Below are 113,477 nucleotides of genomic sequence, written 5' to 3' on the forward strand. Positions count from 1 at the left end.
GCCGAACTGGCCTGCCATGCCGCCTTCAATTGCGGCATCAACTGGTTGATGCGCAGGCTGGCGATCGGGAATTCCTCGATCAGGATCGGCGTGCGTTTGTCGTCCTGAGCGAACATCGCGTAATGCCGCTCGCCCCCCTCGCGCCACAGGCGGAATTCGGCGCGCAGACGGAAGTTCTGCAGCGGCGAGTCGAACACGGTCGGCTCGGGGGCATCGAACGGCGCCAGCAGATCACGCAAGCGCGTGACCTTGGCTTCTAGTTGCTCGGCGTAGGCCTGGGAATCGAAAGTCATGCGTTGAACCAACCCAACTTGATCACGAACAGAATCGACAGAATCACCAGCGCCGGGTTCAGCTCACGGGCGCGACCGGACAGCAACTTGATCACCGTCCAGGAGATGAAGCCGAAGGCTATGCCGTTGGCGATCGAGTAAGTGAACGGCATGGCCAGCGCGGTCACCACAACCGGCGCGGCAACAGTGATGTCGTCCCAGTCTATTTCCGCCAGGCCCGAAGTCATCAACACGGCGACGAACAGCAGTGCCGGTGCAGTAGCGAACGCCGGAACGCTGGCCGCCAATGGCGAGAAGAACAGCGCCAGCAGGAACAAAATCGCCACAACGATGGCCGTCAAACCAGTGCGGCCGCCAGCACTGACGCCAGCCGCGGATTCGATGTAGCTGGTGGTGGTCGACGTACCCAGCAGCGAACCGGCCATGGCCGCGGTGCTGTCGGCGATCAGTGCGCGACCCATTTTCGGCATGTGGCCGTCCTTGCCCATCAGGCCGGCGCGCTTGGCGACGCCGATCAGGGTGCCGGAGTTGTCGAACAGGTCGACGAACAGGAAGGCGAAAATCACGCTGACCAGACCGATGTCCAGTGCGCCTTTGATGTCCAGTTGCAGGAAGGTCGGCGCCAGCGAAGGTGGCATCGACGTCACGCCGCCGAACGGGGTGAAGCCCATGGCGATGGAGGTGATGGTCACCGCGAGAATGCCGATCAACACCGCGCCGCGCACTTTCAGCGCTTCGAGGGCAACGATCAGGGCGAAGCCGAGGGTCGCGAGAATCGGTGCCGGTTGTTTCAGGTCACCGAGGCCGACCATGGTCGCCGGGTTGCTGACCACGATGCCGGCGTTGTGCAGGGCGATCAGCGCCAGGAACAGGCCGATACCGGCGGCAATCGCCGAGCGCAGCGGCAGCGGGATGCTGTTGATGATCCATTCACGGATGCGGAAGATCGACAGCAGGAAGAACAGCACCGCCGAAATGAACACCGCACCCAGCGCCACTTGCCACGTGTGGCCCATGTGCAGCACCACGGTGTAGGTGAAGAAGGCGTTCAGGCCCATGCCCGGCGCGAGGGCGATCGGGTAGTTGGCGATCAGGCCCATGACCGTCGAACCGATCGCGGCGGCCAGACAGGTGGCGACGAACACCGCACCCTTGTCCATGCCGGTCTCGCCGAGAATGCTCGGGTTGACGAACAGAATGTAGGCCATGGCCAAGAAAGTCGTGATGCCCGCCAGAATCTCGGTGCGCACGTTGGTGTTGTGTGCCTTGAGTTGAAACAGCCTTTCCAGCATGTCTGCTCCCCGTGGCGCGCGTAGCGCCGTGAATGTATCGACCTCAACAGCAAAGCACAGACCGTCGCAAGCGCCTGAGAAATTGTGATGGGCCGGAAAAAGCCGCGCATCATACCAGCAGCATGGGGGATTGGCTGCGATCGTCGGCGATGTTTTGCAGTCAGGCGAAGTGAGCCATACTGCGCGCCTGTTTTGGGGGGAGGGTCATGATGGGCGTCAAGCGCAATTTCGTTCGATCGTTGGGGCTGTTTTGCACGTTTATGGCCAGTGTGCCAGCCGTTATGGCGGCATCGGCGCCACCGTTGACCAGTGTCCAGGTGCTCAAGGTGCAGTCGGCGGCCTGCGGCATCGAAAATATTTCTGATGGGCAGGACAAGACGGCCTGCGACCACGGCGGTGCCAACATCAAGGTGTATGTGCTTGAAATGGGTTACGGCCGCGTTCCCAATGCCGCGCTGGACGGTTTTGAACTGGACGGAATGAAAACCCAGGTCTGCGCCTACGGCAACGGCAACCTCACGCAATGCACCGGCGCCGCGTCGAAGATCGTCGGCACGCTGTACATCTTTGATCTGGATGGCAAGCAGGAAGGCACGTTCACCTACAGCAACACTTCTATTAACGCGCCGGGCAACAAGGTCTCAACGCAGCTTTACATCAAGTAACGGCTGGCGCTGCGCGATCCAGGCGAAGCTGACTACGCTTAAAGGATCACCCAGCGGACACAGCCTATGACCTTTAGAGCCCTGATTACCCTCGCCGAGGGCATCGATGATCTGCAAAGCGTGACCCTCATCGACGTGCTACGCCGTGCCGGCATTGAAGTCGTCGCGGCCAGCATCGAAGGCCGGCGCATGCTCACCTGCGCCCGCGGCACCCGCCTGACCGCCGACGGTATGCTCGTCGATGTGCTGGCGCAAACCTTCGACCTGATCGCTTTACCCGGCGGCGCCGTCGGTGCCCAACACCTCGCTGCACACCAACCTCTGCAACAAATACTTAAGGATCAATCCAGCGCCGGACGCCTGTTCGCCGCCATCGCCGAATCCCCGGCCGTCGCCCTGCAAGCTGCTGGCGTGCTGCGCCAACGCCGTATGACCTGTCTGCCCAGCGCCAGTCATCAACTGTCGGGCTGTACGTTTGTTGATCAACCGGTAGTGGTCGACGGCAACTGCATCACCGCGCAAGGTTCTGGCGCGGTGCTGGAGTTTGCCTTGGCGCTGGTTGAACAACTGGGGGGCAAGGCGCTCAGGGCGAAAGTGGCGGGGGAGTTGTTGGTCTGAGTCGATCAGGCGTGTGCAGCGATCGGTTGAATTGGCGGTTGCTCGCGATGTTCTGCTTGCCACAGATCGTAATCAGTTTGAACACCCAGCCAAACGCGAGCCTTACCAATGCCCGCACGCTCCAGGCGTACAGCCAGGTCCGGGCTGATCGGCGCATGACCGTGCAATACACGCGAAAGATGTGGGCGCGCAAAACCCAGATGCCGTGCCAGTTCGGTAACACTGATGCCCAAATCGGGCAGAACATCCATCAACAGTGTTTCGCCGGGGTGTGGCGGGTTGTGCATGGGCATGAGCCTGCCTCCTGTCAGTGGTAGTCCAGATAATCGACCAATTCGATATCCGAGCCGACAAAACGAAAGATCACTCGCCAGTTGCCTGAAACGCTCAGCGACCAGTATTCGTTCAGCTCACCTTTCAATGAATGCAAACGCCATCCCGGAAGATCCAGATCCCCGGGAAGCGTAGCGCGATCCATGAACTGCAGCATGCGCGATAGCCGTTTTGCGTGGTCGGCACGAATCCCGCGAGTCGAACCTGTTTCATAGAAGCCGCGAAGGCCTTTGTGCTGAAAGGATTTGATCATGGGGCGAGTGTAAGGCGATACATTACACTCAGTGCGGTATCTATGTACCGCACATTTTCATCTGATGTGTGTTTGGCCTGCCGATTTTGCCGATGAACTCAAACCTTCGTCTCTTCCACCGGCACATGCATCCGGTCCCGATTCGCCAGCGTCGGAAACAACTTGATCCACGTCCCCGTCACCACCAGCGTGCCGATCCCGCCCATGACCACGGCAGGCACGGTGCCGAACCAGTGGGCGGTGACGCCGGATTCGAATTCGCCCAGCTGATTGGAAGCGCCGATGAACAGGCCGTTGACCGCGCTGACGCGGCCACGCATTTCGTCCGGGGTTTCCAGTTGCACGAAGGAGGCGCGGATAACCATGCTGATCATGTCTGCCGCGCCGAGTACCACCAGCACCGCCAGCGAGAACCAGAACGAGGTCGACAGGCCGAAGGCGATGGTCGCGACGCCGAAGATGCCGACCGCAGTGAACATCACTCGACCGACGTTACGTTCCACGGCAAATCGTGCGAGGAACAGTGACATCCCCAGCGCACCGACCGCTGGCGCCGAACGCAGCAGGCCCAGCCCCCACGGGCCGGTCAGCAGAATGTCCTTGGCGAACACCGGCAGCAGCGCCGTCGCACCGCCGAGCAGTACCGCAAACAGATCCAGCGAAATCGCCCCGAGAATATCCGGTCGGCTGCGAATGAAGCGGATCCCCGCCAGCAACGAATCCAGTGTGGCTTTGCCTTTATTCAACGGTGTTTGCCGCGCGGGCAGGTTGAGCATCAGCGTGCAGGCGATCACGTAGAGCAGCACGGTCGGGCCATACACCCAGACGCTGCCGAACGCGTAGAGCAAACCGCCAAGGGCCGGGGCGACGATGGTCGCTGACTGTTGCGCCGATTGCGCTGCCGCGACAGCTCGGGGGAACAGGGCGCTGGGCACGATGCTCGGCAGCAATGCCTGAGTGGTCGGCATCTCGAAGGAGCGCGCCGCACCGAGCAGGAAGGCGAGGATGAAGATCATCTCGCGGGTGACGTGATCGGTAGCGCTGCCGATGGCCAGCGCGAGGGCGATCATGGCCTGCAACGACTGGCAGATCGCTGCAACTTTGCGTCGGTCATAGCGGTCGGCGACATGCCCGGTGTGCAGCATGAACAGCACGCGCGGGGCGAATTCGACCAGACCGACCAAACCCAGGTCGAGGACGTTGCCGGTCAGTTGATACAGGTTCCAGCCAATCGCCACGGTGAGCATCTGAAAACCGCTGGCAGTGAAAATCCGCGCCATCCAGAACGCGAGAAAGGGACGATGGTGACGTAACAGCAACGGCTCTTGGCTGGGCATCTGAGGGCAGGTCTGGTTCGAGGGGAACCGCGAGGTTATCACCAGTCTGTAACAGGAAGTTGCTATGACAAAAAATTTAGTTAGCCAGACATCGATTTTTTTTGCGGTGCAGATTTGCTTGTGTGGCGAGGGGATTTAGCGAAACGTCGCACCGCCCCGATGGGCTGCGAAGCGGCCCCAAATCCATTCAGACATGCTTTTTCAGATAAACCGTGTTGCCGGGTTTGGCGACTGCTGCGCAGCCGGTCGGGGATAAATCCCCTCACCACAGAGGTTTGTGCAGGCCTGGGGATCTGTACTGTTTTCCTCCCTGCCAGCGTTCTGTGGATTTGTTGCAAAGTTTTGCCACGGTTATGAGGCAACTTGTCACGCGGCAAACGACCACGCGGGTCAACCGCAAAAATGGGACTACTCTTTCAACGTTGCTTGATCCAGATCAAGACCCCAAACGGAATTGATCAGACGGCCAGTTGGCCAGACTCCCTGCGTTGCGATGGTTTCAAAAAGAACGAATCCGAATTCGCCGCACTCCATATCCGTGGGGGCAGTAGTGCAAGGGGCCACAAGCCCCGCCGCCGGTATTACCTGACAGAGGAAGCCATATGTTCGGTTTAGAGGCACTAGATCTCGCCCGAATTCAATTCGCGTTCACCATCTCGTTCCACATCCTGTTCCCGGCCATCACCATCGGTCTGGCGAGTTACCTCGCCGTTCTCGAAGGCCTGTGGCTGAAAACCCATAACGACACGTACCGTGACCTCTACCATTTCTGGTCGAAGATCTTTGCCGTCAACTTCGGCATGGGCGTGGTCTCGGGGTTGGTCATGGCCTACCAGTTCGGCACCAACTGGAGCCGTTTCTCGGACTTCGCCGGTGCCGTCACCGGGCCGTTGCTGACCTATGAAGTGCTCACGGCATTCTTCCTTGAGGCCGGTTTCCTCGGGGTCATGCTGTTCGGCTGGAACAAGGTCGGGCGCGGATTGCACTTTTTCTCCACGGTGATGGTGGCCATCGGCACGCTGATTTCGACCTTCTGGATTCTCGCCTCCAACAGCTGGATGCAGACCCCGCAAGGCTTCGAGATCATCAACGGTCAGGTGATTCCGACCGATTGGTTTGCGATCATTTTCAACCCGTCGTTCCCGTACCGCTTGATGCACATGGCGACTGCGGCGTTTGTGGCCACAGCGTTTTTCGTCGGTTCCTCGGCGGCCTGGCATTTGCTGCGCGGCAAGGACAACCCGGCGATCCGCACCATGCTCTCGATGGCAATGTGGATGGCGCTGATCGTCGCGCCGATTCAAGCAGTCATCGGCGACTTCCACGGCCTCAACACCCTTAAACATCAGCCGGCGAAAATCGCCGCGATCGAAGGTCACTGGGAAAACAAGGGCGACGAAGCCACGCCGCTGATCCTGTTCGGCTGGCCGGACATGAAAGAAGAGCGCACTAAATTTGCCGTAGAGATCCCGTACCTCGGCAGCCTGATCCTCACGCACTCGCTGGACAAACAAGTGCCGGCGCTCAAGGAATTCCCACCGGAAGACCGGCCGAATTCGACCATCGTGTTCTGGTCGTTCCGGATCATGGTCGGCCTCGGTTTCCTGATGATCTTCACCGGTCTGTGGAGTCTGTGGCTGCGTAAACGCGACACGCTCTACACCTCGCGGCCGTTCCTGTACTTGGCGTTGTGGATGGGGCCGTCCGGTCTGATCGCGATTCTGGCGGGCTGGTTCACCACTGAAATCGGCCGTCAGCCGTGGGTGGTCTACGGGCTGATGCGCACGGCGGACGCGTCTTCCAACCACAGTTTCATGCAGATGAGCATCACGTTGATCATGTTTGTCGTGGTGTATTTCGCCCTGTTCGGTGCCGGTCTCGGCTACATGATGCGCCTGGTGCGCAAAGGGCCGAAGATCAGCGAAGGCACAGAGACGCCGGACGGTGGCCCTGGCAAAAAACGTACACCGGCGCGTCCGTTGTCCGCTGCCGACGATTCGTCCGATGCCGATCACGGCGACGACGTTCGCCTGACCAAGGAGATTTGACTCATGGGTATTGATCTTCCGCTGATCTGGGCCGTGATCATCATCTTCGGCATCATGATGTACGTGGTCATGGACGGCTTCGACCTGGGCATCGGGATTCTCTTCCCGTTCATCCCCGGCAAAGTCGACCGTGACGTAATGATGAACACCGTCGCCCCGGTCTGGGACGGCAATGAAACCTGGCTGGTACTGGGCGGCGCGGCGTTGTTTGGCGCGTTCCCGCTGGCGTATTCGGTGGTGTTGTCGGCGCTGTATCTGCCGCTGATCTTCATGCTGATCGGCCTGATCTTTCGCGGTGTGGCGTTCGAGTTCCGCTTCAAGGCCAAGGACGACAAGCGTCACTTGTGGGACAAGGCGTTCATCGGCGGTTCGGTGGCGGCGACGTTCTTTCAGGGCGTGGCGCTCGGTGCGTTCATTGACGGCTTGCCGGTGGTCAATCGGCAATACGCCGGAGGTTCACTCGACTGGCTGACACCGTTCACGCTGTTCTGCGGCGCTGCATTGGTCGTCGCCTATGCCTTGCTTGGCTGCACCTGGCTGATCATGAAGACCGAAGGCAAGCTGCAAGAGCAGATGCACAATCTGGCGCGGCCACTGGCATTCGTGCTGCTGGCGGTGATCGGTGTCGTCAGCCTGTGGACACCGCTGGCCCACCCGGAAATCGCCACGCGCTGGTTCAGCATGCCGAATCTGGTCTGGTTCATGCCGGTGCCGATTCTGGTATTGGTCACCCTGTACGGGTTGATTCGTGCAGTGGCGCGTAACGCCCACTACACGCCGTTTCTGCTGACGCTGGTGCTGATCTTCCTCGGCTACAGCGGTTTGGGCATCAGCCTGTGGCCGAACATTGTGCCGCCGTCGATCTCGATCTGGGACGCCGCATCGCCGCCGCAGAGTCAGGGCTTCATGCTGGTGGGGACGCTGTTCATCATCCCGTTCATTCTGGGTTACACCTTCTGGAGCTACTACGTGTTCCGCGGCAAGGTCACCCACGAAGACGGCTACCACTAAGCGAAACCCTGTGGAAGCGAGCCTGCTCGCGATGGCGTCGGCAACGGCGCCATTGATCTAACTGAGGATCGAAACAATGCCCGGCAAACATTCCCTGCACGACATTGAACAAGCCGAAAAAAAACCGCTGTGGCAGCGGCTCGGCTGGCTGGCCCTGATCTGGGCCGGCAGTGTTGGCGTGTTGTTCATCGCCGCCAGCCTGATGCGCATGTTCATGAACGCGGCAGGCCTGACGACGCACTGAATCTGAATCATCCCCGTCCCGGCGCCTTCGGGTACGGTTTGTAACCCTCCTCACGGAGGGTTTTTTTTGCCCTGAAGATTATTTTCGGGCTTTGAGAATCACGAACTTCGGCGTCGCCGCGACTTGCTCGACACCCCGGAACAGCCGCGCCAGTTTGCTGTGATAACCCAAGTGTCGGTTGCCGACGATGTACAACGCGCCGCCCACCACCAGTGCCTCACGCGCCTGCTGAAACATGCGCCAGGCGAGAAAATCGCCGACGACTTGCTGCTGATGGAATGGCGGATTGCACAGCACCACGTCCAGTGATTGCGGCTCTTGCCCAGCCAGACCGTCGCCAGCGCGAACAATCACTTCACGATCACCCAGCGCCGCGCGCCAGTTTTCAGCGGCCGATTGCACCGCCATGAACGATTCATCAACCAGCGTGTACTGCGCGTCAGGGTTGTGCAGCGCACTGGCAATCGCCAACACGCCGTTGCCACATCCGAGGTCGGCGACGCGTGCGCTGCCAAGGTTTTTCGGCAGATGCGGCAGGAAGGCGCGAGTGCCGATGTCCAGGCCTTCACGGCAGAACACGTTGGCGTGGTTGAGCAGTTCGATGGCCGGTTCGTCGAGGCTGTAACGGCTCGGGTAGGGCGAAATAGCCGGGGCTTTCGCTTCCGGCGTGGCGATCAACAGTCGCGCCTTTTTCACGGCGAGCGATGCTTGCACCGGGCCGATGTAGCGCTCCAGCAGATCACCGGCAGCGCGTGGCAAATGTTTGACCATCGCCGCTGCGATGACTTCGGCGCCGGGAGCGAGTTGCCCTTGCAGGCGAATCAATTGTTCTTCGAGCAGCGCGAGGGTTTTCGGTACGCGGATCAACACGCGATCGAAAGGCCCAACCAAAGCCTCACTCGCCGGAATCGGCCGAATGGCATCGAAGGCTTGACCGTTGCGCAGCAAATTCTTTTCCAGTCCCTGAAAGCCTAGAAACGAGTCGCCGCTGCTGCTCACTTCAACCTTGCCCAGCAAACTGGCTGCTAACGCGCCGAAGCTGTCATTGAGCACCAGCACCCGCGTGCTCGCCGCAGGCTGTTGCGCGGCCAGATGATTGAGCAAGTATTCGTCGGCGGCATCGAAGGCTTGTAGCGGTTCGTTCTGCTGTTCGGGCTGGCGAATCAAGTCGAGTTGGGCGAACGGTGTATCGAGCAAAGGCATGGGGCGGGGACTCAGGGTAATCGAGGGATGTCCCGCAGCTCTGGCATTGTGCGGCGGAACCGACCGAGTGGACTGCAACGCGGGTGGATGGCGTTAACACTCAGGAAGGCCACAAATGGTACGTTTTTTTCTATTCAATTACCCGCACGTTTTCTGTTTGTGCGAGGCCGGCCGTTTAGATATACCCGGCCCGGGCGGCGGCAATGACCGCAGAGATCTTGTTGCACACCTTGAATTTCTCGATCAGGTGCTGGACGTGATAATTCACGGTTCGCTCGCTAAGGCTGAGAATCTTCGAGATTTCATACGCCGTTTTGCCTTGGGCGGACAATTGCACCACTTCCAGTTCGCGCGGCGACAAATGCGGTTGTCGGGCCAGCGCGGGCTTGGGCAACGATTGAGCGAACAAATCCGTCATGTGACTGGTGATGTAAAACAGGCAGCCAAAATGCTCGTAAAGCTCAATCGAATTGACCGGCCCATCGCTTCTGGCCAGGCTGAGGGTGCTACAGACACCAAACTCTTCGCGATGAAATGATTGCGACCAGCCGTGCCGCAGTCCTTCGTGTTGCAGGGCGCGCCAGCGCTTTGGGGCTTTGTCGTAGGCAGTCTTGCTCCATACGAAGGGCAACATTGAACCGTGGCAGTGCGTGGTGACGGGATCAATCTCATCGCTCGGCTCCTGTTCATGGCGTTGTTTCCAGTCGTCGGAAAAGTTATTGATCTCCAGCGTATTAAAGTGCGCCTCACGATAAGTAGAGGCCACGTTGATCGCGCAAAAATCGAAGCCGATGTTTTCCGCGAAGCTCAGCAGAATCGGGTAAGCGCTATCTATGTTTTTTGCGAACGTCAGTTGCCTTAACTGCGACTCCTTCCACTTTTCCATTACAAACGCTCCGTGTACTTGTTACTTGAGGGTGCGTTGGATCCAATGCGCACGAAACCGAGTGTAGGACGTTTCCTACGTCGCGCTGCGATTTTTTTGCTCTTTGTGCTGATGCTTATTTGTATAAAACGTTATTAGTAAGTTGTTAATTTAATATGAAGGTCGACATGTTAGTTAACTTAATGTTCTATTCAGTTAATGTCGCTGTTAGTACAACTTGTTGTGGGTAAGGCAGTCGATGCGTAATACCACTACAAATTGGCGGTTTTAACGTACGGCGCTTTGCGAGAGACTACGAACATCGTCGAATGGAGCGCCACATGACCGCCAGCGCAGAAAAATTCACCCGCCAGACTCTGCTTGATGTGCAGCCGCTGACCGCGAATCTGTTCACCTTGCGTACCACTCGTGATGCAGGCTTCAGGTTTCGTGCAGGGCAATTTGCCAGACTCGGCGTCACCAAGGCTGACGGCAGTACGGTTTGGCGTGCTTATTCGATGGTGTCCTCACCGTTTGACGAATTTCTCGAATTCTTCTCGATCGTGGTGCCCGGCGGCGAATTCACCAGTGAACTGAGCCGGCTTGAAGCGGGCGATACCTTGCTGGTCGACCGTCAGGCCTTTGGTTATCTGACGCTGGATCGTTTTGTCGACGGTCGCGACCTCTGGCTGTTATCCACAGGCACCGGCGTGGCGCCGTTCTTGTCGATCCTGCAGGACTTCGAAGTCTGGGAGAAATTCGAGCGGATCATTCTGGTCTACAGCGTGCGCGAGGCCCGCGAACTGGCGTATCGACAGTTGATTGCGGAATTGGCGCAGCGTGACTATCTGGCCGAGCATGCCCACAAGCTGCAATTTATCCCCACCGTGACCCGTGAATCTCATCCCGGCGCACTGAATGGGCGTATCACGACGCTGATCGAAAACGGTGAGCTGGAGCGGGCGGCGGGCGTTGAGCTGACGGCTGAGCATTCGCGCGTCATGTTGTGCGGCAATCCGCAGATGATCGACGACACCCGCGCGTTGCTCAAACAGCGGCACATGAGCCTGAGCCTGACGCGCAGGCCTGGTCAGGTTGCGGTGGAAAACTACTGGTAAAAAAACGGCGCCCCGAAGGCGCCGTTTTTTGTTCCAGCAGGATTACTCCGGCCGGCTGTTCTGCGCCTTGAGCAGGTCGCGGATCTCGCCCAGCAGTTCCTCTTCTTTGGTCGGAACCGGTGGCAGCGTTGGGGCCACAGCCTCTTCACGCTTCAGGCGGTTGATGGCTTTAACACCCATGAAGATCGCGAAAGCGACGATGATGAAATCCAGAACGGTCTGCAGGAATTTGCCGTAGGCAAGCACCACCGCAGGGGCGGCGCCATCAGCGGCTTTAAGCGTGACGGCTAAATCACTGAAGTCCACGCCTCCGATCAGCAGGCCGATCGGCGGCATGATCACGTCACCGACAAATGACGAGACAATCTTGCCGAAAGCGGCGCCGATGATGATACCGACGGCCATGTCGACCACATTGCCTTTGACCGCGAAGGCCTTGAACTCACTTAGCACGCCCATAGGTTATTTCCTTGTTACAGATGAGATTGGTGTACGCAGTGTAAATCAGCAAAACGCGTCCTGCGCGAAACACCTTCTTACAATGCACATTTTTTATCGACACGCTCTTTGCCGAATAGTTTGAAAAGTGCCATTGAATTGCCCTCGAAACTTGTACGTGCAAGTGCAAAGTCCACAACTTCTGTACAGGTTTAATATTGATACAGTCACAGGCGAGCGAAGTGCCTTGGTCAAGGACAATGCCGATGTATGCGTTATCATCGCGGTTTTTGCCCCGGGGGTTCTGATGGCCAAGGCCAAGCGCATGTACGGCTGCACCGAGTGCGGCGCAACCTTTCCCAAGTGGGCCGGGCAGTGTGGCGAATGCGGTGCCTGGAACACCCTCACCGAAACCATGATCGAAAGCGGCGGTGCCACGGCGCCAAGCGGTCGCACCGGTTGGACCGGCCAGCAGGCGCAGATCAAAACCCTGGCCGAAGTCAGCGTCGAAGAGATTCCGCGTTTTTCCACGGCATCCAGTGAACTGGATCGCGTGCTCGGCGGCGGTCTGGTCGACGGCTCGGTGGTGTTGATCGGCGGCGATCCGGGCATCGGCAAATCGACGATTCTGTTGCAGACCTTGTGCAACCTCGCCAAGAGCATGCCGGCGCTGTACGTCACCGGCGAAGAATCCCAGCAGCAGGTGGCCATGCGAGCGCGGCGTCTCGGCTTGCCGCAGGATCAACTGCGGGTGATGACCGAAACCTGCATCGAAACCATCATCGCCACCGCCCGCCAGGAAAAGCCCAAGGTGATGGTGATCGATTCGATCCAGACGATCTTCACCGAACAACTGCAATCGGCGCCCGGTGGCGTGTCCCAGGTGCGTGAGAGTGCAGCACTGCTGGTGCGTTATGCCAAGCAGAGCGGCACGGCGATTTTCCTTGTCGGCCACGTCACCAAGGAAGGCGCGCTGGCCGGCCCGCGTGTTCTCGAACACATGGTCGACACCGTGCTGTATTTCGAAGGTGAGTCCGATGGTCGTTTGCGTTTGCTGCGCGCGGTGAAAAACCGTTTCGGTGCCGTCAACGAACTGGGCGTGTTCGGCATGACGGACAAGGGTTTAAAAGAAGTCTCCAACCCTTCGGCGATTTTTCTCACGCGGGCGCAGGAAGAAGTCCCGGGCAGTGTGGTGATGGCGACGTGGGAAGGCACCCGGCCGATGCTGGTGGAAGTGCAGGCGCTGGTCGATGACAGTCATCTGGCCAACCCGCGACGGGTAACGTTGGGGCTGGATCAGAACCGCTTGGCGATGTTGTTGGCCGTGTTGCATCGCCATGGCGGGATTCCGACGCACGATCAGGACGTGTTTCTCAACGTGGTCGGCGGGGTGAAGGTGCTGGAGACTGCATCTGACTTGGCGTTGATGGCGGCGGTGATGTCGAGTTTGCGCAATCGGCCGTTGCCGCATGATTTGTTGGTGTTTGGAGAGGTTGGGTTGTCTGGCGAAGTGCGTCCTGTACCCAGTGGCCAGGAGCGCCTGAAGGAAGCCGCGAAGCATGGCTTCAAACGCGCGATCGTGCCCAAAGGCAATGCGCCAAAAGAGTCCCCGCCGGGTTTGCAGATCATCGCCGTAACGCGCCTCGAACAGGCCCTCGACGCTCTCTTCGAATAACCAGAGATCCCCTGTAGGAGCTGCCGGAGGCTGCGATCTTTTGATTTTGGTTTTCAAGATCAAAAGATCGCAGCCTCCGGCAGCTCCTACAGGGGCAACCATCAGATCTCGATCAACGCACCCAGCTCGCGCTCCAGCTCCTGCGGATCGGCCAGGTTCAGCTCGATCAAGCGCCGCAACCGCTGGATCGACTCCAGACTGATATGCCGGCAAACAAACCCCAACTGGCCGTTCTCTTCGTGCGCCAACTGCACGTCCATCTCGATATCAATCTCATCGCTCAGATGAATGTCGACGAAGAAATCCTTCTCGGCATCCCCCAGCCAAGGCTCCGGCCGCTCGATCAGCAAGCCTTTAAGCGACAGGTCTATCAGCTTGACCGGCCAGATGTACTCGCCCTGACTCAGCTCGGTTCTGGCATCGAACGCAATACGTTTGAAGCGACGACGATTGGCTGGGTGCTCGCTCATGGCGCAATCCTCCGGAAGTTCGCTGACTATAGACCCGCATTGTCTAAGCGTACCAGCGCAGACGGGCCACTCAGACCAACGTCGGGGTATGGCCTTTGGCGCCGTAAGCGCTAAACTCGGGGTGGCTGTCTTTCTTGTCCACCCTGGCTGGAATAATAAAATGAAAAATAATAATAGCCTGCTACGCCACTTACCCTGGCTATTGCTGGCAATCGTAGGAGCGTGCGCCCTGGGCGTAGTGGCATTGCGCCGAGGCGAGGCGATCAATGCCTTGTGGATTGTGGTCGCCGCTGTGGCCATTTATCTGGTTGCGTACCGTTACTACAGTCTGTTCATCGCAAACAATGTGATGCAACTTGACCCGCGTCGGGCCACCCCCGCCGTGCTCAACAATGATGGTCTGGACTACGTGCCGACCAACAAACACATTCTTTTCGGTCACCACTTCGCGGCCATCGCTGGCGCGGGGCCGCTGGTTGGTCCGGTATTGGCGGCGCAGATGGGTTATCTGCCCGGCACGCTGTGGCTGATTGCCGGTGTGGTGCTGGCGGGTGCGGTGCAGGACTTTATGGTTCTGTTCATGTCGACCCGTCGCAACGGCCGTTCCCTGGGCGACATGGTGCGTGAAGAAATGGGCCGGATTCCCGGCACCATCGCACTGTTCGGCTGCTTCCTGATCATGATCATCATCCTCGCGGTGCTGGCGCTGATCGTGGTGAAAGCACTGGCCGAGAGTCCGTGGGGCATCTTCACCGTAATGGCGACCATCCCGATCGCGATGTTCATGGGCATTTATATGCGCTACATCCGCCCGGGCCGCATCGGCGAAATCTCCGTGGTCGGCGTGTTGCTGCTGCTCGGTTCGATCTGGCTGGGCGGGCAGATTGCTGCTGATCCGGTATGGGCCAAGGCCTTCACCTTCACCGGCGTGCAGATTACCTGGATGCTGGTCGGTTACGGTTTCGTCGCAGCATCGCTGCCGGTGTGGCTGATTCTGGCACCGCGTGACTACCTTTCTACGTTCCTCAAAATCGGCACCATCATCGCCTTGGCGATCGGCATTCTGGTGACCATGCCCGAGCTGAAAATGCCGGCGCTGACCCAGTTCGTCGACGGCACCGGTCCGGTGTGGAAGGGCGGTCTGTTCCCGTTCCTGTTCATCACCATCGCTTGCGGTGCGGTATCGGGCTTCCACGCACTGATTTCTTCGGGCACCACGCCGAAGCTGCTGGATAACGAAACCAACGCCCGATACATCGGTTACGGCGGCATGCTGATGGAATCGTTCGTCGCGATCATGGCCATGGTTGCCGCTTCGGTGATCGAACCTGGCGTGTACTTCGCCATGAACAGCCCGGCCGCTGTGGTCGGCAGTGATGTCGCTTCGGTTGCGCAAGTGGTCTCCAGCTGGGGCTTTGCGATCACGCCGGAAGCGCTGCAAGCCGTGGCGCATGACATTGGCGAAACCACCATTCTGGCCCGTGCCGGTGGTGCGCCGACCCTGGCGGTCGGTATCGCGCAGATCCTGCACAGTGTCCTGCCGGGTGAAAACACCATGGCGTTCTGGTACCACTTCGCGATCCTGTTTGAAGCGCTGTTTATCCTGACCGCTGTCGACGCCGGTACTCGTGCCGGACGTTTCATGCTGCAGGATTTGCTCGGCTCCTTCGTGCCAGCGCTGAAACGTACCGAATCGTGGACGGCCAACCTGATCGCCACCGCCGGTTGTGTGGCGATGTGGGGCTGGTTGCTGTATCAGGGCGTGGTCGATCCACTGGGCGGCATCAACACCTTGTGGCCACTGTTCGGTATCTCCAACCAGATGCTGGCCGGTATCGCGCTGATGCTCGGCACCGTGGTTCTGATCAAAATGAAGCGTCAGCGCTACATTTGGGTCACCTTGCTGCCAGCCACCTGGTTGTTGATCTGCACCACGACGGCGGGCTTCATCAAGCTGTTCGATGCCAACCCGGCAATCGGCTTCCTGTCGCTGGCCAAGAAGTACAGCGACGCGCTGGCCAGTGGTCAGATTCTGGCCCCGGCGAAAAGCGTCGAGCAGATGCAGCACGTGATCTTCAACGCTTATACCAACGCAACGCTCACCGCGCTGTTCCTGTTCGTGGTCTTCAGCATCCTGTTCTATGCGCTCAAAGTCGGCATCGCCGCCTGGGGCAAAAAAGAGCGTACGGATAAAGAATCGCCATTCCAGGCTCTGCCGGATGCGTAACCAGAGGATTGCAGCATGTTCAATGACCTGAGTCGCCTCGGTAAATACCTCGGTCAGGCCGCGCGCCTGATGGTCGGCATGCCCGACTACGACACCTACGTCGAGCATATGCAAACCAAACACCCGGACAAACCGGTGATGAGCTACGAGATGTTCTTCCGCGAACGTCAGGAAGCCCGTTACGGTGGCAAGGGTGGGCCGAAGTGCTGTTGAGCTGACAGCCTGCGGTTGAGGTAATCCCCCTGTGGGAGCGAGCCTGCTCGCGAATACGGAGTGTCAGTTGATGAATGATTTGACTGGCACACCGCTTTCGCGAGCAGGCTCGCTCCCACATTTGTTTTTGTGTTGTTCATTCATTTTGTGAAGGGGATCTGTTTTGTCTTCTCCCATACCTGTAACGGTACTCAGCGGTTTCCTCGGCGCCGGCAAGACCACCTTGCTGCGCCACATTCTGAAAGCCGAGCACGGCCTGAAAATCGCCGTGATCGAAAACGAATTCAGCGACGCCGGCATCGACACTCAGTTGCTCGGCGACGAACCGGTGCAAGTCATGACCCTGGCCAACGGCTGCGTCTGCTGCACCATTCACACCGACCTGACCAAAGCGCTGTACCTGCTGCTCGAGCGTCTGGACAGCGGCGAAATTGCCTTCGATCGTCTGGTCATCGAATGCACCGGCCTGGCCGATCCAGCGCCAGTCGCCCAGACCTTTTTCATCGACGAAGAATTGCGCGAGCGTTACCTGCTCGACGGCATCATCACCCTGGTCGATGCCGCACACGCGGACGTGCATCTGAGCCAGACCATCGCCCAGGCGCAGATCGGTTTTGCCGACCGCTTGCTGGTGAGCAAGACCGATCTGGTCGACGAGGCCACGTTCACCGCGTTGAGCGAACGCCTGACGCGAATCAACCGTCGCGCGCCGATTCGTGTGGTTGATCACGGCAACATCGACCTGGCTGAGCTGCTCGATGTACGCGGCTTCAACCTCAACGCCGATCTGGGCGGCGGCTTGAGTTTGCGTCCAGTGAGTAAGGCGCCGTCGATCGATCGTATTTCCAGCCTGGTGCTGCGCACCGATCAACCGCTGGATATCGATCAGCTCAGCGAGTTCATGAATGAATTGCTGGAAGAGCACGGCAAGCAATTGCTGCGTTACAAAGGTGTGCTGAGTATTGCTGGCGAAGATCGTCGCTTGGTGTTTCAGGGCGTGCTGAAACTCTATGGTTTCGACTGGGACACCGAATGGGCCGAGGGTGAGGCGCGGGACAGTGTGATTGTGTTTATTGCTGATGATTTGCCGGAAGAGAAGATTCGGGCGGGGTTTGCCAAAGTAGTGGCGGGCTGATGATTCCTGGTTGTCAGTGATGGCCTCTTCGCGAGCAGGCTCACTCCTACAGTTGAAATGCGTTCCCCTGTAGGAGTGAGCCTGCTCGCGATAGCCATCTAACCAGCAACACAAGGCTCAAGGTCTGAACCCAGCAATGTCTGCTCAAGATGATCCAAATGCCGATTCATCAACATCCCGGCCTTGGAAGCATCCCCACATTCAACCGCCTCAACCAGCGCCAAATGTTCTCGCCACGCGCAACAGCTGTGCGCAGAACCCTCACACCGCGCAATCGCCAACGAAGTAAGCGGTACCAGACTGCCCAAAAAATGCGCCAACGGCACATTCCCCGCCATCCTCGCCAACGTCAGATGAAACTCCCCCGACAAGCGAATCGCCGCCCCACGCCGATCCTGCTCAACCGCCAAACGCTCACGCTCAATCAACCCACGCAGCCGCTTCAAACCCTCAGCCTGCGGACGCTGACACGCCAACTTCACCAACGTGTTCTCGGCCAATCGCCGTGCATGCAAGGTCTGCCGCGTTTGCTCGCGATCCGGCGCCGCCACACGCGGACGATGGTTGGCGCGCAGCACAACAACTTGCTCATGGCTCAGTTGCGTCAGCACCCGCCGCACGTCCGCGCGAGTGACGCCGAACATGTCTTTCAAACTGTCTTCGGTGAAACGGCTGTCCGCATCAAGGCGCTGTTCCAGAATCGCATCGAACAGTCGCGGGTAAAGATCCTCCGCCGGCGCGCGCAAACGAGAGAAGGGCAGGGGCGTCGTGCTCTCGCGAGTGTGCGACGCTGAAGCGAAACTGTTCATGGCCTGTCTCCTGTAGGAATCAGCGACTCAGGTTGTCATCCGGAATATTCAGCTCGATGCCCATGCGCTGACCTTCTTGCAGAATGTGCCGACGCATTTCCGCGCTGGCCTGCGCGCTGTTCTTGCTGCGGATCGCGCGTACCACGGCTTCGTTTTCTTCAAGGCGTTCGGCCAGATGTTCCGGCGAGTTGCGCAACACTTCGGCGCTTTGCTTGAGGGCATTGCTGGTTTGCTGCACCACGCTCTGGAAAATCGGGTTTGACGTCAGGGTGAACAGCTCTTCGTGGAAGGCGATGTAAGCGTTGACGCCGGCTTCACTGTCGCCGGCCTCAAGGGCTTCGCGCATGTCCATCAGGGTCAGGCGCAACTGGCCGACTTCCTTGCTGCTGATCGACTGCGCCACCAGGCCGACGATGAACGGTTCCAGGGTGTAGCGCAGTTGCAGGACATCTTCGAGACTGGCCCCGGCGACTGCGCTGTCGTGGCTTTGGCTGTCGCTCAATTGCGCGTCGAGCACGACCACGCCCTTGCCCGGCATCGAACGCACCAGGCCAAGGGTTTCCAGGACGATCACCGCCTCGCGCAGGCTCGGGCGGCTGATGCCCAGTTGTTCGGCGAGTTCACGCTGGCCCGGCAGCATGTCGCCCGAGCGCCATTGGCCACGGGCGAGGGCGGCGCGGAGTTTTTCGACGACTGAGTTGACTACGGTTGATGTGGTTATCAAGGGTCTCGCTCCATTTGCCTGTAGGGCAGCACCGCAAACTCAAGATCAAAAGATCGCAGCCTGCGGCAGCTCCTACAGAGTTAAATCAGAACTCCTGCTGGTGCGCGGGAGTTGCTGGTTTACGCGGTTGAAAGGTGTAGCCCTGCTGACCGCTGAGTACTTTGTTGGCGCGTTGTACGTCGATGTCTTTTTCCCAACGGGCGATCGCAACCGTGGCGACGCAGTTGCCGATCAGGTTGGTCAGTGCGCGGCCGATGCCCATGAACCAGTCCACGGCCAACACCAATACCAGGCCGACCACCGGGATCGCCGGAATCGCGGTCAGCGTCGCCGCCAGAATCACCAGTGCCGAACCGGGAATCCCGTGGGCGCCTTTCGAGGTGATCAGCGACACCAGCAGAATCGTCAGCAAATCGGTCATCGCTAGCGGCGTACCGGTGGCGTTGGCGATGAAGACGATGGCCAGCGTCAGGTAGATCGAAAAACCATCAAGGTTGAACGAGTAGCCGGTTGGAATCACCAGCCCTACCGTCGAGCTGCCGATGCCGAGGTGTTCGAGTTTGCGCATGATCTGCGGCAACACGGCGTCAGACGAAGCGGTGCCCATGACGATCAGCAGTTCTTCACGCAGGTACTTGAGCAGCGGCCACATGCGCAGGCCGGACAGGCGCATGACAGTGCCAAGGATCAGCGCGACGAAAGCCATGCAGGTCAGGTAGAACAAACCGACCAGGCTGCCCAGATGCTGCAGCGAATCGAGGCCATATTTGCTGGTGGTGAAGGCGATGGCGCCAAACACGCCGATCGGCGCCAGGCGCACGATCATGCCCATGATGCGGAAGATCACATGGCTCAGTTCGTTGATCAGTCGCGAGATCCCGGATGCCGCTTCGCCGACCAGATTCAACGCGCTGCCGAACAGCACCGAGAACAGCAGCACCTGCAGAATGTTGTTGTCGGCGAAGGCGCCGATCACCGAGGTCGGGATCAGATCCATCAGGAACTGCGTGGTGGTGTGCATGTGCTGGCCGCGCTGGGCGATGTCGCCCATGTCGGCAGCGGACAGCTGCTCCAGATGAATATTCGCGCCGCTGCCGATGCCGGTGCTGAAGGCGAAGACCAGACCGATCACCAAGGCGATGGTGGTGAGGATTTCAAAGTAGATGACCGATTTGAGGCCGATGCGCCCGACCTTCTTCAGATCGCCCGCGCCGCTGATGCCGCTGACCACTACGCAGAACACGATCAGGCCGATGAGCATCTTGATCAGTTTGATGAAACCGTCGCCGAGCGGTTTGAGCTGGGCCGAATATTCAGGAAGGGTCAGCCCGCAGACGATGCCGAGCACCAGTCCGAGAACCACTTGGAGGAAGATTGAACGCGAGCACCATCTGAGCATGGGAGGAATCCTGGTCGGTGTCCTGGCTGCCGTGCGCTTGAACGCATCAGATTCAGGACTTAATTATTGTGGTCTTACCGGTATGTCCAGTGCAGGCGCAGTCTACGCTGGGGTTTTTCTTGAATACAAGGGGGAATCGCGAAATTGGCATGACCGGTCTGACCGGTGGTTAAGATCAAAAGATCGCAGCCTTCGGCAGCTCCTACATTTGGAATGCATTCACCTGTAGGAGCTGCCGAAGGCTGCGATCTTTTGATCTTTTTTCAGGCGAAAAAAAACCGGCCAATCACTTGGCCGGTTTTTCATGCTGCGGATTTAACGTCGCAATTAAGCGCCGTATACCGGCAGTTTCTTGCAGATGGCTTTGACTTTCTCACGAACGGCGTCGATCACCGCTTCGTTGTTCAGGTCAGCCAGGATGTCGCAGATCCAGCCAGCCAGCTCTTTGCACTCGGCTTGCTTGAAGCCGCGAGTGGTCACAGCCGGAGTACCGAAGCGCAGGCCGGAAGTAACGAACGGCGAGCGTGGATCGTTTGGCACGGAGTTCTTGTTCACGGTGATGAAGGCTTTGCCCAGAGCGGCGTCAGCATCTTTACCGGAGATGTCCTGCTTGATCAGCGACAGCAGGAACAGGTGGTTCTTGGTACCGCCCGAAACTACGTCGAAACCGCGTTCGATGAACACTTCGGCCATGGCTTGGGCGTTCAGCACCACTTGTTCCTGGTAGGCCTTGAACTCAGGCTGCAGCGCTTCCTTGAAGCAGATCGCCTTGGCAGCGATCACGTGCTCCAGCGGGCCACCCTGGGCGCCCGGGAATACTGCGGAGTTCAGCTTCTTCTCGATGTCGGCGTTGGCGCGCGCCAGGATCAGGCCGCCACGTGGACCGCGCAGGGTCTTGTGCGTGGTGGTGGTCACGACGTCAGCGAAAGGCACCGGGTTCGGGTAGACGCCCGCGGCGACCAGACCGGCCACGTGAGCCATGTCGACGAACAGGTAAGCGCCGACTTTGTCAGCGATGGCGCGGAAGCGTGGGAAATCCAGAATCTGCGAGTAGGCAGAGAAACCGGCCACGATCATTTTTGGCTTGTGCTCAACTGCCAGACGCTCGACTTCGTCGTAGTCGATCAGGCCGTTGGCGTCGATGCCGTACTGCACAGCGTTGTACAGCTTGCCGGAGGAGGACACGCTGGCGCCGTGGGTCAGGTGACCGCCGTGGGCCAGGCTCATGCCCAGAATGGTGTCGCCACCTTGCAGCAGAGCCAGGTAAACCGCAGCGTTGGCTTGCGAACCGGCGTGCGGTTGAACGTTGGCGTAATCGGCGCCGAACAGCTCTTTGGCGCGGTCGATGGCCAGTTGCTCAACGATGTCGACGTACTCGCAACCACCGTAGTAACGCTTGCCTGGGTAGCCTTCAGCGTACTTGTTGGTCAGTACCGAGCCTTGAGCTTCCATCACCGCTGGGCTGGTGTAGTTTTCCGAAGCGATCAGCTCGATGTGTTCTTCCTGGCGCTGAGCTTCTTGCTCCATGGCGGCAAAAAGGTCGGCGTCGTACTTGGCAATAGTCAAATCACGGCTGAACATGGCGGTCCTCAAGGATCGGGGGGCAGAAAAGGGAGGCATTCTAACCCAACCGCTTTTAGAACGGCTATGAAACACAATCAGGTTGTGGATAAGCGGGCTTCAAGCAGCAAGCCACAAGCGGCAAGTAAAAGCCAATTCGCGCTTGCTCGTCGCTTGCTACTTGAAGCTTGCAGCTTTCTTCATGTTTGATTGATCGGAGCTGTTAGCTCCGTCAATCAAACATGAACAGGGCGTCATTGCTGAACTGCGCCTCAAACCGGCTCGCCGGCATCGGTCGCCCGAATAGATAACCCTGAACTTCGTCGCAACCATGTTCACGCAGGAAATCCAGTTGCTCATGGGTTTCCACACCCTCTGCAATCACCGCCAGATTCAGGCTGTGCGCCATAGCAATGATCGCCCGGGCAATCTGCGCGTCCTGCTCGCCGGACGGCAAACCGTCGACAAACGTGCGGTCGATCTTCAGCACGTCGATCGGGAACTGCTTGAGGTAGTTCAGCGATGAATAACCGGTGCCGAAGTCATCGACCGCAATGCTCAGACCAAGGTTTTTCAGCCCGGCGAGAATCTGCATCGCCTCGCTGACTTCGCGCATCAGAATACTTTCAGTCAGCTCCAGTTCCAGGCACGCCGGCGGCAGGCCGGTTTCGCGCAGGATCGTGGCGATCCGCGTGCCGAGTTGGCCGTCGGAGAACTGCCGCGCCGAAATGTTCACCGACACCTTCGGCACGCGCACACGGTTCTGGTGCCAGGTCTTCAGTTGACGGCAGGCCTCGCTGATCACCCAATCGCCAACGTCGACCACCAGACCGAGTTCTTCCAGCACCGGAATGAAATCCCCCGGCGGCACCAAGCCACGACGCGGGTGACGCCAGCGCAGCAGCGCTTCGGCACCGGTCAGGCGTTTGCCGTCGCCGCTGAATTGCGGCTGGTAATACAGGACGAATTCGTCTTGCTCTAAGGCGTGGCGCAAATCGCTTTCCAGCTCCAGACGCTCGAGCGCACTGGCGTTCATGTCGGCTTGATAGAACTGGAAGTTGTTCTTACCGCGTTCCTTGGCGTGGTACATCGCGGTGTCGGCGTTCTTCATCAACTGGCTGAGTTCGTTGCCATCCTGCGGACTCAGGGCGATGCCGATACTTGCGGTGACAAAAAACTCGCGGCCTTCCAGCACAAAAGGTCGCACCAGGCTGGCGAGAATCTGCTCGGCCACATGAATCGCCCGGTTCAGCGCCAGCTCGCGGCTGGAGCGATGTTGCAGCAGCAAGGTGAATTCATCGCCGCCCATGCGCGCCACGGTGTCGTCGTTGTCGACGCAGGCCAACAGACGCGTGGCCATGTCTTTCAACATGCGGTCACCGGCGGCGTGGCCGAGGGAGTCGTTGATCGGTTTGAAACGGTCGAGGTCGAGGAACATCAGCACCACCCACGACTTCTGCCGATCCGCCGATTGCAGCGCCGTGTGCAGGCGATCCTGGAACAGCGTGCGGTTCGGCAAGTGGGTCAGGGCGTCGTAGTAAGCGAGGCGGTGGATGCGCTGTTCGCTGGCCTTGCGCTCGCTGATGTCGCTGAAGAAACACACGTAACTGGCCAGATCGCCTTCGTCGTCAAGCACCGCAGTAATGCCAACCCACGCCGGATAATGCTCGCCGTTACGGCGTTTCATCCAGACTTCGCCTTCCCAGGTGCTGTGCTGATGCAATTGCTTGAGCACGTAACGCAGATGCGCGTCCTGCTGTTCGTCGACCGTGAGCATGTTCGGCAACTGGTCGAGCACTTCGCTGACCGCGTAACCGCTGACGCGGCTGAACGCTTCGTTGGCCTGAACGATGTAACCGGCCGGGTCGGTGATCAGGATCGCCGAGGTCGAGTGTTCGAATACGGTGGCAGCCATGCGCAGGTCTTTTTCGGCGCGGCGCTGCTGACTGATGTCGCGACCGACCCCGAGCACGCCTTCAAAACCGCCATGCTCATCCCAGACCAAGACCAGACGCAGTTCGATTGGAATCTTGCGGCCATCGGCGCGCAGACAGTCGAACAGGAACAATTGCGTCTGCACCTGACCGCGCAACAGCGCCAGTTGCTCGGGTTTATTCAGCGACTTGCTGACCCGATCCATCAGCGTGTAGATGCCGCTCAATTGCTGCGGGTTGGCAATGATCGATTGCCAGCCATTCTGGAAAATCCACTCGGCATCAAAGCCCAGCACAGCCTGCACCGACGGGCTGACGTAGTTCAGCGAGAGCTTGCTGTCGGTGGAGAAAATCACGTCGCTGATGCTTTCGGCGAGCATGCGATAACGCTGCTCACTGTCGCGCAGGGACTCGCTGGCCTCAATCTGCTCGGTGATGTCCTTGGCCACGCCGATGATCCGCGTGACCTGATCGTGCTTGTCGCGCGCCAGTGCCTGTTCGCGAATATCAAAGCGCCGCCAGTTGCCGTCGCGATGGCGGAAGCGCAGTTGGCACTGCAGCAATTGGCTGTAACCGGCATGGCGCTGGGATTGGCGCGAGCGGTGGTAATAATCGGCGTCTTCCGGGTGCAGAAGGATTTCCCAGAAATACTCGCCCATCTGGTGCAGCTCGGTGCGGTTGTAGCCGAGGGTCTGCCCGAGGTGGTGGTTACTGAAAATCATCCGCTGGCTGATCACGTCCTGCACATACAGATGATCCGGCACGGTGCGCACCACGTCCGACCAGAACCCTTCGCGCTCCAGCAACGACAGCTCGACCAGTTTGCGGCTGGTGATGTCGTTGATGCTGAGGATCACCGCCGTGTAATCGTGCTGCTCGGTCGGCAGGCGCAAAACCATCCACAGGTGTTGATCGCGGCCATTGACGTCCGCCAGTTTGATTTCCAGTTCCAGCTGCTTTTGCTGCTGAAGGACAGCGTCGAGGATTTGATTGCCGATCGCGCACTGACGGTGTGGATGACCGTCGATCAACAGTTGCCACGCTTGTTCGCAGGAATTGACGTTGAGCAGTTGCAACGCGACCTGGTTGACTTCGGTGACGCGCAACTCTTGCAGCAATTGCTGACGTTGAGCGGGTTGGTCGAGCCAGGCTTTGAGTTGATCGCTGGTCTGGATCTGCGCTTTCTCGAAAACCTGTTTCAGGCCAGACAGATCGAGCACACACAACGCAACGCCGGTGCCTTCGAAAATGTCTTGATAACGCCGGCGACCTTCATGCAACTGGCGCTGACGGCGGCGCATGTTCAACAGCGCGATCACCGGCAGCAGCGAGAAAGCCAGACCGAGCAGGCATTTGCCGATAAACGCCGGGAGCAATTCTTCGAGCACGCGCTGACGGTCGAACAGACCGCGCAACTGCCAGTCGCTGCTGCTCAGCGGCACAGTCAGCACCGTGTCGGCCAGATCGTCAGGGGAAAGCACGCTGGGCTTGGCCGAGGGCAACGCTTTATCGCGACTGACGATCTGATGGTTGATGCGGTTTTCCACCAGCCACAATGGGCGCAGGCCGGTTTCGCCCTGTTTGGTCAGCGAATCGAAAAACGTCGGCGTCAGGCGCAGCGCCCAATAACCGCGCGAACTGCCGCTGGCCTGATGCAGCAACAGGCGCACCACCGAGCCGTCATCGGCGTTACTGAAGTAGTGCGCTTGAGCACGACTGCGCCGAACCAGTTCGGTGAGGTAATCGGCGTCGTGACTGTCGGCGGCGCTGTCGCTGAGGATTCGCCCGGAAGGACTGAGCAACGCCATGCTGCGCAGATCCGGCAGCGATTGCTGAAGTTTGCGCAGCAGCGCCTGCTGTTCGTCGGCGGTTTGCGGTTGCTCGACGATCGGTAGCAGGTTGAGGGCGATTTGCGCATTCAGCGCCATGTTCAGGCTGACTTGTGAAGCGAGGTCGGCGGTGTAATCGATGGTGTACTGGCGCTGGTTTTTCTGGGTCTCGCGCAGTTGATCGAGCAGTTGCCAGAACAGCAACGCCAGCAGCAACAGCACCAAAGTCGCCAGCGCACCCTTTAATGTCCCGCGCAGGGGTGAGCCGGGCGCCGGAGGGGTGCTGCTCACAGAGGCTGGCGGAGTGACATTGGACAAGCTGTAATCCTGCGGTCTGGCTGGACTGGCGCGACGTGCACTATAAGCCGGACGCCCAAAGGGCGGCTAGCATGCCTTGAGTTGTGGCGAAGTGCCAGCCCCGCTCGGCTGGACTGCCTTCCGTCATTCAGGTAGCTTTGCCGGTTACGCGGGAGCGTTCCAGCTCCTAGACTCAGACTTTTTCAGCGCGCACGCATTGATAACCATCAAGTGAACGACGCGCATGGTCTGGCCGGGCATCGCCCGCGCTGCAATCATTCATCTGTCACTGACCCAAGGTTCTCCATGGCTCAATACGTCTTCACCATGCATCGGCTGGGCAAAGTTGTTCCGCCGAAGCGGGAAATCCTCAAAAACATTTCGCTGTCGTTCTTCCCCGGCGCCAAGATCGGCGTGCTCGGCCTCAACGGTTCGGGTAAGTCCACGCTGCTGAAAATCATGGCCGGCGTCGACACCGAGTTCGAAGGCGAAGCGCGCCCGATGCCGGAACTGAACATCGGTTATCTGCCGCAAGAGCCACAACTTGATCCGACCAAGACCGTGCGTGAAGTGGTCGAGGAAGCGGTCAGCGTGATCAAGAACGCCCAGGCCCGCCTGGACGAGGTCTACGCGGCTTACGCTGAAGAAGATGCCGACTTCGACAAACTGGCGGCTGAACAGGCCAAGCTCGAAGCGATCCTGCAAGCCAGCGACGGCCACAACCTTGATCGCCAACTGGAAGTCGCTGCCGACGCACTGCGTCTGCCGGCGTGGGACGCCAAGGTCGAATTCCTCTCCGGTGGTGAAAAACGTCGTGTGGCCCTGTGCCGCTTGCTGCTGTCCGCCCCGGACATGCTCCTGCTCGACGAACCAACCAACCACTTGGACGCCGATTCCGTTGCGTGGCTGGAGCACTTCCTGCACGACTTCCCGGGCACCGTGGTAGCGATCACGCACGACCGTTACTTCCTCGACAACGTCGCCGGCTGGATTCTCGAACTTGACCGTGGCGCGGGCATTCCATACGAAGGCAACTACTCGGGTTGGCTTGAAGCCAAGTCCGATCGTCTGGCCGCTGAATCCAAGCAGCAGTCGGCGCACGAAAAAGCCATGAAGGAAGAACTGGAGTGGGTGCGCAAAGGCGCGAAAGCCCGCCAGTCGAAATCCAAGGCACGTCTGCAACGCTTCGAAGAAATGCAATCGCAGGAATTCCAGAAGCGCAGCGAAACCAACGAGATCTACATCCCGGCCGGCCCGCGTCTGGGTGACAAGGTCATCGAATTCAAGAACGTCACCAAGGGCTACGGCGATCGCGTGTTGATCGACAACCTGTCGTTCTCGATGCCGAAGGGCGCCATCGTCGGCGTGATCGGCGGTAACGGTGCCGGTAAATCGACCCTGTTCCGCATGCTGATGGGCAAGGAACAACCGGATTCGGGCAGCATCGAAGTCGGCGAAACCGTGCAACTGGCTTGCGTCGATCAGAGCCGCGACGACCTCGACGGCAGCAAGACTGTGTTCCAGCAGATTTCCGACGGTTCCGACCAGATCCGCATCGGCAACTACGAGATCCCGTCGCGCACTTACGTCGGTCGCTTCAACTTCAAGGGCGGCGATCAGCAGAAGTTCGTCAAGGATCTGTCCGGTGGTGAGCGCGGTCGTCTGCACCTCGCGCTGACCCTGAAGGAGGGCGGTAACGTCCTGCTGCTCGACGAACCGTCCAACGACCTCGACGTTGAAACCCTGCGTTCCCTGGAAGAAGCCCTGCTGGACTTCCCGGGCGCTGCAATTGTGATCTCTCACGATCGGTGGTTCCTTGACCGCGTGGCGACACACATCCTCGCGTACGAAGACGACTCGCAAGCGATCTTCTTCGAAGGCAACTACACCGAGTACGAAGCGGATCGCAAGAAACGCCTCGGCGAAGCGGCTGCCCAGCCACACCGGGTACGTCACAAGAAACTGGCCTGATTCGGGTTGGTTGCATAAAAGCGGAGCCTTCGGGCTCCGTTTTTTTTTGCCCGGGTTTTTTCAGATGGACAGTGGTGACCCCTTCGCGAGCAGGCTCGCTCCCACATTTGAAATGCATTCCCCTGTGGGAGCGAGCCTGCTCGCGAAAGCGGAATAACTGTTGGTGCAAATCTTGGATTGGAACTCACCAATCAGGTGCACAATAGGTCAAAAAATCCCCCTGATTTATATCCTGTGCACCATTTAATTTCATATCCGCGACATTTCGCTCTATTCCTGTGCGCAATTCGTTTGTTACAGTCCGGCCCAATCTCTTCCAACGATAATAAATTTGCCGAGACTTTCCCCATGATCGAATCCGTCGAATCCTTCCTCGCCCGCCTGAAAAAACGCGACCCGGATCAGCCCGAATTTCACCAGGCCGTCGAAGAAGTCCTGCGCAGCCTGTGGCCGTTTCTCGAAGCCAATCCGCATTACCTGACTTCGGGAATTCTGGAGCGCATCTGCGAGCCAGAGCGTGCCGTGGTGTTCCGCGTGTCGTGGGTCGACGATCAGGGCAAGGTTCAGGTCAATCGCGGTTTCCGCATCCAGATGAACAGCGCCATCGGCCCGTACAAGGGCGGCTTGCGTTTCCATCCGTCGGTGAACATGGGGGTGCTGAAATTCCTCGCCTTCGAACAGACCTTCAAAAACTCCCTGACCTCGTTGCCCATGGGCGGCGGCAAGGGCGGTGCCGACTTCGATCCGAAGGGCAAGAGCGACGCCGAAGTCATGCGTTTCTGCCAGGCGTTCATGAGCGAGTTGTATCGCCACATCGGCGCCGACGTTGACGTGCCGGCCGGTGACATCGGTGTCGGGGCGCGCGAGATCGGTTTCCTCTTCGGCCAGTACAAACGCCTGAGCAACCAGTTCACCAGCGTCCTCACCGGCAAAGGCATGACCTACGGCGGCAGCCTGATTCGTCCGGAAGCCACCGGTTTCGGTTGTGTGTACTTCGCGGAAGAAATGCTCAAACGTCGCGAGCAAACCGTGGAAGGCAAACGCGTGGCGATCTCCGGTTCCGGCAACGTCGCGCAATACGCCGCGCGCAAAGTGATGGATCTGGGCGGCAAGGTGATTTCGCTGTCCGACTCCGAAGGCACGCTGTATTGCGAGGCGGGCCTGAGCGAAGAACAGTGGTCGGCGCTGCTGCAGCTGAAAAACGTCAAACGCGGGCGCATCAGTGAATTGGCCTTAGCATTCGGCCTGGAATTCCGCGCCGGTCAGTTGCCATGGTCGCTGCCATGCGATATCGCATTGCCGTGCGCCACGCAGAACGAACTCGACGCCGAAGCCGCGCGCACGCTGCTGCGCAATGGCTGCGTATGCGTCGCTGAGGGCGCGAACATGCCAACCACGCTGGAGGCTGTGGATATCTTTATCGAGGCCGGCATTCTCTTCGCGCCGGGCAAGGCTTCCAATGCCGGCGGAGTCGCGGTGAGTGGTCTGGAGATGTCGCAGAACGCCATGCGTCTGCTGTGGACGGCGGGTGAGGTGGACAGCAAGCTGCACAACATCATGCAATCGATCCACCACGCCTGCGTGCACTACGGCGAAGAGAACGGTCGGATCAATTACGTCAAAGGCGCGAACATCGCCGGCTTCGTCAAAGTCGCCGACGCGATGCTGGCGCAGGGCGTGGTTTAAGCCGGTTCGATGCGGATCACTTCAATCACTTGATCGCCGGCGGGGCGCTGCCACAGCACCTCGTCGTTGAGCCGGGCACCGAGCAGCGCCCGGCCCAGCGGTGAGCCCCAGTTGATCAGGCCTTTGGCGGCATCGGCCTGATCTTCACCGACCAGTTGCACGCGGCGTTCTGTGTCGTGCTCATCCGCGTAGGTGACCCAACTGCCGATCTGCACTTTGTCTCTGGACGTTGCCGGCACAGCCACTTGCGCACTGCTCAAGCGCTGATTGAAATAACGCAAATCCCTTTGCAGGTCGGCCAGCCGTTGTTTGTCGGCCTGCTCACCTTTAGCCGATTGCTCGGCGTGCTGGGTTTGCAGTTCGGCGACTCTCGCCTGCAACTGCGCCAAGCCTTGTGACGTGACGTAATTGGGCTGCTCGCTGACCTGCCGTTCAACTGGTTGATCGGCTTGTGCGGCGGCGTTGTCTTCGTTGACGAAAGCACGGCTCATGGGTTCCTCCTCGTATGAGGTTTGGGCCATGCTCGCAGGCATTTGGTTTCACTGGATGTCTGGGAGCGACCTAGGGCGAGCGATAAGCCCGCGCGGCGTCCTGATCTTTTTGCTGCTGCCAGGCGCGCTCGCGTTCGTCCCAATGCTCGTTGCGGTACTCGTCGCGATCCTTGTTTTCGAGCATCGCCTGACATTGGCGGAAGCCGTCCGTCCAGCCCTCGGCGTATTGCTTGTCTTTGAGATAGCGCGGGACGTTTTTGCGGAATTCGCCGCTGATCGAACCGGCAGCCTGGCGACCACTGACGCAACCGTCATCGAAACCGTCGGCAAAGGCCGGTGGGTAGCCTTTGGCGATCAAATCATCGTGGGTGGTCTGGCAACCGCTCACGAACAGCAAAACCCCCAGCAAACCCGCACACCGCCACATCGCACTCTCCTGAGCCGGTTGTCCGGCTTATAAGGAGAGTCTAGAAGGTGATTCATTAGTGGGGTGTGAAAGAAAGATCAAAAGATCGCAGCCTGCGGCAGCTCCTACAGGTGAAGCACATTCCAAATGTAGGAGCTGCCGAAGGCTGCGATCTTTTAATAGTGATACCACTTCACTTCGAGCATGACTTCCGTTTCCGGCGTGGCGATGTGGCTGAACTCGCGCTGCGCACTCAAGCGCAAACCAAGATTGCGCGACAGTTCCCACTGCTGATTCAGACTCAAACTGCGCCGCACTTCGCCATTGGTGAAGTAATCACCCTTGGCCTCCAGGCTCATATTTCCCAGCGGATTGCGCCACAGCACGCCGGTATTGAAACCACCGGCCGGCGAAACAAATTCAGCAAAGTCATTGTTGTGCTCAACCCGCACGGTGCCCAGCGCAAATCCCAGCACATCGTCACCCAGCGCCCACGTGCCGCCACCGCCACCATTCACATGACTGACCAGCGTCTCGTCATCATGCTTGCCCGGCACGCGCTCAAGACCACCGGTGACTTGCCACGACAATGGCTGCAACAACTCATTGCGCGGTGTCAGCGAGCGAATCGTCGCCAGATCCAGTTGCTGGAACTGCCAGTGATTGCCTTCGTACTGACGCAGCTTCATCTGCAGGATTTCAATCTGCGCGCCGAGCGGGAAGCTTTCGGCGTTGTCGTTGAGATCGTGATAAGCCATACGCAAACCGTACTCGCCGAACGCACGATCGCCGCGCGTGCCGAGGCCTGCCTGCCAGGTGCGCGATTCGTGGCCGTCTTCCGGCAAGCCCGGTTGCGGAATCTGCAGATCGGGTGCCGGGTTTTTATTGATCGCTCGCAGCAGTTCGAAACTGCGTTGCGCCCGTTGCGGATCACGTTCCTGACCGTTGGCGCGGTAGCGTTCGAGGCGATATGCCGCGTCGATGATCAACGCCTGACGATCGCGGGGCAGGGCTTTGAAGGTCGGCTCTTGCAACACCTGCTGATCGGCGCTGACTTTCAGCACCCAATCCTGTTCTTCACCCGTCAAAGGCTCGGCGCGACTCAGCAACTCGCGCTCACGGGACGGACGATATTCAATACTTTCCACCAGCCCGGCTTCTTTCACCGCTTTCACGGTGTCGGTCGGAATCGCCGTCAGCGGGAATTGTTCGGTCAGGCGCAGACTTGGGCGGGCCACTTGCAGCAGCTCGAGCAAGCGGTACGAGCAGTTTTCATCGAAGAAGAAATAGTCGAACTGGATCTGCTTCAACTCCCACACATGTTCGACCATGCGTGCGGTTTCTTCTTGCGTCAGATTGAGTCGGTATTCCCACAGATCACGGTTTTCCAGGCTGCGGTATTCGGAGAGTTTCTCCTGATACGGCACCAGCGCGAACAGGCCCGGATAACCGCCCATCAAACCTTTCCAGGCGTAGAGAATGCTGTTGTCGGAACCTTCGATGTAGGCGCCGAAGTTGATCGCGTAGCTGAGCAGCGAGGTCTTGTCGGCCTGCACGTCAGCTTGGTCGATGCGCAGCAGGGTGTGGCCGAACATCGATGACGGACTGTTCAAATACGCCGCCGGGAAGATCATCACCGCGCTGTGCGGCGAGACGTCCTTCATCCATTTTTTGTACTCGGCGCAATCAGGTGCCGGCAGATCTTTCAGATTGAGTTGCGCTTTCAGCCAGCGCGTGCGCGCCGGGTAAACGCACTGCGCGTGCTTTTCACCGAGACTGGCCGGGGCGTACAACGCTTGCACGGTCGCCGCCAATTCGTGATCGGGATGTTCATTGCCATCGGGCGCGAGAAAGAATTTCTTGTCGCTGACATAGCTGCGCCAGCCGCCGAGTTTGGCGGTTTCGTAATGACCGAGGGAAATCCAGAAGCGGTCGTTGGCCAGTTGCTGCAAACGTTGAGGGTCGACATGGGGCGCGGCGGACAGCGGGGCGCAGACACAGAGCGCCAGCCAGGCAAGGCGTTTGAGCATAAGTGGCAACTTAAGTCGAAAGAAAATAAAGATCCTGCGCAGAATGCCATGCCCTGACGGACACTAAAACTGTAGGAGCTGTCGAGTGCAACGAGGCTGCGATCTTTGTTTTTCAACGATCAAAAAAGATCAAAAGATCGCAGCCTCGTTGCACTCGACAGCTCCTACAGTCATGCAGTCATGCATTTGGCTTTGCCCAGGAGGCGACAGCCCAAAAAATAAAACCCGCTCCCCGAAGGAAGCGGGCGGGGTCGAGCTTAAGCCTGCGTTGCGTACTTGGCCAGACGAGGATCCGATTTCAGCACAGCCAGGGTGTTGGTATGCACGTCTTCAGCGGTCACGTCAGCTTTGCTGAAGATCTGCTGGAAGTGCTCGTGAGTCACAGCAGCGAAGTGCGCACGATCTTCCGGCGCCACGCCCAGTACCACAGCATAAGTCGTCAGCGCTTCGCCGTTGCCTTTAGCCATGTCTTCGGACAGCTCGTTCATCATGCCATTCATGGCAAACCAGGATTTGCCGCCGTAGGTCAGCGACGCATTGGTCGAGCAACCGTTGGTGCCGGAAGTCATACCAAACGTAGCGTTACCGGAAGTGCCGTTAGTGGTGGAAGCGAGGAAGTGAGCAGGGGTGCCACGCTGACCTTCAAACAGCATGTTGCCCCAACCGCAATCCGGGCCGCCTGGAGCTTGCGCCATTGCGTTGATGGATACAGCGGTGAAGAGAGTACCGAGAAGAATCCGTTTCATAGCTTTGTTCTCTTTGTGTGCATACCAATGGACAGGGTTCTGGCCCCCAAGCGCTGTACAAGACAGACCCAAACGAAGCCAGTGGGCCGGTATTAGTTCCAGCCGCGCAGTTTGGAGTTTAGGCACGTTCCTGCGGTTCCGTGATTTTTTACAAAAGATTCGGTAATAACCCCGGTTTCAGGGGAGCCGGTGCGCAGAGATCCGGTTGTCTATGCTTTGTCACATGGCGCGCCTTGCCAGTGGGGCACGGGCAGCGCCAGAATGCGGCTATCTGCCCCGCCTGATTGTTAAGGAAGCCCGATGCCTGATCCTGTTGCTGCCAGCTTGCGTCTTGCGCCCGAAGCGCTGACCCGTCCGTTTTCCGCTGAACAGTTCAGCTTCACTACCACCAATGATCTGGAGCCCTTTCGCGGTGTGCTCGGCCAGGAACGCGCGGTCGAAGCCTTGCAGTTCGGTGTGGCCATGCCACGCCCCGGTTACAACGTGTTTGTCATGGGCGAGCCCGGCACCGGCCGTTTCTCGTTCGTCAAACGCTACCTTAAGGCCGAAGGCAAACGCCTGCAGACCCCGGCGGACTGGGTCTATGTGAACAATTTCGATGAGCCGCGCGAGCCCCGCGCACTGGAGTTGCCATCCGGCACCGCCGCTTCGTTCATCGGTGACATCAACGGTTTGATCGACAACCTGCTGGCAACGTTTCCGGCAGTCTTCGAGCACCCGTCCTACCAGCAAAGGAAAAGCGCCATCGACCGCGCCTTCAACCAGCGCTACGACAAGGCCCTCGACATCATCGAGCGGCTGGCCCTGGAAAAAGACGTCGCCCTCTATCGCGACAGCAGCAACATCGCCTTCACGCCGATGCTCGACGGCAAAGCCTTGGACGAAGCTGAATTCGCGCAGTTGCCGGAAGCTGATCGCGAGCGTTTTCACGATGATATTTCCGGGCTTGAAGAACGCCTGAACGAAGAACTCGCCAGCCTGCCGCAATGGAAGCGCGAGTCGAACAATCAACTGCGTTCGCTCAACGAAGAAACCATCACGTTGGCGCTGCAGCCGTTGCTGTCGCCGCTGTCGGAGAAGTACGCCGAGAACGCGGCGGTCTGCGGTTACCTGCAAGCGATGCAGGTGTACCTGCTGAAAACCGTGGTCGAGCAACTGGTCGACGACAGCAAGACCGACGCCGTGGCGCGCAAGCTGCTCGAAGAGCAATACGCGCCAAGTCTGGTCGTCGGTCATCCAGTCAGCGGCGGTGCGCCGGTGGTATTCGAACCGCACCCGACTTACGAAAACCTCTTCGGTCGTATCGAATACACCACCGATCAGGGCGCGCTCTACACCACTTATCGTCAGTTGCGCCCGGGTGCCTTGCACCGCGCCAACGGCGGTTTCCTGATTCTTGAAGCGGAAAAAATGCTCAGCGAGCCGTTCGTGTGGGATGCGCTGAAACGCGCCCTGCAATCGCGCAAGCTGAAAATGGAATCGCCGCTGGGCGAGATGGGCCGTTTCGCCACGGTCACGCTCAACCCGCAGCACATTCCGTTGCAGGTCAAAGTCATCATCATCGGTGCGCGGTCGCTGTATTACACGCTGCAAGACCTCGATCCGGACTTCCAGGAGATGTTCCGCGTTCTGGTGGATTTCGACGAAGACATCCCGATGGTCGACGAGAGCCTGGAGCAATTCGCCCAGCTGTTGAAAACCCGCACCTCGGAAGAAGGCATGGCGCCGCTGACCGCCGACGCGGTGGCGCGTCTGGCGACGTACAGCGCACGGCTGGCCGAGCACCAAGGGCGTTTGTCGGCGCGTATCGGCGACCTGTTCCAACTGGTCAGCGAAGCGGATTTCATCCGCCATCTGGCTGGCGATGAAATGACCGATGCTGGCCACATCGAACGTGCGCTGAAAGCCAAAGCCACGCGTACTGGTCGCGTGTCGGCGCGGATTCTCGACGACATGCTCGCCGGGATCATCCTCATCGACACCGATGGCGCGGCAGTCGGCAAGTGCAACGGGCTGACCGTGCTCGAAGTCGGCGATTCGGCGTTCGGTGTGCCGGCGCGGATTTCCGCTACGGTGTACCCGGGCGGCAGCGGTATCGTCGACATCGAGCGTGAAGTTAACCTCGGTCAACCGATCCACTCCAAAGGCGTGATGATCCTCACCGGGTATCTGGGCAGCCGTTATGCGCAGGAATTCCCGTTGGCGATTTCCGCGAGCATCGCGCTGGAGCAATCCTATGGTTACGTCGATGGCGACAGTGCATCGCTGGGCGAGGCGTGCACGTTGATTTCGGCGCTGTCGAAAACCCCGCTCAAGCAGTGCTTCGCGATCACCGGCTCGATCAACCAGTTCGGTGAAGTGCAGGCGGTCGGTGGGGTCAACGAGAAGATCGAAGGCTTCTTCCGTCTCTGCGAAGCACGCGGGCTGACGGGCGAGCAGGGCGCGATCATTCCGCAGGCCAACGTGGCAACGTTGATGCTCGATGAGAAAGTGCTGGCGGCGGTGCGTGCCGGGCAGTTCCACGTTTACGCGGTGCGTCAGGCCGACGAGGCGTTGAGCCTGCTGGTCGGCGAACCGGCCGGTGAGCCGAATGCCGACGGCGAATTTCCGGAAGGCAGCATCAATGCACGGGTGGTCGAGCGCTTGCGCGACATCGCTGAAATGATCAGCGAAGAAGACCTCAAGGAAGCGGAAAAGGAACTGGCCCAAGAGGCGTTAGCCGAAGCAAAACCGGCCTAAGGTCAAACGCGGTCAAAACTGTGGGAGCGAGCCTGCTCGCGAAAGCGGTGTATCAGACGACGAATAAGTTGCCTGAAACTCCGCATTCGCGAGCAGGCTCGCTCCCACATTTGTTTGGTGTAACGACATCAAAATTCGCCACTACTCTGACGTCAAACTTCACACAATGACCATTCGGCGCCTGCTGGTTCTATCTGGCTTGCGCAGCGGACTTTTCTTCTATTCTCAGCTCAAGGATATCGACAGTATCACTGGATCGAGCCAGTCCTCCCGTGGGGGCTGAATACCGGCTTCACCGAGGGTCGCCGCCATGTCGCGCAACCTCTGCCTCACCCGTCAATGCCTGGGTCTCGTGACCCGCATCGAATGCGCCATCAAGCCGTTGGCCGGCGATAACGGCATGTGGACGCTACTCTTCGCCGCCGGTATGGCCGGCGAACAACCTTCCGCCATCAAAGCCCAGGGACCGTTTCACGGGCCGATCGCGGCCGAGTCGATTCTCGACACCATCGTTGAGAGCCTGACGCTGCACGGCTACGAACTGGCCGACGATCCGCAAATCTGGAGCCTGCACCTGCAAGCCCAACTGCGCCAGATCAACGGAGGCCGCAGCCGCGCCCTGTAGGAGCTGCCGCAGGCTGCGATCTTTTGATCCTGTTCCTCAAGGCGCCGCGTCGGACGTCTGCGCCTTGTCGAGTTTGACCTCAAAACCATATTGCACGGTGGCGAGGTCGGTGCGCTGATAGGTTTCCACGTGAGTCGGGCGACCATAAAAATAATGCACGCCGACTAACGCCGGTCCTTCTGCACTGGCGTCGTGGCTGACCGATAGAATTTCCTTCAAATAATTGCCGCTGTCGTCTTTGACGAAGTAGCGATATTCGTTGGCCGGAAACAATTTCAGATCCACCAGCAGCGTGTTGTTCTTGATCTCCAGCCCTTTGGGCAACGATTTTTCGTCGTAGGCCTGCTTGGCCACGGTCGCCAAAAACAACGGCATCGAACCGACAGCAATCGCCGGGGTTTCCGGGAACAGATTCAAATCGTAAGTAATCGTCGCGCGCAACGGATCGACCTGGTACGCCTCGGGCGGCAGTTCGATCGGCTCGTCGAGTTTGCCGTTGTGCTTCTCGGTAAAGAACGTCACCGGGCTTTCGCCGGGGTTGAAATCGTCACCGAGCAATTCATCGTTGAACGTGCGGCGGTGGGAGAACTCGATGCGTGCGGCGCTCGGTTCTTCGACGGATTGATGGATGCGCACACCGGCCTTCAATTGCTCTTCGGTCAGGCTCGCGCCCTTGAGCCAGCTCACCGTCTGATCGTCGTAAACCGTCACCGGCAGATCCAGCGGCTGAATGGCTTTTTCCGTGGTGTGCTGTTTGAAGGCGCGGATCGGCAAGTCCAGCGCTTTACGCGATACGGTCACCGAAGAGAAATCCAGCACACTGACTTCCAGGGTTTCGATCGGGCCGTTGAAGTAGACCTTGTTGTAGCGCTTTGGATGTTTTTCCTCGAACGCCTGTTGCTCGGCAGTGAGCTGCTTGTCCAGCGCATCGCTCCAGGCTTTCTGCTGTTGCAGATTCGTCAGTTGTTTTTCGTAGAACGCCACTTGCTCCGGGCTCTCGTTGATCGAGCCAGCACGCACCAGATATTGCCCGGTGCTATCGCGGGCCTGAACGATCATCGGATTGAGCTGCGCCTCAGCCACTTCCGGGGCCAATGGCAGGGTGTTACTGAATTCGACTTCGGCGGAATTCTTTTCAAGCTTCAGCAGTTTCACGCTGAGGTTGTCGTTGGTGCGGGTCTGGCCAACGTCTTTCTGCGTCAGATCGAAGCTGTACAGGCGACGCGGCGCGATGACTTCGAGCTTGCCTTGCAGGCTGACCGGTTGCGGCAGGCTCTTCTTGTCGACGTTCAGACCGTCGATGAACGGGTAGGTCACGGTCAGGTCATCGGGGTTGGTGACGTTGGAGCTGGAAGGGCTGAGCTGAATGCCGGGATCGGTTTCCGACCATTCCGGCTGGTAGCCAATGACGCGTTTGTTACTCAGCGTGACCGACTGCCATTCCACGCCGTGAGGAAAGAGGAAGCCGCCGGGAATATTGAGGTTGAAAGGGAACACCGGTTGCAGGTCGGTGAGGTAGTCGGAGCTGGAATCCTTGTGCAACACAAACAGACCGTTGATAAAGGTATCGACCAATGCCTGCGGGCTTGGGTAATGCTTGAGCACGCCGAGGGCGTCTTCGCCGTATTCGGTTTTCGCCGGGTTGCTGTCGAGTTTCTGTTTTGCGCGCTGGAGCAACAGCAATGAGCCGCCGAGTTCGCTGACGGCGTCCTTGAGTTTCGGATCGGTGATGGTGTCCAGGGATTGTTCGAACTTGGCGGTTTTCTCTTCAAGGCTTGTCGCGTGCTTCTCATCGCCGGGCGAGCAACCGCTCATCAGCAGCGCGAAGCAAATTCCGGCAGTTGTTATCGGCAATCGCACATCCATTTCCACGCATCCTGTCCAACGTCACTGGGCTTTCATAGGTTTGGACACTAGCAGAAATTCTTTGTCATACGTGCGCAAACGGCGGATTCAGGACGGTTTCTGGCGGTCATGACGGGCTGGTATACTCGCCGCCATTTCCAGCCCCCAGTGTGAGATTCAATGGAACGCTTTATCGAAAACGCAATGTACGCCACGCGCTGGCTGCTGGCGCCGATCTACATCGGCTTGTCCCTCGGTCTGCTCGCGTTGGCACTGAAATTCTTCCAGGAAATCGTCCATATCCTGCCCAACGTGTTTGCGATGGCCGAGTCGGATCTGATTCTGGTACTGCTGTCGCTGATCGACATGGCGCTGGTCGGCGGCCTGTTGGTGATGGTGATGATTTCCGGGTACGAGAACTTCGTCTCGCAACTGGACATCGACGAGGGCAAGGAGAAGCTCAGCTGGCTGGGCACCATGGACTCGTCTTCGCTGAAGATGAAAGTCGCGGCGTCGATCGTGGCGATCTCTTCGATCCACTTGCTGCGCATCTTCATGGACGCCAAGAACGTCGATCCCGAGCACCTGATGTGGTACGTGATCATTCACATGACCTTCGTGATCTCGGCCTTCGCCATGGGTTACCTGGACAAGCTCACCAAGCACTGATCGTTTGTTGAACGCTGCAAAACACCGCCCGTCTGTTGCGAAACAGACGGGCGGTGTCGTTTGTGGCTTGTGCTTTGGGGCGCGCGGGCATATCCCTGTAGACGTCCTGATTCGCCATCGCGAGAGGTGCGCACATGAACCTGCAAGAGTTGAATGCGTTTGCCATTGCCAGGAAGGTCGATGAGCTGAATCTGATCTCGATGGAGGGCGGGATTTATCTGCTCGAAGCGCGCATGCATGGCGCGGCGTATCCGTTGAGTGATCCCAAGGGCAACATGCTGACGCTGCGTTCGGTGGAGCATGCGCGAGATTTGCTGCATGCCTTTCCGGTGCTGCCCTTCAACCTCGTACACACCTCGGTACATGATGAAATGTGTGGCCTGGGCGCCAGTGGCGAGGAAAGTCTGAAGGTACCGCTGGCCTGGCGTTCCGCCCTGTAGGCGCTGCGTCCCATCGCCGAAGCATCTGTGCTAGTCTGCTCGCCCTTTTGGTTCCGGGCGCGCCGGGACGCGCTGTGCACGCACGGCAAGTCTTGTGGCCGTCCGCACAGCGGAGCAGTGTCATGTCCGAAGTAAATCTGTCCACCGACGAAACCCGCGTCAGCTACGGCATTGGCCGTCAGCTGGGTGACCAGCTGCGCGACAACCCGCCACCGGGCGTTAGCCTGGACGCGATCCTGGCCGGTCTGACCGACGCTTTCGCCGGTAAGGAAAGCCGTGTTGGTCAGGAAGAAATGTCCGCCAGCTTCAAGGTTATCCGCGAAATCATGCAAGCCGAAGCGGCTGCCAAAGCTGAAGCCGCTGCTGGCGAAGGTCTGGCATTCCTGGCTGAAAACGCCAAGCGTGACGGCATCACCACTCTGGCTTCCGGCCTGCAATTCGAAGTGCTGACTCAGGGCGAAGGCGCCAAGCCAACCCGTGAAGACCAGGTGCGTACTCACTACCACGGCACGCTGATCGACGGCACTGTGTTCGACAGCTCCTACGAGCGCGGCCAGCCAGCAGAATTCCCGGTTGGCGGCGTGATCGCCGGCTGGACCGAAGCCCTGCAACTGATGAATGCCGGCAGCAAATGGCGTCTGTACGTGCCGAGCGAACTGGCTTACGGCGCGCAAGGCGTTGGCAGCATCCCGCCGCACAGCGTTCTGGTATTCGACGTCGAGCTGCTGGACGTTCTGTAATCCCGTGACCTTGTAGGAGCAAGGCTTGCCCGCGAAGGCGTCCGGTCAATCGACATAAATGTTGAATGAAAGACCGCTTTCGCGAGCAAGCTCTGCTCCTTGTATGTTGCCCTCACACCAGTCAATTGAGATCTAGGCTCACTGGTGCGGACATACGAAGATGTTTTTCTGGGGGAGACCGATCGCTCCTAAAGGCAGGACTTGCTCCTGACCTTGTCTGTAGAGAGGTCCCCCCGCCTCATTGCCCACCACGAAGAGTATCGAGAAGCCGACGAGTCGGACTTCGCATTACAAGGTTGCAGTGGCATGAAGTTCGAGGTCAGGGGAACCAGGAAGCATTTTTAACCCAGTTCACTCGGAGTTGAAAGCATGAGCATGCATGTCGGTTTGGATGTGGGGTCTCGCACGACCGCCATGGGTTGGCGTAACGACGGTCGTTTTGCAGGCGCCTGCAACATCGACCAAACACCCGCAGGGCGTAAGGCGGCGATCAACAAGTTGCTCGAACTCAAGCCTTTATCCGTGGTGATGGAAGCCACCGGCATCTATTACCTGGATTTGGCCATGGAGCTCGCTGCGGCGGGTTTGCCCGTTTCGGTTATCAATCCGAAGAGCTTTCATAACTTCGCCAAGCTGATGCTGAAAAACAGCAAAACCGATGCAATCGATGCCCAATTGCTAGCTGAATACGGCGAGCGCATGAGCCCAAGATTGTGGACTCCACCTACAGCCATACAGCTGGAGTTGCGGGCTATCGGAAGGCATATCAATCGTCTGACATGTCATCGCACCCGAGCCAAGAACGAGCTGCATGCGCTGAAGGCTACTCAAACAACCCTGACGATGTTGATTGAAGACGAAGAAGAAGCCATTGAGGCCTTCGACAAGCGAATCGAGCGTTTCAGGCTCGCAGGCCGGGCACTGATCGACAATTGCCCGACGTTAAGCGCCCAGTTCGGGCACATGATCGCAGCGCCGGGGATGGGCGAAATTTCAGTATTTGCGGCACTGGCTGAATTGACGACCTTGCCGGTGACGCTTAAATCCGCGCAGGTCAGCCGACATGCAGGACTCGATGTGCGGCTTACGCAATCAGGTACCAGCATCGATAAACCTGGGCGGATAAGTAAGGGCGGAAACGCCTACCTACGCTCAGCGATGTATATGCCAGCGCTGACCGCCATTCGTTGCGACAGCAACGTGAAAGCCTTTTACGAAGCGCTGATCGGGCGAGGAAAGAGAAAGATGCAGGCGATCGTCGCCGTCATGCGCAAATACCTGACCGGTCTGTGGGCTTGCATGCAAGCCGGAGAAGATTTCGATACGGCCAAGCTTTTTAGCGCAAAAGACCTCGCAAAAGCTTGACCGTAAACAGAGTATCTACAGGGTTTGTGGCGTGTTTCATATTTCGATCTTGTGCTGCAGTTCATGGGTCGGGCGCAACGCCCGGGCGTAGCAGAACAGGAACAGATTGCGCACCAGTTCCTTGAGCACCATCGGCTCGCTGGAACTCAGGCTGCTGACATCCAGATCCCCTTGATCCTGCAGCTCATGCAAGGCTTCCTCTTCAAGCACCGCACAGACCTCGCCGGTTTCCCGATGGAGGATCCTGAGGTAAGGATGTGGGCGATCCAGCCAGGCGTCGATCAAATAAGTCATGGTTCTCATCTCCATTGAAGGTGTTTGATGAGAATAATTCTTATTATCGAAATAGCAAGCGCCTATTGGCGGATTCTGATTTTTTCCGGGTAAAGATTGCGTAAGGTCAAAACGGCTGGCGTTTGGCTATTGCGTGGATTTATTGAGGTACGGCGGGGGGAGGGTGAAGCTCCATCCCACGGCTGGCGCGGGATGGATGACAGCGCAATCAGACTTTTCTGACGAACTCGGATTTGAGTTTCATCGGGCCGATGCCGTCGATCTTGCAGTCGATGTCGTGGTCGCCATCGCACAGGCGGATGTTCTTGACCTTGGTGCCGACCTTGACCACCAGCGAGGTGCCCTTGACCTTCAGATCCTTGATCACAGTGATGGTGTCGCCGTCCTGCAGGACGTTGCCGACCGAATCTTTCTTCACGGTGTCATCGGAGGCTGCTTCGGCTTCGCCGCTGGCAGACCACTCGTGGGCGCACTCCGGGCACACCAGTTGGGTACCGTCTTCGTAGGTGTATTCGGAATTGCATTTCGGGCAGGGTGGCAACGTGCTCACTAAGGCTCCTTGGGAGGGATCGCTAAAAGTCGCACATTGTATAGGGTTTTAGCTGTTCAGGCAGTCAAAAGCAAAAATCGCAGCCCCGACAACCCCTGTAGGAGCTGCCGAAGGCTGCGATCTTTTGATCTTGCTTCTGCGATTTCAGTGCGTACGGGCGACCGCAAACTCACTCAATTCAACCAGTGCATCCCGATACTCGCTGGCCGGCAGCGCTTCGAGGCACTTGATCGCACGGGCCACGTAATCGCGGGCCAGTTGCGCGGTGTACTCCAGCGAACCGGAAGCTTCCACGGCAATGCGGATGCTTTCCAGGTCTTCGATCCCGCCTTTCTGAATCGCCTGACGCACCAGTGCAGCCTGTTCCGGCGTGCCTTCGCGCATGGTGTAGATCAGCGGCAGGGTCGGCTTGCCTTCGGCCAGATCGTCACCGACGTTCTTGCCCAGAGTCTCCGCGTCGCCCTTGTAGTCGAGCAGGTCGTCGACCAGTTGGAACGCCACACCGAGGTGATCGCCGAAAGTGCGCAGGGCTTCGCTCTGCTCAGCTGTGGCACCGGCCAGCGCCGCAGCACTGTGCGTCGAAGCCTCGAAAAGCATCGCGGTTTTGCCGCGGATGACTTCCATGTAGGTTTCTTCGGTGGTGCTGGCGTCGCGAACCTTGGACAGCTGCAACACTTCGCCTTCAGCGATGATGCGCGTGGCCTGGGACAGGATCTTCATCACCGGCATCGAACCCAGTTCGACCATCATTTCGAACGAGCGCGAGTACAGGAAGTCGCCGACCAGCACGCTCGGAGCGTTGCCCCACATGGCGTTGGCGGTCGAGCGGCCACGGCGCATGCCGGACATGTCGACAACGTCGTCATGCAGCAGGGTCGCGGTGTGCAGGAATTCGATGGTGGCGGCGAGCAGACGCATGTCGTCGCCTTCGCGACCCAATGCCTTGCCACACAGCAACACTAATAAAGGACGCAGGCGTTTACCGCCGGCCGACGTGATGTAATCGCCGATTTTCGATACCAGCGGTACTCGGGAAGTCAGCTGCTTCTTGATGATGCCGTCGACGGCGTTAAAATCGTCCGCCACCGCGCGGTAGAAAGCTTGGGGTTGCATCAGAGACAGTTGCTCCAGAAGGGTTGCGCGGCATGCTAGGACCCCCACCCGGACCTGTCAAGGCGCGATGGACGGCCTCTTGCAACACTTCAACAGCTTGCGTACAATCGCGCACCCTGAACTTCCTGGGCAGCACCTGCCTTACGCAATTGCAATCAGGCCTTCCAGCCTTATGCAGCCATGCCAGCCAATACCTCTTCTTATAAAGAGCTGGGTGAGCAGGATTATCGGAGAAATACCATGTCGTACGCAGTAATTGTTACTGGTGGCAAGCAATACAAAGTCGCCCCAGGTGAATACCTGAAGATCGAAAAACTGGAAATCGCTACCGGCGAATCCGTTACTTTTGATCGCGTTCTGTTGGTCGCCAATGGCGATGACGTGAACATCGGCGCTCCAGTTGTTGCTGGCGCTACCGTTGTGGCTGAAGTGATCTCCCAAGGTCGTCACGATAAAGTCCGCATCATCAAGTTCCGTCGTCGTAAGCACCACATGAAGCGTATGGGCCACCGCCAGTGGTACACCGAGATCAAAATCACCGGTATTCAGGCTTAATTTCAGCCTAATTCCTCACTAGGAGAATTGACTCATGGCACACAAAAAAGCTGGTGGTAGTACCCGTAACGGTCGCGACTCAGAAGCCAAACGCCTTGGCGTTAAGATGTATGGCGGCCAGAAAATCATTCCGGGCAACATCATCGTGCGTCAGCGCGGCACCCAATTCCACGCTGGCTACGGCGTTGGCATGGGTAAAGATCACACCCTCTTCGCGAAAATCGAAGGCGTGATCAAGTTTGAAGTAAAGGGCGCGTTCAACCGCCGTTACGTGAGCGTTGTCGCAGCTTAATTGCGCAATCGCTGGAAAAGCCCTGTCTCGCGACGGGGCTTTTTCGTTTGTGGGGTGAGTCTCTTGCAAAACTGTTTGTATGGGCTGTCGGCGTGCGATGCAGGTCGTGTTTTGGGGTCGCTGCGCTCATTTTTGCAAGAGTCTTATGTCTTGATTGTTTTTCGGCTCGTCCGTACGGCGAGAGGCGTTGGTTATGAAGTTTGTTGATGAAGTATCGATTCGCGTAAAGGCTGGTGACGGTGGCAACGGTGCCATGAGTTTCCGTCGGGAAAAATTCATCGAAAACGGTGGCCCGAACGGTGGTGATGGCGGTGACGGCGGTTCCATCTACATGATGGCTGACGAAAACCTCAACACCCTGGTCGACTACCGTTACACCCGGCACTTCGATGCCGAGCGCGGTTCCAACGGTGGCAGCACTGACTGCACCGGCAAGAAGGGCGAAGACCTGATCCTGCGTGTGCCGGTTGGCACCACAGTGATCGACTCCGCAACTCAGGAAGTCATCGGTGACCTGACCAAAGCTGGTCAGAAGTTGATGGTTGTGCAGGGCGGCTGGCACGGTCTGGGCAACACCCGTTTCAAATCCAGTACCAACCGTGCGCCGCGTCAAACCACGCCGGGTAAGCCGGGTGAGCAGCGCGACCTGAAACTGGAAATGAAAGTACTGGCTGACGTTGGCCTGCTGGGCTTGCCGAACGCCGGTAAAAGTACTTTTATCCGTTCGGTGTCGGCGGCCAAGCCGAAAGTTGCCGACTACCCGTTCACCACGCTGGTGCCAAACCTCGGTGTGGTCAGCGTCGATCGTTGGAAGAGCTTCGTTGTTGCGGACATTCCGGGTCTGATCGAAGGCGCTTCTGATGGTGCCGGTCTGGGTATTCGCTTCCTCAAGCACTTGGCGCGTACGCGTCTGCTGCTGCATCTCGTCGACATGGCGCCGCTGGATGACGCCAGCGCTCCGGACGCGGCAGAAGTGATCGTCAACGAGCTGGTCAAGTTCAGCCCGTCCCTGGCCGAGCGTGATCGCTGGCTGGTGCTGAACAAGTGCGACCAGATCCTTGAAGAAGAGCACGAAGAGCGCGTCAAGGAGATCGTTGATCGTCTGGAATGGACTGGCCCGGTTTACGTGATTTCGGCTATCGCCAAGATCGGTACCGAGCGTCTGTGCCACGACATCATGCGTTACATGGAAGATCGTGCCGATCGCCTTGCTGCCGATCCGGCATACAAGGAAGAGCTGGCCGACCTCGATCAGCGCATCGAAGACGAAGCCCGCGCCCAGTTGCAGGCGCTGGACGACAAGCGTGCCCTGCGCCGCAGCGGCGTGAAGTCGGTTCACGACATCGGCGACGATGATTGGGACGAAGAAGATGTAGATGACGAAGACGGTCCGGAAATCATTTACGTGCGTGACTGATCCGTTGCGATAAACTTGAACGCCGCTCAATCGAGCGGCGTTTTAGTATCTGGAAATCGATCGTTGGTAAGGCATAGCCACGAATAACGTCACGGGCGGCGCTGGGTCGCGCTGCCCTCAAGCTAAGGTTGAAGATGATGCGGAGCAAGGTGACAGGTGCGCAGCGTTGGGTCGTGAAGATCGGCAGCGCTTTGCTGACAGCAGATGGCAAAGGGCTGGATCGCGCGGCTATGAGTGTCTGGGTTGAGCAAATGGTGGCGCTGCATGAAGCGGGCGTCGAGCTGGTGCTGGTGTCCTCCGGGGCAGTGGCGGCCGGTATGAGCCGTTTGGGCTGGACCGCGCGACCCAGCGCGATGCACGAGCTCCAGGCGGCCGCCGCTATCGGTCAGATGGGTTTGGTGCAGGCGTGGGAATCAAGCTTCGCCGAGCATGGCCGGCACACGGCGCAAATTCTCCTGACTCACGACGACTTGTCCGACCGCAAGCGCTACCTCAATGCCCGTAGCACCTTGCGTGCGCTGGTCGAGCTGAAAGTCATTCCGGTGATCAATGAAAACGACACCGTGGTGACTGACGAAATCCGTTTTGGCGACAACGATACGCTGGCGGCGCTGGTGGCCAACCTGGTCGAAGCGGATCTGCTGGTGATCCTTACCGATCGCGACGGCATGTTCGACGCCGATCCGCGCAACAATCCGGATGCGCAGCTGATTTACGAAGCGCGCGCCGATGATCCGAGTCTCGACGCGGTTGCCGGTGGTACCGGCGGTGCGTTGGGGCGTGGCGGCATGCAGACCAAGCTGCGCGCGGCGCGTCTGGCTGCGCGTTCCGGTGCGCACACCATCATCGTTGGCGGGCGTCTCGAGCGCGTGCTTGATCGCCTGAAAGCGGGCGAGCGCATCGGCACCTTGCTGTCGCCTGAGCGCGGCATGCTCGCGGCGCGCAAGCAATGGCTGGCCGGCCATCTACAAACGCGCGGCACGCTGGTGCTGGACGATGGTGCGGTGTCGGCGTTGTCCAAAGGCAACAAAAGCCTGCTGCCAGTCGGCGTGAAACTGGTGCAGGGTAGCTTCCGTCGCGGTGAGATGGTGGTGTGCGTGGCGCCGGACGGTCGTGAGATCGCTCGTGGCCTGGCCAACTACAGCGCGCTGGAAGCACAAAAAATCATCGGTCAGTCGTCGGATGCGATTGTCGGTTTGCTCGGTTACATGGCGGAGCCAGAATTGGTTCACCGTGACAACCTGATCCTGGTGTAAGGAAAACTCGATGCGTTTAGCAAAAGGATTGTTGGGCCTGCTGATGGCGATGCCATTGCTGGCCTCGGCCGAGGAAATCGGTCAGGTGTCGACAGTGTTCAAATTCGTCGGCCCGAACGACCGGATCGTGGTCGAAGCGTTTGATGATCCGAAGGTCGAAGGCGTGACCTGCTACCTGTCGCGCGCCAAGACTGGCGGGGTGAAGGGTGGTTTGGGTCTGGCTGAAGATCGCGCAGAAGCGTCGATCGCCTGTCGTCAGGTCGGCCCGATCAAGTTCAATGGCGATCTGAAGGATGGCGATGAGGTGTTCAAGGAGCGCACATCGCTGGTGTTCAAGACCATGCAGGTGGTGCGTTTCCTCGACAAGAAACGCAATACGCTGGTGTACCTGGTCTACAGCGATCGCCTGATCGAAGGCAGTCCGCAGAATGCTGTTACAGCGATCCCGATCCTGCCATGGGTGCCCGTCCAGCAATAACCCCGCAAACCAACTGTAGGAGTGAGCCTGCTCGCGATAGCGGTGTAACAGTCAATAATTGCATCGACTGACACATCGCTATCGCGAGCAGGCTCACTCCTACATTTTTTTGCGCTGGATTTGTTAAATCACAGGCAATAAAAAACCGACCCTAAGGTCGGTTTTTTAATGACTACGTCGATTAAGCGGCTTCTTTCAGCGCTTTAACGTGGCCATTCAGACGGCTCTTATGACGAGCAGCCTTGTTCTTGTGGATGATGCCTTTATCGGCCATACGGTCGATAACTGGCACAGCCAGAACGTATGCAGCTTGAGCTTTTTCAGCGTCTTTTGCGTCAATGGCTTTAACTACATTCTTGATGTAGGTGCGAACCATGGAACGCAGGCTGGCGTTGTGGCTGCGACGCTTCTCAGCCTGTTTTGCACGTTTTTTGGCGGAAGGTGAGTTGGCCACCGTCGAGCTCCTCGAAAGACTTTTTAGGAAATAGCAAACAAAATAGGCCGCGAATCATGCCGATGAAGAGAAGTCTTGTCAAGGGCACTTGAATCGTTCCGCTAAGTGGTAGGTATAAAGAGGCGGGATATTTATTTCCGGCGCTTGACCTGTAAACTCGCGAGCTTTGGCTCTGTGCTGCTGCGGCGCGGAGTATCGCATAAGTAGGCGCTTAATTCGCCTGCTGTTTATCGACAGGCACAAATTCCCTCAATGAATCTGCTCAAATCGTTGGCCGCCGTCAGCTCTATCACGATGCTTTCCCGGATTCTGGGTTTTGTTCGTGACACGCTTATCGCCCGCACATTCGGCGCCGGGATGGCGACAGACGCCTTCTTTATCGCCTTCAAACTGCCCAATCTGCTGCGAAGAATTTTTGCCGAGGGCGCTTTCTCCCAGGCATTTGTGCCAATTCTGGCCGAATACAAAAGTCAGCAGGGCGAAGAGGCGACCCGTACCTTTATTGCCTACGTATCGGGTTTGCTGACGCTGGTACTGGCGATCGTCACCGCGCTGGGCATGATCGCGGCGCCTTGGGTGATCTGGGCCACGGCGCCCGGTTTCACCGATACCCCGGAAAAATTCCAGCTCACCTCTGATCTGTTGCGGGTGACGTTCCCTTATATATTGCTGATCTCGCTGTCATCGCTGGCCGGCGCGATCCTCAATACCTGGAACCGTTTCTCGGTGCCCGCATTTGTGCCGACCTTGCTTAACGTCAGCATGATCGTGTTCTCGCTGTTCCTCACACCGTACTTCGATCCACCGGTCATGGCCCTTGGCTGGGCGGTATTGGTCGGTGGTCTGGCGCAGCTGCTCTATCAACTGCCGCACCTGAAAAAGATCGGCATGCTGGTGCTGCCGCGTCTGAACCTGCGCGATACCGGCGTGTGGCGCGTGATGAAGCAGATGCTGCCGGCGATCCTCGGTGTCTCGGTCAGCCAGATTTCGCTGATCATCAACACTATCTTCGCCTCGTTTCTGGTCGCAGGTTCGGTGTCGTGGATGTATTACGCCGACCGTTTGATGGAGTTGCCATCCGGTGTGCTTGGCGTGGCGTTGGGCACGATTTTGCTGCCGACATTGGCGAAAACCTACGCCAGCAAGGATCGTCACGAGTATTCGCGGATCCTCGATTGGGGCCTGCGTCTGTGCTTTGTGCTGGTGCTGCCGTGCTCGCTGGCGTTGGGGATTCTCGCCGAGCCGCTGACCGTTTCGCTGTTCCAGTACGGCCAATTCAGCGGCTTCGACGCCGAGATGACTCAGCGTGCGCTGATTGCTTATTCTGTCGGCCTGCTCGGGATTATCGTGATCAAGGTGCTTGCGCCGGGCTTTTATGCGCAACAGAACATCCGAACCCCGGTAAAAATCGCAATTTTCACCCTGGTGGTTACCCAACTGTTCAACCTGGTATTGATCGGCCCACTGGCTCACGCCGGTCTGGCCTTGGCCATCAGTGCGGGTGCCTGCCTGAACGCCGGGCTGCTGTTCTATCAGCTGCGCAAGCAGCAGATGTATCAACCGCAGCCGGGCTGGGCCAAGTTCGGTTTCAAACTGGTGGTGGCGGTGGCGGTGATGTCCGTGGTGCTGTTGATCGGCATGCATTTCATGCCGCCATGGGATCAAGGGCACATGCTTGAGCGCTTCCTGCGTCTGGGCGCCTTGGTCGCGGCTGGCGTGGTGTCCTATTTCGGTATGTTGCTGCTGCTCGGTTTCCGCCTGCGCGACTTCAATCGCAAGGCCTTGAGCTAAGGTTTTTCTCTTTATGGATGGGCGCGGGCCGGCAGTTTTGTCGGCTCGTTCACTTTGCGTTACGGTGTTGCCTGTCGTCGGCCGTCGGGTGTGGTTATAATCGACCACTTTATGAGCAAGAAGCGCGTTATGCAGCTGGTTCGAGGCCTCCACAACTTGCGCGCCCAGCATCGGGGCTGCGTCGCCACTATTGGCAACTTTGACGGTGTTCACCGTGGTCACCAGGCTATCCTGGCCCGACTGCGTGAGCGTGCGCTCGAGTTGGGCGTACCCAGCTGCGTGGTGATTTTCGAGCCGCAGCCACGGGAATTCTTTGCCCCCGAGACCGCGCCGGCACGTCTGGCCCGGTTGCGCGACAAGCTGCAACTGCTGGCCGCCGAAGGCGTCGACCGGGTGTTGTGTCTGGCGTTCAATCAGCGCTTGAGCAAACTCAGCGCCAGTGAGTTCGTCGACACCATCCTCGTCGATGGCCTCGGCGTGCAGCATCTGGAAGTCGGTGACGATTTCCGCTTTGGCTGCGACCGCCTCGGTGATTTCGATTTCCTGATGCAGGCCGGGCAGGTTCATGGTTTTACCGTCGAAGCGGCGCAAACCGTCGAGCTGGACGGCATTCGCGTCAGCAGCACGCAAGTGCGCAACGCCTTGGCCGCCGCCGATTTTGCCTTGGCCGAACGTTTGCTAGGCCGCCCGTACCGGATCGCCGGTCGCGTGCTGCATGGCCAGAAACTGGCCCGGCAACTGGGCACGCCCACTGCCAACATTCAACTCAAGCGTCGTCGTGTGCCGTTCACCGGGGTCTATCTGGTGGATGTCGATATCGACGGCAAGACCTGGCCCGGCGTCGCCAATATCGGCGTGCGGCCCACGGTACAAGGTGATGGCAAGGCCCACCTTGAAGTCCATCTTTTAGATTTTGCCGGCGATCTGTATGACCGGCGTTTGACGGTGGTTTTCCACCAAAAGCTGCGTGAAGAGCAGCGCTTCGCCTCCCTGGAGGCATTGAAAACGGCGATCAATGCGGATGTCGCCACCGCCCGTGCACTAGCCGCACCTAGCGCCCATCGCTAATGAAGAGCCTTAAATGACCGACTATAAAGCCACGCTTAACCTTCCGGACACCGCCTTCCCAATGAAGGCCGGCCTGCCACAGCGCGAACCGCAGATTCTGCAGCGCTGGGACAGTATTGGCCTGTACGGAAAGTTGCGCGAGATTGGCAAGGATCGTCCGAAGTTCGTTCTGCATGACGGCCCTCCGTATGCCAACGGCACGATCCACATCGGTCACGCACTGAACAAGATTCTCAAGGACATGATCATCCGCTCGAAGACCCTGTCGGGTTTCGACGCGCCGTATGTTCCGGGTTGGGACTGCCACGGCCTGCCGATCGAGCACAAGGTTGAAGTGACCCACGGCAAAAATCTGGGCGCGGACAAGACCCGCGAACTGTGCCGTGCCTACGCCACCGAGCAGATCGAAGGACAGAAGTCCGAATTCATCCGTCTCGGCGTGCTGGGCGACTGGGCCAACCCGTACAAGACCATGGATTTCAAGAACGAGGCCGGTGAAATCCGTGCCCTCGCGGAAATCGTCAAGGGCGGTTTCGTGTTCAAGGGCCTCAAGCCTGTGAACTGGTGCTTTGACTGCGGTTCGGCCCTCGCTGAAGCGGAAGTCGAGTACGAGAACAAAAAGTCCTCGACCATCGACGTTGCGTTCCCGATTGCTGACGAAGCCAAACTGGCTGCCGCGTTCGGTCTGCCATCGTTGAGCAAACCTGCCTCGATCGTGATCTGGACCACCACCCCGTGGACCATCCCGGCCAACCAGGCACTGAACGTTCACCCGGAATTCAACTACGCACTGGTGGATGTCGGCGACAAGCTGCTGGTGCTGGCTGAAGAGCTGGTTGGAGCCTGCCTGGCGCGCTACGGCATCGAAGGTTCGGTCATCGCGACCACCACCGGTAAAGAGCTGGAGCTGATCAACTTCCGTCACCCGTTCTACGACCGTCTGTCGCCGGTGTACCTGGCTGACTACGTTGAACTGGGCGCTGGCACCGGCGTGGTTCACTCCGCTCCGGCTTACGGCGTAGACGACTTCGTGACCTGCAAGAAATACGGCATGGTCAACGACGACATCCTCAATCCAGTGCAAAGCAACGGCGTTTACGTGCCGTCGCTGGAATTCTTCGGCGGCCAGTTCATCTGGAAGGCCAACCCGGCCATCGTCGACAAGCTGACCGAAGTCGGTGCGCTGATGCACACAACCGTCATCGAACACAGCTACATGCACTGCTGGCGCCACAAGACCCCGCTGATCTACCGCGCCACCGCGCAGTGGTTCATCGGCATGGACAAAGAGCCAACCAGCGGCGACACCCTGCGTGTACGTTCGCTCAAAGCCATCGAAAACACCAAGTTCGTCCCGGCCTGGGGCCAGGCGCGTCTGCACTCGATGATCGCCAACCGTCCTGACTGGTGCATCTCGCGTCAACGTAACTGGGGCGTGCCGATCCCGTTCTTCCTGAACAAGGAAAGCGGCGAACTGCACCCACGTACCGTTGAACTGATGGAAGAAGTCGCCAAACGCGTTGAAGTCGAAGGCATCGAAGCCTGGTTCAAGATGGACGCTGCCGAGTTGCTCGGCGACGAAGCGCCGCTGTACGACAAGATCAGCGACACCCTCGACGTCTGGTTCGATTCGGGCACCACGCACTGGCACGTCCTGCGCGGTTCGCACCCGATGGGTCACGAGACCGGCCCGCGCGCCGATCTGTACCTGGAAGGTTCCGACCAACACCGTGGCTGGTTCCACTCGTCGCTGCTGACCGGTTGCGCCATCGATAACCACGCGCCGTACCGCGAACTGCTGACTCACGGTTTCACCGTCGACGAAGCTGGCCGCAAGATGTCCAAATCGCTGGGCAACGTGATCGCGCCACAAAAAGTCAACGACACCTTGGGCGCCGACATCATGCGTCTGTGGGTCGCGTCGACCGACTACTCGGGTGAGATGGCAGTTTCCGATCAGATCCTGCAACGCAGCGCGGACGCCTATCGTCGTATCCGTAACACCGCGCGCTTCCTGCTCTCGAACCTGAGCGGTTTCAACCCGGCCACCGACATCCTGCCGGCGGAAGAAATGCTCGCGCTGGATCGTTGGGCGGTCGACCGCACCTTGCTGCTGCAACGCGAGCTGCAAGAACACTACGGCGAATACCGTTTCTGGAACGTCTACTCGAAGATCCACAACTTCTGCGTGCAGGAGCTGGGCGGTTTCTACCTCGACATCATCAAGGACCGTCAGTACACCACTGGCGCCAACAGCAAGGCTCGCCGTTCGGCGCAAACCGCGCTGTTCCACATCTCCGAAGCGCTGGTGCGCTGGATCGCGCCGATCCTCGCCTTCACCGCCGACGAACTGTGGGAATACCTGCCGGGCGAGCGTAACGAATCGGTCATGCTCAACACCTGGTACGAAGGCCTGACCGAACTGCCAGCTGACGTTGAACTGGGCCGCGACTACTGGGAACGCGTAATGGCGGTGAAAGTAGCGGTCAACAAAGAAATGGAAATCCAGCGCGCGGCCAAAGCCGTCGGTGGCAACCTGCAAGCCGAAGTGACGCTGTACGCCGAAGACGCCCTGAGCGCCGATCTGGCCAAGCTGAGCAACGAACTGCGCTTTGTCCTGATCACTTCGACGGCCAGCGTTGCGCCTTTCGTCAGCGCACCTGAAGACGCGGTCGTGACTGAAGTCAGCGGTCTGAAGCTGAAGATCGTCAAATCGGCCTTCCCGAAGTGCGCCCGTTGCTGGCACTGCCGTGAAGACGTTGGCGTGAACCCGGAGCATCCGGAAATCTGCGGTCGTTGCGTCGACAACATCAGCGGCGCTGGCGAGGTTCGTCACTATGCCTAATGCCGTTGGCCGTTTCGGACGGTTGAGCTGGCTCTGGTTGAGTTTGCTGGTTCTGGTCATTGACCAGGCCAGCAAGTTTTACTTCGAAGGCAAGCTCGAAATGTTCCAGCAGATCGTGATCATTCCTGATTACTTCAGCTGGACGCTGGCGTACAACACCGGCGCTGCCTTCAGCTTCCTCGCGGACAGCTCCGGGTGGCAGCGCTGGCTGTTTGCCCTGATCGCCATTGTGGTCAGTGCCGTGCTGGTGGTCTGGCTCAAGCGCCTGGGCCGCAACGAAACCTGGCTGGCCGTCGCTTTGGCGCTGGTGCTGGGTGGCGCGCTGGGCAATCTGTACGACCGCATTGCCTTGGGCCATGTGATCGATTTCATTCTGGTGCACTGGCAGAACCGCTGGTACTTCCCGGCGTTCAACTTCGCCGACAGCGCGATTACCGTTGGCGCGATAATGCTGGCACTGGACATGTTCAAAACCAAGAAAACCGAAGAGGCCGTTCATGACTGAACAGGTATTGGCTGAGCAACGCATCGGCCAGAACACGGAAGTCACTTTGCACTTTGCATTGCGCCTGGAGAACGGCGACACCGTCGACAGCACGTTCGACAAAGCCCCGGCGACCTTCAAGGTCGGCGACGGCAACCTGCTGCCGGGTTTCGAAGCGGCGCTGTTCGGCTTCAAGGCCGGCGACAAGCGCACGCTGAGCGTCGAGCCGGAAAACGCTTTCGGCCAGCCGAACCCGCAGAACGTGCAGATCATCCCGCGCTCGCAGTTCGTCGACATGGAGCTGTCGCCGGGTTTGCTGGTGATCTTCAACGATGCGGCCAATACTGAGTTGCCGGGCGTGGTGAAAGAATTCGACGACACGCAAGTGACCATCGACTTCAACCACCCGCTGGCAGGCAAGACGCTGACCTTTGACGTCGAGATCATCAACGTCAAAGCGCTGTAAGTAACACCGCTAAAACCATTGCGGGAGCGGGCTTTTGTGGTGAGGGGATTTATCCCCGATGGGGGCAAAGCCCCCCAAAACCCTGACGGCGCGGTTCCAGTTGAGGCGCGTTGACTGGATTGGGGGCGCTTCGCACCCCATCGGGGATAAATCCCCTCGCCACAAAGCTTTGCTCCTACAAGGGCTGTATTGATCTAATTTCTTGCGCGCAAGACACGAGGCATAGCATGCAAATCAAACTCGCCAATCCCCGTGGCTTCTGCGCCGGTGTGGACCGGGCGATCGAAATCGTCAACCGCGCCCTGGAAGTCTTCGGGCCACCGATCTACGTGCGCCATGAAGTGGTGCACAACAAGTTCGTCGTTGAAGACCTGCGCAGTCGTGGCGCGATTTTCGTCGAAGAACTGGATCAGGTGCCGGACGACGTCATCGTCATTTTCAGTGCCCACGGTGTTTCCCAGGCCGTGCGTACCGAGGCCGCTGGCCGTGGTCTGAAAGTCTTCGACGCCACGTGCCCGCTGGTGACCAAGGTGCACATCGAAGTCGCGAAATACAGCCGCGATGGTCGTGAGTGCATCCTGATCGGCCACGCCGGTCACCCGGAAGTCGAAGGCACAATGGGCCAGTACGACGCCAGCAATGGCGGCGCGATCTACCTCGTTGAAGACGAAAAAGACGTCGCCGAATTGCAGGTTCACAACCCGGAAAAACTCGCTTTCGTCACCCAGACCACGCTGTCGATGGACGACACCAGTCGCGTCATTGATGCCTTGCGCACACGCTTCCCGGCCATCGGCGGCCCGCGCAAGGACGACATCTGTTACGCCACGCAAAACCGTCAGGACGCGGTCAAGCAACTGGCCGACGAATGCGATGTGGTGTTGGTGGTCGGCAGCCCGAACAGCTCCAACTCCAACCGCTTGCGCGAACTGGCCGAGCGCATGGCCACCCCGGCCTACCTGATCGACGGCGCCGAAGACCTGCAAAAGAGCTGGTTCGACGGTGTCGAGCGTATCGGCATCACCGCTGGCGCCTCCGCACCGGAAGTGCTGGTGCGTGGCGTGATTCAGCAACTGCAAGCCTGGGGCGCGACCGGCGCCGATGAGCTGGCCGGGCGCGAAGAGAACATCACGTTCTCGATGCCGAAAGAGTTGCGCGTTCGTTCGATCTGACGTTTTTGGCTTTCTGACACAACGCCTGTTCAGCGCTTTTGCTGCTCAGGCGCACGCGACCGGTCGCCGCCAGCACCACCTGGCGCTGGCTGACCGGCTCGTGAGTCGAGCAAATATGTAATGTCCCTGCCTGAAACGCCCGCCCGGGCATTAGCGGTTGTCCCAGACTGCTGAAGCGCACGTATCGACTCACTGATCGATTACCGACAATCGGCACCTTTGCGTCACTCGCACGTTCTGCCAACAAGGGATTGCTGCTGTCCGCAGATCCTTTGCCGCTGATATCCACAATGATCCGCCAGCCCTGACTCCAGTCACCGTTGATGCCATGAATCACCACGCTCTGATTGCGCGTGATGGCCAGGCTGCGTGCGTTGCGAATACCGTCGAGCAGCGACTGCGCGGCCAGATCCCGCTGGTTCGATTCGCGCAGCGTTGCGAACGCCGGATTGACCAACAGCAGAACAATTGCGCCGATCGCCAGTCCCATAAGCAGTTCTATCAGGCTGAAACCATGTTGCGTCATGAAAACTCCCTCCGTGGAGTGTGATGAGCGGCGCGATCCTTACGCAGCGCAGGGCAAATCAACCGACGCGGGTCGGTTGAATGTTCTAGCGTGTAGAAGCAGGTATAGCCGACGGCAACGGAGGGCATCGATGGATCTTCGTACAAAAGGTTTCACGCTGATCGAGTTGCTGGTGGCGATGGCGATCTTCGTGGTGCTCATCACACTTGCTGTGCCGGCGTTCACCAAGTCGATCCAGAGCAGCAAGGCCGATACCGAAATGGGCGATCTGCAACGGGCAATCAATTTTGCCCGGCTTGAAGCGATTGATCGTGGCGTGACCACTCGCTTGCGCCCGAGCGCCGGCGGCAGCGTCTGGACGGGTGAATTGGCGGTTTACGACAGTACTGGCACGCCGGCGAATGTATTGCGGGTTGTTCCAGCGATGAGCAGCGGCGCCACTCTGGCGCTACCCTCTGGAGTGACCGCGCTGGATTTCAACAATCTCGGCGGTTTGGCCGCACCGACTACGGCGGTGGTCATCAGTTACACGCTGGGCACGCAAAGCAGGACGCTGAACGTGTGTTTGAACGGACGAATTCAATTGGGTGGAATTTGCGGATGAGGGCAGGGAGTCAACACGCACAGGAGGGCATGACGCTGATCGAGGTGCTGGTCGCGTTGCTGATTCTGACCGTCGGGTTATTGGGCGCGGCGGCGGTGCAACTGAATGCGCTGAAGTACACCGACAGCTCGCGGATGACCAGTCAGGCCAGTTTTATCGCCTACGACATGATGGATCGCATTCGCGCCAACTCCGGCGCCGACTACACCGTGACGCCGCCGACCTCGGGCAATCTCAGCGTCGCTCGCGATCAGGATCTCTACGATTTCACCACCAACATCATTGCTTTCGGCGGGCCCACCGCTACCGGCAGCATCACGCTCAATCAGCGGGTGTACACCATCACCATCAACTGGAGTGACGCGCGGGCCGCCAACACCGCCAGCGCGCCGCGCAGTTTCGTCCTCAGCAGCCGTGCGGCGGTTGATCCGGTGGCCACGCCATGAGGCGCGATAATCGGGGTTTCGGACTGATCGAATTGCTCGTGGCTCTCGCGCTGGGTCTGATCATCGTGCTGGGTGTCGTGCAGATTTTCATCGCGGCGAAAAATACTTACGTCAGCCAGAACAGCGCCGCTGCGATGCAGGAAGACGCGCGTTTTGTGCTGAGCAAAATGATTCAGGAAATCCGCATGGTCGGCATGTTCGGTTGCCTCGGCACGATTACCGATTCGAGCACGGCCGGGGATTTCAATGCCGCGCAGATCGCTCCGATCGGCTGGGATAACGCCAACCTCAAACTGACGCTGGTCACCGCCGATATCGGCAGCGGTGGTGGCACGCCGACCTGGACGGTGCTCTCCGATTGCCGCAACAGCGCCACGGCGTATACCGGTTTACGAACGGCGGCGACCGGGCAAATCGCCTTTCCGATTCGCCGATTGATCTACAGCTTCAGCAACAACCAGATACTCATGGGCACCGGCAGCGGAACGCCGACCCAGCAGGTGCTGGTGAACAACGTCAGTGCTTTCACCGTCACCTTCGGCCTGGCGAGTTCTGCGACCGATGTGGCCGCTTCAACTTACAGCGTCAACCCCAGCGATCCGGCACGCATCCGCAGTGTGCGCCTGAGCCTGACCCTGCTCGACCCCAACAGCCGGGTCGCCCCACAAACCTTCAACGTGGTTGCCGCTTTGCGCAACCGCTTGCAGTGAGGGCCGGGGTGATGCGGATTTCTCTTCACAGCAGGAAGGCCCAGCGCGGCATGGCGTTGCTGGTCAGTCTGGTGTTTTTGTTGTTGCTGACGCTGATTGGTTTGTCGTCGATGCAGAGCGCCAACCTGCAGGAAAAAATGGCCGGCAGTGTGAGTTTGCGTAATCAGTCGTTCCAGACTGCGGAAGCGGCGTTGCGGGTGGGGGAGAGCGCGGTGCAGCTCGATACTTACACCTTGGCGGTGTGCAGCGGCACGACGCAATGTGCGCCGCCGGCGGAATCTTCGGTGGTCAGTGCGGCAGGGCTCAATTCCACCTCGGGGGTGACGTGGATCGCGACCGGTAATGGTTTCTATGGTGTGCAAAACATTGGCACCACACTCACGGCGGTGAACGTGCCGAGCAATACCTCGGCAACGTTGTATCGGGTTACTGCGGTCGGCATCGCCGGCACTTCGCGCAGCGTGGTGGAGAGTGTTTATGCGAAGTATTGAGCGCTATGGATCGCTGCTGCTCGGCCTGTTGCTGAGCTTTTATCTGACGGCACCGGCCTATGCGTTCACGCCGTCGGATTCGCCGTTGTTGAGCGCTGCAGCGGTTCCGCCAAACGTGATGCTGTTGATCGATGATTCGGGGAGCATGAACAGCATCATTTATGCGTCCGGTTTCAACCCCGCTGACAACCCCACACCCGCGCGACAATGCAACGCCTTGCTCGGCTTGTGTCTGAGTTCGACGGCGATCACCGGTGACACGATCTTTCTGTCGAGCCTGCCGACATCCGGCTGTTCCGGTGGCGCCTATGCGTTCTACAACAACAGCATCGCGCCGCTGTGCCTGAAACTGCCGGATCCCGTGGGCAGCGGCAACACGCGTTATTCGGGCGATTACATTTCTTACGTGGTCAGTCTGGCCATCAACAACGGCACCCGCGATTTCACCACCGGGGCGATTCCCAACGATTACCGGATCAACGTGGCGCGCAACGTGTCCACGGCACTGGTGACCAGCAACCGCACCTTGCGAATGGGTCTGTCGACCTTCAATCCCGCCACCAGCAACAACTCCGGCAATGGCGGATACATCGCGCGATCGATCAGCGATCTGGCACCGGTCTCCGGTAGCGTGACTCAGGCCCAGGCGGATACCAACTACAACGCGCTGATCTCATCGATCAACGCTTTGAGCGCCGTGGCCAACACGCCGTTGGCGGAAACCTATTACGAGATCACCCGCTATATGCGCGGCATGGCGCCGTACTACAACAGCACGCCAACGACCTACACCAGCCCGATTCAGTATCGCTGCCAGAAAAACTACGGCGTGGTGATCACCGATGGTTTGCCGACGTTTGACCGAACCTTTCCGACCAACGACCCGTTGGGCGGCACTCGTTTACCGAACTGGGATGGCGTCAATAATGACGGCAACAACCTCAATGGCGACAATGAGGGCGACACGCTGTATCTGGACGACATCGCCAAATTCGCCTTCGACATCGACATGCGTTCGACCGGCACCGACGCGGCGGGCAAGAGCTGGAACGCGGTGGATTTTCCCAAGCAAAACTTGAACACCTACACAGTCGGTTTCACAGCGGCCAACGACATGTTGTCGGATGCGGCCAGTTATGGGCAGGGCAAGTATTATCAGGCGACGGACAGCACGGGGCTGAATGCGGCGCTGTCGTCGGCGTTGAGTGATATCACTTCCAAGGCGGGTTCCGGCGGCAGCGGAGTCGCCAGCGGCACCACGCTGGCTAGCGGCACCAGCTATTTCCAGACCAGTTACGACCCCAAGGATTGGCGCGGCACCATCAAGTCTTTCGGCTTCACGTCTTCCGGGGCGGTGAATACGTCGACCACGCTTTGGACGACTGATACGACCATCGTGCCCGGAACGACAGCGCCGACTTACCAATCATGGAACACCGCAAGCAATGCCGCCGTAACACTGGCTTACGGCAACTTTTCCCCAGCGCAACAAAACACGCTCAGTCAGAGTCTGCCCACCGGAATCACCGGCAATGATCTGGTGGAGTGGAGCAAAGGCACCAACAAAACCGGGCTAAAGGTTCGCAACGTATTACTCGGCGACATCATCAATTCGCCATTGGTGCTGGCGGCCCCCACGGACAAGACCGCTGCTGACTTGTCCGGCGATAGCACTTATAGCGCTTATCTGACGACCAAAGCCGCGAACATGAACGCCAATCTGGTGGTGAATGCCGACGACGGTTTCGTCAACATCATCAACTCGGCCAATGGCACCCGGCGCTACGCCTACATGCCGTCCAGTGTGTTGCCGTCGCTACGGCTGATTGCTGATCCGACCTACATCAATGGCGTCAGCCACAAGTTTCTCGTCGACGGGCAAGTCGGAGTGTTCGACGCGCAGTCCGGCACGGCCTGGAAAACTCTGGCCATTGGTGGCACCGGTGCCGGAGGAAAAACGTTTTACGGGCTGCAACTATTTGATGCTACTGCGGGGAATGTGATCAAGGCGTTATGGGAGGTCAGTGCGCCGACCACCGCCAACAGCGCCAACGCTTTTAATGATCTGGGTTACGCCTACGCCCGCCCGGAAGTGGCACGCTTGGCCGACGGTCGCTGGGCGGCGTTTATTTCCAACGGTTACGGCAGCAATTCTGGTGTGGCCGCGCTGTATGTGCTGGATGTACGCGACGGCTCGCTGATCAAGAAGATCGTCATCGACAGCACGGAAACCACCAACGGTTTGTCCTCGGTGAAGCTCAAGGTCAACTCTTCCAATGTCGTGCAGGCCGCGTACGGCGGTGACTTGAAAGGGCGCCTGTGGAAATTCGACCTGAGTGCGACGTCGACCGACAGTTGGGGCGTGGCGTTTTCCGGCAAACCGTTGTTCACCACGGCGGGCGGCGCGACTCAGCCGATCACCGCGCAACCGTTACTGGCGGACAACTCAGTCGGCGGCAAACAGATTTTCTTCGGCACCGGAAAATTCAACGAAACGGCCGACAAGACCAACAAGGATTTACAGGCGTTCTATTCGGTGTGGGATGCCGATGGCGGTTCCGGACAATTGACTGTCAGCAGTTTGCAGGCGCAGGCAGTCACGGGCGTGTTCTCGGGCAGTACCGGGCAATTCGTGACCACCTCGCAGAATGACACGACGTACCCGGCGGAGAAGGGCTGGTATCTGCCCTTGGTGTATAACAGCGCGCTGACCGGCGAGCGGGTGATCAATCAGGCCAGTCTAGTGCTGGGGCGAATCATTTTTACCACCGCCAGCGTCGATACCACCGATCCCTGCTCCAGTTTCGGCACCGGCAAACTGGTCGAACTCGATGCGTTCAGCGGTAAGATGCTCAACTATGCGGTGCTCGATACCAACGCCGATGGCGTGGTCGACAGCAACGACACAATTTCCAGTGGCGTGGTGTTCACCGGCGGTATTCCGACCCTGAACGCCATCGTCAACGGCGCAACCCGCAAGATCGTGAACGACTCCAGTGGCGGCATTACCACACTGGTGGAAAAACCCGGCGGCGGCAGCCGTCGTATCATGTGGCGACAAATACAGTAAGTGAGAGTTTGAGGCATGCGCAGATTCAACCGCGGATTCACCCTGATCGAAATCATGATCGTGATTGCGATTATCGGGATCGTCATCACCATCGCCGCACCGAGCTACACCGAGTACCTGAAAAAGGGCCGCCGCGCCGAAGTGGTGTCGTTACTCTCGGAGCAGGCGCAGTCCCTCGAACGCTTCTACACCAAGAACAATGTCTACACCGGCATCACCGGGCTCAGCACGGGCAATGATTTCTACACCATCACCCCGACCATCGCTGATCAGACTTTCCTGCTGACCGCGACGCGTAAAACCGGTACGACCATGGCCACCGACAAATGCGGGGATTTCACCCTGACCAACACCGGTGTCAGAAGCATGAACAACGCGACCACCGGGCTGACCACCAAGGATTGCTGGGGCCGCTGAGGCGCTTTCTTTCGGGTGCCTTTTGCGCCCACTGTCTTTTTACGGTTGGATCAAACATGACCAGGCAACAACAAGTGGTGATAGTCGGTGGCGGGGTGATTGGCCTGCTGACCGCCTACAACCTCGCCTCCGAAGTGCGCAGCGTGGTGCTGCTCGATCGTTCGAACCTCGGCCAGGAATCGTCCTGGGCGGGCGGCGGTATCGTTTCGCCGTTGTACCCGTGGCGCTACAGCCCGGCAGTCACCGCGCTGGCGCACTGGTCGCAGGATTTTTATCCACAGCTTGGCGAGCGTCTGTTTGCTGATACCGGGGTTGATCCTGAAGTCCACACCACCGGCCTGTACTGGCTGGATCTGGACGATGAAGCCGAAGCGCTCGCTTGGGCTCAACGCGAGAACCGTCCGCTGCGGGCTGTGGATATCTCGGCGGCGCACGACGCGGTACCGGTGCTCGGCGGTGGGTTCGCGCGGGCGATCTACATGGCCGACGTTGCCAACGTACGTAATCCGCGCCTGGTGAAGTCGTTGAAAGCGGCGCTGCAAGCGATGCCGAACGTGACGATTCATGAGCAGTGCGAGGTCAACGGGTTTGTTCGTGAAGGTGGGCAGGTCATCGGCGTCGAAACCTCCGGCGGCGTGATCAAGGGCGATCAGGTCGTGCTGACGGCGGGTGCATGGAGCGGTGATCTGCTCAAGACGCTGGATCTGACACTGCCGGTCGAACCGGTGAAAGGGCAGATGATTCTCTACAAGTGCGCGGCGGATTTCTTGCCGAGCATGGTGCTGGCCAAGGGGCGGTACGCGATTCCGCGTCGTGATGGGCATATTCTGATTGGCAGCACGCTGGAGCATGAAGGCTACGACAAGTCGCCGACCGATGTGGCGCTGGAGAGCCTCAAGGCTTCAGCGGTCGAGCTGATTCCGGCGTTGGCAGATGCCGAAGTGGTCGGGCATTGGGCGGGACTGCGCCCGGGTTCGCCGGAAGGGATTCCGTACATTGGCCGGGTGCCGGGGTATGAAGGCTTGTGGCTGAACTGCGGGCATTACCGTAACGGATTGGTGCTGGCGCCGGCGTCGTGTCAGTTGTTTGCGGATGTGATGTTGGGTCGTGCGCCGATTATTGATCCGGCGCCTTATGCGCCTGCGGGCCGCATTTAAAGCAAGATCAAAAGATCGCAGCCTTCGGCAGCTCCTACCTTGGAATGGGTTTCCTGTAGGAGCTGCCGAAGGCTGCGATCTTTTGCGATCTAATCCAGACCGAGTTTTTTCAGTCTGTACCGCATCGACCGAAACGAAAGACTCAAGCGCTGTGCCGCCGCCGTGCGATTCCAGCGCGTTTCCTCCAGCGCCTGCAAAATCAGCTTCCGCTCAACGTTCTCCAGGTAATCCTCAAGATTGTCGATCTGCGTCAGATCCGCAATCCCGCCTTCCGCCGCGCAATTACCCTCGCTCAGGCGTAAATCCCCAGCCTCGATCGTGCGGTTCTCGCACAAGGTGTGCGCGCGTTCGAGCACGTTTTCCAACTCGCGCACATTCCCCGGAAAGCGATAATTCTTCAGCGCTTCCAGCGCCTGCGCATGCAAGCGTGCCGCCGGTTGCCCGGTGTCCTTGGCCAGACGCTTGAGCATGTGCGCCGCCAGCACTTCAATGTCATCGCGCCGTTCACGCAGGGACGGCACGCGCAATTCAATGACATTGAGCCGGTAATACAAATCCTGGCGAAACCGCTCGGCAGTCACTTCCGCATCAAGATCCTTGTGCGTCGCGCAAAGAATCCGCACATCGACCACGGTTTCCTGCTGCCCACCGACGCTACGCACGGCTTTTTCCTGAATGGCGCGCAGCAGTTTCACCTGCATCGACAGCGGTAAGTCCGCCACTTCATCGAGAAACAAGGTGCCGCCATTCGCCGCCTGAAACAGCCCCGGCTTGTCTTCAACTGCGCCAGTAAAACTGCCTTTGCGATGGCCGAAAAACTCGCTTTCCATCAGTTCCGACGGAATCGCCCCGCAGTTCACCGGTACAAACGGCTGACTCGCGCGTGGCCCTTGTTCGTGGATCAGTCGCGCCACCAGTTCTTTACCGCTGCCGGACTCACCGCTGATGTACACCGGGGCCTGACTGCGGGCGAGTTTGTCGATTTGCTTGCGCAAGCTACGCATCGGCAGGGAGTCACCGAGCAAGCGTCGATCAATCGACGTGCACACGGCGCCCGCCACCGGCATGCGCAGCGCGGTGGCGACCAGTTCGCGCAAGCGGGTGAGATCCACCGGTTTGGTGAGGAAGTCGAACGCCCCGGCCTTCAGCGCATTGATCGCCGTTTCAAGGCTGCCGTAAGCGGTGATCATCGCCACCGGCAGTTGTGGATAACGTTGTTGAATGTGCTGCACCAGATCGAGCCCCGTGCCGTCGGGCAGGCGCATGTCGGTCAGACACAGATCGAATTGCTCGCGCTGTAATAGCGCTTGGGCTTCAGCCAGATTACGCGCGCTGAAGGTATCGAGTTTCATCCGTCCCAGGGTGATTTCCAGGAGTTCGCGGATATCCGGTTCGTCGTCGACGATGAGAATTTTTTGCCGTGGGCTCGTGTTCAACTTTGTTTCCGTCCGTGAGCAAAGGTGATGCGAAAGCAGCCGCCGCCTTGGCGTGGTTTGAAGTCTAGGCGCGCTTGGTTGCTTTCGCACAGCTCACGGGACAGATAAAGCCCAAGGCCGGTGCCCTGGCTGCTGGTGGTGAAGAACGGTTCGAACAGATGGGCCTGCTCATCGACGGGCACGCCGGGGCCGTTGTCCTGCACTTCGAGCACTGCCAGTTGGCTTTCGGTGTCGACAAACAACGCCAGCCAGACCTCGGCCTGCTCGTGCAGCAGGGCGCTGTGGCGCCAGCCATTACGCAGCAGATTGTCGAGAATTTGCGTGAGCTGCGCAGGATCCATCAGCGTGGTGAAATCCCCAGAATTAATCCGCAGATGAATCTGTTGCTGTTCATTGGCCTGCTCGCGGCTTTCGTTGACGAAGTTTTCCAGCCACGGCTTGAGATCCAGCCGTTGCGGTGCGCTTTGCTGGCGGCGGGACAGTTGCAGGACGTTTTCGATGACTCGATTCATGCGTTTGGAGTGATCTTGAATGATCTGCGTCAGACGCCGGTCGGCGCCATCGAGTTCCTCGGATTCACCCAATAGCTGCGCGGCATGACTGATGGCGCCCAATGGATTGCGGATTTCGTGGGAGATGCCGGCGGTCAGTCGTCCAAGCGCGGCGAGTTTGAGTTGCTGCGCTTGTTGAGCGATTTGCGCGAGGTCTTCGAGAAACACCAGGGTTTGCTGGTTTGGGCTTTGTTCGAGGGCGATAAAGCTCGGCTGCAATTCCAGACCATTGCCGGGAATCTTCAGGCTTTGTGGGCGCAAGGTCGGGTTGTTCAGCCACAGTTGCAGGCGATCGACGAGGGCGGGCGAATAGTCGTCGATCAAATGGCCCTGAAGGTATGTGCGCGCCAGCAAGGTCTGCGCGCTGTGATTGGCCAGTTGCACGCGGCGTTGCTCGTCGAGTACCAGAATGCCGGTGCGCATGCGTTGCAGGATCAGCGCATTGAGCGCCTCAAGCCCGACGACTTCACTGGCGCGTTGTTCGGCCAGGGTCTCGCTGACTTCAAGCCGACGAATCAACCCTTGCACCAGCAAAGCGGCGGCAAAGCACAGCGCGCCGAGGGTGCCGGCCTGCAGATAATCGTTGGCCGTGAGGGGATGGCTGAAACTCAGCAAGAAGCTTGAGCCGACGATGCCGAGCGCGCCTATGGCAGCGATCAGCAGGCCGATGCGCCGGCGTAGCAAGGTGTTGCAGATCGCCACCGAAACGATCAGCAAGTTGCCGATGGCGCTGGCAACCCCGCCGGCGGCGTAGAACAAACCGCACAGCAGCAACACGTCGACCAGCGCGAGGCTGAACAACTGCGCCGGGCGCCGGGTGCTTTCGAGGAACACCACCAGCAGGATATTCAGCACCAGGTACAGCCAACTGCCGCTGCGCAGCAAATCGTCGTCAATCGACGTCAGCAGGCGGTTGTCCATATTGCTGGAGATCAGCAGCACCAGCATGATGCCGACGCTTAAACGGTAGAGGTGATAAAGGCGCAGCAGGCGCTGAGCCTGTTTGCTGTCGGCGTTGGCCTCAGCGATCACGGGGGCCCGGGCCTTGCTCAAGGTGAGCCTGGCTGCAATACCACTGTTGTTGAACGCTCAATGCACGGTCGCGCGGCAGGTGTACGCCGCAGTGGGCGCATCGCACCATCGGCGCGGCGTCCTGTTCGCGAGGGGCGCGATTGGATTGATTGGCGGCGGGCGCCTTGAATTTACGCCACAGCCAGACAGCGGCGAAAATCAGGACGATCCAGAACAATATACGAAGCATGATGAGTGGCTTTCCGACTAATGATCCGGCAGTTTAGCCAAGCTCCCGACAAGCGCACAGCCTATTAACGCGCGGCAATAAAAAAGGGAGATCCTGAGATCTCCCTTTTTTTGTCCAAGCGGTGTGATCAGTCGAACACGCCGAAGGTCATGTAGCTGAACCACGAACGGTCAGTGTCGCTCGACTCTGGCTCCGGCTCTTCGATCACGTCGCCGTTTTCGTCTTTAGGCTTCAGCTCGTTCGGGATCGCATCTTTCGCGTCCTGGTACTGCTTCTGCACGTCCTGGTTGGCGCGGGTTTCGCCCGGCGGCAGCGGTGGACGCGACTCGATCAGACCGAGGGTCGCCTTGCTCAGGAACGAACGGTTGTCCGCTTCAGCCACCGAAGGCACGAACTGGCCGTCTTGCAGGCTAGGGTGGTTCGGGTAGTTGAGCTTCAGGGTTTCCAGGCTGGTGTTGGCCAGTTCGTCCAGGTGCAGACGCTGGTAAGCCTCAGTCATCACCGCCAGGCCGTCACCGACCGATGGGGTTTCCTGGAAGTTTTCCACCACGTAACGACCACGGTTGGCAGCGGCTACATAAGCCTGACGGGTCAGGTAGTAGTCGGCCACGTGGATTTCGTAGGCTGCCAGCAGGTTGCGCAGATAAATCATGCGCTGCTTGGCGTCCGGCGCGTAGCGGCTGTTCGGGTAGCGGCTGGTCAGCTGGGCGAACTCGTTGTACGAGTCGCGGGCAGCGCCCGGGTCACGCTTGGTCATGTCCAGCGGCAGGAAGCGCGCCAGCAGGCCGACGTCCTGGTCGAAAGAAGTCAGACCTTTGAGGTAATACGCGTAATCCACGTTCGGGTGCTGCGGATGCAAACGAATAAAACGCTCGGCGGCGGATTTTGCAGCTTCCGGCTCGGCGTTCTTATAGTTGGCGTAGATCAGCTCCAGCTGTGCCTGATCGGCGTAGCGACCGAACGGATAACGCGACTCCAGAGCCTTCAGCTTGGCTGTGGCGCTGGTGTAGCTGTTGTTGTCCAGGTCAGTCTGAGCCTGCTGATACAGCTCGGCTTCGCTGAGGTTTTCGTCTACGACTTCCTTCGATGAGCAAGCAGCGGTCAATGCGAGGATGGCGATCAGCAGCAGGTGTTTCACTTGCATGGCGGCTTGCGTCCCTATGACGGCCGCTGTCTTGGGCGGGGCCGTCCTGTTATGATGAGCGCCCCGTTGAAAAGCCTCGGGGCAAAAGACGCCGTATTTAACCACAAGCGCGCAGCCGAAACCAAAAGCTGTGCCGACGCACAGTCAGAGCATGTCCGATAAAATTGAACTTCGCGCAGAGGTGCCGTCCGAATTGGGCGGCCAACGCCTCGATCAAGTCGCTGCCCAACTCTTCGCTGAGCACTCTCGCTCGCGCCTTTCCGCCTGGATCAAAGAAGGTCGCCTGACTGTGGACGGGGCGGTCATCCGCCCTCGCGACATCGTGCATGGCGGTGCCATTCTTGAGCTGACTGCCGAGCAGGAAGCCCAGGGCGAGTGGATCGCCCAGGACATCGAGCTCGACATCGTCTATGAAGACGACGACATTCTGGTGATCAACAAGCCTGCGGGCCTGGTGGTGCACCCGGCTGCCGGTCACGCCGATGGCACGCTGCTCAACGCCTTGCTGCACCACGTGCCGGACATCATCAATGTCCCGCGCGCCGGTATCGTGCATCGTCTGGACAAGGACACCACCGGTTTGATGGTGGTGGCCAAGACCATTCAGGCGCAGACAAAGCTTGTTACTCAATTGCAGAGTCGCAGCGTCAGCCGCATCTATGAGTGCATCGTGATTGGCGTGGTAACGGCCGGTGGCAAGATCAACGCCCCGATCGGTCGCCATGGCCAGCAGCGCCAGCGCATGGCGGTGATGGAAGGCGGCAAGCCTGCCGTCAGCCACTACCGCGTGCTGGAGCGCTTCCGTTCCCATACCCACGTACGGGTAAAACTGGAAACCGGTCGTACTCACCAGATTCGCGTACATATGTCGCACATCAACTTCCCGTTGGTCGGCGATCCGGCGTACGGCGGTCGTTTCCGCATTCCGCCAGCGGCCAACCCGACGATGGTGGAATCGCTCAAGCATTTCCCGCGTCAGGCCCTGCACGCGCGCTTCCTTGAGCTGGATCATCCGACGACCGGTGTGCGCATGAGCTGGGAATCGCCGCTGCCAGAAGATTTCGTCTGGCTGCTGACCCTGCTCAAGCAGGATCGCGAGGCCTTCATCGGATGAACTGGCTGACGCCGGACTGGCCCGCGCCGGCCAGCGTCAAAGCCTGCGTCACCACCCGCGAGGGCGGTGTCAGCGAGGCGCCGTTCGACAGCCTCAATCTGGGCGATCATGTTGATGATCGTCCTGAGGCCGTTGCCGAGAACCGTCGCCGTCTCACCGAATACTTCTCTATACAGCCTGCCTGGTTGCAGCAAGTCCACGGGATTACCGTGGCGCATGCTGATCCGGGCATTGTTGCGACCGCTGATGCGAGCTGGACGGCAACGCCCGGTATTGCCTGCGCGGCGATGACGGCGGATTGCTTGCCGGCATTGTTCTGCGATCGCGCTGGCACTCGCGTGGCGGCGGCCCATGCCGGTTGGCGTGGTCTGGCGGCGGGTGTCCTTGAAGCGACGCTTGATAGCCTCGATATTCCGGCTAACGACGTTCTGGTCTGGCTCGGCCCGGCGATTGGCCCGAAAGCCTTTGAAGTCGGCCCGGAAGTTCGTGAAGTCTTCATCAGTCAGTTGCCGGAAGCGGGAAACGCCTTCGTGCCGAGCGCCAATGCCGGCAAGTTCATGGCGGACATCTATCTGCTGGCGCGCCTGCGTCTGGCAGCCCGTGGTGTCACTGCTGTTTATGGTGGCGGTTTCTGCACCGTGACCGATCCGCGCTTCTTCTCCTATCGCCGTGCTTCGCGCACCGGACGCTTCGCCTCCTTAGTTTGGCTCACCCGCTAGACTGTCTGATCTGCATCAACTCTCTGACGCTTGAATCTTCCAGAATCGACCGCATCTATAGGGGTATCTGGCAGGTTTCTTTATTCAGGATGGTTTCTTAGGTCCGGCCTGCTCAAAAGGAAGGTGACTTATGCGAATAGACCGTTTAACCAGTAAATTACAGTTGGCCTTGTCCGACGCCCAGTCGTTGGCAGTCGGCCACGATCATCCGGCGATTGAGCCGGCGCACTTGATGCAAGCCATGCTTGAACAGCAGGGTGGTTCGATCAAACCTCTGCTGATGCAGGTGGGCTTCGACGTCAACAGCTTGCGCAAAGAGCTGACCAAAGAGCTCGACCAATTGCCGAAAATCCAGAACCCGACTGGCGACGTGAACATGTCGCAGGATCTGGCACGCCTGCTCAATCAGGCTGATCGTCTGGCTCAGCAGAAGGGCGACCAGTTCATTTCCAGCGAACTGGTGTTGCTCGCGGCAATGGACGAGAACAGCAAGCTCGGCAAGTTGCTGCTCGGCCAGGGCGTGAGCAAAAAAGCTCTGGAAAACGCCATCACTAACCTGCGTGGCGGCGAAGCGGTGAATGACGCCAACCACGAGGAGTCGCGTCAGGCGCTGGATAAATACACCGTCGACCTGACCAAGCGCGCCGAAGACGGCAAGCTCGATCCGGTGATTGGCCGTGATGACGAAATTCGTCGCACCATTCAGGTTCTGCAACGCCGCACCAAGAACAACCCGGTGCTGATCGGTGAACCTGGCGTGGGTAAAACCGCGATCGCCGAAGGTCTGGCGCAGCGCATCATCAACGGCGAAGTGCCGGACGGCCTCAAAGGCAAGCGTCTGCTCTCGCTCGATATGGGCGCGCTGATTGCCGGTGCCAAGTATCGCGGTGAGTTCGAAGAACGCCTGAAATCGCTGCTCAATGAGCTGTCGAAGCAGGAAGGGCAGATCATTCTGTTTATCGACGAACTGCACACCATGGTCGGCGCCGGTAAGGGCGAAGGTTCGATGGACGCTGGCAACATGCTCAAGCCTGCACTGGCTCGCGGTGAGTTGCACTGCGTTGGCGCGACCACGCTTAACGAATACCGCCAATATATAGAGAAGGACGCGGCGCTCGAACGACGCTTCCAGAAAGTCCTGGTGGATGAGCCGAGCGAAGAAGACACCATCGCGATCCTGCGCGGCCTTAAAGAGCGTTATGAGGTTCACCACAAGGTGGCGATCACCGACGGTGCGATCATTGCGGCGGCGAAGCTCAGCCATCGCTACATCACTGACCGGCAGTTACCGGACAAAGCCATCGACTTGATCGACGAGGCCGCGAGCCGTATCCGCATGGAAATCGATTCCAAGCCGGAAGTGCTCGATCGTCTGGAACGTCGCCTGATTCAGTTGAAGGTCGAATCGCAGGCGCTGAAGAAAGAAAGCGACGAAGCGGCGATGAAACGTCTGGAGAAACTCCAGGAAGAAATCGTTCGCCTCGAACGCGAGTATTCCGATCTCGAAGAGATCTGGAATTCGGAAAAAGCCGAGGTGCAGGGTTCTGCACAGATTCAGCAGAAGATCGAACAGTCGCGTCAGGAACTGGAAGCGGCACGCCGTAAAGGCGACCTGAACCGCATGGCCGAGTTGCAGTACGGGGTGATCCCGGATCTGGAACGCAGCCTGCAAATGGTCGATCAGCACGGCAAGAGCGAAAATCAGTTGCTGCGCAGCAAGGTGACTGAGGAAGAGATCGCTGAGGTTGTGTCGAAATGGACCGGCATCCCCGTGTCGAAAATGCTCGAAGGCGAGCGCGACAAGTTGATGAAGATGGAAAGCCTGTTGCACAAACGTGTGATTGGTCAGGAAGAAGCTGTGGTCGCCGTGGCCAACGCCGTGCGACGGTCACGAGCCGGGTTGTCTGACCCGAATCGTCCAAGCGGCTCGTTCATGTTCCTCGGCCCGACCGGTGTCGGTAAAACCGAGCTGTGCAAGGCGCTGGCCGAATTCCTCTTTGATACTGAAGAGGCGATGGTGCGGATCGACATGTCCGAGTTCATGGAGAAACATTCCGTGGCACGTCTGATCGGTGCGCCACCAGGATACGTCGGCTACGAAGAGGGCGGTTACCTGACCGAGGCTGTGCGTCGCAAGCCTTACTCGGTGATCCTGCTGGACGAAGTCGAGAAGGCGCACCCGGATGTGTTCAACATTCTGCTGCAAGTGCTTGAGGATGGTCGCCTGACCGACAGCCACGGCCGTACGGTGGACTTCCGCAACACGGTGATCGTGATGACCTCGAACCTGGGGTCGGTCCAGATCCAGGAACTGGTCGGTGATCGTGAGGCACAGCGCGCAGCAGTGATGGACGCGCTGACTTCGCACTTCCGTCCGGAGTTCATCAACCGGGTCGACGAAGTGGTGATCTTCGAGCCTCTGGCGCGGGATCAGATCGCGGGCATCACCGAGATCCAGCTGGGTCGCCTGCGTACTCGCCTGGCTGAGCGTGAGCTGAAGCTGGAACTGAGCCCGGAAGCGATGGATAAGCTGATTGCGGTGGGCTACGACCCGGTCTATGGCGCACGTCCGTTGAAACGTGCGATCCAGCGCTGGATCGAAAACCCGTTGGCGCAGTTGATCCTGTCGGGGCATTTCCTGCCAGGTGACACGGCAACCGGCGTGGTTGAGAACGACGAAATCGTTTTCAACTAAGTCCAAACGCCAATGAAAATTGGCAGGCCCCACCTTGTGGGGCCTTTTTTTTCGTTAGGCTGTTGAACTCAAAGGAAAAGGCTTGTAAAGTGCGCCCCGCAGTCAGTCGCCAAGACGGTTTCAACTCACTGAGCTGAAATCTGAAATAAGTTGCAAATCATTAACTTGAAAGCAATTTAGGGGGTTGACAGAGGTGTTCTAGGTTGTAGAATAGCGCGCCTCAGACACACGAACGCAGCGATGCGAACGAGTGACTGAAAGCAGTAAGATTCACCGTTGTAAATTGAAATATGTAGTTCCGTGATAGCTCAGTCGGTAGAGCAAATGACTGTTAATCATTGGGTCCCAGGTTCGAGTCCTGGTCACGGAGCCAATTTCAAGCCGGGGTATAGCGCAGTCCGGTAGCGCGCCTGCTTTGGGAGCAGGATGTCAGGAGTTCGAATCCCCTTACCCCGACCATTTTTGGGTCGTTAGCTCAGTTGGTAGAGCAGTTGGCTTTTAACCAATTGGTCGTAGGTTCGAATCCCACACGACCCACCATTTTTGAAACCAGTTAACGCTGGAATCGAATCTTAAGATCAGAGGCCAAAAGCGCTGATCGAAGAAGGCGACTGAAAGGTCGCCTTTTTTTTACCGGGGTATAGCGCAGTCCGGTAGCGCGCCTGCTTTGGGAGCAGGATGTCAGGAGTTCGAATCCCCTTACCCCGACCATATTAAAAATCCTCGTATCGAAAGATACGGGGATTTTTTTTGTCTGCGAAAAACCTCAGCCACCTTCAGCAATCTCGAGGAGAAGAATTGTCTGTGTGTAACCCAGATCCACTGTAGGAGCTGCCGCAGGCTGCGATCTTTGGCTTTTAAGGGTTACAGCAGTTCAAAGCTCTGCTGCGTCAAGTCCTGTGAACCCAGGCCGATCAGAGCGAGATCAAAAGATCGCAGCCTTCGGCAGCTCCTACATTGATTGCGGTTGTCTGGCGGTTTTATGGGCAGCGCAAAAAAAGTGGGAGCCAGCCTGCTGGCGATGGCGGTAGCACAGTCGAAATCAATGTCGACTGACACATCGCTTTCGCGAGCAGGCTCACTCCCACAGTTTTTAGATCATCAATGCAGCTTCAGGCGTGGCTCCGTGCCGCGACCAATCTTGCTCCCCAGCATCAGCATCGCCGTGCGGAACGGCCCGTACAGCGCCATCTGGTGCATGCGGTAGAGCGAGACGTAAAACATCCGCGCCAGCCAGCCTTCGAGCATCACGCTGCCTGTCAGGTTGCCCATCAAGTTACCCACAGCCGAGAAACGCGACAGCGAGATCAGCGAGCCGTAGTCGGTGTACTTGTACTCCGGCAGGGTTTTGCCTTCGATGCGCAGCTTCAGCGATTTAGCCAGCAACGACGCCTGTTGGTGCGCCGCTTGAGCACGCGGCGGTACGTTGCGATCCGATCCCGGTTGCGGGCAGGCCGCGCAGTCACCGAAGGCGAAGATGTTTTCATCGCGGGTGGTTTGCAGCGTCGGCAGCACTTGCAGTTGATTGATGCGGTTGGTTTCCAGGCCGTCGATGTCCTTGAGGAAACCCGGTGCACGAATACCGGCGGCCCAGACTTTCAGACTGGCCTTGATCTCGTTGCCGTCGGCAGTGATCAGGCTGTCCGCCGTCACTTCGCTGACCGAGGCATTGGTCATCACATTGACCCCGAGTTTCTCCAGGGTCTTGTGCACCGGCCCGCTGATGCGCTCCGGCAGGGCAGGCAGCACCCGTGGCCCGGCTTCGATCAGGGTGATGTGCATGTTTTCCGGTTTGATCCGATCCAGCCCATACGCCGCCAGTTCATGCGCCGCGTTGTGCAGTTCAGCGGCCAGCTCGACCCCAGTTGCGCCAGCACCCACGATCGCCACGCTGATCTGCTCGACCACATCAGTTTGCCCGGCATGCGCACGCAGATAGTGGTTAAGGAGTTGCTGGTGGAAACGCTCGGCCTGTTTGCGGGTATCGAGGAACAGGCAGTGCTGCGCCGCGCCCTGAGTGCCGAAATCGTTGGTGGTGCTGCCGACGCTGATGACCAGCGAGTCGTACTGCACTTCTCGCGCCGGCACCAGTTCGACGCCGTTTTCATCGTAGGTGGCGGCCAGCTGGATTTTCTTCTGCGCGCGATCGAGCCCACTCATGCGCCCCAGCTGGAACTCAAAGTGGTTCCATTTCGCTTGGGCAACATAGTTGAGTTCGTCTTCGGAGGAGTTCAGCGATCCGGCGGCCACTTCGTGCAGCAACGGCTTCCAGATGTGCGTCAGGTTGGCGTCGACCAGCATCACGCTGGCGGTGCCGCGTTTGCCCAGAGTCTTACCCAGACGGGTAGCCAACTCCAGACCGCCGGCGCCGCCGCCGACAATAACAATACGATGGGACATAGGGATAACTCGCAAGGTTTTTAAAGGAAATCGGTGCGGTTACCCAAGCGAGCGCCAAGCTGCTCATAGCGTCAGGTAACTGATAAATCGGCTCAACAGGCCCAGACCAATGGTCACTGCCAGCACCAGCACGAGGAGCATCCACGGCCGGAAAGGCCGGCGCTCGACTCGGTGTTGGGACAGTTGCAGGTACTCTTCGACATGTTTCTGGTCTTCGGGGTTCAGGCGGCTGGTCATAAATGCCTCGTCAGGTAGACGTTGCTGAATGGGCAGAAGCTACAGCGGTTTTTATCCGGAGTTGAACGCAGCATAGCCGCTGTCCGGAACCGGCTCGACAGACACGCCATCATCGAGGCGAATGATCCCGCTTTGTAACACCCGCGCGGTAATTCCGCCATGCCCGCGCACGGCTTGAAAGGTGCCGGGGCCGAGGTTGTTTTGCAGGCGTGCACAAGGCTGACACCAACCGGTGGTTTCGAAGATGGCCTGACCGATGCGAAAGCGCCGACCTTTCAGGCTAAACAAATTGATACCGCTGATAACGAGATTGCGCCGCAGATCTTCAGGCTTGACCGGTTGATCGTCGGGGCGGCCCATCAATGCATTGATCACTGCCAGATGCTCCCACTGAATCAGCGTCACCTGCCGCGCATTACGCACACCGGGGCGTGCATGATCGCCGGTCAGCCCGGCCTCAAGTCGTGCCTCGACGGCATCCAGCTCAATCATCGGCCCACGAGACTCCGGACGCACACCGATCCAGCGCACACGTCCGGTTTGCGGCACATCGGCGATCAACTGCTGAAGCGGCGTCACAGGCTGATCCCCACATCAAAAACGATACTGCGACCAAGGTTGCTGCGCAGAAAATCCGGCGCATCCGGATGGGCGAACAGTACGCGGGCGAAGGTCGGGCCGACCAGCGACAGCGAGCGCCAGCCCTGACGCAGATATTCGGTGGGCGGCGGGAAGTGGCTGTTCAAGTCGAGCACTTCGCGCTTGAGGCTGGCGAAGGCAATGATGTCCAGCTCACCCAGATCCATGCCGCGTTCTTTGTAGTTGTGGGCTTTTTTACGCAAGGTCGGCGCCAGTCGCATGAGGAATTCATTGGCCGGGATGCGCTTGGGCTTGGCTTCACGGCGCACCAGTTGGCTCAGCGAAAAAGCGCTGCGCCTACGCTGCAGTTCGTCGCGCCATTCATCGTTGAGGCGACGGCCTTCATCAAGGACGAAGAACACTTCGAAATTGGCATCGCGAAACAACACGTCCGGCGGTTCACCGGCCGGGGCGAACTCGTCGGCGCGATAGGGGATGTTCAAGCCTTGCAGCAGGCGCTGGCAGACCCAACGCTCACGCTCCCATTTGCGGGCATTGGACAGGAACGCGTTGGCTTGCTCGGCCGCGATGGTCAGCAGGCGTAAATAATCTGAGTCATCCATAGGCCCAAGCTTAGCGTTCAAATGCGACAAGCAGAAAGCTTTGCTTGAACCGCCCGTTCACCTCGCCCTTGTAGGAGCTGCCGAAGGCTGCGATCTTTTGACTGTAAAAAGAACAAGATCAAAAGATCGCAGCCTGCGGCAGCTCCTACGGGGGGATGTGCGCAGAAAGGTGAGGGAGTCATGATTGGAGCTGAACTGCTGTCGACGGCAAGCCTGACGCTCGGCTGGCTGATTTACCTGCCGGTGCTGCTCGGGGCGATCGTGCGTGCGCCGTGGGTCGAGTTGTTCAGTGACAGCCGCCGTCAGCATTTGCTGTTCGGCACGGTGTTCGCGTTATTTCTGTTGTGGCTGGTGCGCAGGGATTTCGACACCGGCGTGTCGTATCACTTTATCGGCATGACCGCAGTGACCTTGCTGCTCGACTGGCCACTGGCGATTGTAGGCGGGCTGGTCGCACAAATCGGTCTGGTGTTGCTCGGGCGTCAGGATCTCGCGGCGATGGGGGTCAACGGCTCGCTGTTTATTCTGCTGCCGGTGCTGATCACCGAGTGCGTGGCAATTCTCGTCGAGCGCGCGCAACCGCGTAATCCCTTCGTGTATATCTTCTGTTCAGGGTTTCTGGCTGCCGCGCTGTCGGCGTTGTTTTGCCTGCTGCTGAGTCTGACGCTGCTGTGGCACGACGGCGTCTTCGCCATGCCGGAATGGCTGGAAGATTTCATCGGTTATCTGTGGCTGATCATTTTCCCTGAAGCGTTTATCAACGGCATGGTCATCAGCGCGCTGGTGGTCTTCAGCCCGGAATGGCTGGAGACCTTCAACCGCACACGCTACCTTTCGGCGCCGTGGAAGGACGACGATCCCAAGCGTTGATCCCCAGCCGATCTGCCCTCATCGCGATCAGTGACGAGGATCGAAATCGCCGGAAAACAGTTCGTCTTCAGCGTCCGGCGCGACCGGAATCTTGTGTTCTTCCGACGCCCAGGCGCCGAGATCGATCAGTTTGCAGCGCGCGGAGCAGAACGGACGAAATTCGCTTTCAGGGGTGAATTCCACGGGTGCGCCGCAGGTTGGGCATTCAACGGTAGGAATCTGGCTCATGCTTGGCCTCCGGATAAAGTCAGGTAAAAGTGATGCAGACGCTCGACTTCGCTGTGCAGCCAGGCGAGGTCGCGGTCGTTGACCACCACGTCGTCGGCGCGGCTCACGCGGTCTTCACGGCTCGACTGGGCCTTGAGGATCGCCTGAACCTGCTGTTCGCTGGTCTGGTCACGCTGCAAGGTGCGTTCGATCTGCAGTTGTTGCGGGGCATCGATCACCAGGATTCGCTGGGTCATCGCGTATTGCCCGGATTCGATCAGCAGCGGCGACACTAGAATCGCGTAAGGCGATTTTGCCAGCGCCAGATGATGAGCGATTTCCTCGCCGATCAACGGATGCAGCAAGGCTTCGAGCCAGCGCCGCTGTTCTGGAATCTCGAAAATCAGTTTGCGCAGGGCCGCACGATCCAGTGTGCCGTCCGCTTGTAACACGCCGGGGCCGAAATGCTCGGCAATCTTGGCCAGCGCCGGCCGGCCCGGTTCGACCACCCAGCGCGCGGCGTGATCCGCGTCGACGACATGAATGCCGAGGTCGATAAAGTGCTGGGCAGCGGCACTTTTGCCGCTGCCGATGCCGCCGGTCAGGCCGAGAATCCAGGGTTTTTCCACAGGGGTATTCATTTCAAACCGACAAACTGCCAATAGAAGTCGGTTATTTGACCACCCCAGAGCAAGGCAATCCAGCCGGCAATTGCCAGATAGGGGCCGAAGGGGATCGGCGTCGAGGTTTCCTGCTGGCGCAGGCGCAGCAAAATCACACCGATGATCGCGCCGACCAGCGATGACAACAGAATGGTCAGCGGCAGAATCTGCCAGCCGCCCCACGCGCCGAGCAGCGCCAACAACTTGAAATCACCGTGGCCGATGCCGTCCTTGCCGGTGAGCAATTTGAACAGCCAGAACACCGACCACAGCAGCAGATAACCAGCCACCGCGCCCCACAGCGCAGCGTGCAATGGCACGAACAAGCCGAAACTGTTGACGATCAACCCCAGCCACAACAAGGGCAGCACCAACACATCGGGCAGCAATTGATGCTCGGTGTCGATCAGGCTCATCGCCAACAGACCCCAGGTTAGGAAGATCAGCAGACACGCCTGCCAGCCAAAGCCGAAGTGCCAGGCGATAAATGCCGAGAGCAGGCCGCAGGCCAGTTCGGTCAACGGGTAGCGTTTGCTGATGGGGGCTGCGCACGCGGAACAGCGGCCGCGCAGCCACAGGTAACTGAGCAGCGGAATATTTTCCCACGCCCGAATTCGATGCGCGCAGTGCGGGCACTGTGAGTGCGGCAGCATCAGGTTGTAAGTGGGCAGCGGCGTTTCGCTGGGCAGGCCGAGGACGTCCTGGGCCTGCTGGCGCCAATCGCGTTCAAGCATCTTCGGCAGACGCCAGATCAGCACGTTGAGGAAGCTGCCGACCACCAGCCCGAGCAACAGCGCGGTGATGACAAAGGCCAGCGGATACAGGGCAAACAGTTCGTCGATGGGCATATCAGATCGCTGAGCCGAGTTGAAAGATCGGCAGATACATCGCCACCACCAGACCGCCAACAATCACCCCGAGTACCACCATGATGAACGGCTCCATCAGGCTGGTGAGGTTGTCGACCATGTTGTCGACTTCCTCTTCATAGAAACCCGCAACCTTGTCGAGCATCTCGTCGAGTGCACCGGACTCTTCACCAATCGCAGTCATCTGTACGGCCATGTTGGGAAAAATGCCTGTGGTGCGCATCGAAAAATTCAGCTGCATGCCGGTGGAAACATCCTGACGAATACGCAGAATCGCGCGCTTGAACACCACGTTGCCGGCGGCGCCAGCCACCGAGTCCAGCGCTTCAACCAGTGGCACGCCGGCGGCAAATGTTGTCGACAGCGTTCGGGCGAAACGCGCGACGGCGGACTTGTACATCATCGTGCCCACCAGCGGCAGTTTCAGTAGCCAGGTATCGCGCCGATCACGCAACCCCTGAGATTTTTTCAGCGCATGACGGGTGCCGAAAAACGCCGCGATCAGTAAGCCGAGAATCGCCCACCACCATTGCTGCATGAATTCTGAAAGGCTGATCACCATCAGGGTGAAGGGCGGCAGCTCAGCACCGAAACCGGAGAACACTGACTGAAATTGCGGCACCACTTTCACCAGCAGAATCCCGGTGACCACCGCAGCGACCAGCACCACGGCGGTCGGGTAGGTCATGGCTTTCTTGATCTTGGCTTTGAGCGCTTCGCTTTTTTCCTTATAGGTCGCGACGCGCTCCAGCAAGGTGTCGAGCGCACCGGACTGCTCGCCCGCGTCGACCAGGTTGCAATACAACTCGTCGAAATACTGCGGCTTTTTGCGCAGCGCGGCGGCGAAGCTGTTACCGGCAGCAACTTCCTGCTTCACCTCGTCGACCAGTTTGCGCATGGCCGGGTTATCGAAGCCTTCGCCAATGATGTCGAACGACTGCAACAGCGGCACGCCGGCCTTCATCATCGTTGCCATTTGCCGGGTGAACAGGGCGATGTCCTGCGCCTTGATGCGTTTGCCCAGACTCAGCCACGACACGGATTTTTTGCGCACCTTGCCCGGGTTGATCCCTTGTTTGCGCAGTTGCGCCTTGACCAGCGCCGGATTCTGCCCGCTCAACTCGCCGGTAACTTTGCTGCCTTTGCGATCCGTGCCTTCCCAGGCATAGATGCTGATTTTCGCTGCCTTGACCGCCATGTTCAGTCCTTGGTGACCCGATTGATTTCTTCAAGGCTGGTGATGCCTTGCATGGCCTTGTGCAGACCCGAGGTGCGCAGGTCATCGAAGCCGTCGCGGCGCATTTGACTATCGATTTCCAGCGAGTTGCCTTCGGCCATGATCAACCGTTGCAGCTCGGGAGTGTTTTTCACCACTTCATAAATCCCCACGCGGCCCTTGTACCCGCCGTTGCAATGATCGCAACCGACCGGCTCGTAGATCGTGAAATGACCGATGCGTTCCTCGGGGAAACCTTCCTTTATCAGGGTTTCACGGGGGATCTCGATGGGTTTCTTGCAGTGGCTGCACAATTTGCGCGCCAAGCGCTGGGCAATGATCAGGCTCACCGACGTGGCGATGTTGAAGCCGGGAATGCCCATGTTGTGCAGGCGCGTGAGGGTTTCCGCGGCGCTGTTGGTGTGCAGGGTCGAGAGCACCAGGTGGCCGGTCTGCGCAGCCTTGATCGCGATCTCGGCGGTCTCCAGATCGCGGATCTCACCGACCATGATCACGTCCGGATCCTGACGCAGAAACGAGCGCAATGCCTGAGCGAAGTCGAGGCCTTGGCGCGGATTGACGTTGACCTGATTGATGCCTTCCATGTTGATCTCCACCGGGTCTTCAGCGGTGGAAATATTGATGTCGACGGTGTTGAGAATATTCAGCCCGGTGTACAGCGACACGGTTTTCCCCGAACCGGTAGGGCCGGTGACCAGAATCATCCCCTGTGGCTGCTTGAGTGCGGCCATGTACAAGTCTTTTTGCGCCGGCTCATAGCCGAGCGCATCGATACCGATCTGTGCGCTGGACGGGTCGAGAATCCGGATCACCACTTTTTCGCCCCACAGGGTCGGCAGCGTGTTGACGCGGAAGTCGATCGACTTGCTCTTCGACAGGCGCATCTTGATCCGCCCGTCCTGCGGTTTGCGCCGCTCGGAGATGTCGAGGCTGGCCATGACTTTCAGGCGCGCGGCGATGCGCCCGGCCAACTGGATCGGTGGTTTCGCCACTTCACGCAGAATGCCGTCGGTGCGCACGCGCACGCGGTAGTTTTTTTCGTAGGGTTCGAAGTGCAGGTCGGAGGAGCCGCTTTTGATCGCGTCGAGCAGCATCTTGTGCACGAAACGCACGACCGGCGCATCGTCGGCATCCGGGCCCATGCTCTCCTGTTTACCATCGTCGATGGCCTCGACATCGAGGCCGTCGAGGTCGACGTCGGCCATTTCTTCGAGCCCCGAGGCATGGGTGTCGAAGAATTTTTCGATGGCATCGGTGAGCTTGTCGTCCTCCACCAGAATGGCTTCGGTGTTCAGCCCGGTGCTGAACTGAATGTCGTTGATCGCCTGATGATTGCTCGGGTCGGAAATGCCCACGAACAGTTTGTTGCCGCGCCGCCACAAGGGCAGGGCGTGGTGCTGGCGCACCAGTTTTTCGCTGACCAGGCCTTTGGGCTGGGTTTCCTTGTCCAGACAATTGAGGTCGAGGAACGCCATGCCGAAGTGTTCCGAAGCGATCTCGGCGACCTGCCAGCTCTTCACCAGTTTGTTCTGCACCAGGTAGCTGACCAGCGATAGCCGATTGCGCTGTGCCTGTTGCCAGGCTTGTTGGGCGCTTTTTTCCGTGAGCAGTTCGGCCTGCACCAATTGCTTGGCCAGACCGCTCAGAGCGATGTCATTCATGGGGATTCCGCACGCTTGCCGTTCATGACTTATAGCCTAGTCAACCGGCAGCGCCAAACATGCCGGGCGCAGGTGACAAAAAGTGTCAGATAGTGCGGTCAGAGGTTGTAGGAAACGGCGTCGCGACCGCTGTGCGCCCAGCGTGCGGGGTCTGGCGGGCGTTGGCATGGGCTATGCTGCGTCCCTTGCAGATCATGAGATTTCGACTCATGCATGGAGCGTGTCTATGAAAAAACAACAAGGTTTTACGCTGATCGAACTGCTGATCGTAGTGGCGATCATCGGGATTCTGGCGACCATTGCCCTGCCGCAGTACACCAAGTATCAAGCGCGGGCGAAGGTCACGGCGGGTCTGGCGGAAATCAGCGCGCTGAAGATTCCGTTTGAAGACACGATTAACCAGGGGACTGACCCTAGCCTGACGAACGTCACCGGTAGCGCCACTTTCACCACCACCAACTGCGGCACGGTAGCGGCGTCGGGTACTGCGTCTTCCGGGGCAGGCAGCATCGTTTGCACACTCGCTAACGCACCGGCTCCGGTACTGGGCAAAACGATCACGCTGACTCGCTCTTCCGGGACTGGCTCGGCAGCGGGCGTCTGGAGTTGCGCATCGACGGTCAACGCCGACTACGCGCCTAAAGGCTGCCCAGGTAGCGGTACTTAATAGAGATCCTACATTGACCTTCGACTGAAACATGCCCCGTTTACGGGGCATTTTCTTTGGCCGGGGCTAAATAAAAGCTTCAATAATTTCAGCGTCTTAGGAACTTTCCAAAAAACCGCAACTTGCATGCGATTAATCTGCAAGTCATGCAAATTGCATGAATCCGGAAATTTACGTTTTTACTAAGCTATTGATTTGTAATGGTTTTATGTCGTCGAAAAAGTTGGCACAGCGTTCGCAATGTATATGGCAACCCTGCTGACAAGACACGCAGCAGACTTTCCAGAAAAACAGGAGTTACTCGTATGAAGAAGTTCGCTATCACTGCCGCTGCTGCTACCGCGCTGACCCTGACCATGGCTTCCGGCGCATTCGCCCAAACCACTCAGACTGCTCCAATGACTTTGGCTGCTGGTGAAGTTACCCAAGCTAAAGAAGCTACTTCCGATACCTGGATCACCACCAAAGTCAAAAGCGACCTGGTTACCGAAAAAGGCATTCCAGGCACCGACATCAAAGTAGAAACCAACAAAGGCGTCGTTTCGCTGTCGTCGACTGTAGCTGTGACTGAATCGCAGAAAGCTACCGCCGTTGCGATCACCAAGAAAATCAAAGGCGTCAAAGCGGTCTCCGCTGACGGCCTGAAAGCCGAGTAAGGCTAAGGCTTCTCGCCTGAACCGGGAGAAGACGCGACAGGCGGGCCGAGCAATACGTCTGCCGCACCTTTAGAGTTCATGCGAACGGCCACACGGATGTGGTCATTACGGGCCCCGGCACTTGTGTCGGGGCCCGTTCTATTTCAGGCGCAAAAAAAAGATCGCAGCCTTCGGCAGCTCCTACAGGGAAATGCATTCCAAAGTAGGAGCTGCCGAAGGCTGCGATCTTTTGATGTGTTTTAGTTACCGCGTTTGCTGGTGATCTGCCGCAGGCGATTGCCTTCAAAGCGCAGGTATTGGTACATGCCGTTGTTCGGCCCGTACGTCCATTCCTCGACCTGAAACTCTTCACGCCGATTGGCGCTGCGCTTGTAACCCAGCGGATCGCGACCAACCGGTTCGCCGCACTTCTGCAGCACTTCGCTGGCGCGGTCGCCGAGGCTGACCAGTTGACTGCCGCAGCGCAACGTATCCGACGCCCAGACGTGGCTGGCAGCCAGCGTCAGGGCGATCGCCGCCAGCCACTTGCCTGTCATTACTCGGCGTCCAGATGCAACGGTGTGATCACCCGACCATCACTTTCAGCCTGACCGAGATTGGCGTCGATGAAGTACACGCGGTCATCGGCCAGTTGGCCTTTGTCGACCAGATAATCCTTGATGCTGCTGGCGCGATCCTGACCCAACTGACGCAGCAACACGTCGCTGCCACTCCAGAACTTGATCACGCCTTCGCGCATTTTCGCCGTGCGTTCTTCCTTGCCCAGATCCTTCCACTCAGCCGGCGGCTGGGTTTTCAGACGGGTGCGATAAATGCCTTCGAGCAGCGGGCCTTTTTCGCCTTCCGGCACTTCGATCAAAGATGCTTGAGCCGGGACTTTATCGCCACGGCGCTGGAGCATCTTGTAGTAGTTGTACTGATATTCACGTTCCAGACGCTGCTCGGCGATCAACGGACCATCGCTGCTTTGCGCGGCGGTGCCTTCGATTTCCAGACGCAGGGCAGGGCGTTCTTTCAGCGCTTGCGACAGCTTCACCAGCGCGCCTTCGGCGTCTTTGCTCAGTTCGCTGGAGCCCGGTGCGAAGGACACGGTGCCGAGATCTTCGGAACCACCACCGCTGACCAAGCCGCCAATCAACTTGAACGGTGCCGCTGCGGCTTTGACGATCAGGTTGCGCAGGGTCTGCCAGACAATCGGCATCACGCTGAACTGCGGATTGTTGAGGTCGCCGGTCACCGGCAATTCGATGGAGATTTTGCCGTCGACGTCCTTGAGCAGCGCAATCGCCAGTTTCAGCGGCAGGCTCACGGCGTCCGGGCTGTCGACTTTCTCACCGAGCTGCAACTGTTCGACCACCACTTTGTTCTCGGCTTTCAGTTGGCCTTTGGTGATCAGGTAATGCAGGTCGAGATTCAGTCGGCCCTTGCGGATGCGGTAACCGGCGAACTTGCCGGAGTACGGCGTCAGCGTGGTCAGCTCGACGCGTTTGAAACTGGTGGCGATGTCGAGGCTGGCCATCGGGTCGAAGGGATTGACCGCGCCCTTGATGGTCACCGGTGCATAGCGGTCGACCTTGCCCTTGATGTCGACGCTGGCCGGTTTCGCCTGACGGCTGTCGATGGTACCGATCTGACCGTTCAGTTGTTGGATCGCAGTGGCGAAGTTTGGCGTCAGGCTGAAGTCGGCGAAGTTGGCCGAGCCGTCATTGATCGCAATGCCGCCGATATGAATGCCCAGCGGTTTGTCCTTGCTGGCCGGTTTCGCCGCAGCGGATTTCGCGCCGCTGTCGGCCGGTTGCGGGATCAGCAGATCGTCGATGTTGGTGGTGCGATCATCGTTGATCATGAAGCGCGCATACGGCTGGAACAGGTTGACCTTGTCGATCGACAGGCTGTCACCGTGCTGATAATTCAGGCCTTCGACCACCACTTGCTGCCATTTGAGGAAGTCGCGGGTTTTCAGGGTGTCGAGGGTGTGCAGTTGATCGATCTGCGCGCGGCCGGTCACGCTGAGGGCCAGCGGTTCGGTGCTCTTGAGGTTGACCTTGAGGTCACTGCCGAGCATGCCGCTGCGCAGTTCCAGACGAATAAACGGGTTGATGTAGGACTGTGCGACACGCAGGTCGATGTCCTGGGTTTTCACGTTGAGTTGAGCGTTGACCGGCGCCAGATTGACCGTGCCGTCGGCGCTGAGCTTGCCTGATTTGCCCACGCCGCTGTCGAGTTTGACCTTGAAGGGCGAGCCGTTGAGGCTGTCGAAATCCTGCAGATCAATGTTCAGCGGCGTGATATCCAGCGCCACCGCAGGCGTGGCGGAACGGTCGGCGAGGTGAACGGTGTAGTCGCGCAGTTGCACGTCTTTGAGCAGCACTTGCCAGGGTTTGCCTGGCGCCGTCGGTTCAGCTTTCGGCGAATCGGCAGCGGCCGGTGTGCTGGCCGTTTCGGCGGCGGCTTTGGCGGCGGGTTTTGGCGGTTGGCTGGCGAACAGTTTTTGCCAGTCGAGCTGGCCGTCAGCTTCAAGGGCGGCCCAGGTTTCCAGTTTCTGGCTGCGGATCTTGCCGACCACCACGTGTTGCTTGGCCAGATCGATGCTGGTGTCGCTGACGTCGAGGCGCTCAAGCTTGGCCAGCGGGCGGCCATCCGGAGCGCTGATCGCGAACGGCGCGATGCTGACGTTGACGTTGTTCAGCAGCAGTTCGGTTTCTTTCGACAGATTGAGTTTGTATTCGGTGCTGAGGCTTACCACGCCGTCGTTGAGTACCAAAGGCACCGAGTCACGCACGTAAGGCCAGAAGGCTTTCATCTTGCCGTCGGTGACTTTCAGGGTGCCTTCTGAAGTGAACGGGATCAGGCTGAAATTGCCGCTCCAGTCGATTCGTCCGCCGGCCGGGCCGATCGCGACGAGGGTCATGTCGGCGCTGTCTTCGGGCAGGGTGCTGAGGTTTTTCAGTTCGAAGCTGAGGTCGTCGTAAAGGAATTCGATCGGCTCGCTCGGACGCACGTCCTGAAAATGCACGACGCCGCTGGCCAGTTTGATGTTGTCGATGCGCAGCGGGAACGGTTTGGCGTCGGGATCGGCCGGAACCGGTTCGCTGGCCGGCACGTTGAACAGGCCGAGCAGATTGAGCTTGCCGTCTTTGGCGAAGAGGATTTCGGTCTTCGGCTTGTCCAGTTCGATGTTCGCCAGATGCAGGGCTTTGGTCCACAGACTGTCGATTTGCAGGTCGGCGTACAGGCGTTCGAAGCCCACCTGCTCTTTGCCCGGTTCACCAATAACCAGGCCCCACAAGGTGACCTCAAGGCTGAACGGGTTGAGTTCGATGCGCTGGATATGCGCCGGCACCGTGGCGTAATTGGCCAGTTGCTGGTTGGCCACTCGCAGGGCAATGCCCGGCAAAATCAGAAACCCCAGCAGGCTGTAGAGGGCCAGCGCAGTCAACAAGGCGCCAATCGCGCGAATCAATCCTTTGGTCATGTGCGGCTTCATCTGTCTGAATCGAAGTGCCTTGGAGTATGGCACGCGAATCTGGTTCCGAAGTACATCGCATGGGTCAGGATTGTTCAGATTTGTCTCAAAACACAGATCCCTTGTGGGAGCGAGCCTGCTCGCGAAGGCGTCCTACCAGTCACACGATGTGTTGGCTGATACACCGCTTTCGCGAGCAGGCTCGCTCCCACAGGGGGAAGTTGTGCATCATGCAAGAGGGGTTATAGCTGCAGGATCAGGGTTTTCAGTGGCGGTTGCTGATCCATGGACGGGAAGTCTGCACCCGGGGTCATCACGCTCCACTCACGCACCGGGCGGCCGGCCTTTTCGGCGCAGCGCAGGACTTGTTCGCGCCAGTCGTCCATGCTGACTTTCGCCAGATTGTTGCAGCAAATGAGTACGCCGTTGTCGGCGGTGGTCAGCAGCGCGGGTTTCAGCAGGCTTTGATAATCGCGCAGCAGGTCAACGGTGCCGAACGCGCTCTTGGCCCAGGCCGGCGGATCGAGCAGTACCAGATCGTACTGACGCTGTTCGAGGCGCTGGTAGCTTGGCAGTTTCTGCCCGCGACGCTGGCTGATCGGCAGGCCGGCGAGTTGGCGGATGGCCGGGAAGTAGTCGGACTGGATAAATTGCATCTCGGGCAATTGCGGGTTGAGCAAACCGTTTTCGCGACCGACCGCCAAGTTACCTTCGGCGAAATCCAGATTGCGCACTTCACGGGCGCCACCGGCTGCGGCACTGAGGCCGACGCCGCAGGTGTAGGCGAACAGGTTGAGCACGGATTTGCCTTTGGCGTGCTCCTTGACCCAGCCGCGCGTGTTGCGCAGGTCGAGGAACAACAGCGGATCCTGCCCGGCGTGGCGCCCGCGCACGCGGTAATTGAGGCCCCATTCGTGACCGACCAGATCAACCAGTGCGGCGTCTTCGGCTTTGTAGACGCTGTCTTCACGGTCGATGCGCGAGTTGCCACGGGAGCGGTCGTTGTAGACCAGCAGGGTTTCCAGGCCCAGGGTTTGATTGACCATCGCGTGCAGTTGCAGCAGGTCGTCACGTTCCAGCGTCTGGTGAAAACTCTGCACCAGCAGTTGCGGGCCGTAGCGGTCGATGGTCAGACCGCCGGCGCCTTCCTGGCTGCCGTGGAACAGCCGATAGCAATCGGTGCCCTGGCTGTGCAACACAGCGAGCAAGTCCTGGCGTTGATCGAGGGCGGCGCGCAGCGCCTGATTCAAGGAAGACATGCATGCGCCTTGCTGGAGAGAATTGGGGCGCGGGAGTTTAACAGTTACTGAGCTGCAAGCTCCAAGCTTCAAGCTTCAAGCTCAAAACTTGCAGCTTGCAGCTCTGAGCGTCAGCTCAGCCCCATCCTGCGTTTCGCTCGTTGCACCGAACCATTGCGCATCGCCCAGCGCAGCATCGGTGCGCTGCGTTTGACGCTGGCGCGAATCAACTGGCGTTGCAGCGAACTCTGCCGCACCTCGAGCATGTCGCTGGCCCAGTCCGGCAGCAGATCAATGCCCGCCTTCATCATCAGATCGCCAAACGGTCGCGCCAGAACACTCGGCGCCGGTGCGGCCAGCAGTAAACGCAAAACCTCGCGGCTGCGTTCATCGCACAGCAATTGCGGGCGCATGCGTTGCAGATAATCGGCCACGGCCTGCCGCGACTGGGGCACATCGCGTGCGCCGAGTCGCTCGGCAATCACCGCGATCTCGGCGTAATAACGATCCTGATCAGCCAGCGACAACTGCGGATTGCGATAGCGCAAATGCGCCGCCAGAAAGTTACTGACTTCGGCCACATGCACCCACGTCAGCAAGTCCGGATCACTGGCCGCATATGGTCGGCCGTCCGGTGCGGTGCCCACCACTTGCAGGTGAATGGTGCGGACTTTCTCGATTAACCAGTCGGCATCCCGCCGCGAGCCAAACGTGGTGCCGGAGACAAACTGGCTGGTACGCCGCAAGCGCCCAAGCATGTCCTGACGAAAATTCGAATGATCCCAAACCCCGGCCAGCGCCAGCGGATGCAGGGCTTGCAGCAACAACGCGCTGATGCCGCCGATCAACATGCTGCTGAAATCGCCGTGCACCTGCCAACTGACCGAGTCGGGGCCGAACAGGCCGGGATCGCCCTTGGGGTTTTCCAGATCGAGCTGGCCGAGGGATAACCCGGTCAGGCTCATGAGTTGATTTTCGATGCGACTGCGGATGAATTCCATGACCACTCAGTGAAGAAGGTCGGGCGCGGCCGGTTGACCGCGCCCGACGTGTTACTGATTGAGGCGCTTGTCGATCAGGCCTTGCACCACGCTCGGGTCGGCCAGGGTCGAAGTGTCGCCGAGGCTGTCGAGTTCGTTGCAGGCGATCTTGCGCAGGATGCGGCGCATGATCTTGCCTGAGCGGGTTTTCGGCAAGGCCGGCGCCCACTGGATCAGATCCGGTTTGGCGAAGCTGCCGATTTCCTTGCTGACGTGGGCGAGCAATTCTTTCTTCAGTTCGTCGTTGGGCTCGGTGCCGTTCATGGGCGTGACGAAGGCATAGATGCCCTGACCTTTGACGTCGTGCGGGTAACCGACCACGGCGGCCTCGGCGATGCTGTCGTGCAACACCAAGGCACTTTCCACTTCAGCGGTGCCAATGCGGTGGCCGGACACATTGATCACGTCATCGATGCGCCCGGTGATCCAGTAATCGCCGTCCTCATCGCGCCGCGCGCCGTCGCCGGTGAAATAGTAGCCGGGGTAGGGTTTGAAATAGGTGTCGACCATCCGTTGCGGGTCGCCATAGACGCTGCGAATCTGCGCCGGCCAACTGGATTTGATCGCCAGCACGCCGCTGCCGGCGCCTTGGATTTCCTTGCCTTGCTCGTCGAGCAACACCGGTTGCACGCCGAACATCGGCTGTGTGGCGCAGCCCGGTTTGATCCGCTGCGCACTGACCAGCGGGCTGAGCATGATGCCGCCGGTCTCGGTCTGCCACCAGGTATCGACAATCGGGCAGCGCTGTTCGCCGACCACGTTGAAATACCATTCCCACGCTTCCGGGTTAATCGGCTCACCGACGCTGCCGAGTAATCTGAGGCTGGCGCGCGACGTTTCCTGCAACGGTTCGGCACCTTCGCGCATCAACGCGCGCAGGGCGGTGGGCGCGGTGTAGAAAATGTTGACCTTGTGTTTATCGATGACCTGCCAGAAACGTGAACTGCTCGGGTAGCTCGGCACGCCTTCGAACATCAATGTGGTCGCACCGTTAGCCAACGGGCCGTAGACGATGTAGCTGTGGCCGGTCACCCAGCCGACGTCGGCGGTGCACCAGAACACTTCGCCGTCACGGTAATCGAGCACGTATTTGAAGGTCATCGCCGCTTGCAGTAAGTAGCCACCGGTGGTGTGCAGCACGCCTTTGGGTTTGCCGGTGCTGCCGGAGGTGTAGAGGATGAACAGCGGATCTTCGGCGTCCATCGGTTCCGGCGGGCAATCGTCGCTGACGTCGCGCACGGCCTGGTGATACCAGAGATCGCGACCTTCGACCCAGTCGACCTTGCCTTGAGAGCGTTCAACCACCACGACGGTGCTGACGTCCGGGCAACTTTGCAGGGCTTTGTCGACGTTCTGCTTCAGCGGCACAAACTTGCCACCGCGCACACCTTCGTCTGCGGTGATCACGGTGCGGCAGTCGGCATCGAGAATGCGATCACGCAGGGAATCGGGAGAAAAGCCGCCAAACACCACCGAATGCACCGCGCCAATCCTCGTGCAGGCGAGCATCGCGTAAGCGGCTTCGGGGATCATCGGCATGTAGATGCACACCCGGTCGCCTTTTTTCACGCCACGGCTTTTCAGCACGTTGGCCAGGCGGCAGACATGGTGGTGAAGTTTTTTGTAAGTGATTTGTGCCGATTCGGCAGGGTCGTCGCCCTCCCAGAGCAGGGCGGTCTGCTCGCCGCGTTGTTCGAGATGGCGGTCGATGCAGTTGTAGCTGACGTTCAGTTGACCCCCGGCAAACCAGGCGGCTTCACCGGTTTTCAGGTCACAGCGCTGAACGGTTCGCCACGGCGTGCTCCAGTCGAGGAAGCGCGTGGCTTGCTCGGCCCAGAAGGTGTCGGGGTGTTCAATGGATTCGCGGTACAGGCGCCGATAATCATCCTGACTCAATTGCGCAGCCCGGCGGACGGCATCGGCTTTGGGGAACGTGCTGATATCGAACATGACGGTTCCTTATTCTTGTTGTGCGACAAGAGGGGAGCTGTACGACCCTCGTAGAAGCTGCCGAAGGCTGCGATCTTTTGATCTTGTTTTTTAAGGTCAAGATCAAAAAATCGCAGCCTTCGGCAGCTCCTACAGGGATCGTGTACGCCACCGATTCTGCGATTAGCCCGGTGCCGTGGAACTGTCGATGTTGCAAGCTGTAGGGGCAGGCAAACCGCCCCTTCAGCCTATCACCCGCGGTGACGACCGCGGAAGTAGTTGATCAGGCCTTGGGTGGACGGGTCGTCAGCGGTGGTTTCATCGCTGCCCACCAGACGGTTGTAAACGCCTTTGCCCAGTTCCTTGCCCAACTCCACGCCCCACTGGTCGAAGGCATTGATGCCCCAGACCACGCTCTGCACGAACACTTTGTGTTCATACATCGCCACCAGTGCGCCGAGACGACGCGGGCTGATGCGTTCAACCACGAGGGTGTTGCTCGGACGGTTGCCCGGGATCACCTTGTGCGGGGCGAGTTTGTGCACTTGCTCTTCGCTCATGCCTTTTTCGCGCAGCTCGGCTTCTGCTTCCGGCAAAGTCTTGCCGAGCATCAGCGCCTGGCTTTGCGACAGGCAGTTGGCGTACAGCCACTGATGGTGGTCAGCAACCGGGTTGAAGCTGACGATCGGCACGATGAAGTCGGCCGGGATCAGTTGCGAACCTTGGTGCAGCAACTGGTGGTAAGCGTGCTGGCCGTTGCAGCCGACGCCGCCCCAGATCACCGGGCCAGTATCGGTCGACACCGGGGTGCCGTCCTGACGCACGCTCTTGCCATTGGATTCCATGTCCAGTTGTTGCAAGTGCTTGGTGATGTTGCGCAGGTAGTGGTCGTACGGCAGGATCGCGTGGCTTTGCGCGCCCCAGAAGTTGCCGTACCACACACCCAGCAAGCCCAACAGCACCGGCATGTTCTGCTCGAATGGCGCAGTCTGGAAATGCTGATCCATGGTGTAGGCACCGGACAGCAATTCCTTGAAGTTGGACATGCCGATCGCCAGCGCAATCGGCAAACCGATCGCCGACCACAGCGAGTAACGACCGCCAACCCAGTCCCACATCGGGAAGATGTTTTCTTCGCGGATACCGAACGCCACAGCCGCGGCGTTGTTGCTCGAGACGGCGATGAAGTGGCGATACAGCTCGGCTTCCGAACCGCCCTGCGCCAGATACCAGGCACGTGCGGCCTGAGCGTTTTTCAGGGTTTCGAGGGTGTTGAAGGATTTCGACGAAACGATGAACAGCGTGGTCTCGGCGCGCAGTTTCTGCGTCAGCTCGTGGAATTCGCTGCCGTCAATGTTCGCCAGATAGTGGCAACGTACGCCTTTCTGCGCGTACGACAGCAGTGCTTCGGAAACCAGCTCAGGGCCGAGGAACGAGCCACCGATGCCGATGTTGACCACGTCAGTGATCGGCTTCTCGGTGTAACCGCGCCACAGACCGTCGTGGATGCGGCCCACGAGGTCGGTGATCTGGTTCAGTACTTTGTGGACTTCCGGCATCACGTTGACGCCGTTGACCGACAGCTTGTCGCCCACCGGGCGGCGCAGGGCGGTGTGCAGCGCCGGGCGGCCTTCGGAGGTGTTGACGATTTCGCCTTCGAACAGCGCTTTGATCGCGCCCTTCAGATCGACTTCATTGGCCAGACCCACGAGCAGATTGCGGGTCTCGGCGTTGATCAAATTCTTCGAATAATCGAGAAACAGGCCGCAGCTGCTGAGGGTGAACTGGTTGAAGCGCTGCGGATCGGCGTTGAAGGCCTCGCGCATGCTGAAATCCTGCATGGCTTGGCGGTGATCTTTCAACGCTTGCCAGGCGGGCAGAGCGGTAACGTCTTGAGGAGTGAGGTAATACGCCATCGCTGCGGTTTTCCTTTTTACTTGAACGGCTTCTGAACACGGATCAGACCGGCGCGCCATGTTTGGGTGCGCGGTCAACTGCGTCTACACGATTTATCGACGCAGGGCGAATACAGTAAACCTCGCGCTGCGATCTGTCTTGACTTCTTCTGACCTGATCCCTGTACTTTTTTAACATTTAATACAGGGAGTGGCCGACAAACGGAGGGGGAGGGTGCCCGAAGGCTCTATGAACCGCAATATTCCCATTCTTTGTAGGAGCAGAGCTTGCTCGCGAAGGCGGTCTGACACTCAACGATGATGTTGACTGACAGGACGCCTTCGCGAGCAAGCTCTGCTCCTACAAGGGGATGTGGTGTCTAGTTAGGGGTGTCGAGATTCAGGTGCAGGTTGTCGATCAATCGCGTAGTACCGAGGAACGCGGCCAGCAGAATCACCAGATCACGGTCTTCAGCCGTCGCCGGACGCAACGTCAGCGCATGGCGGATTTCCAGGTAATCCGGACGCAGGCCCGCCGCTTCCAGCTGTTGCAGCTGGGCACTGATCAGCGCCGGGAAATCACGCTCGCCTTGCTTGATCGACTCGGCAATAGTGCTCAGCGTGCGATAAACCACCGGAGCTACCGCGCGTTGTTCCTCATTAAGGAAGCCGTTGCGCGATGACAGCGCCAGACCGTCCGCAGCGCGTACGGTCGGTTCGCCGATGATCTGGATCGGCATGTTCAGGTCATGCACCAGCGCGCGAATCACCGCCAGTTGCTGGAAGTCCTTCTGACCGAAAATCGCCAGATCCGGCTGCACCATGTTGAACAGCTTGCTGACCACGGTCGCCACACCTTCAAAGTGTCCCGGACGGCTGGCGCCGCACAGGCCTTCGGACAGTTGCGGCACGCTGACCCGGGTCTGTCCGGCCATGCCGTCGGGGTACATTTCCTCAACGGTCGGCGCGAACAGCAGGGAGCAACCGGCTTCAAGCAGTTTTTCCTGATCCGCCGCGAGGGTGCGCGGGTACTTGTCGAGGTCTTCACCGGCGCCGAATTGCAGCGGGTTGACGAAAATGCTCGCGACCACGAAGTCCACGCGTTGCGTGGCTTTGGTCACCAGGGCGACGTGGCCGCTGTGCAGGTTGCCCATGGTCGGCACGAAGCCGATGCGCTTGCCTTCACTGCGTGCGCGGGCGACGGCGGCGCGCAGTTCGCGTACGGTTTTTACGGTGTTCATGCAGAGAATCCGTGTTCGATGCCAGGGAACGTGGCAGCTTTGACTTCGCTAACGTAAGCCTTCAATGCGGACTGGATGTTGTCCTGGTCGTGCATGAAGTTTTTGACGAATTTCGGTACGCGGCCGGTGATCGACAGACCGAGCATGTCGTGCAGCACCAGCACCTGGCCGTCGGTATTCGCGCCGGCGCCGATGCCGATAACCGGGATTTTCACCGCTTGGGTGATTTCCGCAGCCAGTTCGCTTGGCACGCATTCGAGCAGCAGCATGGACGCGCCAGCCTGCTCCAGCGAGATCGCATCGGCACGCATCTGCCGCGCCTGGTTTTCGTTGCGGCCCTGCACTTTATAGCCACCAAGGATGTTCACCGCTTGCGGGGTCAGGCCCATGTGCGCGCACACCGGCACACCGCGTTCGGCGAGCAGACGGATCGACTCCGCCAGCCACAGCTGACCTTCGACCTTGACCATGTGCGCACCGGCCTGCATCAGCATGGCGCTGTTCATCATGGTTTGTTCGAGGGTGGCGTTGGCCATGAACGGCAAGTCAGCCAGGATCAGGGCGTCGGTGTTACCGCGTTTGACGCACGCGGTGTGGTAGGCCATTTCTGCAGTGGTCACCGGCAAGGTGCTGTCGTGACCTTGCAGCACCATGCCGAGGGAGTCGCCCACCAGCAGCACTTCGACACCGGCCTCGTTGCAGGCGTGGGCGAAGGTCGCGTCATAGCAGGTCAGCATGGTGATCTTTTCACCTTTCTGCTTGAGGCTCTGGAGCGTGGTCAGGGTGATGGCTGGCATGTAAAAAATCCTCGTTCAGGCGCTCTGGAAACTACTGCGAGTAACGCGCGTGATTCGTCATTTACTCAGGCGCACGCTCTTTTGTCGTGCTTATAAGGCCTGGATTGCGCCCGTATGTGCCGGGTTGGCGGCAGCGGGACGCCTATAGTCGTGAGGAGAACCGAGGAAGTCAATTGCGTGTGTTACCGCATTGTTACGAGGCGAGTGTTACCGGCGTTACTGATGCGATTCAGCGGCGCGGCGGGCCTGATTCGAGGAATTTTTGTCCGACAAAACTCTATGGGGATCACCCCCACCTGTAGGAGCTGCGGAACGCTGCGATCTTTTGATGTTGCTTTTGAAAATCAAAAGATCGCAGCCTCGTTTCACTCGACAGCTCCTACAGGAGGAGTTGTGTCAGGGGGGGGGGCAGGCGTTCGAGGCCGATGAACGGGCAGGCGGCGAGCAGGTCGGCGAGGGTGCGGCCGTCGGGCAGATGGAGATCCGCCGGCGCCAGTTCGGCGAGCGGATACAGCACGAACGCGCGTTCCTGAATCTGGTAATGAGGGACTTTCAGTCGTGGTTCGTCGATCAAGCGATCACCGAACAGCAGAATATCCAGATCCAGCGTACGCGGGCCCCAGCGCTCCAGGCGTTCGCGGCCCTGATCATTCTCGATCGCTTGCAAGGCATCGAGAAACTGAATCGGGGTAAACGAGCTGTCGAGCGCCGCGACCGCATTGGTGTAACGCGGCTGGCCCGGCAACAACGAATCGCTTTGATAGAAGGCCGAAACGCCCACCAGCGTGGTTTGCGGCAATTGCCCCAGCGCCTCGACGGCGCTGCGCAATTGTTCGGCGGGGTCAGCGAGGTTGCTGCCCATGCCGATGTAGATGCGTGCCATGCTTTTACTCGCCGGTCGAAGCGCTCGGGGCGCCGGCGCGTTTGCGCTTGGAACCGCCGCTGCGGCGACGTTTGCGTGGCGCGCCGCTGGCGTCGTCACCTTTGCCGCTGAGGTCGCGGATCATGTCGCGACGTTCGCTTTCGTTGGCGTCCTGATAATCCGTCCACCATTCGCCGAGGCCGTCAGTCTCTTCGCCGGCGCTTTCACGCAACAGCAGGAAGTCGTAACCGGCGCGGAAACGCGGATTGTCCAGCAACAGGTCGGCGCGTTTGCCGCTGCGGCGTGGCAAGCGTTCCTGCATGTCCCAGATCTCGCGGATCGGCATGGTGAAACGCTTTGGAATCGCGATGCGCTGGCACTGTTCGGCGATCAGCTCGTGGGCGCCTTCCTGCATCGCAGGGATTGGCGGCATGCCACGTTCTTGCAAGCGCAACACGCGGGCCGGCAGGGCTGGCCACAGCAGCGCGGCAAACAGGAACGCCGGGGTCACCGGTTTGTTCTGCTTGATGCGCAGGTCGGTGTTGGTCAGCGCTTCGCTGATCAGCGTGTGGGTGTATTCCGGGTTGTGTTCCAGTGCGTCGGCACTGGCCGGGAACAGCGGGGCGAACAGTTGCAGATCGACCAGCATTTCAAAGGTGATCGCGCCGTGTCCCGAGAGGAACAGCTTGAGCACTTCTTCGAACAGACGCGCCGACGGGATCTCGCGCAGCATCGGCGCCAGCTCGCGGATCGGCTGCACGGTGTGCTTCTCGATGCCGAAGTTGAGCTTGGCGGCGAAACGCACGGCCCGCAGCATGCGCACCGGGTCTTCCTGATAACGCTGCTTCGGATCGCCGATCAGACGGATCAGGTGATTGCGGATGTCGTGTACGCCGTTGGCGTAGTCGAGGATGCGCTCGCTGACCGGATCGTAATACAGGGCGTTGATGGTGAAGTCGCGGCGTTGTGCGTCTTCTTCCAGCGTGCCGTATACGTTGTCGCGCAGAATCCGCCCGCTCTCGTTACGCGAGGACTGATTGCTGTCCTCGTCGTCTTCATTGACCGGGTGATTGGCGCGGAAGGTCGCGACTTCGATGATTTCGCGACCGAAATGGATATGCACCAGTTTGAAGCGACGGCCGATGATCCGCGCATTGCGGAATTCGGCACGGACTTGCTCGGGCGTGGCGCTGGTGGCGACGTCGAAATCCTTGGGCGTGATGCCCAGCAGCATGTCACGCACGCAACCACCGACCAGATAAGCCTGGTAACCGGCACCTTGCAGGCGTTCGACAATATTCACCGCATAGCGGCTGAACTGCGTTTTCTGCAGCGAATGTTGACCGCTGTTGAGCACTTCAGGGGTGCTACGGATGTGTTGCGTACGACGCACGGGAGTTCGGAATGACTGGAACAACTTCTTCAGCATGGGATGCACTGTTTGAAGGAATGTTCGGCCATACCAAAGAATGACCGCATGATGGGCGCAGATTCTAGCATTTAGTCGGGGGATGGTGTAGGAGACAGCAGCTTCGAGCTGAAAGCCGCAAGCTACAAGGGTGAAACGGGGGTAAAACAGGGAGTTTTTTACAGAAGGGAGAAACTACAAGGGGAGCCGAAGCTCCCCAAGAAGTAGTTGCGTGCTCTTTTTATTATTGATTCGGGCTTCTTGTTTTTGTTGAGTGCCCTCGCCACGAAGCTTTTCCTTCGTGACCCTCCCAATCGGGAGCCAAGAGCAAACGGATTGCTTTGGTCGCTGAATTGCAGTGATCTTACGATCCAACCAGTACAGGCTCTGTCTTAGGACAGTTTTTGTTGTTCTCGGCCTGGTCGTGGGGCAAGCCCCAAATACAACGCCTCTCCAAAAGAATCAGTTAGCTGCGCCTCTCGCCGTCTTGTTTTTATTGTGCGTGAGTCGATTCGTCTTATTTTTATTGTCTTGTGCATTGCTTGTTATTGTTCTTGTACCAAACATATAGCAGGGGTCGTGCCAACTTTTGCGAAACCCCGTAAAACAAAGGGTTAGGTCGATATAACCGTTTTCTCCGGGCGAAAAAAAGCCGGGGTTTCGTTACCGATAACCCCGGCTTCTGTTACGTGAAAAGACTGAGGTAACAGTTTTTTCACATCTTCAAGCGTTACCCGCACACTCGACAGGTAACGTTCAGCTCTCGCTGGCGACCCCGGTCTTGCGCCGTGGAATGCCCAGACGCTGACGGCGTTCCCACAGACATTTACGGCTGACGCCCAGTTTGCGCGCCAGTTCGGTCTCGGTCATGTGATCCTGATGCTCAAGGACGAAGTGCTGGAAGTAATCCTCCAGCGACAGGTCTTCAGTCGGCTCATGGCTGCTGTTGCTGGCGTTACCACCGGTTTGCGGTGGCAGGCCGATGAACTCGTCATCGTCCAGATCGCTCAGTTCAATGTCGATGCCCAGCAGTTCGGCAGAGATTTCCGGGCTTTCGCTGAGAATCACCGCGCGCTCGACTGCGTTTTCCAGCTCGCGCACGTTACCCGGCCAGGAATAGTGACGAATGGCCTGTTCGGCATCGGCAGCAAATTTCAGGTCAGTACGGTTGATGCGCGCGCTCTGGCGAGCGAGGAAGGCTGTGGCGATTTCGTTGACATCGGCACCGCGTTCGCGCAGCGCTGGCAATTTCAGGGCAATCACGTGCAGACGATAATAAAGGTCTTCACGGAACTGGCCGATTTTCGCCAGGCTCTTCAGATCCCGGTGCGTTGCTGCGATCAGGCGTACATCGACCTTCTGCGACTGCACCGAACCAACACGGCGAATTTCGCCTTCCTGCAACACGCGCAACAGGCGGGCCTGAGCTTCCAGTGGCAGTTCGCCGATTTCGTCGAGGAACAAGGTGCCGCCGTCCGCCGCTTCGACCAGACCGGCACGCCCGGCGCTAGCGCCAGTGAACGCACCTTTTTCATGGCCGAACAGTTCGGACTCGATCAGGCTTTCCGGAATGGCGGCGCAGTTCACCGAGATCATCGGTGCCTTGGCGCGTTTCGACAGGTTGTGCAGCGCACGGGCCACCAGTTCTTTACCGGTGCCGGACTCGCCCTGAATCAACACATTGGAATCGGTCGGCGCGACCTTGCGGATCTTGCTGTACAGATCCTGCATCGGCGGGCACGAGCCAATAATGCCGATTTCGCCGTTGCTGTTGTCAGTGGCGGTTTTGCCGCTGCCATTGGCCGGTTTGCTGGCAAGCGCTTCGCCGGCAGCCGGGGCCGATTGGCGATCACGCAGAATCCGCGCGACGGCCTGGAGCATTTCATCGTGATCGAAAGGCTTGGCGATGTAATCCACCGCGCCCATCTTCATCGAGTCGACCGCCGAGCGCAGGCTGGCGTAACTGGTCATGATCAGCACCGGAGTGCCCTGGCCGAGCTTGATCAGCTCGGTGCCTGGCGCCCCCGGCAAACGCAGATCGCTGACGATCAGGTCGAACGTAGGAATGGTGAAGCGTTCTTGTGCTTCCTGCACTGAACCGGCTTCGCTGACCTGGTACTGGTTACGTTCCAGCAGGCGGCGCAAGGCGGAGCGGATAATTGTTTCGTCTTCGACGATCAAAATGTGCGGCATTGATTCGATACTCTCGACGGTCTCAGTTCACAGCGGACGTCGCTTCGACATGACGCGGCAATGTCACCCGGATACGGGTGCCGCGTTGGCTTTGTACATCAGCCGGGCTGTCGATGGTGATTTGTCCATAATGCTCTTCAACGATGGAATAGACCAGTGCAAGGCCCAGACCGGTGCCTTCGCCAGGATCCTTGGTGGTGAAGAAGGGTTCGAACAATCTGTCCATGATGTTCTTCGGAATACCGCTGCCTTCGTCTTCGACGATCAGATCGACCGTGTGTTCGCCGGCTTCGCTTTTCACCCGTACCGCACTGTGCGGCGGCGAGGCGTCGCGGGCGTTTGAAAGCAGATTGATCAACACCTGCGCGAGCCGCTGCGGATCGCCTTCGACCCAGTGATCCGGATCGCACAGGTTGTAGAACTGCACTTCGAAATTGCGTCGGTTCAGCGCCAGCAGGCCAATCGCGTCCTGCGCCACCTCCGCCAGACAAACCGGCTCGTCGCTGTGTTGATGGCTGCCGGCATGGGCGAAGCTCATCAACGACTGGACGATGCGCGATATGCGTTTGGTCTGTTCGAGAATCTGCCCGCTGATTTCCGTCAGTTCGTCGTCTTCTTCGCGCTCTTCGCGCAGGTTTTGCGCCAGACAGGCGATGCCGGTGACCGGGTTGCCGATTTCGTGGGCCACACCTGCTGCGAGACGACCGATGCTCGCCAGCCGTTCGGAGTGCACCAGTTTGTCTTCGAGCATCTGTGTTTCGGTCAAATCCTCGACCAGTAACACCAGACCGCTGTTACCCGGAGCAAGCGGCTCATCGATGGCCGCTTTGTGCAGGTTCAGCCAGCGGGTCTGGCCGTCGAGGGCCAGATGCTGTTTGTGCAAATGCTCGTCGGGCAGATTGATGAAGCCCTGCAACAATTCTTTCCATGGCTCGCCGATGGTGCTCAGGCGCGAACCGACCACGCGTTGCGCGGCAATCCCGGTGAGTTCTTCCATGGCCTTGTTCCACATCAGGATCTCTTGATCCTTGGCCAGCGAGCAGACGCCCATTGGCAGTTCCTGCAGGGTCTGGCGGTGGTAGCGGCGCAAGGCATCGAGTTCGGCGGCTAAACCTGTGAGGCGCGAGTGGTAATCCTCGAGGCGGCTTTCGATGAAGTGAATGTCTTCGGTGACATAGTTTTCGCCGCCCGCCTTGTAAGGCAGGAAGGTTTCGACCATGTCCTGCGCCACGCTCGGGCCCATCAGGCCGGAAAGGTTGGCCTCGATACGGTCACGCAAACGGCGCAAGGCGTATGGGCGGCGTTCGTCGAAGGGCAGATAAAGGTCTCGCAGCGCTTGTTCGACTTCTTTCTGCGCAGCCTTGGCGCCCAGCGGTTTCGCCAGTTGCGTGGCGAACTCCTGCGGCGAGGCGGCGTGCAGTTCGCGGCGTTGCGGGCGACGCACGTTATCCACAGCGCAGGCTTCGGCGGCGCTGGCTTCTTCGGGACTGGCGTTGGTGAACAGCGAGATCAGCGTGAACATCAATACGTTGGCCGCCAGCGAGGCAATCGCGGCCATGTGCCAACTGGTGTCGTCGAGCACGTAAATCATGTTCAGCAGCGGGATGTAGAAACCCTGCAGATTGCCGACCAGCGGCAACAGCATGGTCACCACCCAGACCAGAATCCCCGCCAACAGGCCGGCAATAAAGCCACGGCGATTGGCGGTCGGCCAATACAGCACAGACAGCACGCCCGGGAGGAATTGCAGGGTCGCGACGAAGGCAACAATGCCAAGATTGGCCAGATCCTGCTCGGCGCCGAGCATCAGGTAGAAACCGAATCCGGCCATGATGATCGCGACGATCAGCGCGCGGCGCGTCCATTTCAACCAACGGTAGATATTGCCTTCGGCCGGCGGCTGATAAAGCGGCAGCACCAGGTGGTTCAGCGCCATGCCCGACAGCGCGAGCGTGGTGACGATGATCAGGCCGCTGGCCGCTGATAAACCACCGACGTAAGCGAGCAACGCCAGCGGTTTGCTGTTGGCGGCGATGCCGATGCCGAGGGTGAAATATTCCGGATTGGTCGTGGCGCCCAGTTTCAGACCGGCCCACAAAATCAGCGGTACCGCCAGGCTCATCAACAGCAGGAACAGCGGCAAACCCCAGCTCGCACTGACCAGCGAGCGTGGATTGAGGTTTTCGGTAAACGTCATGTGATACATGTGCGGCATCACGATCGCCGAAGCGAAGAACACCAGCAGCAGCGTGCGCCACGGGCCTTCCTGCAATGGCGTGTGCAGCGCGGCGAGGGCGGTCTGGTTTTGCAGCAGCCACACCTCAAGTTGTTGCGGGCCGTCGAACACGCCGTACAGCGCATACAAACCGACACCGCCGAGGGCGATCAGCTTGATCACCGATTCAAAGGCAATCGCGAACACCAGCCCTTCGTGTTTCTCGCGGGTAGCGATGTGGCGGGAGCCGAAGAAAATCGTGAACAGGATGATCAGCGCACAAAACGCCAGCGCTACGCGGCTCTGCACCGGCTCGCCAGTGAGGATGCCAATGGAATCGGCGACCGCTTGAATCTGCAACGCCAGCAACGGCAACACGCCAATCAGCATGAAGATCGTGGTCAGCGCACCGGCCCAGGTGCTGCGAAAGCGAAAGGCAAACAGATCCGCCAGCGACGACAGTTGATAGGTGCGGGTGATTTTCAGGATCGGATAGAGCAGCACCGGCGCCAGCAGAAACGCGCCGGACACGCCGAGGTAACTGGACAGAAAGCCGTAGCCGTACTGATACGCGAGGCCGACCGTGCCGTAGAACGCCCACGCACTGGCGTAAACCCCCAGCGACAAGGTGTACGTCAGCGGGTGGCGAATGATCGCGCGCGGGATCATGCCCCGTTCGCTGACCCAGGCAACGCCGAACAGCACCGCCAGGTACGCGGCGCTGATCAGGATCATCTGGGTCAGGCTAAAGCTCATCGGCATCTTTTTGGCTCTGCAGGATGAAGGTCACAACAATCAGGATCAGCCAAAGCAGATAGGGGCGATACCAGGCGCCCGTAGCGTCGATCCACCAATCCATGATGGCGGGGGAAAACAGGTAGATCCCCACGACTAAAAGCAGGACCAAGCGATAGATGTACATCCCGGCCTCTCTTTTTTATGCGCGTGCCCGAAAACGTGCGGCGATGGTAACGGATGGGCGCGCGACTGCAAGTGTCGTCATAGCAGTTGCGCTTCGGGCAGGGTCAGTGTGCGCGGGATCTTCGTCGCATCCCAATGCTTGCTGCCCCAACTGAGCAATTCTTGCGGCGAGGCGTGGGCCAGTTCGGTGCCGGGGTTTTGCCCCAAAGCACGCAGGGCCCGCAGCAGCATTGGCGTGGCCTGATCTGCTTCAAGCGGTGGTGAGCGATAGGACTTGCCGAGCTTGTTGCCGTCCGGTTGGGTAATCAACGGCAAGTGCAGGTAACGCGGTTGGCGCAGGCCGAGCAGTTCTTGCAGGTACAACTGACGTGGCGTCGAGTCGAGCAGATCGGCACCACGGACGATGTCGGTGATGCCTTGCCACGCATCATCGAGCACCACGGCCAGTTGATAGGCGTAGAGCCCGTCACGGCGGCGAATGACGAAATCGCCGACGTCGCGACCCAAGTGCTGGCGGTACTCGCCCTGCACGCGGTCGATGAAATGGTATTCCAGCTCCGGCACGCGCAGGCGGATCGCTGCGTCTTGTTGATCATGTCCAGCGTTACGGCACAGGCCCGGATAAATGCCGTTGTACGCTTCGAGCTGTTTGCGCGAACAGGTGCAGGCGTAGGCCAGACCGTGATTGAACAGGCTGTTGAGCACGTCGGCGTAGGCGTCATGTCGATCACTCTGGCGCACCATGTCGCCGTCCCACTCGAAACCGTAGCTTTCCAGCGCCTTGAGAATCGCGGTCTGCGCACCGGGTTCTTCACGCGGCGGATCGAGATCTTCCATGCGCACCAGCCAGCGACCACCGACTGAACGGGCGTCGAGGTAAGAGGCGAGGGCGGCGACCAGCGAGCCGAAGTGCAGATGGCCACTGGGGGTCGGGGCGAAGCGGCCGATGTAGGCGGGGGATTTTTTGGCAGTCATGGAAACGAAGCTACTTTTCAGGCTATACGCAGGTCAACCTGTAGGAGTGAGCCTGCTCGCGATAGCGGTGTGACCATCAACACCGATATTGACTGACCCACCGCTATCGCGAGCAGGCTCACTCCTACAAAAGGCAAAGGCAAAGGCAAAAGACAAAAGGCAGAAACAAAAACGGAGCGTTCGCACGCTCCGTTCTTCGTTCAGATCGATATTACTTGCCGACCTGCTTTTCCTTGATTTCCGCCAGGGTCTTGCAGTCGACACACATGTCGGCTGTAGGGCGTGCTTCGAGGCGCTTCACACCAATCTCGACGCCGCACGAATCACACCAGCCGTACTCTTCGTCTTCGATCAGTTGCAGCGTCTTGTCGATCTTCTTGATCAACTTGCGCTCGCGGTCGCGGGCGCGCAGCTCAAGAGCGAACTCTTCTTCCTGGCTGGCACGGTCGGCCGGATCCGGAAAATTCGCAGCTTCGTCTTTCATGTGATCAACAGTGCGGTCGACTTCCTGCATCAACTCCTGTTTCCACTTGTTCAGAACCTTGGTGAAGTGCGCGCGCATCGGAGCGCCCATGTACTCTTCACCTTTCGCCGGAACGTAAGGTTCGAAACCGCTGATCGTGGTTTGCTGCTGTTGCTTTGCTTGGGTGGGCATGAAATGGACCGCCTCTACTCTTGTAATCCATTGCGCAGGATTGCTCCATCACCGACACCTGCCGGCCCTGCGGCTGCAAGCGGGCGAACTTACCAGATCAATTCGGCCCGCGCTACTCCCGGATGTCGAGGCCCCGGCGGGTGGCGCTTGTAAAAGTCAGGCAAGCTGTGTCTGGCAGTGGTGGAGACCTGTTCAATCACTGATTTTAGTCAATCCTGGAGCGTACGCTCGTATCGTTACAGTCCAGCGTTCTTGAGGCTGTGACCGCTGCGGGTTCTCGCTCGTTCCGGCAGATGGGTACAATCGTCTCTTTTTTTCCGTTGAAGGAAAGGCCCAATGGCTCAGCCCTACAGTGCGCGCAGTCGTGCGATCGAACCGTTCCATGTCATGGCGTTGCTGGCGCGGGCCAATGAGTTGCAGGCGGAAGGCCACGACGTGATCCATCTGGAGATCGGCGAACCGGACTTCACCACGGCCGAGCCGATCATTCGCGCAGGGCAGGCGGCGCTAACCGCCGGGAAAACACGCTACACCGCCGCGCGCGGTATTCCTGAACTGCGCGAGGCGATCGCCGGGTTCTATCAATTGCGTTATGGCTTGAACATCGATCCACGGCGAATTCTGATCACCCCGGGCGGTTCCGGGGCGTTACTGCTCGCCAGTGCGTTGCTGGTCGATCCCGGGAAACACTGGCTGTTGGCGGATCCGGGTTACCCGTGCAACCGCCACTTTCTGCGTCTGGTCGAGGGCGCGGCGCAGTTGGTGCCGGTCGGGCCTGACGTGCGTTATCAACTGACCCCGGATCTGGTCGAGCGTCATTGGGATCACGACAGCGTCGGCGCACTGGTCGCCTCACCGGCCAATCCGACTGGCACCATCCTGACCCGCGATGAACTCGCCGGGTTATCCACAGCCATCAAGGCCAGACACGGTCATCTGGTGGTGGACGAGATCTATCACGGTCTGACCTACGGCACCGATGCGGCGAGTGTTCTGGAGGTCGATGACAGTGCTTTCGTGTTGAACAGTTTCTCCAAATATTTCGGCATGACCGGCTGGCGACTCGGCTGGCTGGTGGCACCGGACGCAGCGGTCAGCGAGTTGGAAAAACTCGCGCAGAACCTCTACATCAGCGCCCCGAGCATGGCCCAGTACGCGGCGCTGGCCTGTTTCGAACCGGACACCATCGCCATTCTCGAAGAACGCCGCGCCGAGTTCGGCCGTCGTCGCGACTTCCTGTTGCCGGCTTTGCGCGAGTTGGGTTTCAACATTGCCGTGGAGCCTGAAGGCGCGTTCTATTTGTACGCCGATATCAGCCAGTTCGGCGGTGATGCCTTCGCGTTCTGTCGACATTTCCTCGAAACCGAGCACGTCGCTTTTACGCCAGGGCTGGATTTCGGTCGCTATCAGGCCAGTCATCATGTGCGTTTTGCCTACACGCAAAACCTCCCTCGCCTACAAGAAGCGGTGGAACGCATCGCGCTTGGTTTGAAGAGTTGGCAAGGCTGATGCGCTTTTATCCAGAGCTTGAAGAAGCGCGACTGATCCGTCGTTACAAACGTTTCCTCGCCGATATCGAAACGGTTAACGGTGAGTTTCTGACCATTCACTGCCCGAACACCGGTTCGATGCTCAATTGTCAGGTCGAGGGCGGGCAGGTCTGGTTCAGCCGCTCCAATGACCCCAAACGCAAGTTGCCCGGTACCTGGGAAATCGGCGAAACACCGCAGGGCCGCCTGTTTTGCGTGAACACCGCGCGGGCCAACGGCCTGGTCGAGGAAGCCTTGCAAGCTGGCGTCATCACCGAGCTAAACGGCTTTACCGCGTTGAAGCGTGAAGTCGCTTATGGTCAGGAAAAAAGTCGCATCGATTTTCGCCTCGAATACCCGAGCGGCCCGGCTTACGTGGAAGTGAAAAGTGTCACCCTGGGTTTCGACGGTACGCCGGTGGCAGCGTTTCCGGATGCGGTGACCCAGCGCGGCGCCAAGCATCTGCGGGAGCTGGCGCATCTGGCGCGGGACGGAATTCGCGCGGTGCAGTTGTATTGCGTCAATCTCAGCGGGATCGAGGCAGTGCGCCCGGCCAGGGAAATTGATTCAGCGTATGCCGAAGCGCTGCATGAAGCGGTCGCGTGTGGCGTCGAGGTGCTGGCGTACGGTGTGCGCTTGAGCCATGAAGAGATGGTCATCGATCGGCGCCTCGATGTGCTGCTCAACGGCTAAACATCGATCCACAGGCCTTGCGCGTCTTCGCGGCAAGGGATGGCGGTGAGTGATTGCCCGGCGCAAGGCCCGGCCACGCATTCACCGTCCTCGATCAGAAACAGTGCACCGTGGGTGGCGCACTGAATCAGGCTGTTGCTCGGGTCGAGAAACTGGTCGGGTTGCCATTCCAGCCCCACGCCCCGGTGCGGGCAGCGATTAAGGTAGACGTAGGCCTGGCCGCTGCGGCGCACGGCGAACAGCTTGTTGCCGTCGATCTCGAAACCACGGCTTTTCGCTTCGGCCAGATCGGCGCCTGCGCAGAGAAACTTCATGACTATCCTCTAGTGTTTGCTCGTGTCCGGATATGTCCGAGCTTGACGTTTAAATGCAAACAATTATCAAATGACGGCCTTCGTCCGCAGGGCGGCTGGCAGATGCCGAGGATACTTGGCCTGTAGTCCCGATGCCCGGGAAAACCACGTTCAAGGAAGCTGTGTATGCGCCTGAGTACCCGCGTTGCTGTGCTGTGTGTCGGACTTTTGCTCAGCCACCAGGCTGTAGCGGCTGATCCGCCGCAACGTTGGGTGAGTGCCGGCGGCGCGCTGTCGGAGTGGGTTTCGGCCTTGGGCGGCGAGTCGAAACTGGTCGGCGTCGACACCACCAGTCAGCATCCGGAATCTTTGAAAGCGCTGCCGAGCATCGGCTATCAGCGCAGCCTTTCCGTTGAAGGTATTCTCAGTTTGCGCCCGGACATCCTCATCGGCACCGAAGAAATGGGCCCACCCCCGGTACTGTCGCAAGTCAAAGCGGCCAAGGTGCAGGTGGAATTGTTCTCGGCGCAGCCGGATCTGCCGACGGTTGAGAAAAACGTGACCCGTCTCGGTCAATTGCTCGGCGCCGAAACCCAGGCCAAACAACTGCTGGCAAGTTATCAACAGCAACTCGACGCACAAAAAGTGCGGGTTGCCGACGCACAGTCGAAACAGAAAGCCCCGGGTGTGCTGCTGTTGCTCGGCCATGCCGGTGGCAAACCGTTGATCGCCGGCAAGGACACCGCCGCCGACTGGCTGCTGCAACAGGCGGGTGGGCATAACCTCGCGACGCACACCGGTTACAAACCGTTCTCGGTGGAATCCCTTGCCAGTCTTGATCCGGAAGTCCTGGTATTCGCCGACCGTGCCTTGACCGGTGACGCGGCGAAAGCGGCGTTGTTCAAGGAAAACCCGATTCTCAATTCAAGCCGCGCGGCGAAAATCGGGCGGGTGCTGGAGCTGGATCCGACGCTGTTGGTCGGCGGCCTCGGCCCGCGCTTGCCGGCGGCGTTGAAAACCCTGTCTGACGGTTTCTACCCGGCCAAGAGCGGCCAATGACCACACTGGTCAAACCCCGTGGCTTATTTATCGGCCTGACCCTCCTGTGTTTGCTGGCGATCTGGTTGTCGTTGGCATTGGGGCCGGTCAGCCTGCCGCTGTTCGATACGCTGCGGGCGGCGTTGCGCCTGATCGGTGTGCCGCTGGCGCCGGACGGGCTGGAACAGGCTGAGCTGATTCTCGGGCAGATTCGTCTGCCGCGAACCTTGCTTGGTCTGGCGGTCGGCGGTGTGTTGGCGTTGTCCGGCGTGGCGATGCAGGGGCTGTTTCGCAATCCGCTGGCGGATCCGGGCCTGGTCGGCGTTTCCAGTGGCGCGGCGTTGGGCGCGGCGATCGCGATTGTCGGCGGCTCGTTTTTTGGTGGCATGCCGGAGTGGTTCGGGCCTTACCTGTTGTCGGTGTGCGCGTTTCTCGGCGGCCTCGGTGTGACGGCCCTGGTGTACCGACTCGGTCGGCGTAACGGCCAGACCAATGTCGCCACCATGCTGCTGGCGGGTATTGCCCTGACCGCACTGGCCAGTTCAGCGGTGGGACTGTTCACTTATCTGGCGGATGACGCGACTCTGCGCACGCTGACATTCTGGAATCTGGGCAGCCTCAATGGTGCGAGTTACGCGCGGTTGTGGCCGTTGCTGATCATCAGCGCCGGTGTCGCCTTGTGGCTGCCGCGTCGGGCGCGGGCGTTGAATGCGTTATTGCTCGGCGAGTCGGAAGCCGGGCATTTGGGTATCGATGTCGAGAAGCTCAAGCGTGAGTTGGTGTTCTGCACGGCGCTGGGTGTCGGTGCGGCGGTGGCGGCGGCCGGGATGATCGGTTTTGTCGGGCTGGTGGTGCCGCATCTGGTGCGCTTGCTGGCGGGGCCGGATCATCGGGTGTTGTTGCCGGCCTCGGTGCTGGCGGGGGCGAGCCTGTTGTTGCTCGCCGATCTGGTGGCGCGGCTGGCGCTGGCGCCGGCGGAATTGCCGATCGGTATCGTCACTGCGTTTATTGGTGCGCCGTTCTTCCTTTACTTGCTGTTGCGAGGACGTGCCTGATGCTGCGAGCGCACAATCTGCACATCCATCGCGGCCGCAAAACGGTGCTCAGCGAAGTTTCGCTGCAACTCGAACCGGGTGAAGTGCTTGGCGTGCTCGGGCCCAATGGTGCCGGCAAAAGTACGTTGCTCGGCGCCTTGTGCGGTGAATTGAAACCGAGCGAGGGCGAGGTGTCACTCGACGGCCAGGCGCTGACGCATTGGACGGGCACGCAACGGGCGCAACGTCTGGCCGTACTGCCGCAAGTGTCGACGCTGGATTTTGCGTTTCGCGTTGAAGAAGTGGTCGGCATGGGCCGCTTGCCTTATCAAAGCGGTCGAGTGCGCGATGACGAGATTATTGCTGCCGCACTGGCAGCCGCCGATGCCGGGCATTTGAGCGGACGCAGTTATCTGGCGTTGTCCGGCGGCGAACGTCAGCGCGTGCATCTGGCGCGGGTGCTGGCGCAACTGTGGCCGGGGCAGGCCGGGCAAACGTTGTTGCTCGATGAACCGACGTCGATGCTCGATCCGCTGCATCAACACACCACGTTGCAAGCCGTGCGCGAGTTCGCTGATCGCGGCGCCGCCGTTTTGGTCATCCTGCATGATCTGAATCTGGCGGCGCGCTATTGTGATCGGGTGTTGCTGCTTGAAGGTGGGCGCCCGGTCGCGCTGGATACGCCGGAGCAAGTGCTGCGCCCGGACGCACTCAAAGCGGTGTTCGGTCTCGAAGTATTGGTGCAACCGCACCCGGAGCGTGGGCATCCGCTGATCATCGCCCGCTGAGTTTTTCATCGAGGTGAAGGCATGCGCGCAATCTGGTTGTTGGCGGTGTTGTGGTTGGCGGGGTGTCAGCATGTGGCTGTGGCGCCGCCGCCCGCTGGCGAAATTCGTGATCTGCGCAACGGTCAGGTGCTGACGGCGCAGCAATTGCTGATGCGACTGGCCGAGCCTGAGCGTGTGATCGTCGGCGAGCAACATGACAATGCCGATCATCACGCGGTGCAGTTGTGGTTATTGCAGGCACTCGGCGAGCAACGGCCGCAGGGCAGTCTGTTGCTGGAAATGCTCACGCCGGAGCAGCAATCGAAAGTTGATCAAGTGCGCCGTGCCGCTACGCCTCCTGCTGATCTTACTGCCGCATTGGCCTGGCAGGACGGTTGGGACTGGAATCTCTACGGGCCGATCGTTCGTTTCGCGCTCACGCAATCGTATCCGCTGCTGGCGGCGAATCTGGACACCGCCGAAATCCACACCTTCTACCGCAACCCGCCGGTTTTGAAGGGGGAGCGTAGCAATGCCGCCTCGGTAAAAAGCACATTGCTTGAGCAGATCAGTGATTCGCACTGTGGCCTGCTTCCGGAATCACAAATGCCAGCCATGCTGGCGGTGCAGCAACAGCGTGATCGGCGTATGGCTGAACGTTTGCTGGCCGCGCCGACGCCTTCGCTGTTGCTGGCCGGTGCCTGGCATGCGCGCAAGGATGTCGGTGTGCCGGTGCATGTGCTGGATCTCGGGGCACCTGAGGCACCGACGGTTTTGATGTTGGCAGAGCAGGGCAGTGAGATGACTGCGGCAATGGCCGATTACGTCTGGTTTACCGCCGTCACGCCGAAGCAGGATTACTGCGAGCAAATGCGCAAACAGTTCGGCAAATGACTTTTCCACAGGCAAAAAAAGACCCGGTAAAAACCGGGTCAAATAACCGTGATTAGCCTGATGAGGAGATAATCTGAGAGTCCGAACCAAGGGCTTTTCAGAATATCGACTGATCTCGCGACCAGTTGTGATAATCATAGCGATTCTCATTACCGAGTCAACACCTGATTCTGGATTTATTTGATTTAGTCTGAGAAATGGCCGGAACGCCGCGCAAACAAAGGACTTGAGCGTTAACCGTTAGTCGACGTCAACTGGGTGATCCGCCGGTTGAGCTGGCCGATGCGCCGCGCCATGCTCTCGATCAGGCTGTGAGCGATCTTTGGATTGCTGCGGGTCATGCTCAAAAATTGATCACCGGGGATCAGCATGATGGTACTCGGCTCACGGGCGATCACCGTGGCGTTGCGCGGCTCGCGGGTGAACACCGCCATCGCGCCGAAAATTTCATCCCTGGGTACTTCGCCGACTTTCTGCCCATCAACAAACGCTTCGGCGTGCCCGTCGATGATCACGAAGACATGATCAGCGGCGTCACCTTGTTGAATCAGGATTTCGCCGGCCTCGACCCGTTTGAAACCATTGGTGCTACGAAACTCGCGCGGCTTCAGTTCTGCTACGGCGTGGGCCAGTATCGCGGTGTGCCCCAGCAGGTATTCGAGAAATTGCTCGGCCCGAGCGGGCTCTGCATACAAATGCTGAAACAGATCACGGCGCCGATAAGGCAGAAGACGCAGTGCGCCGTCACTGCTCAAGCGGCAATCCATCCAGGCTTCGCCACGTTGCAGACCGATCAAGTCGCCTTCCTGCCAATAGAACAGGGCTCGACCAGCGATACTTCCGCTGATCACGCCTTCGTTGAGCAGAAATAGCTGATCACTCGGCAGTTGCCCCAGCAAATCCTCAGTCGCCTCGACTTCAATCTCCAAACCGCACGGCTCAAGGCCTTGCAGCCATTGCGCGGGCAGACTCTGCAAGCGATTGATCAGCGCATCCACTGGCGCCGATTGTTCCCCCAGCAAATACATAGCGGTCAGTTCTTGTGGCGCGCGGAGATGGCGTCGAGCTGCTTGTTCAACGCGTCTTTGCGCTCGGCGGGAATGTCGTTCCAGTGCACGTCCATCAGCGCGCCTTCGATCGCATACAGCAACACCTTCGATGCGCGAAACCCGCGGGTACGCACGGCCCGGTAGGCGTCCACCGCGCCCAGGCGACGCAAGTCCGAGGCGCTGTGGATGCCCACAGCATGCAGCCATTGCGCCGACGTCTTGCCAAGATTCTTCAGGTGTTGCAGTTCATCATTCATCAAGCCTCCTTGCGACGGCCGAACGGTGCGTGGGCGAGCTTCTCAGGAGTGTAGCCATCAGTAGGAAAAGCGTGGTTGTTTGGTCGGATTCGACGCAAAAGCTTCTAAGAAAGGGCGCTTGAAAGGCCTGCGAACGCAGAAAGGAGGGGAAAACACATAACCAATGTGGGAGCGAGCCTGCTCGCGAAAGCGCTATGACTTTCACGATCAGGGTGACTGACACTCCCTCTTCGCGAGCAGGCTCGCTCCCACCAGGTGGGTGTTGTATCAGAGAAGGGTATGCATATCAGCGAGTGCGATAGCGCAAACGCGTACCAAAATTCATCGACATCAAAATCTCGTCCGCACTCAACTCCGCCGGGAAATACGCCCCGGAAATCTGCGCATGAGCGAGGCTCGCCCCTTCAAGCGATGCATTACGGAAATCAATCCCGCGCAAATCAGCAGAACGGAAATACGCGTCACGGAAATCCACGCCATCGGCATTCAGCTCGCGCAGATCGAGACCGCGAAAATCGCCGCCGACCATGTCGATCGGGCCGTCCTGTGGGCGTTCCTTGTTGAAACCAGTGATGTCGTCTTTATGCAGCAAGGCATACAGCGGGGTGTCGAGAAGTTTCGGCTGGCTCATGTCACATCACCTGTTGGTTTTATGACGCCAGTATAGTGCCACTATTAGACGGCCGTGAAGCAAGCGAGGGCTTCACGGCCGAAATAGTTTCTTACAGACCTGGCAGGCGTTGACGGATCTGTGCGACCACAGTATCGAGGGTGCCGGATTCGTTGGTCTGCACGCGTTTGCTGCGCAGAATTTCTTCCGGCGTCAGCGCTTCACGATTGGCTTGTTGCGCTTCAATCACGGCCAGCGTGGCGTCGGACGGATCCTGTTTGTCGGCCTGACGAATCGCCAGCCAGCTCTCGATCACCGCTTGCGGCGCGTTGCAGTCGAGGATCAGGAACGGCGTGCCAGTGGCTTCAGCAATTTTTGCCGCGTTGTCGCGTTGTTCGCGCTTGAGGTAAGTCGCGTCGATAACCACCGGGAAACCGGCGTGCAGGATCACTTCAGCGATTTCATGCAGACGCGCGTAAGTCGCGGTGCTGGCGTCGGCGCTATAAATGCCGGCCTGTACATCATTGGCAACGGTTTGCTCGCCGAACAGGCGCTTGCGCTCAACGTCGGAGCGCAGGCGAATGGCGCCCAGTGCTTCAACCAGACGCATGGCCACGTGACTCTTGCCGACAGCAGAAACGCCGTGAGTAATGGCCATGAAGCGCGAAGGAATGGTGCTGTAACTTTCCGCCAGGTTGGCGTAGTTGCGGTACTGACGCAGGGTGGTCGCGCGCTGCACCGGAGTCGCGTCGGCCGGCATGCTGAACAACGCCACTTTTGCGCGAACCATTGCACGGTAGGCTTTATAGAAGTTCAGCACTTCCAGACCCTGGTAATCGCCGGTCAACTCCAGGTACTGGCTGATGAAGCGGCGCGCGAGGGATTTCAGGCCACGGTCTTCCAGGTCCATCGCGAGGAAACCGGTGTCGGCCCATACGTCAGTGAAACGGAAAGGCTCGTTGAATTCGATGCAGTCGAAGATCACCACTTTGCCGTCGATGACGGTAGCGTTGCCGAGGTGGATGTCACCGTGACATTCACGGGTGAAACCGTCGGCCTTGCGCTGGGTGAACAGAGGCTTGAGGCGCTCGAAGCTGCTTTCGGCCCAGGCTTTCAGCGCGTCGAGTTGCAGCAGGTCATTTTTGTCGCTGAGGAACGGCAGGATCTGTTCGAAGTTTTGCGACACCGGCGCCATCACGCTTTCCGGGGTGCCAGCATCGTGTTCGGCCGGGACTTTTGGCGCGCTGAGGTGGAAGTGCGCGATCTGCTGCGCCATCTCATCAATGTGCTGGGTGGTCAGCTCGCCATTCGCTTGCAGGGTGCTGAGCATACCGGTCTGCGGGAACTGGCGCATTTTCAGCAGGTATTCGATGGCCGGGCCGTCGCCGCCCAATTGCGGTGCTTCGACGCTACCGGTGACTGGCAACACTTCCAGATACAAATCATCGGTCAGGCGCTGGTTCAGACGCAGTTCTTCGGCGCAAAAGTGCG

The 113,477-nt window shown here is 59.0% G+C and carries 105 protein-coding genes and 4 tRNA genes (2 of these 109 running past the window's edge); 52 read left to right on the top strand and 57 right to left on the bottom strand.

The genetic code is table 11. The annotated features are described in order from the left end of the window. Together trmA and ACP3TY_RS01085 are read right to left on the bottom strand one after the other, a co-directional pair. Positions 1-293 carry the 5' end (the start) of a tRNA (uridine(54)-C5)-methyltransferase TrmA gene (trmA, locus tag ACP3TY_RS01080; protein ID WP_426619097.1) on the bottom strand. It extends 787 nt beyond the left edge of the window, so 293 of the gene's 1,080 nt are visible here — the first part of the coding sequence; it begins with the start codon at positions 291-293; its stop codon lies off the left edge, out of view. Then, positions 290-1,585 carry an NCS2 family permease gene (locus ACP3TY_RS01085; RefSeq protein ID WP_400647261.1) on the bottom strand — a complete coding sequence of 432 codons (1,296 nt, stop codon included), beginning with the start codon at positions 1,583-1,585 and terminating at the stop codon, positions 290-292. Before ACP3TY_RS01085 ends, trmA begins: the two co-directional genes overlap by 4 nt. A gap of 260 nt (positions 1,586-1,845) precedes the next feature. Here ACP3TY_RS01085 and ACP3TY_RS01090 point away from each other — a divergent pair, with 260 nt between their 5' ends. Next, positions 1,846-2,250, top strand: a complete 405-nt coding sequence (locus ACP3TY_RS01090; RefSeq protein WP_249342569.1) for a DUF4879 domain-containing protein — start codon at positions 1,846-1,848, stop codon at positions 2,248-2,250. Between the two features lie 66 nt (positions 2,251-2,316). Beyond that, positions 2,317-2,868, top strand: coding sequence for a DJ-1 family glyoxalase III (locus tag ACP3TY_RS01095; RefSeq protein WP_159813606.1), 552 nt, complete (start codon positions 2,317-2,319; stop codon positions 2,866-2,868). A 5-nt stretch (positions 2,869-2,873) separates the two neighbouring features. On the opposite strand, the gene ACP3TY_RS01100 is transcribed toward ACP3TY_RS01095, so the two are convergent. From ACP3TY_RS01100 to ACP3TY_RS01110, 3 genes are all read right to left on the bottom strand, one after another. Further along, positions 2,874-3,161, bottom strand: a complete 288-nt coding sequence (locus tag ACP3TY_RS01100; protein WP_212545787.1) for a HigA family addiction module antitoxin — start codon at positions 3,159-3,161, stop codon at positions 2,874-2,876. Positions 3,162-3,175: 14 nt separating this feature from the next. Next, complete coding sequence (locus ACP3TY_RS01105) at positions 3,176-3,454, bottom strand: type II toxin-antitoxin system RelE/ParE family toxin (protein WP_401242705.1); 279 nt, start codon at positions 3,452-3,454, stop codon at positions 3,176-3,178. 98 nt (positions 3,455-3,552) lie between these two features. Next, positions 3,553-4,791 (bottom strand): MFS transporter, encoded by a 1,239-nt coding sequence (locus tag ACP3TY_RS01110; protein WP_212545788.1) that lies wholly within the window; start codon positions 4,789-4,791, stop codon positions 3,553-3,555. A gap of 602 nt (positions 4,792-5,393) precedes the next feature. Here ACP3TY_RS01110 and ACP3TY_RS01115 point away from each other — a divergent pair. The 3 genes from ACP3TY_RS01115 (at position 5,394) to ACP3TY_RS01125 (ending at position 8,094) form a co-directional block, all read left to right on the top strand. Beyond that, on the top strand, positions 5,394-6,839 hold the full coding sequence (locus tag ACP3TY_RS01115; protein WP_159813600.1) for a cytochrome ubiquinol oxidase subunit I: 1,446 nt from the start codon (positions 5,394-5,396) through the stop codon (positions 6,837-6,839). 3 nt (positions 6,840-6,842) lie between these two features. Then, positions 6,843-7,850, top strand: coding sequence for a cytochrome d ubiquinol oxidase subunit II (gene cydB / locus ACP3TY_RS01120; RefSeq protein ID WP_053124037.1), 1,008 nt, complete (start codon positions 6,843-6,845; stop codon positions 7,848-7,850). A gap of 76 nt (positions 7,851-7,926) precedes the next feature. Further along, positions 7,927-8,094, top strand: coding sequence for a DUF2474 domain-containing protein (locus tag ACP3TY_RS01125; RefSeq protein WP_082341490.1), 168 nt, complete (start codon positions 7,927-7,929; stop codon positions 8,092-8,094). Positions 8,095-8,172: 78 nt separating this feature from the next. On the opposite strand, the gene ACP3TY_RS01130 is transcribed toward ACP3TY_RS01125, so the two are convergent. Continuing rightward, complete coding sequence (locus ACP3TY_RS01130; RefSeq protein ID WP_426619098.1) at positions 8,173-9,297, bottom strand: methyltransferase; 1,125 nt, start codon at positions 9,295-9,297, stop codon at positions 8,173-8,175. A gap of 175 nt (positions 9,298-9,472) precedes the next feature. Beyond that, entirely contained in the window at positions 9,473-10,183 is a 711-nt protein-coding gene (locus ACP3TY_RS01135; RefSeq protein ID WP_053124034.1) for a LuxR family transcriptional regulator, read from the bottom strand. Between the two features lie 320 nt (positions 10,184-10,503). Here ACP3TY_RS01135 and ACP3TY_RS01140 point away from each other — a divergent pair, with 320 nt between their 5' ends. Continuing rightward, positions 10,504-11,280, top strand: a complete 777-nt coding sequence (locus ACP3TY_RS01140; protein ID WP_400647269.1) for a ferredoxin--NADP reductase — start codon at positions 10,504-10,506, stop codon at positions 11,278-11,280. Positions 11,281-11,322: 42 nt separating this feature from the next. Here ACP3TY_RS01140 and mscL read toward each other — a convergent pair whose 3' ends face one another. Continuing rightward, positions 11,323-11,739 (bottom strand): large-conductance mechanosensitive channel protein MscL, encoded by a 417-nt coding sequence (gene mscL, locus ACP3TY_RS01145; RefSeq protein ID WP_053124026.1) that lies wholly within the window; start codon positions 11,737-11,739, stop codon positions 11,323-11,325. Between the two features lie 286 nt (positions 11,740-12,025). Between mscL and radA the strand changes: the two genes are divergently transcribed. Continuing rightward, positions 12,026-13,393 carry a DNA repair protein RadA gene (radA, locus tag ACP3TY_RS01150; RefSeq protein WP_008084632.1) on the top strand — a complete coding sequence of 456 codons (1,368 nt, stop codon included), beginning with the start codon at positions 12,026-12,028 and terminating at the stop codon, positions 13,391-13,393. Between the two features lie 101 nt (positions 13,394-13,494). Here the strand turns inward: radA and ACP3TY_RS01155 are convergent, their stop codons facing one another. Continuing rightward, positions 13,495-13,863, bottom strand: coding sequence for a PilZ domain-containing protein (locus ACP3TY_RS01155; RefSeq protein ID WP_053124024.1), 369 nt, complete (start codon positions 13,861-13,863; stop codon positions 13,495-13,497). A gap of 160 nt (positions 13,864-14,023) precedes the next feature. On the opposite strand from ACP3TY_RS01155, the gene ACP3TY_RS01160 reads away from it, so the two are divergent. The 3 genes from ACP3TY_RS01160 to yjiA all read left to right on the top strand — a co-directional run bounded on the left by ACP3TY_RS01160 (position 14,024) and on the right by yjiA (position 17,438). After that, the gene (locus tag ACP3TY_RS01160; protein WP_212550814.1) at positions 14,024-16,090 is read left to right on the top strand and encodes a carbon starvation CstA family protein; all 2,067 of its coding nucleotides are present in this window, start codon (positions 14,024-14,026) and stop codon (positions 16,088-16,090) included. Between the two features lie 15 nt (positions 16,091-16,105). Beyond that, the gene (locus ACP3TY_RS01165) at positions 16,106-16,303 is read left to right on the top strand and encodes a YbdD/YjiX family protein (RefSeq protein ID WP_003228401.1); all 198 of its coding nucleotides are present in this window, start codon (positions 16,106-16,108) and stop codon (positions 16,301-16,303) included. 163 nt (positions 16,304-16,466) lie between these two features. Continuing rightward, a complete protein-coding gene (yjiA, locus tag ACP3TY_RS01170) occupies positions 16,467-17,438 on the top strand; it encodes a GTPase (RefSeq protein WP_159813585.1) in 972 nt (323 codons plus the stop codon). A gap of 98 nt (positions 17,439-17,536) precedes the next feature. On the opposite strand, the gene ACP3TY_RS01175 is transcribed toward yjiA, so the two are convergent. From ACP3TY_RS01175 to morA, 5 genes are all read right to left on the bottom strand, one after another. Beyond that, positions 17,537-18,247 (bottom strand): GntR family transcriptional regulator, encoded by a 711-nt coding sequence (locus ACP3TY_RS01175; RefSeq protein ID WP_426619099.1) that lies wholly within the window; start codon positions 18,245-18,247, stop codon positions 17,537-17,539. Between the two features lie 19 nt (positions 18,248-18,266). Continuing rightward, a complete protein-coding gene (locus ACP3TY_RS01180) occupies positions 18,267-18,971 on the bottom strand; it encodes a FadR/GntR family transcriptional regulator (protein WP_426619100.1) in 705 nt (234 codons plus the stop codon). Between the two features lie 85 nt (positions 18,972-19,056). Further along, entirely contained in the window at positions 19,057-20,370 is a 1,314-nt protein-coding gene (locus tag ACP3TY_RS01185) for a C4-dicarboxylate transporter DctA (protein ID WP_053124013.1), read from the bottom strand. Between the two features lie 327 nt (positions 20,371-20,697). Beyond that, positions 20,698-21,951: a serine hydroxymethyltransferase gene (gene glyA / locus ACP3TY_RS01190; RefSeq protein ID WP_007909785.1), complete on the bottom strand. Its 1,254-nt coding sequence runs from the start codon at positions 21,949-21,951 to the stop codon at positions 20,698-20,700. A 211-nt stretch (positions 21,952-22,162) separates the two neighbouring features. Beyond that, positions 22,163-26,011: a cyclic di-GMP receptor MorA gene (gene morA / locus ACP3TY_RS01195; protein WP_426619101.1), complete on the bottom strand. Its 3,849-nt coding sequence runs from the start codon at positions 26,009-26,011 to the stop codon at positions 22,163-22,165. Between the two features lie 285 nt (positions 26,012-26,296). Between morA and ettA the strand changes: the two genes are divergently transcribed. Then, positions 26,297-27,961 carry an energy-dependent translational throttle protein EttA gene (gene ettA / locus ACP3TY_RS01200; protein ID WP_008078577.1) on the top strand — a complete coding sequence of 555 codons (1,665 nt, stop codon included), beginning with the start codon at positions 26,297-26,299 and terminating at the stop codon, positions 27,959-27,961. Positions 27,962-28,309: 348 nt separating this feature from the next. Next, positions 28,310-29,647, top strand: a complete 1,338-nt coding sequence (gene gdhA / locus ACP3TY_RS01205; RefSeq protein WP_400755830.1) for an NADP-specific glutamate dehydrogenase — start codon at positions 28,310-28,312, stop codon at positions 29,645-29,647. Here gdhA and ACP3TY_RS01210 read toward each other — a convergent pair. The 4 genes from ACP3TY_RS01210 to ACP3TY_RS01225 all read right to left on the bottom strand — a co-directional run bounded on the left by ACP3TY_RS01210 (position 29,644) and on the right by ACP3TY_RS01225 (position 33,320). After that, a complete protein-coding gene (locus tag ACP3TY_RS01210; protein ID WP_212550809.1) occupies positions 29,644-30,138 on the bottom strand; it encodes a GreA/GreB family elongation factor in 495 nt (164 codons plus the stop codon). The two genes, gdhA and ACP3TY_RS01210, sit on opposite strands and share 4 nt — an antisense overlap. 70 nt (positions 30,139-30,208) lie before the next feature. Beyond that, positions 30,209-30,565 (bottom strand): hypothetical protein, encoded by a 357-nt coding sequence (locus ACP3TY_RS01215; RefSeq protein WP_053124000.1) that lies wholly within the window; start codon positions 30,563-30,565, stop codon positions 30,209-30,211. Between the two features lie 155 nt (positions 30,566-30,720). Then, positions 30,721-32,574, bottom strand: a complete 1,854-nt coding sequence (locus ACP3TY_RS01220; RefSeq protein WP_053123998.1) for a DUF4105 domain-containing protein — start codon at positions 32,572-32,574, stop codon at positions 30,721-30,723. A gap of 257 nt (positions 32,575-32,831) precedes the next feature. Next, positions 32,832-33,320: a DUF3015 domain-containing protein gene (locus tag ACP3TY_RS01225; RefSeq protein WP_007909797.1), complete on the bottom strand. Its 489-nt coding sequence runs from the start codon at positions 33,318-33,320 to the stop codon at positions 32,832-32,834. Positions 33,321-33,620: 300 nt separating this feature from the next. On the opposite strand from ACP3TY_RS01225, the gene ACP3TY_RS01230 reads away from it, so the two are divergent. Further along, entirely contained in the window at positions 33,621-36,059 is a 2,439-nt protein-coding gene (locus ACP3TY_RS01230; RefSeq protein ID WP_426619102.1) for a Lon protease family protein, read from the top strand. Positions 36,060-36,369: 310 nt separating this feature from the next. Beyond that, positions 36,370-36,684 (top strand): hypothetical protein, encoded by a 315-nt coding sequence (locus ACP3TY_RS01235; protein WP_053123993.1) that lies wholly within the window; start codon positions 36,370-36,372, stop codon positions 36,682-36,684. Positions 36,685-36,720: 36 nt separating this feature from the next. Here the strand turns inward: ACP3TY_RS01235 and ACP3TY_RS01240 are convergent, their stop codons facing one another. Then, positions 36,721-38,550, bottom strand: coding sequence for a hypothetical protein (locus ACP3TY_RS01240; RefSeq protein ID WP_426619103.1), 1,830 nt, complete (start codon positions 38,548-38,550; stop codon positions 36,721-36,723). A gap of 159 nt (positions 38,551-38,709) precedes the next feature. Here ACP3TY_RS01240 and ACP3TY_RS01245 point away from each other — a divergent pair, with 159 nt between their 5' ends. The 4 genes from ACP3TY_RS01245 (at position 38,710) to ACP3TY_RS01260 (ending at position 41,743) form a co-directional block, all read left to right on the top strand. Beyond that, positions 38,710-39,198: a TIGR00645 family protein gene (locus ACP3TY_RS01245; RefSeq protein WP_053123989.1), complete on the top strand. Its 489-nt coding sequence runs from the start codon at positions 38,710-38,712 to the stop codon at positions 39,196-39,198. Between the two features lie 134 nt (positions 39,199-39,332). Next, the gene (locus tag ACP3TY_RS01250; protein WP_053123987.1) at positions 39,333-39,638 is read left to right on the top strand and encodes a DUF6482 family protein; all 306 of its coding nucleotides are present in this window, start codon (positions 39,333-39,335) and stop codon (positions 39,636-39,638) included. Between the two features lie 122 nt (positions 39,639-39,760). After that, a complete protein-coding gene (locus ACP3TY_RS01255) occupies positions 39,761-40,378 on the top strand; it encodes an FKBP-type peptidyl-prolyl cis-trans isomerase (RefSeq protein WP_008078561.1) in 618 nt (205 codons plus the stop codon). Positions 40,379-40,747: 369 nt separating this feature from the next. Then, positions 40,748-41,743 (top strand): IS110 family transposase, encoded by a 996-nt coding sequence (locus ACP3TY_RS01260; protein ID WP_426617800.1) that lies wholly within the window; start codon positions 40,748-40,750, stop codon positions 41,741-41,743. Positions 41,744-41,779: 36 nt separating this feature from the next. Here the strand turns inward: ACP3TY_RS01260 and ACP3TY_RS01265 are convergent, their stop codons facing one another. The 3 genes from ACP3TY_RS01265 to ACP3TY_RS01275 form a co-directional block, all read right to left on the bottom strand. Then, positions 41,780-42,037: a hypothetical protein gene (locus ACP3TY_RS01265; protein WP_282356887.1), complete on the bottom strand. Its 258-nt coding sequence runs from the start codon at positions 42,035-42,037 to the stop codon at positions 41,780-41,782. 208 nt (positions 42,038-42,245) lie between these two features. Then, positions 42,246-42,587 carry a zinc ribbon domain-containing protein YjdM gene (locus ACP3TY_RS01270; protein ID WP_053123983.1) on the bottom strand — a complete coding sequence of 114 codons (342 nt, stop codon included), beginning with the start codon at positions 42,585-42,587 and terminating at the stop codon, positions 42,246-42,248. Between the two features lie 144 nt (positions 42,588-42,731). Further along, positions 42,732-43,700: a polyprenyl synthetase family protein gene (locus ACP3TY_RS01275; protein WP_053123982.1), complete on the bottom strand. Its 969-nt coding sequence runs from the start codon at positions 43,698-43,700 to the stop codon at positions 42,732-42,734. A gap of 240 nt (positions 43,701-43,940) precedes the next feature. On the opposite strand from ACP3TY_RS01275, the gene rplU reads away from it, so the two are divergent. From rplU to ACP3TY_RS01300, 5 genes are all read left to right on the top strand, one after another. Further along, positions 43,941-44,255 (top strand): 50S ribosomal protein L21, encoded by a 315-nt coding sequence (gene rplU / locus ACP3TY_RS01280; protein WP_003176051.1) that lies wholly within the window; start codon positions 43,941-43,943, stop codon positions 44,253-44,255. A gap of 34 nt (positions 44,256-44,289) precedes the next feature. After that, positions 44,290-44,547: a 50S ribosomal protein L27 gene (rpmA, locus tag ACP3TY_RS01285; RefSeq protein ID WP_003176049.1), complete on the top strand. Its 258-nt coding sequence runs from the start codon at positions 44,290-44,292 to the stop codon at positions 44,545-44,547. A gap of 193 nt (positions 44,548-44,740) precedes the next feature. Next, complete coding sequence (gene cgtA / locus ACP3TY_RS01290) at positions 44,741-45,964, top strand: Obg family GTPase CgtA (RefSeq protein WP_426619104.1); 1,224 nt, start codon at positions 44,741-44,743, stop codon at positions 45,962-45,964. Positions 45,965-46,101: 137 nt separating this feature from the next. Then, entirely contained in the window at positions 46,102-47,220 is a 1,119-nt protein-coding gene (gene proB, locus ACP3TY_RS01295; RefSeq protein ID WP_053123978.1) for a glutamate 5-kinase, read from the top strand. 10 nt (positions 47,221-47,230) lie between these two features. After that, positions 47,231-47,698, top strand: coding sequence for a CreA family protein (locus tag ACP3TY_RS01300; protein WP_053123976.1), 468 nt, complete (start codon positions 47,231-47,233; stop codon positions 47,696-47,698). A gap of 181 nt (positions 47,699-47,879) precedes the next feature. Here ACP3TY_RS01300 and rpsT read toward each other — a convergent pair whose 3' ends face one another. Then, positions 47,880-48,152, bottom strand: coding sequence for a 30S ribosomal protein S20 (gene rpsT, locus ACP3TY_RS01305; RefSeq protein WP_003228351.1), 273 nt, complete (start codon positions 48,150-48,152; stop codon positions 47,880-47,882). A gap of 252 nt (positions 48,153-48,404) precedes the next feature. Here rpsT and murJ point away from each other — a divergent pair, with 252 nt between their 5' ends. The 6 genes from murJ (at position 48,405) to ispH (ending at position 55,978) form a co-directional block, all read left to right on the top strand. Next, positions 48,405-49,943, top strand: a complete 1,539-nt coding sequence (gene murJ / locus ACP3TY_RS01310; RefSeq protein ID WP_053123974.1) for a murein biosynthesis integral membrane protein MurJ — start codon at positions 48,405-48,407, stop codon at positions 49,941-49,943. Between the two features lie 129 nt (positions 49,944-50,072). After that, the gene (gene ribF, locus ACP3TY_RS01315) at positions 50,073-51,011 is read left to right on the top strand and encodes a bifunctional riboflavin kinase/FAD synthetase (protein WP_426619105.1); all 939 of its coding nucleotides are present in this window, start codon (positions 50,073-50,075) and stop codon (positions 51,009-51,011) included. A gap of 13 nt (positions 51,012-51,024) precedes the next feature. After that, positions 51,025-53,856 carry an isoleucine--tRNA ligase gene (gene ileS, locus ACP3TY_RS01320; protein ID WP_426619106.1) on the top strand — a complete coding sequence of 944 codons (2,832 nt, stop codon included), beginning with the start codon at positions 51,025-51,027 and terminating at the stop codon, positions 53,854-53,856. Continuing rightward, on the top strand, positions 53,849-54,361 hold the full coding sequence (lspA, locus tag ACP3TY_RS01325; RefSeq protein ID WP_122592781.1) for a signal peptidase II: 513 nt from the start codon (positions 53,849-53,851) through the stop codon (positions 54,359-54,361). Before ileS ends, lspA begins: the two co-directional genes overlap by 8 nt. A gap of 7 nt (positions 54,362-54,368) precedes the next feature. After that, positions 54,369-54,806 carry an FKBP-type peptidyl-prolyl cis-trans isomerase gene (gene fkpB / locus ACP3TY_RS01330; protein ID WP_172680162.1) on the top strand — a complete coding sequence of 146 codons (438 nt, stop codon included), beginning with the start codon at positions 54,369-54,371 and terminating at the stop codon, positions 54,804-54,806. 227 nt (positions 54,807-55,033) lie between these two features. After that, entirely contained in the window at positions 55,034-55,978 is a 945-nt protein-coding gene (gene ispH / locus ACP3TY_RS01335; RefSeq protein ID WP_038361699.1) for a 4-hydroxy-3-methylbut-2-enyl diphosphate reductase, read from the top strand. On the opposite strand, the gene ACP3TY_RS01340 is transcribed toward ispH, so the two are convergent. Further along, positions 55,935-56,504 (bottom strand): GspH/FimT family pseudopilin, encoded by a 570-nt coding sequence (locus ACP3TY_RS01340; RefSeq protein WP_212545802.1) that lies wholly within the window; start codon positions 56,502-56,504, stop codon positions 55,935-55,937. The genes ispH and ACP3TY_RS01340 overlap by 44 nt on opposite strands. Positions 56,505-56,634: 130 nt before the next feature. Between ACP3TY_RS01340 and ACP3TY_RS01345 the strand changes: the two genes are divergently transcribed. From ACP3TY_RS01345 to thiO, 7 genes are read left to right on the top strand one after another with little or no spacing between them, the layout of a single operon-like run. Beyond that, complete coding sequence (locus ACP3TY_RS01345) at positions 56,635-57,108, top strand: GspH/FimT family pseudopilin (RefSeq protein WP_400755277.1); 474 nt, start codon at positions 56,635-56,637, stop codon at positions 57,106-57,108. Continuing rightward, positions 57,105-57,554 carry a type IV pilus modification protein PilV gene (gene pilV, locus ACP3TY_RS01350; protein WP_053123960.1) on the top strand — a complete coding sequence of 150 codons (450 nt, stop codon included), beginning with the start codon at positions 57,105-57,107 and terminating at the stop codon, positions 57,552-57,554. Before ACP3TY_RS01345 ends, pilV begins: the two co-directional genes overlap by 4 nt. Continuing rightward, the gene (locus ACP3TY_RS01355; RefSeq protein ID WP_426619107.1) at positions 57,551-58,264 is read left to right on the top strand and encodes a PilW family protein; all 714 of its coding nucleotides are present in this window, start codon (positions 57,551-57,553) and stop codon (positions 58,262-58,264) included. The genes pilV and ACP3TY_RS01355 overlap by 4 nt, the downstream gene beginning before the upstream one ends. 11 nt (positions 58,265-58,275) lie before the next feature. Beyond that, positions 58,276-58,755 carry a pilus assembly PilX family protein gene (locus ACP3TY_RS01360; RefSeq protein ID WP_212550804.1) on the top strand — a complete coding sequence of 160 codons (480 nt, stop codon included), beginning with the start codon at positions 58,276-58,278 and terminating at the stop codon, positions 58,753-58,755. Further along, positions 58,742-61,825, top strand: coding sequence for a pilus assembly protein (locus tag ACP3TY_RS01365; RefSeq protein WP_426619108.1), 3,084 nt, complete (start codon positions 58,742-58,744; stop codon positions 61,823-61,825). The genes ACP3TY_RS01360 and ACP3TY_RS01365 overlap by 14 nt, the downstream gene beginning before the upstream one ends. A gap of 15 nt (positions 61,826-61,840) precedes the next feature. Further along, a complete protein-coding gene (locus tag ACP3TY_RS01370) occupies positions 61,841-62,242 on the top strand; it encodes a type IV pilin protein (RefSeq protein ID WP_282356867.1) in 402 nt (133 codons plus the stop codon). Between the two features lie 56 nt (positions 62,243-62,298). Beyond that, positions 62,299-63,399: a glycine oxidase ThiO gene (thiO, locus tag ACP3TY_RS01375; protein ID WP_426619109.1), complete on the top strand. Its 1,101-nt coding sequence runs from the start codon at positions 62,299-62,301 to the stop codon at positions 63,397-63,399. 89 nt (positions 63,400-63,488) lie between these two features. On the opposite strand, the gene ACP3TY_RS01380 is transcribed toward thiO, so the two are convergent. The 4 genes from ACP3TY_RS01380 to ACP3TY_RS01395 form a co-directional block, all read right to left on the bottom strand. Next, entirely contained in the window at positions 63,489-64,835 is a 1,347-nt protein-coding gene (locus tag ACP3TY_RS01380; RefSeq protein ID WP_426619110.1) for a sigma-54-dependent transcriptional regulator, read from the bottom strand. After that, a complete protein-coding gene (locus ACP3TY_RS01385; RefSeq protein ID WP_426619111.1) occupies positions 64,832-66,418 on the bottom strand; it encodes a sensor histidine kinase in 1,587 nt (528 codons plus the stop codon). The genes ACP3TY_RS01380 and ACP3TY_RS01385 overlap by 4 nt, the downstream gene beginning before the upstream one ends. Further along, positions 66,408-66,647 (bottom strand): PP0621 family protein, encoded by a 240-nt coding sequence (locus tag ACP3TY_RS01390; RefSeq protein ID WP_212545808.1) that lies wholly within the window; start codon positions 66,645-66,647, stop codon positions 66,408-66,410. Before ACP3TY_RS01390 ends, ACP3TY_RS01385 begins: the two co-directional genes overlap by 11 nt. Before the next feature lie 127 nt (positions 66,648-66,774). Beyond that, positions 66,775-67,791 (bottom strand): outer membrane protein assembly factor BamD, encoded by a 1,017-nt coding sequence (locus ACP3TY_RS01395; RefSeq protein ID WP_053123943.1) that lies wholly within the window; start codon positions 67,789-67,791, stop codon positions 66,775-66,777. A 151-nt stretch (positions 67,792-67,942) separates the two neighbouring features. Between ACP3TY_RS01395 and rluD the strand changes: the two genes are divergently transcribed. From rluD to ACP3TY_RS01430, 7 genes are all read left to right on the top strand, one after another. Further along, on the top strand, positions 67,943-68,905 hold the full coding sequence (gene rluD, locus ACP3TY_RS01400) for a 23S rRNA pseudouridine(1911/1915/1917) synthase RluD (protein WP_122592797.1): 963 nt from the start codon (positions 67,943-67,945) through the stop codon (positions 68,903-68,905). Then, a complete protein-coding gene (gene pgeF / locus ACP3TY_RS01405; RefSeq protein ID WP_426619112.1) occupies positions 68,902-69,624 on the top strand; it encodes a peptidoglycan editing factor PgeF in 723 nt (240 codons plus the stop codon). Before rluD ends, pgeF begins: the two co-directional genes overlap by 4 nt. A gap of 130 nt (positions 69,625-69,754) precedes the next feature. After that, on the top strand, positions 69,755-72,319 hold the full coding sequence (clpB, locus tag ACP3TY_RS01410) for an ATP-dependent chaperone ClpB (protein ID WP_053123937.1): 2,565 nt from the start codon (positions 69,755-69,757) through the stop codon (positions 72,317-72,319). Positions 72,320-72,616: 297 nt separating this feature from the next. Continuing rightward, positions 72,617-72,692 (top strand) — tRNA-Asn (locus tag ACP3TY_RS01415). A 9-nt stretch (positions 72,693-72,701) separates the two neighbouring features. Next, positions 72,702-72,778, top strand: a tRNA-Pro gene (locus ACP3TY_RS01420). A 5-nt stretch (positions 72,779-72,783) separates the two neighbouring features. Then, a tRNA-Lys gene (locus ACP3TY_RS01425) sits at positions 72,784-72,859 on the top strand. Between the two features lie 94 nt (positions 72,860-72,953). After that, positions 72,954-73,030: transfer RNA gene (locus ACP3TY_RS01430), tRNA-Pro, on the top strand. A gap of 390 nt (positions 73,031-73,420) precedes the next feature. Here ACP3TY_RS01430 and ACP3TY_RS01435 read toward each other — a convergent pair. From ACP3TY_RS01435 to ACP3TY_RS01450, 4 genes are all read right to left on the bottom strand, one after another. Next, complete coding sequence (locus ACP3TY_RS01435; RefSeq protein ID WP_159815266.1) at positions 73,421-74,719, bottom strand: NAD(P)/FAD-dependent oxidoreductase; 1,299 nt, start codon at positions 74,717-74,719, stop codon at positions 73,421-73,423. 63 nt (positions 74,720-74,782) lie between these two features. Further along, positions 74,783-74,956 (bottom strand): DUF3094 domain-containing protein, encoded by a 174-nt coding sequence (locus ACP3TY_RS01440; protein WP_007909875.1) that lies wholly within the window; start codon positions 74,954-74,956, stop codon positions 74,783-74,785. A 51-nt stretch (positions 74,957-75,007) separates the two neighbouring features. Next, positions 75,008-75,535, bottom strand: a complete 528-nt coding sequence (locus ACP3TY_RS01445; protein ID WP_426619113.1) for an MOSC domain-containing protein — start codon at positions 75,533-75,535, stop codon at positions 75,008-75,010. After that, positions 75,532-76,158, bottom strand: coding sequence for a DUF1780 domain-containing protein (locus tag ACP3TY_RS01450; RefSeq protein WP_008078503.1), 627 nt, complete (start codon positions 76,156-76,158; stop codon positions 75,532-75,534). The genes ACP3TY_RS01445 and ACP3TY_RS01450 overlap by 4 nt, the downstream gene beginning before the upstream one ends. Before the next feature lie 180 nt (positions 76,159-76,338). Between ACP3TY_RS01450 and ACP3TY_RS01455 the strand changes: the two genes are divergently transcribed. After that, on the top strand, positions 76,339-77,028 hold the full coding sequence (locus ACP3TY_RS01455; protein ID WP_426619114.1) for an energy-coupling factor ABC transporter permease: 690 nt from the start codon (positions 76,339-76,341) through the stop codon (positions 77,026-77,028). A gap of 27 nt (positions 77,029-77,055) precedes the next feature. Here the strand turns inward: ACP3TY_RS01455 and yacG are convergent, their stop codons facing one another. The 5 genes from yacG to pilB are packed head-to-tail and all read right to left on the bottom strand — an operon-like array spanning position 77,056 to position 81,664. After that, entirely contained in the window at positions 77,056-77,256 is a 201-nt protein-coding gene (yacG, locus tag ACP3TY_RS01460) for a DNA gyrase inhibitor YacG (protein WP_186625120.1), read from the bottom strand. Beyond that, complete coding sequence (gene coaE / locus ACP3TY_RS01465) at positions 77,253-77,876, bottom strand: dephospho-CoA kinase (RefSeq protein WP_212550797.1); 624 nt, start codon at positions 77,874-77,876, stop codon at positions 77,253-77,255. Before coaE ends, yacG begins: the two co-directional genes overlap by 4 nt. Next, positions 77,873-78,745, bottom strand: coding sequence for a prepilin peptidase (locus tag ACP3TY_RS01470; protein ID WP_426619115.1), 873 nt, complete (start codon positions 78,743-78,745; stop codon positions 77,873-77,875). The genes coaE and ACP3TY_RS01470 overlap by 4 nt, the downstream gene beginning before the upstream one ends. A 1-nt stretch (position 78,746) precedes the next feature. After that, positions 78,747-79,964, bottom strand: a complete 1,218-nt coding sequence (locus tag ACP3TY_RS01475; protein ID WP_400755204.1) for a type II secretion system F family protein — start codon at positions 79,962-79,964, stop codon at positions 78,747-78,749. Between the two features lie 2 nt (positions 79,965-79,966). Then, positions 79,967-81,664 (bottom strand): type IV-A pilus assembly ATPase PilB, encoded by a 1,698-nt coding sequence (gene pilB / locus ACP3TY_RS01480; protein WP_426619116.1) that lies wholly within the window; start codon positions 81,662-81,664, stop codon positions 79,967-79,969. A gap of 226 nt (positions 81,665-81,890) precedes the next feature. On the opposite strand from pilB, the gene ACP3TY_RS01485 reads away from it, so the two are divergent. Beyond that, on the top strand, positions 81,891-82,331 hold the full coding sequence (locus ACP3TY_RS01485; RefSeq protein WP_016986243.1) for a pilin: 441 nt from the start codon (positions 81,891-81,893) through the stop codon (positions 82,329-82,331). A 305-nt stretch (positions 82,332-82,636) separates the two neighbouring features. Next, positions 82,637-82,987 (top strand): BON domain-containing protein, encoded by a 351-nt coding sequence (locus ACP3TY_RS01490; RefSeq protein ID WP_053123917.1) that lies wholly within the window; start codon positions 82,637-82,639, stop codon positions 82,985-82,987. Between the two features lie 239 nt (positions 82,988-83,226). Here ACP3TY_RS01490 and ACP3TY_RS01495 read toward each other — a convergent pair whose 3' ends face one another. From ACP3TY_RS01495 to dksA, 15 genes are all read right to left on the bottom strand, one after another. Next, positions 83,227-83,523, bottom strand: coding sequence for a DUF2845 domain-containing protein (locus ACP3TY_RS01495; RefSeq protein ID WP_159815142.1), 297 nt, complete (start codon positions 83,521-83,523; stop codon positions 83,227-83,229). Next, the gene (locus ACP3TY_RS01500) at positions 83,523-86,474 is read right to left on the bottom strand and encodes a DUF748 domain-containing protein (protein WP_426619117.1); all 2,952 of its coding nucleotides are present in this window, start codon (positions 86,472-86,474) and stop codon (positions 83,523-83,525) included. The genes ACP3TY_RS01495 and ACP3TY_RS01500 overlap by 1 nt, the downstream gene beginning before the upstream one ends. Positions 86,475-86,695: 221 nt before the next feature. Continuing rightward, positions 86,696-87,712 (bottom strand): class I SAM-dependent rRNA methyltransferase, encoded by a 1,017-nt coding sequence (locus ACP3TY_RS01505; RefSeq protein ID WP_426619118.1) that lies wholly within the window; start codon positions 87,710-87,712, stop codon positions 86,696-86,698. Between the two features lie 110 nt (positions 87,713-87,822). Continuing rightward, positions 87,823-88,692, bottom strand: coding sequence for an oxygenase MpaB family protein (locus ACP3TY_RS01510; protein ID WP_426619119.1), 870 nt, complete (start codon positions 88,690-88,692; stop codon positions 87,823-87,825). A 51-nt stretch (positions 88,693-88,743) separates the two neighbouring features. After that, positions 88,744-90,681, bottom strand: coding sequence for an acetate--CoA ligase (gene acs / locus ACP3TY_RS01515; protein ID WP_426619120.1), 1,938 nt, complete (start codon positions 90,679-90,681; stop codon positions 88,744-88,746). Between the two features lie 230 nt (positions 90,682-90,911). Continuing rightward, positions 90,912-92,576, bottom strand: coding sequence for a glucose-6-phosphate isomerase (pgi, locus tag ACP3TY_RS01520; protein ID WP_053123903.1), 1,665 nt, complete (start codon positions 92,574-92,576; stop codon positions 90,912-90,914). Between the two features lie 359 nt (positions 92,577-92,935). After that, positions 92,936-93,796: a pantoate--beta-alanine ligase gene (panC, locus tag ACP3TY_RS01525; protein ID WP_426619121.1), complete on the bottom strand. Its 861-nt coding sequence runs from the start codon at positions 93,794-93,796 to the stop codon at positions 92,936-92,938. Continuing rightward, positions 93,793-94,593, bottom strand: a complete 801-nt coding sequence (gene panB / locus ACP3TY_RS01530) for a 3-methyl-2-oxobutanoate hydroxymethyltransferase (protein ID WP_426619122.1) — start codon at positions 94,591-94,593, stop codon at positions 93,793-93,795. The genes panC and panB overlap by 4 nt, the downstream gene beginning before the upstream one ends. A 379-nt stretch (positions 94,594-94,972) precedes the next feature. Next, positions 94,973-95,476 (bottom strand): 2-amino-4-hydroxy-6-hydroxymethyldihydropteridine diphosphokinase, encoded by a 504-nt coding sequence (gene folK / locus ACP3TY_RS01535; protein ID WP_426619123.1) that lies wholly within the window; start codon positions 95,474-95,476, stop codon positions 94,973-94,975. A 4-nt stretch (positions 95,477-95,480) separates the two neighbouring features. Next, entirely contained in the window at positions 95,481-96,884 is a 1,404-nt protein-coding gene (locus ACP3TY_RS01540) for a polynucleotide adenylyltransferase PcnB (protein WP_053123896.1), read from the bottom strand. Between the two features lie 735 nt (positions 96,885-97,619). After that, positions 97,620-99,056 (bottom strand): sigma-54-dependent transcriptional regulator, encoded by a 1,437-nt coding sequence (locus ACP3TY_RS01545; RefSeq protein WP_053123894.1) that lies wholly within the window; start codon positions 99,054-99,056, stop codon positions 97,620-97,622. Positions 99,057-99,078: 22 nt separating this feature from the next. Continuing rightward, positions 99,079-102,033 (bottom strand): sensor histidine kinase, encoded by a 2,955-nt coding sequence (locus tag ACP3TY_RS01550; protein WP_008080855.1) that lies wholly within the window; start codon positions 102,031-102,033, stop codon positions 99,079-99,081. Continuing rightward, complete coding sequence (locus ACP3TY_RS01555; RefSeq protein ID WP_003176118.1) at positions 102,017-102,193, bottom strand: hypothetical protein; 177 nt, start codon at positions 102,191-102,193, stop codon at positions 102,017-102,019. Before ACP3TY_RS01555 ends, ACP3TY_RS01550 begins: the two co-directional genes overlap by 17 nt. A gap of 77 nt (positions 102,194-102,270) precedes the next feature. Further along, a complete protein-coding gene (gluQRS, locus tag ACP3TY_RS01560) occupies positions 102,271-103,167 on the bottom strand; it encodes a tRNA glutamyl-Q(34) synthetase GluQRS (RefSeq protein WP_426619124.1) in 897 nt (298 codons plus the stop codon). 211 nt (positions 103,168-103,378) lie between these two features. Further along, complete coding sequence (gene dksA / locus ACP3TY_RS01565) at positions 103,379-103,822, bottom strand: RNA polymerase-binding protein DksA (RefSeq protein WP_053123888.1); 444 nt, start codon at positions 103,820-103,822, stop codon at positions 103,379-103,381. 336 nt (positions 103,823-104,158) lie between these two features. Here dksA and ACP3TY_RS01570 point away from each other — a divergent pair, with 336 nt between their 5' ends. Both ACP3TY_RS01570 and sfsA read left to right on the top strand, forming a co-directional pair. Next, entirely contained in the window at positions 104,159-105,331 is a 1,173-nt protein-coding gene (locus tag ACP3TY_RS01570; RefSeq protein WP_426619125.1) for a pyridoxal phosphate-dependent aminotransferase, read from the top strand. After that, positions 105,331-106,044 (top strand): DNA/RNA nuclease SfsA, encoded by a 714-nt coding sequence (sfsA, locus tag ACP3TY_RS01575; protein WP_426619126.1) that lies wholly within the window; start codon positions 105,331-105,333, stop codon positions 106,042-106,044. Before ACP3TY_RS01570 ends, sfsA begins: the two co-directional genes overlap by 1 nt. Here the strand turns inward: sfsA and ACP3TY_RS01580 are convergent. Further along, positions 106,041-106,358: a Rieske (2Fe-2S) protein gene (locus ACP3TY_RS01580; RefSeq protein ID WP_095114498.1), complete on the bottom strand. Its 318-nt coding sequence runs from the start codon at positions 106,356-106,358 to the stop codon at positions 106,041-106,043. The two genes, sfsA and ACP3TY_RS01580, sit on opposite strands and share 4 nt — an antisense overlap. Before the next feature lie 165 nt (positions 106,359-106,523). On the opposite strand from ACP3TY_RS01580, the gene ACP3TY_RS01585 reads away from it, so the two are divergent. From ACP3TY_RS01585 to ACP3TY_RS01600, 4 genes are read left to right on the top strand one after another with little or no spacing between them, the layout of a single operon-like run. After that, positions 106,524-107,396, top strand: a complete 873-nt coding sequence (locus ACP3TY_RS01585) for a heme/hemin ABC transporter substrate-binding protein (RefSeq protein WP_426619127.1) — start codon at positions 106,524-106,526, stop codon at positions 107,394-107,396. A 50-nt stretch (positions 107,397-107,446) separates the two neighbouring features. Next, on the top strand, positions 107,447-108,430 hold the full coding sequence (locus ACP3TY_RS01590) for a FecCD family ABC transporter permease (protein WP_282358450.1): 984 nt from the start codon (positions 107,447-107,449) through the stop codon (positions 108,428-108,430). Beyond that, entirely contained in the window at positions 108,430-109,197 is a 768-nt protein-coding gene (locus tag ACP3TY_RS01595) for a heme ABC transporter ATP-binding protein (protein ID WP_159815131.1), read from the top strand. The genes ACP3TY_RS01590 and ACP3TY_RS01595 overlap by 1 nt, the downstream gene beginning before the upstream one ends. A gap of 21 nt (positions 109,198-109,218) precedes the next feature. Beyond that, positions 109,219-110,070 carry a ChaN family lipoprotein gene (locus ACP3TY_RS01600; RefSeq protein ID WP_426619128.1) on the top strand — a complete coding sequence of 284 codons (852 nt, stop codon included), beginning with the start codon at positions 109,219-109,221 and terminating at the stop codon, positions 110,068-110,070. A 233-nt stretch (positions 110,071-110,303) separates the two neighbouring features. On the opposite strand, the gene ACP3TY_RS01605 is transcribed toward ACP3TY_RS01600, so the two are convergent. The 4 genes from ACP3TY_RS01605 to ACP3TY_RS01620 all read right to left on the bottom strand — a co-directional run. Beyond that, a complete protein-coding gene (locus ACP3TY_RS01605) occupies positions 110,304-111,098 on the bottom strand; it encodes a Crp/Fnr family transcriptional regulator (protein WP_426619129.1) in 795 nt (264 codons plus the stop codon). 5 nt (positions 111,099-111,103) lie between these two features. Beyond that, positions 111,104-111,376, bottom strand: a complete 273-nt coding sequence (locus ACP3TY_RS01610) for a TfoX/Sxy family protein (protein WP_053123870.1) — start codon at positions 111,374-111,376, stop codon at positions 111,104-111,106. 286 nt (positions 111,377-111,662) lie between these two features. Continuing rightward, complete coding sequence (locus ACP3TY_RS01615; protein ID WP_053123868.1) at positions 111,663-112,007, bottom strand: pentapeptide repeat-containing protein; 345 nt, start codon at positions 112,005-112,007, stop codon at positions 111,663-111,665. Between the two features lie 91 nt (positions 112,008-112,098). Beyond that, positions 112,099-113,477, bottom strand: partial view of an AAA family ATPase gene (locus ACP3TY_RS01620; protein ID WP_053123866.1) — the 3' portion only. Its footprint extends 178 nt past the window's final position; the window shows 1,379 of its 1,557 coding nt (coding positions 179-1,557); its start codon lies beyond the right edge, outside the window; its stop codon occupies positions 112,099-112,101.

This window comes from Pseudomonas rustica (genome assembly GCF_049959085.1).
GTDB lineage: Bacteria > Pseudomonadota > Gammaproteobacteria > Pseudomonadales > Pseudomonadaceae > Aquipseudomonas > Aquipseudomonas rustica.

What these genes read in the sequence shown, in the direction of transcription:
- ACP3TY_RS01085 (WP_400647261.1), bottom strand. Translation starts at nt 1,585, where the DNA reads ATGCTGGAAAGGCTGTTTCAACTCAAGGCACACAACACCAACGTGCGC.
- ACP3TY_RS01090 (WP_249342569.1), top strand. Translation starts at nt 1,846, where the DNA reads ATGGCCAGTGTGCCAGCCGTTATGGCGGCATCGGCGCCACCGTTGACC.
- ACP3TY_RS01095 (WP_159813606.1), top strand. Translation starts at nt 2,317, where the DNA reads ATGACCTTTAGAGCCCTGATTACCCTCGCCGAGGGCATCGATGATCTG.
- ACP3TY_RS01100 (WP_212545787.1), bottom strand. Translation starts at nt 3,161, where the DNA reads ATGCCCATGCACAACCCGCCACACCCCGGCGAAACACTGTTGATGGAT.
- ACP3TY_RS01105 (WP_401242705.1), bottom strand. Translation starts at nt 3,454, where the DNA reads ATGATCAAATCCTTTCAGCACAAAGGCCTTCGCGGCTTCTATGAAACA.
- ACP3TY_RS01110 (WP_212545788.1), bottom strand. Translation starts at nt 4,791, where the DNA reads ATGCCCAGCCAAGAGCCGTTGCTGTTACGTCACCATCGTCCCTTTCTC.
- ACP3TY_RS01115 (WP_159813600.1), top strand. Translation starts at nt 5,394, where the DNA reads ATGTTCGGTTTAGAGGCACTAGATCTCGCCCGAATTCAATTCGCGTTC.
- cydB (WP_053124037.1), top strand. Translation starts at nt 6,843, where the DNA reads ATGGGTATTGATCTTCCGCTGATCTGGGCCGTGATCATCATCTTCGGC.
- ACP3TY_RS01125 (WP_082341490.1), top strand. Translation starts at nt 7,927, where the DNA reads ATGCCCGGCAAACATTCCCTGCACGACATTGAACAAGCCGAAAAAAAA.
- ACP3TY_RS01130 (WP_426619098.1), bottom strand. Translation starts at nt 9,297, where the DNA reads ATGCCTTTGCTCGATACACCGTTCGCCCAACTCGACTTGATTCGCCAG.
- ACP3TY_RS01135 (WP_053124034.1), bottom strand. Translation starts at nt 10,183, where the DNA reads ATGGAAAAGTGGAAGGAGTCGCAGTTAAGGCAACTGACGTTCGCAAAA.
- ACP3TY_RS01140 (WP_400647269.1), top strand. Translation starts at nt 10,504, where the DNA reads ATGACCGCCAGCGCAGAAAAATTCACCCGCCAGACTCTGCTTGATGTG.
- mscL (WP_053124026.1), bottom strand. Translation starts at nt 11,739, where the DNA reads ATGGGCGTGCTAAGTGAGTTCAAGGCCTTCGCGGTCAAAGGCAATGTG.
- radA (WP_008084632.1), top strand. Translation starts at nt 12,026, where the DNA reads ATGGCCAAGGCCAAGCGCATGTACGGCTGCACCGAGTGCGGCGCAACC.
- ACP3TY_RS01155 (WP_053124024.1), bottom strand. Translation starts at nt 13,863, where the DNA reads ATGAGCGAGCACCCAGCCAATCGTCGTCGCTTCAAACGTATTGCGTTC.
- ACP3TY_RS01160 (WP_212550814.1), top strand. Translation starts at nt 14,024, where the DNA reads ATGAAAAATAATAATAGCCTGCTACGCCACTTACCCTGGCTATTGCTG.
- ACP3TY_RS01165 (WP_003228401.1), top strand. Translation starts at nt 16,106, where the DNA reads ATGTTCAATGACCTGAGTCGCCTCGGTAAATACCTCGGTCAGGCCGCG.
- ACP3TY_RS01175 (WP_426619099.1), bottom strand. Translation starts at nt 18,247, where the DNA reads ATGAACAGTTTCGCTTCAGCGTCGCACACTCGCGAGAGCACGACGCCC.
- ACP3TY_RS01185 (WP_053124013.1), bottom strand. Translation starts at nt 20,370, where the DNA reads ATGCTCAGATGGTGCTCGCGTTCAATCTTCCTCCAAGTGGTTCTCGGA.
- glyA (WP_007909785.1), bottom strand. Translation starts at nt 21,951, where the DNA reads ATGTTCAGCCGTGATTTGACTATTGCCAAGTACGACGCCGACCTTTTT.
- ettA (WP_008078577.1), top strand. Translation starts at nt 26,297, where the DNA reads ATGGCTCAATACGTCTTCACCATGCATCGGCTGGGCAAAGTTGTTCCG.
- gdhA (WP_400755830.1), top strand. Translation starts at nt 28,310, where the DNA reads ATGATCGAATCCGTCGAATCCTTCCTCGCCCGCCTGAAAAAACGCGAC.
- ACP3TY_RS01210 (WP_212550809.1), bottom strand. Translation starts at nt 30,138, where the DNA reads ATGAGCCGTGCTTTCGTCAACGAAGACAACGCCGCCGCACAAGCCGAT.
- ACP3TY_RS01215 (WP_053124000.1), bottom strand. Translation starts at nt 30,565, where the DNA reads ATGTGGCGGTGTGCGGGTTTGCTGGGGGTTTTGCTGTTCGTGAGCGGT.
- ACP3TY_RS01220 (WP_053123998.1), bottom strand. Translation starts at nt 32,574, where the DNA reads ATGCTCAAACGCCTTGCCTGGCTGGCGCTCTGTGTCTGCGCCCCGCTG.
- ACP3TY_RS01225 (WP_007909797.1), bottom strand. Translation starts at nt 33,320, where the DNA reads ATGAAACGGATTCTTCTCGGTACTCTCTTCACCGCTGTATCCATCAAC.
- ACP3TY_RS01230 (WP_426619102.1), top strand. Translation starts at nt 33,621, where the DNA reads ATGCCTGATCCTGTTGCTGCCAGCTTGCGTCTTGCGCCCGAAGCGCTG.
- ACP3TY_RS01235 (WP_053123993.1), top strand. Translation starts at nt 36,370, where the DNA reads ATGTCGCGCAACCTCTGCCTCACCCGTCAATGCCTGGGTCTCGTGACC.
- ACP3TY_RS01240 (WP_426619103.1), bottom strand. Translation starts at nt 38,550, where the DNA reads ATGGATGTGCGATTGCCGATAACAACTGCCGGAATTTGCTTCGCGCTG.
- ACP3TY_RS01245 (WP_053123989.1), top strand. Translation starts at nt 38,710, where the DNA reads ATGGAACGCTTTATCGAAAACGCAATGTACGCCACGCGCTGGCTGCTG.
- ACP3TY_RS01250 (WP_053123987.1), top strand. Translation starts at nt 39,333, where the DNA reads ATGAACCTGCAAGAGTTGAATGCGTTTGCCATTGCCAGGAAGGTCGAT.
- ACP3TY_RS01255 (WP_008078561.1), top strand. Translation starts at nt 39,761, where the DNA reads ATGTCCGAAGTAAATCTGTCCACCGACGAAACCCGCGTCAGCTACGGC.
- ACP3TY_RS01260 (WP_426617800.1), top strand. Translation starts at nt 40,748, where the DNA reads ATGAGCATGCATGTCGGTTTGGATGTGGGGTCTCGCACGACCGCCATG.
- ACP3TY_RS01265 (WP_282356887.1), bottom strand. Translation starts at nt 42,037, where the DNA reads ATGACTTATTTGATCGACGCCTGGCTGGATCGCCCACATCCTTACCTC.
- ACP3TY_RS01275 (WP_053123982.1), bottom strand. Translation starts at nt 43,700, where the DNA reads ATGCAACCCCAAGCTTTCTACCGCGCGGTGGCGGACGATTTTAACGCC.
- rplU (WP_003176051.1), top strand. Translation starts at nt 43,941, where the DNA reads ATGTCGTACGCAGTAATTGTTACTGGTGGCAAGCAATACAAAGTCGCC.
- rpmA (WP_003176049.1), top strand. Translation starts at nt 44,290, where the DNA reads ATGGCACACAAAAAAGCTGGTGGTAGTACCCGTAACGGTCGCGACTCA.
- cgtA (WP_426619104.1), top strand. Translation starts at nt 44,741, where the DNA reads ATGAAGTTTGTTGATGAAGTATCGATTCGCGTAAAGGCTGGTGACGGT.
- proB (WP_053123978.1), top strand. Translation starts at nt 46,102, where the DNA reads ATGCGGAGCAAGGTGACAGGTGCGCAGCGTTGGGTCGTGAAGATCGGC.
- ACP3TY_RS01300 (WP_053123976.1), top strand. Translation starts at nt 47,231, where the DNA reads ATGCGTTTAGCAAAAGGATTGTTGGGCCTGCTGATGGCGATGCCATTG.
- murJ (WP_053123974.1), top strand. Translation starts at nt 48,405, where the DNA reads ATGAATCTGCTCAAATCGTTGGCCGCCGTCAGCTCTATCACGATGCTT.
- ribF (WP_426619105.1), top strand. Translation starts at nt 50,073, where the DNA reads ATGCAGCTGGTTCGAGGCCTCCACAACTTGCGCGCCCAGCATCGGGGC.
- ileS (WP_426619106.1), top strand. Translation starts at nt 51,025, where the DNA reads ATGACCGACTATAAAGCCACGCTTAACCTTCCGGACACCGCCTTCCCA.
- lspA (WP_122592781.1), top strand. Translation starts at nt 53,849, where the DNA reads ATGCCTAATGCCGTTGGCCGTTTCGGACGGTTGAGCTGGCTCTGGTTG.
- ispH (WP_038361699.1), top strand. Translation starts at nt 55,034, where the DNA reads ATGCAAATCAAACTCGCCAATCCCCGTGGCTTCTGCGCCGGTGTGGAC.
- ACP3TY_RS01340 (WP_212545802.1), bottom strand. Translation starts at nt 56,504, where the DNA reads ATGACGCAACATGGTTTCAGCCTGATAGAACTGCTTATGGGACTGGCG.
- ACP3TY_RS01345 (WP_400755277.1), top strand. Translation starts at nt 56,635, where the DNA reads ATGGATCTTCGTACAAAAGGTTTCACGCTGATCGAGTTGCTGGTGGCG.
- pilV (WP_053123960.1), top strand. Translation starts at nt 57,105, where the DNA reads ATGAGGGCAGGGAGTCAACACGCACAGGAGGGCATGACGCTGATCGAG.
- ACP3TY_RS01355 (WP_426619107.1), top strand. Translation starts at nt 57,551, where the DNA reads ATGAGGCGCGATAATCGGGGTTTCGGACTGATCGAATTGCTCGTGGCT.
- ACP3TY_RS01360 (WP_212550804.1), top strand. Translation starts at nt 58,276, where the DNA reads ATGCGGATTTCTCTTCACAGCAGGAAGGCCCAGCGCGGCATGGCGTTG.
- ACP3TY_RS01365 (WP_426619108.1), top strand. Translation starts at nt 58,742, where the DNA reads ATGCGAAGTATTGAGCGCTATGGATCGCTGCTGCTCGGCCTGTTGCTG.
- ACP3TY_RS01370 (WP_282356867.1), top strand. Translation starts at nt 61,841, where the DNA reads ATGCGCAGATTCAACCGCGGATTCACCCTGATCGAAATCATGATCGTG.
- thiO (WP_426619109.1), top strand. Translation starts at nt 62,299, where the DNA reads ATGACCAGGCAACAACAAGTGGTGATAGTCGGTGGCGGGGTGATTGGC.
- ACP3TY_RS01390 (WP_212545808.1), bottom strand. Translation starts at nt 66,647, where the DNA reads ATGCTTCGTATATTGTTCTGGATCGTCCTGATTTTCGCCGCTGTCTGG.
- ACP3TY_RS01395 (WP_053123943.1), bottom strand. Translation starts at nt 67,791, where the DNA reads ATGCAAGTGAAACACCTGCTGCTGATCGCCATCCTCGCATTGACCGCT.
- rluD (WP_122592797.1), top strand. Translation starts at nt 67,943, where the DNA reads ATGTCCGATAAAATTGAACTTCGCGCAGAGGTGCCGTCCGAATTGGGC.
- pgeF (WP_426619112.1), top strand. Translation starts at nt 68,902, where the DNA reads ATGAACTGGCTGACGCCGGACTGGCCCGCGCCGGCCAGCGTCAAAGCC.
- clpB (WP_053123937.1), top strand. Translation starts at nt 69,755, where the DNA reads ATGCGAATAGACCGTTTAACCAGTAAATTACAGTTGGCCTTGTCCGAC.
- ACP3TY_RS01435 (WP_159815266.1), bottom strand. Translation starts at nt 74,719, where the DNA reads ATGTCCCATCGTATTGTTATTGTCGGCGGCGGCGCCGGCGGTCTGGAG.
- ACP3TY_RS01440 (WP_007909875.1), bottom strand. Translation starts at nt 74,956, where the DNA reads ATGACCAGCCGCCTGAACCCCGAAGACCAGAAACATGTCGAAGAGTAC.
- ACP3TY_RS01450 (WP_008078503.1), bottom strand. Translation starts at nt 76,158, where the DNA reads ATGGATGACTCAGATTATTTACGCCTGCTGACCATCGCGGCCGAGCAA.
- ACP3TY_RS01455 (WP_426619114.1), top strand. Translation starts at nt 76,339, where the DNA reads ATGATTGGAGCTGAACTGCTGTCGACGGCAAGCCTGACGCTCGGCTGG.
- yacG (WP_186625120.1), bottom strand. Translation starts at nt 77,256, where the DNA reads ATGAGCCAGATTCCTACCGTTGAATGCCCAACCTGCGGCGCACCCGTG.
- coaE (WP_212550797.1), bottom strand. Translation starts at nt 77,876, where the DNA reads ATGAATACCCCTGTGGAAAAACCCTGGATTCTCGGCCTGACCGGCGGC.
- ACP3TY_RS01470 (WP_426619115.1), bottom strand. Translation starts at nt 78,745, where the DNA reads ATGCCCATCGACGAACTGTTTGCCCTGTATCCGCTGGCCTTTGTCATC.
- ACP3TY_RS01475 (WP_400755204.1), bottom strand. Translation starts at nt 79,964, where the DNA reads ATGGCGGTCAAGGCAGCGAAAATCAGCATCTATGCCTGGGAAGGCACG.
- pilB (WP_426619116.1), bottom strand. Translation starts at nt 81,664, where the DNA reads ATGAATGACATCGCTCTGAGCGGTCTGGCCAAGCAATTGGTGCAGGCC.
- ACP3TY_RS01485 (WP_016986243.1), top strand. Translation starts at nt 81,891, where the DNA reads ATGAAAAAACAACAAGGTTTTACGCTGATCGAACTGCTGATCGTAGTG.
- ACP3TY_RS01490 (WP_053123917.1), top strand. Translation starts at nt 82,637, where the DNA reads ATGAAGAAGTTCGCTATCACTGCCGCTGCTGCTACCGCGCTGACCCTG.
- ACP3TY_RS01495 (WP_159815142.1), bottom strand. Translation starts at nt 83,523, where the DNA reads ATGACAGGCAAGTGGCTGGCGGCGATCGCCCTGACGCTGGCTGCCAGC.
- ACP3TY_RS01500 (WP_426619117.1), bottom strand. Translation starts at nt 86,474, where the DNA reads ATGAAGCCGCACATGACCAAAGGATTGATTCGCGCGATTGGCGCCTTG.
- ACP3TY_RS01505 (WP_426619118.1), bottom strand. Translation starts at nt 87,712, where the DNA reads ATGTCTTCCTTGAATCAGGCGCTGCGCGCCGCCCTCGATCAACGCCAG.
- ACP3TY_RS01510 (WP_426619119.1), bottom strand. Translation starts at nt 88,692, where the DNA reads ATGGAATTCATCCGCAGTCGCATCGAAAATCAACTCATGAGCCTGACC.
- acs (WP_426619120.1), bottom strand. Translation starts at nt 90,681, where the DNA reads ATGTTCGATATCAGCACGTTCCCCAAAGCCGATGCCGTCCGCCGGGCT.
- pgi (WP_053123903.1), bottom strand. Translation starts at nt 92,576, where the DNA reads ATGGCGTATTACCTCACTCCTCAAGACGTTACCGCTCTGCCCGCCTGG.
- panC (WP_426619121.1), bottom strand. Translation starts at nt 93,796, where the DNA reads ATGAACACCGTAAAAACCGTACGCGAACTGCGCGCCGCCGTCGCCCGC.
- panB (WP_426619122.1), bottom strand. Translation starts at nt 94,593, where the DNA reads ATGCCAGCCATCACCCTGACCACGCTCCAGAGCCTCAAGCAGAAAGGT.
- folK (WP_426619123.1), bottom strand. Translation starts at nt 95,476, where the DNA reads ATGGCACGCATCTACATCGGCATGGGCAGCAACCTCGCTGACCCCGCC.
- ACP3TY_RS01540 (WP_053123896.1), bottom strand. Translation starts at nt 96,884, where the DNA reads ATGCTGAAGAAGTTGTTCCAGTCATTCCGAACTCCCGTGCGTCGTACG.
- ACP3TY_RS01545 (WP_053123894.1), bottom strand. Translation starts at nt 99,056, where the DNA reads ATGCCGCACATTTTGATCGTCGAAGACGAAACAATTATCCGCTCCGCC.
- ACP3TY_RS01550 (WP_008080855.1), bottom strand. Translation starts at nt 102,033, where the DNA reads ATGCCGATGAGCTTTAGCCTGACCCAGATGATCCTGATCAGCGCCGCG.
- ACP3TY_RS01555 (WP_003176118.1), bottom strand. Translation starts at nt 102,193, where the DNA reads ATGTACATCTATCGCTTGGTCCTGCTTTTAGTCGTGGGGATCTACCTG.
- gluQRS (WP_426619124.1), bottom strand. Translation starts at nt 103,167, where the DNA reads ATGACTGCCAAAAAATCCCCCGCCTACATCGGCCGCTTCGCCCCGACC.
- dksA (WP_053123888.1), bottom strand. Translation starts at nt 103,822, where the DNA reads ATGCCCACCCAAGCAAAGCAACAGCAGCAAACCACGATCAGCGGTTTC.
- ACP3TY_RS01570 (WP_426619125.1), top strand. Translation starts at nt 104,159, where the DNA reads ATGGCTCAGCCCTACAGTGCGCGCAGTCGTGCGATCGAACCGTTCCAT.
- sfsA (WP_426619126.1), top strand. Translation starts at nt 105,331, where the DNA reads ATGCGCTTTTATCCAGAGCTTGAAGAAGCGCGACTGATCCGTCGTTAC.
- ACP3TY_RS01580 (WP_095114498.1), bottom strand. Translation starts at nt 106,358, where the DNA reads ATGAAGTTTCTCTGCGCAGGCGCCGATCTGGCCGAAGCGAAAAGCCGT.
- ACP3TY_RS01585 (WP_426619127.1), top strand. Translation starts at nt 106,524, where the DNA reads ATGCGCCTGAGTACCCGCGTTGCTGTGCTGTGTGTCGGACTTTTGCTC.
- ACP3TY_RS01595 (WP_159815131.1), top strand. Translation starts at nt 108,430, where the DNA reads ATGCTGCGAGCGCACAATCTGCACATCCATCGCGGCCGCAAAACGGTG.
- ACP3TY_RS01600 (WP_426619128.1), top strand. Translation starts at nt 109,219, where the DNA reads ATGCGCGCAATCTGGTTGTTGGCGGTGTTGTGGTTGGCGGGGTGTCAG.
- ACP3TY_RS01605 (WP_426619129.1), bottom strand. Translation starts at nt 111,098, where the DNA reads ATGTATTTGCTGGGGGAACAATCGGCGCCAGTGGATGCGCTGATCAAT.
- ACP3TY_RS01610 (WP_053123870.1), bottom strand. Translation starts at nt 111,376, where the DNA reads ATGAATGATGAACTGCAACACCTGAAGAATCTTGGCAAGACGTCGGCG.
- ACP3TY_RS01615 (WP_053123868.1), bottom strand. Translation starts at nt 112,007, where the DNA reads ATGAGCCAGCCGAAACTTCTCGACACCCCGCTGTATGCCTTGCTGCAT.